The following is a 115,343-nucleotide window of genomic DNA, read 5'->3' as shown; positions in this document are numbered from 1 at the left end:
ATAACGCAACATTTGCAGAAGCAACAAACGTGAAGGATGGAACTATGAGGAGGTCCCCTTTGCCAAAGTTCAGAGCCTTTAGAATAAGATGGAGTGCGCTTGTTCCACTAGAAACAGCAGCCGCGTATTTTACTCCAACATACTCTGCTATAGCTTTTTCAAACAATTCAGTGTAAGGACCTATACTAAGCCTTCCGGATTTTAGAACTTTTGTTACAGTCTCAATATCTTCTTGAGCTATTTGCGGTTTTGAAAGCGGAATAAAGCGCTTCTCATGCTCCTTATTTGACATATTCATTTCGCCCCTTTCAACAGCTTTAAAGGCTTTTATAGATAAATAGATAAAAACTCACAAAAATTATACCACTGAATAATAACAAAGAGATATTGTCCAACTTATTCGAGCTTTATCCTTTTCAAAAAGTTGTATTCATTCATCGCTTCTTCGAACATCCCAGCTTCTTCGTAAAGTTGGGCAAGGGTTAGCCTTTTATCTTCGTTTAATGGGTCTTCGTCGACAATCTTTCTGTATGTTAGAGCAGCCAGCTTTTTAAAACCTAAGATATAGAAGATTTTGTATCTCACGAATTTTAGTGAAAAAAGAACTAATATACTCACCACGACGAGACCAAAGATTACAAAGACAAAATTATCAGCAAATTGAGAAAGGCGAGAGGAAAATTCCAAAAACCAGTGCCAGAATTTGTACCAAGTTTTGTTTGTTTTGTTTAGCATGCTTTCAAACCGTGTATCTGTGTATCCGGAGGCTTTAAAGTCCTTGTATAGTTCTAAAATACGACTTCTTATTTCCTTATCAGTGTTTGAGTAGCGTTGGTACATGTATTCGAATATGGAATTAATGAATACATCCTTTTTGTCCAGACGTTTCAGAACAATGTCTAAAAATTGTTTCTTTGCCTTATCGTCCCGTGTTATTACATCGAGAACACTTTCAGCATAGTCTTTTACATCGACGGTAAGAATGTTTGTTAGTAATAAAACGTCAAGGTTGTGGGAAAGATTATTATTTAAGTATTCCTCAAGGTTTTCTTCTCCGAAAATTTCAAGAATAAGGTACTTCAGAGTTGAGTCTATTGAGTTTGTCTTCAGAAATCTTATAAGCCCCTCAATATCTTCTTTAATTGCAAAGTCGAGCTCTTTTAGTTTCCTTTTAGCGTTTATAATTCTTCCGACTTGCTCTATTTTTTTACTTTCAACGGTTGATACGTTGGGGCTTAATTGCGAAATGAAAGAAAGATACATATCCCAGGCAAAATCTGGGTCGGTTTTTGATTTTTCCAATATTTCATCAAGAGTAAGCCCAAAAGCCGTTTCAGGCTGAAAGATAATTGTTAAGAATACAAGTGTGAGTGCTATGAGCGTGGTGGATATAAAGAGCTTGCAGAAATTTGTTAGGGCTAGTTTCTGGTTAGTTTTTCTCTTTCTCGTCTTTTTTAAAAGTTTCTTTCGTAAGTCCAAAGGGTTCGTGTTCATCGTTTGCCTCCGGCTCAACATGGATAACCACATCGTAAATTTCCTTTGTTTCAAAGAGGTGCTTTTTAATGCATTTCGTGATTTCATGTGCATCCCTGACGTTCATCTCACCATTAACTTCAATATCCATATCTATATCGAACTTTCCACCAACTTTTCTTACACGCACTTTATGGGGATTCAAAGCTCCACACTTTTGGCAAGCTTCGAAAACCTTTTCGTATATCCACATCTCTTCATCCTTTAGACCGTCCATTAAGTCATGTGTGTTCTCTTCAAAAACTTCCCACGCCACCTTTATTATTATACCAGACATAACAATTCCTACCAAAGGGTCCATCCAAGCTAAGCCTATTTTGTTAAGTACAACTCCAACAAAGACCAAACTTGACATCATAATATCGTTCTTCATGTTCTTGGCTTCCGCAACCATTGAATTACTTTTGTACTTATTCCCAGTGGTGTATTCAATTACGAACAGGAATGTCTTTCCGCTAACGGAAAGTATCGCTGCAAACAATGGCCAAAAGCTAACAAGAATTTCATATTGTCCGGTTATCAACCTCTTTGCACTCTCAACAAGCAAACTCACGCCTGCGTAAAAAATGACGAAAGATATTATCTTTGCACCTATATTTTCTGCCTTGTGATGACCATACGGGTGTTCCTTATCCGGAGGCCTTCTGGAGATTAACGTTGCGATTAGCATAGTTGAAGATGTTAAAATATCCGTTGAAGTGTCTATACCATCCGCTAAGACTGCCATACTTTTAAAGAGAAGCCCAACGGTGACTTTTAACACAGCCAGTAGCACATTTGTTAAAACCGCGATTAGTGCAACTTTTCTAATAGCTTTGTCTGCATTGATATCGTTCACAAAAGTCACTCCTTTCCTAAGAGCTAGGGCGTTTACTGTTACAAAAAATCAAGGGGCTTTGCGCCCCTTGATTTTGAGAATCACTATCAATTATTTTCCAAGAGCTGTCTTTGCAATCTTTACATATTCCCTGAAGCTTTCTGGATCGTTGACTGCAAGTTCTGCAAGCATCTTTCTGTTGATTGCCACGTTTGCGAGTTTGAGTCCATGTATCAATTCGTTATATTTCAATCCTTCGTTTCTCGCAGCGATGTTTATTCTTGTAATCCAGAGCTTTCTGAAGTTTCCTTTCTTGTTCTTTCTTCCGTCAAATGCAAACTTAAGTGCTCTGTAGTAAGATTGTTTAGCAAGCGTATATCTTCTGCTGAGCGCACCCCTGAAACCTTTAACAAACTTCAAAAATTTTTTCTTTTTCTTCTTTGCATTTACAGCATTTTTGACGCGCATATCTATTCCTCCTTGTTCGGTTTAATTTATCATTTTACTTTTTCCCAAGAAGTCTGAGGATTCTTGGCTTATCAGCTTGAGAAACAACGTCTTCGAGTCTAAGGGCGCGTAATGTTGATCTTCTCTTCTTTCCAGTTTTGTGCCATGCGTTGGCATGCCTGCGCATAATTTTTCCATTCTTTGTGACCTTGAATCTCTTGGCCGCAGTTTTGCTGACCTTCATCTTTTTCTTGGCCATTGCTTTTCCCTCCTGCTTAATTTATTTTTTATTCATAATGAACCATTACAGATTCTTCGGCTTAAGCATCATCCACATGTCTCTTCCTTCAATCTTCGCTTCCTTTTCGACTGTTCCGATGTCGGAAATGTCTTTTGCAATCCTATCGAGTATCTCCTTACCCTTGTCCATAAACGCCATTTCTCTTCCACGGAACATTACAGTAACCTTGACTTTATTTCCGTCTTCCAAGAACCTTCTAATGTGTTTGAGCTTGGTTTGGTAATCGTGTTCGTTGATAGCGGTTCTGAATTTCATTTCCTTGATTTCAATAATCTTCTGGTTTTTCTTTGCTTTCTGTTCTCTTTTCGCAAGTTCGTATTTGTATTTACCGTAGTCCAGTATCCTCGCAACTGGTGGTTGTGCATTCGGAGCAACGAGAATTAACTCCAGTCCCCTTGACCTTGCAAGGTCAATAGCTGCGCTTTTCGACATGATACCAACGACTTTTCCTTCCTCATCAACTACACGCAGTTCAGTGAATGGAATCTCCTCGTTTTTAATGATTTTTTCTTTTTCGTTCTTAATAGTTTCCCCCTCCTACTATAAAAAATTAATGCGGGTCTGCGCCCGCAATTGATTTTAACACCAGATAACATTTTCAGTAAACCTTACGCTATTTCTGTTTCAGCATTTTCCACTTTCCTTACCCAATAGGCTTTTCGCCATTGGGTGGGAAGCCGGGCGCTTCCTCTTTACTTGTAAATATTTGTTTTTCAGAAAATCTGGAAATCTGGTGGGCCGCGTGGGACTCGAACCCACGGCCACCTGATTAAGAGTCAGGTGCTCTACCTACTGAGCTAGCGGCCCAATCATGGTGCCCCCAGGAGGAATCGAACCTCCATTTGCGGATTAGGAATCCGCCGTTCTATCCTTTGAACTATGGGGGCTTCCGTTCTGGCAGCCCCACGGGGAATCGAACCCCGACCCTCGGACTGAGAATCCGATGGACTAGCCGTTATCCTATGGGGCCATCTTTTTAAAGAATCAGCCTTTCAATCTTGGTGACCGTGTTATATATTAACATATAAGATTGAATTGTCAAGAGCCAAAGTTTGGAAATCTTTGATTAAATTGTTTATGACGCAATGTTGTGTTATTGTTTTTCAACATGGTTCGTAGTATAATATAAACGTAGCTTGTGTTTCTGCAACTTTCAGGTAGGAAGTGGGTGAGTTGTAAAAAATGCAATCGATTTCAATGAAAGACCTATGGGTTATTGTTCCAGCTTTTATAATAAGTGCATTGACAATACCTATTTTTGGACGGTTAGCCAAGAGCTATGGTATTGTTGATAGACCTGATGGAGAGCTCAAGCCTCATGAGAGGATAACACCATACTTAGGTGGCTTAAGTATTTATCTAGGAGTCCTCTTCGTTACACCTTTTGAGCTTGTGACAAAAATTACTCTAACTATTCTTGTTCTTTTAGGACTTTGCGATGATGCTAAGAACGCAGATCCAAAGGTTAGACTAGTAACTGAATTTGTAATTGCCAGTGTTCTCGTGTACAAGTATGTAGGTCTCTCTTTTCTTTTTCCACTTTACGTCGTTTTAGTTGCTGCATTAATAAATGCCGTTAATATGATGGACGGATTGGATGGCGTTTGCGCAAGTGTTTCGGCAATTTCTGCAATAGGTTTATTTAGCGTTGCAACGTCACGATATGACAAAGCTCTGTTACTTGCTCTCGTTGGTGCTTTGGCTGGTTATTTGCTTTACAATTTTCCCCCCGCAAGGATATTCATGGGAGACGCTGGGAGTTATTTAATTGGTGGTGTTCTTTCAATAGGTTTACTCTCATCTATTCGAAATGGGACTTCTAATCTCCCATATGTGGTTTCAGCTTTTATTTTTCTTTCACTCTTCTTTTTTGATCTTGGAGCAGGTGTTTTAAGAAGGATATTGAACGGACGCTCTCCATTCAGTGGCGACAGAGGGCATTTCTATGATAAAATCCAGTCAAAGACCAAGAACAAAAGATACACACTTCTCGTAGTTGTATTTATACAATTTGTGTTTTTCACGATAGGCATAATAGCAAAGCAAAATACGATGTTATCGTTACCCGCTGTAGTAGTGCTGCTCGTTATGTATTATTTCATGTCAAAATGGTTGAAAATATTAAAATACTAGGCATCAATTTTGAATAAATGGGGAGGAGGATGAAAGTGCTTTCATTTTTCGAGGAACTAGTTTTGTATATCACCATACCTCTTGTTGCACTCTTTGCTCACAGAGAGTACACTTACGAGTTCAGTACTCCAAAATACGCGATTTTAACAGTCGCCACGTTGTTGATAGGAGTGTACCTGCTTTTTAGACTGCTCCGAACAAAGAAGATTAAATTCTTCGCATCCAAGGTCCACTTTATCTGGTTGGCATTTTCGATAGTTGCACTGCTTTCAACGATAAATACCTGGAGAGATAATCCGGACTTCTTTAGACAAGCATTTGACATAGGACTATACCTATTCTTAAATGTGCTCTTATCCTTCTACTTTTCAACCATTCTTGATGATAAACAGAAGATTGCAAGGTTTCTTTTTGTTTTCGTGCTGACAGGGTTGTTTATAGCCGTCAACGCTATCCTAAACTTCTATTTGGGATATGACATAATGCTTGGGCAAGTTGGAAATCCTTTTGAGAGAGCAAGCATAAAAGCAAATATAGGAAATGTCATATTCGTTTCAAACTATCTAAACATGCTTCTGCCTATTGCACTTTACTTTGTCATTAGTCTTGACCTTGGTGTTATGAATGTTCGAAAGTTTTCTGGGATTCTTTTTATGAAATTACTCTCCTTGTTCTCCGCAATCATTTATTTAGATGTTATTATCTTTTCTCAGACCAGGTCAGAATACTTGGCGCTCGTTTTAGAAATAGTATTACTAATCCTTGCTTATTTCTTCTTTATACGTAAACGCGAAGACAAAGCTGAAGCAGAACTTCGGAAAAGTGCACCCAGTTTACTTAGGAAACTAAAATCTTTACGCAGGATTTCGATAGCAATATTCATACTTATGTCTATTATCTTGATTGTTCTTTACAACGTTCCTTCTCCATTCAACAACTTCGGAGCTTTCACAATGACTGATAGGTTTAGTGCGATGGCTTCAGTCTCAAGTAGAGACGAGAGATACTTGTCTTGGTTTTCGACAATTTACATCTGGAAGAATCACAAACTTCTTGGTCAAGGGATAGGAACTTATCAGTTGTACGGTCTTTACGGAATCGGAGATTTGACCGCCGACAAGCCCATATACAGCTACGGTTGGAACAACTTCAAAAGGGCACACAACGACTACTTCCAAGTGCTTAGCGAGACAGGAATAATTGGGCTGGCTTTGATTGTTGTGATGCTTATCTTACTTGTTATCTATGTAGTAAAGAATATTCAAAAGCTACAGGAACGTGATGATACGACACTGTTCTCCATGCTTGTGCTGAGCGGAATAGTGTTTGCGTTCCAAAGCTTTTTTAGTTTCCCGGGACATTTGCTACCGAACGCATTGATGGCAACATTTGTTCTGAGCGCAGGCTTGGGTAAGTATTTTAATAAAGTAGACGGAAAGGAATACGAAATAAAAGGTGCCAAAGCGGTTGTTCTCGGACTTGTTCTTATTTCTTCTGTTGCAGGCTCTACCTATCTGAGATGGAATCATTTCATTTCAGAAGTGTACTTCAGAAAAGGTAATGTGGCATTCCAAACGTTGGCAGAATTGAGAAATCAACTGAGTCAGATAGACAACTATCTAAATCAACTTGACCAAATGGAATCTGACCTTAACAACTTCTCCGGGCAATTCCAGATTTACTCTCCTGAGAATTGGCACAAATACAAACAATCTCAGGCAGGTAAATTGGGAGGTTTGTATAACAGAGCACAGGCGGAAAGTGAGCGTTTGCAGAATATTCAAAACATAAGAAATCAGATAACACAAAATCGAAGGGCATTAACTGCTCAGAAAGAAGCAATACCACGTGAGCTCACAAAATACTATGAACAAGCAAAATCATACTTTTTAAAGAGCGTAAGGCTTAACCACACGTATGGTAAGTCTTATTTCTACCTCGCAGCACTTGCTTCTGACCCAATAAGGATTGCTATCCTAAAAGATGCTCTGAGAAATAACCCAGAAGCTGTTCTAAATCAGAACTACGACGAATTCCAGAATATACTTCCAAATAAGTTTAAGTATGCTTACTTCAAAGATTTGGCGGTCTACATAAAAAATAATCCATCGTTTATTGACAAAATCGATATGGCGACAGCACAAGCAATTGTTGATTCAGCTTGTTTATATGAATTCTCGTTACTTACGTTTACAGAAAGAAATACTTTCAAAACATTAGCTGTTAGGTACAATTCCCTCTACCTGATTGCAAAGACACTTACTGACAACATTGATGATAAAGAAATTAATAAAAAGACATTAGCTCTTGAATCCCTCTTCTTCAACAAGTTTGATACTTGGGTTAGAAAGACGCTTTACATTATGCCTGGAGGATGGAACAGATTCCCAGACTGGAAGAATCTTGATATTGAGCTTGCAACAACAGGTGGGCAAGATATCTACAGGTACTTTGCTGGTTTGACAGTCCAAGCGTTAGATCCAATTAACGTAGAATCGCGCAACCTACTCGTTGATATAGCAAAACTGGAGGCAAAAACATGTAAATACATGGAAGCAAAAGGTGTATGGGGTGTGCCTGATGGCGTGCTCGATTATCTCCACGCTCTTGCAAGAGAATATCAAGTTATTTCGGAGTACCAAGAGAGTGTAGTTACTTACTCACAATTGATAGAATGGTATAAGGAAAATTATGACCTCGTCTCAAAGAAGGTTAACGACAGAGACTACTGGGAGAAGAGCTTTGATGTATTCGTTGAAGATATGAAGAATCGTTTAGATACCGTCTTAGAAGAGGATGAAAAAGGCTATCTATCGAACAGTCTAACTCCGATGTTTGAAGAGAGGTTAAGAAGGTTGTATAATTCAATAACGAGCACCGATTTCAAGAACATTGAAAAGGAGTACATTGAAGAGCTCGTTAAATACCCACCAACATTCTGGATGAGAATAGGAAAATCGAGTGTTTGGAAAACAAATGCCTATAATTCTATGAAAGATTTTGAAAACCAAATTCAAGCATTGAATTTCTCTGATGATGCGAAGAAAGAGCTCACATCGATACTAACAGCTGTTATCGATTCGAATTTGATGAAGCTCTATGAAAGATATGCCAGGTTCAAGGCTCATTACGAACTAATAAAGGAGGAATTTTTGAGAACGGCTGAGAATTTGTTAAGCCTATACCAGCAAACTGCCGAGGAAGAAATACTAAAAGATTGGAAAGAACCGTTGTTCGCTATGCCGGAATTTAATAGTAAGGCAAAAGTTCTCAAATTCCTAGAAGAACTATTAGCAAAATATAAGTAAGCTGAGAGATAATTTAGAAAGCAGGGGATATCCCCTGCTTTCGTTTTATCTTCGCGCTTTGCTTTGACTAAAGAGCCATTCAATCATTTCTTTATCTCTGTAAGCAGGAATCCAAGAGGCATGTGGGAAACTTCCAATGCTTTCCATGTAGCCTTTTGGGTATTCTGTGTATCGTACAGGCGCGTTTAGCTTCTTCAGTGCTTCGACTAACTCACGAGAAAACTTTACGGGTACAACGTCATCGTCTTCGGCATGGAAGAACCAAATAGGGATGCGCGAGATTTTTTGGACTTTTTTAACGTTACCTCCACCACAGACAACAACTGCTGCCGCAAATCTTTCTGGACAAAGTGTTAAAAGACCGACGGTACCAAAACCTCCCATCGATAGTCCTGTTATGTATATCCTTTCTTCGTCAATGGGATACTCATCTACAACCTGGTTGATTAACAGAAAAACCGTTGAAAGTAGAGAGTTTGGTTCTAGCTCGTCACCAGTTCTAAACGAAGTTCCCCAATACCCGTTTTCCGGACACTGTGGAGCAAGTACAAAACAGGGGTGTTTTTCCTGCACTTCCGGACTAGCCCATACAGTGGCACCTTCGTTTGCAATAATTTGTTTTTCGTTATCTCTTCCACGCTCGCCTGCCCCATGAAGAAAAACAACCAGCGGATATTTCTCACCTGGCTTTTGACTTTCAGGTATGAAAAGTCTGTAAGGCATTTCGATAAACTCGTCCTTGTAAACAAATGGTTTGAATTTTTCAAGGTAGTTGATTTTTTCTGACATTTTTCACACACCTCCTATTTTTGCTTCGTGAATATTATACACAAAATTTTGTGAAAACGAAATAGAAGCGATATAATAGTTATGGCACAAATCAATAGGGGGTGAATTTGAGTGATAACTACCCTTGATAGTTACCTCTTCATAGGTGCGCATCCGGATGATATTGAAATTTGGGCAGGTGGGTTGATTTTAAGAATACTTAGCGAGAATCCGACAGCTCAAGTTCAGTGTGTTGTTCTGACAGATGGTTCAGCGGGGTATGCAACTGCCCAAGAACGATACGAGGAGGCTATGAATGTTACAAAAATGATGAAAGTTAACTCGTACGAGTTTTTGAACCTGAAAGATGGTAGTTTGCACTTTAACAACGAGCTTCCGAACATAATTGCTAACCTTATAAGAAAATACAAACCGGATTTGTTAATCACACATCCACGAAATGACAGACACCCTGACCATGCTGCGGTGGGCACAGCAACTGATAAGGCATTGTTTCTCGCAATGGTCACTCCTGAATTTTTAGATTATGAACCACACTTTTGCAAGAATGTACTTCGATTTGTGTCAGACCCTTTCAACAGCCCGAAGTCGAAAGTGTATGTTGATATCTCAAAAGTTTATGAGCAGAAAAAATCAGTTATTTCAAATTTTAAAACACAGCTTGGAGTCCTGGAACCTTATTTGCAACTTAACGAGTTCTACGGAGGCCTTATGAATTGCGTGGCAGCTGAAGTTTTCGAACCTGAAGTGTTAATGTTTTGAACAACATTGGAAAGGAGGTTTCAGTGTGAAATCAGGATTCTGGGTTAGGTTAACAGCGGTTGGGACTGGAGGTTTTTTGGGCTCGGTTTTTAGATATCTGATTTCTCTTTGGCTTAATGAAAGGTATCCAACCTCCTTGATACCTTACGGTACTTTTACTGTAAATATATCAGGGAGTTTCCTTCTTGGGTTAATTATGCAGGTTTCATTTTACATTCCAATGAATGAGACCGTCAGGTTGTTCTTTACCACTGGCATAATGGGAGGACTAACTACGTTTTCAACATTAACATACGAGACTATGGCACTTGTATATAACGGAAGCTACTTTGCTGCTGCTATGAACATCCTCCTTAATTTATCTGTAGGTCTTTTAAGTGCCTTAGGTGGGAAAGAATTGGTTGATGTTATTTATGCGAGATTGTAATCTGCAAATGATTTAGGGGGCATTTGTATGGAGAAAATTGTTGGCACATTCGTACGTATTTATGTCAAAGAAAATCAAAGATGCGAAGCATTTGGAAAGAAACCACTTAACAAGGTAATTGCCGAGATGGCTTTAAAGATGGATATCACAGATTTTGTGGAATACAAAGCTTTTGAGGGGTATATATTCGACAAAAAGTTACACACATTGACTAGAGAAGTTATCGACCATGAACTTCCAATAATCATAGAATTCTTCACAACAGATGAAAAAGCACAGAAGTTTTTAGATGAGATGGCGCCCTATTTGAAAAACACGGCTGTGCTTATATTTAGGGATACCGTAGGATATTTTTTCCGATAACTTTCCAAAAATACGAGTTCCATACTATTGAATGATGTGTTCATTAGGGCGAGGCGGGTGTATGGATATGTCTTCCAAGTTCGTTACAACGAGTATTTTGATAATATTGTTGATGAGCTGTTTCAATATGTTGTTTGCAGCAAAGCCCGTCATAGATGTTTCAGTGAGTGTGATTGGAAACGAGAGTATTGAAAAAATAACGAAGAGCGTTTTCTTATCTGAGCTTTTAGACACAAACAAGTTTACGGTGACCCTAAGAGACAATATAGTGCAACTTTTTTCAGAAATGAACCTACAAGATTTGTTATCTACGCAGAATATTATTCTATCAAAAAGAGAATACCCAAAAGGTTCTCTGAACGTGTTGATTTATCTAAATAATTTAAGTGTGAGAAAAGAATCTGTTGAATATGTTAGAAACAGCATTTCAGGTGAGTATATATACGCAAATGGTAAGTACATTCGTGTCATTCAAGGCGCACGATTTAGATTCGATGGTAAAAATTATATCCAAGATGAGAATGGCATGTATGTAAAAGGAACCGATGGGAATTATTACATTCCGCTAGACTTTTATTCGAAAGTTCCACACGAGAATACTTACTATGTGCTTGAATGTTATATTTCTTACGTGCTAAGTTTGGAAGGAAGTGACGTTAAGAAAGACGCATTTACCGTAAGTGTGGCTGTACCTTTAGTTTTGCACGAATATGACCCGTATAACAACAGACTTCTAAGAATTGAATATCCATCTTCGAAAATTCTAAATCAGTTTGCTAAGAACGTAAGTTTAGAGTTGGCAAGTAGACTGATAGGATTAAGGAAACTGTATGGTTTTGTCGATAGTGTGAAATTCCCACGAGCGTTGATTGATATCGGTTCAATTGATGGTGTAAAACCTGGGCTTTACTTTGGAGTTTACGACGGGGATAACTACATTGCGGAATTGAAAGTTGTTCGAACAGCTGGAGATTACAGTGAGTGCGAAGTAACATACATCAAAAGCGGGGCAAAAATAGAAGAAGGGTTTATTGTTGCGGAAAAGAACCCAGACTTTGTTTTCCCATTAGGTGTAAGCATTCTATACCTATATTCTCCAGAAAGTTTTGGAAGCATTGGATTTGAACTCTCAGTGAAAACATTGAACATACATAGAGAAGAAATCTCCGCGCTGGTTTTTGGTTTTGGTTACGATTTGTCTACCTCTGAGATTGGAAGTTTTAGCGTAAGCTATTCCCAACGTATACTTTCTTTGCCTATTTATGCGCTCACAACCTTGAAAATATTCGACAACACTTCAGGTCAGTCAAGCTCAGCAGTTCCTATGGTGGGATTAAATACCAAATTTGGTATTTTCACATTAAGAGCACTTACTGCCATCGATTTCTCAACTTTTGAATTAGGTGGTGGTGTCTCATGGTGAGAATATCTAAGACATTCGTGATTTTTTGGGCGTTGGTGATATTTGTCTTTTCTTCTCTTTCCTTTGCGCAAGGTAAAAGCGTAAAAATCGAGGTTGTTTTTGATAAGAGTGTGAAACCTGTCTACGAGAATATCGACCTCAGTGTTTCGCTAACGACTACTTTTGCAGATATGAAAGATAACACTGCAAGAATTGTTCACGTGTTGGGTATATCAAAAGAGTCAACATCAAGAAAAGTGAACGAGTTTGTACGTGATGAAAGGGGAGATTACGTCTATTTTAAAGGAAATTATTACAAGATAGGAGACAAAAGAAGATATACTTACGATGAAAAGCAAAAGACCTATGTAGTTGATAAGTACGGTAGATACGTTTACCTTCAAGAATACGCCTGGGCAAGGAAACAAGAAGAGAAATATATAACCAGTGATTTTTACTTACTGAAAAGTTACGAAATCCCCGTAACGAATTACTACATCTATTTAGTGGTAACCGACATCGATTTACAAACGTTCTTTATCAAATCTATAACTCCTATCGTTGGGAAAGGTTCAACAGTTGAGAGAGCAATCGAAAACGCAAGGAAAATATTTTCAACCGTGGTCAATGAATACAGTCCTGATAAGGTAGACATCGCTGTTATCTTCGAGAAAGGTTTTGACCCCATTTTGCGAACAGCTTTGCTGGCAACATTACAAGAAGATACAAGGTATAATATTTACGACAGGTTGTACATAGATGAAATTATGGAAATTGTGAGAACTTCGGACTTACTTGGGACCGAGCAGATTGTTGTAAAATTCCAACCACCAAGGTATTTGATAACATTTGAAAACTTAGTTAAAAGCGATTACCAATTTACCGAAGATAGGTACTATTTCTTTGAAAATCCTGTTAACGGAGCGTATATTAAAAAAAGTGTCGGTAATTTGGACGTTCCTGTAAAGGTCGAGGTTGGGAGTTACTACCGTTATGACTCTAACACAAAAAGGTATGTTTTCGATAAAGAAAAAGGTTCGTATGTAAAGTACTACAAAGGTCCTTGGGAGAAGGATAACTACGTATATGAAACAAGGTTTTACGATTATATCCTCTACAAAGTAACTAAACTCAACACGTTCTATTCGTTGCTCATGAAGGTGTTCGATACGGAAAAAGGCACACTGGTTGGCAGCAGGTTCTTTAGTAAGCAGATAGAAACTGTGTTAAAAGAACCTGTTGACCGATTTGGAACGGAAGAAGTGGATTTTCATACAGATGCGAAGATTCGTAGTTATTACTGGATGACAGATGAAATTCAGGAATTTCTTCAGTTACTCTTCCCTCTATCCACAGCTATTTCACAAATCAGTGGTGAGAAAGCATTACTTGAAAGTGGTAAGAACATAGGTGCAAAACCAGGGTATGTTTTCCAAAGCATTGCAGATGGTTATACAACCAGTTTCATGAGACTTGAAAGGGTATATGAAAAAAGCTCAGAAGCTAGAATATTCTACATTGTGCCCGGCGCAGATGTTGAGCCACATTCTCTTGTTATCGAGACAAAGCAATTTCCAGACAGCTTGGGAATGAGATTCGGATTTTTCATAGAAAAAGAAGCTTATGGTATGAAAATAGGGTACATCCAAAGCAATATTTACGGAAATTACCAGTGGTCATTAACATTTTCGTTTAGCACACCATACGACACAAGCTCTGTTGATAAGATGATATCCCCTGTTGCTTTTGAGTTCTCGAAGTTCTTATTTGGAGATAACATAGAACTTTTGCTGGGTACATCGTTTAACATTGTTTCGGAAAGCTCAGGAGCAAGTTATATCAGTGATTACGGCGTTCTCATTGGTCTGGCACTTTCATCGTATGTAAGAAATTCCGTACTGGCATACGGTGGCATTTGTTTTTACACAGAAATAAATTACACAATTCTATTGAGTAACTTTGAATTATCACCGAACAATCTAAATCTTTCAATAGGGTTGGATATGAGATTTTAACTTTCCAAAACCTTTTCCATCTTGATGTGAGGGATTCCGGCTTCGTGGAAGACATGACCGACTGGTTTGTACCCGAGTTTTTCGTAAAATTCTTTGACCTCAAGCTGAGCGTTTAAGGTTATCGGCTTGGGGTTTGTCTTTTTTATATAGTCTTCTATAGCCTCCATAATCTTCTTACCGTAACCTAATCCCCTGAATTCCTTAAGAACAGCAACCCTTTCAACTTTCCAATAGTCTCCGATGTCCCTGATTCGTGCAGTTGCAATGTATTTGCCAAAGTGTCGAACTAAGAAATGAATGGCTTGTTCATCCCTACCATCGAGTTCTATTTTTTCATCAATTCCTTGACCTATAATAAAAACCTCACGTCTAATTTTTTTGCATTCTTCGAATCGTTTATCTGGCAGAGTGAAATGCTCAACTGTCAAGAGCTTATTGTAAGCGTTCTTCATTCTGGTCAAACCTTCCTCCAAAAGCACCTTTGGACACGCAAAATTCAGTCTAACGGACTGACTATCGCCAAATTCAGCTCCGTTGTTTAGGTAAACTCTTGCGTTCTCCAAAAAGAACTTTTGAGGATTTTCAAGTTCCAGTTTCGAACAATCGAGCCACATTAGATATGTGCCTTCCGGTAGGGTGGGATTAATAAGTGGCATGTGTTCTTTGATAAATTTATACGCAAAGTCTCGGTTACCCTTCAAGTAATTTTTCAGGCTTGTAACCCATTCATCACACTTATACGCTGCCTTCAGCGCTTCAATACTGAGCACATTACCGGTTAGAAGTTCGAGGGATTCGATGTAGTTCTTGTAAGCCTGCCTTAGTGCTTTATCGGGAATTATCCCGTATGAGTTTGTCAGACCTGCAATATTAAAGGTTTTCCCTGGAGAATTCAGTACGATGATATTTTCTGTTCCAACTTTCAAAAAGCTTGTAAACTCATTTGGTTCGTAAACAATATCCGCATGTATCTCGTCGGATACGATTATCAAGTCATACTTTTTAGCAATGTCGTAAAGCTTTTCCAATTCCTCAAATGTCCAGACTCTACCAACCGGATTATGTGGATTTGAAATCACTATCAGCTTTGTCCTACTGTCAATTGATTTCTCCAAACTTTCGTAGTCCATAACCCATTTACCATCTTTTAGAATCAGTCTATTCTCAACAAGTTGTCTTCCGTTGTTCATCACTACCCGGAAGAACGGTGGATAAACGGGAGGCTGAATTATAACTTTATCACCAGGGAGTGTGAAGATGTTTATTAAGAATGCAATCATTGGAACAACGCCAGGACCGTTGACAATCCATTCTCTTTGGATTTCAAGTCCATAAGTTTTTCTGTACCATTCTACAATTGCGTTGTAATATTCGTCCGAGCGAAATGTGTAACCAAATACTCCATGCTCGACTCTATTCTTTAGCGCATCAATAACACGTTGAGGGCTTTTGAAATCCATATCGGCAACCCACATGGGGAGCACATCTTCACCGTATAGTTTGATTATCATATCCCATTTGAAAGAGTCTGTGTTTCTACGTTCGATAATATCATCAAATTCTTTCATATCCGTGCCTCCTTTCACACAAAGATTATACAACAAAGTGAAAGACATTTGAACGAAAATACGAAGTACAAGGTCTAAACTGTATACACATTTCCGTTTTTAAACGTCTGAAGAGCAATCTTTTCAAAATCTTTCATATATGGAGGGGACAATCATGGAGAAACGTCTCAGGATAGTTAAAGCTGTTTTTTTGTCTTCTTTATTTGGACTAGTTCTACTGCTATCTACATGCGTTAGTAGTCCTACTGTTAAAGGTAAGCTAAGTGCAACGGTTGTTTTAAATAAGGGAGTTTTGGAAAACTACGATATAGAATCTGCTGTTTTTGAGTGGAAGGAACAAAGCGAAAGTGTGTGGCATGCTTTGAATTTAAAGTTTGATAGGGAAAGTACAAGTATTGAACTGGAATTACAACCAGGAACTGTTACTGTAAAGCTTACAGCATCCTTGATTGCTAAAAACGATTCTGTAGAACCCCAAACCTGGACTAATAAAAATGAGCCAGTTGAATATACGGTCTTAATTGAGCAAGGAAAAGTACTAACGTTGGAGTTTAATGTAAAATTTAACTTTGCACTCATGTGGCAAAATCTCTACGGCGAATCTGAACAAAATAAATACCACGGATACTCTATCCAGCAAACAAGTGATAATGGTTACATCATTGTTGGAGAAGTTTACAGCGCAGACGAAGATTTATTTTTTTACGCAGCAAAAATTGACCAAAACGGTACCAAACAATGGGATAAAGTCTTTCGAAAAGGTTTCAGTGACAAACTACGTTCCGTTGTTTTGACAGATGATGGAGGATATGTGGTTGCAGGAACAACTTACAACGAAGAGAGCAAAGCCTATGTAGCTAAGTTAGATACAGATGGAGCGATAGTTTGGGAAATGCTGTCCGCAGAAGTTCAGCGTAACGAAGCGCTTTCAGTACAAAAAACCGTGGATGGGGGTTACATTGTTGCTGGATATTCTTATGTACCTGGGAAAGGAAAAGATGCCTATGTATTCAAACTAAACCAAACTGGGAATATACAATGGCAAAGAAAGTTTGGTGGAAACGGAGATGAAGAAGCTTACTCTGTTCAGCAAACGAACGATAAAGGATACATCGTTGTAGGGTTTACGGAAATTGTTGATGCAGGAACGGACATTTATGTTCTCAAAATTGATGAAAACGGAGAATTGATGTGGGAGAAAAATTTTGGTGGCTCTGAAAACGACGAGGCTTATTCAGTGCAACAAACAACTGATGGGGGTTATATCGTTTGTGGACGTTTTTACAAATCGCCAGAACGAAGTTACGATGTGTATGTTTTGAAACTTGATGAAAATGGTAATAAAGTATGGGAAGAAACATTTGGTGGAAATGGGGAGGACATGGCTTATTCTATACAGCAAACAGACGATGGAGGCTACATCCTTTCGGGCTACACAGAATCCTCAGAGGATAGATCCGTAGATGTTTATATTCTCAGACTGAATAACAAAGGACAGTTACTGTGGGAGAAGACGTTTGGTGGAGAAAACAGAGAAGAAGCCTGGGAAATCAGACAAACGGCTGATGATGGATATGTGACAGTTGGATGGACAGGTTCCTTTGGGTGCGATGGGGATAAAGTTTACGTGATAAAAATGAATACAGATGGTAATTCATCAACCGCTCCAGCAAGATAACTACCTAATAAATAGGTAAAAAACAAGGCAAGGAATCAATCCTTGCCTTGTTTGTTGAGGTATGCCCGGCACGAGCCAGCTGTTATTTGGTTCTACTTTATTCCAATTATTCCCACTCAATTGTTGCGGGTGGTTTTGATGTTATGTCGTAAACAACCCTATTTACACCTCTTACTTCATTCACTATCCTTTTCGCAACGTGGTTCAAAAATTCATGTGGCAACTTTGCCCAATCTGCTGTCATACCATCTTCGCTTGTTACCGCTCTCAGCGCAATAACATTCTCGTAAGTTCTATAATCTCCCATGACACCAACAGTTTTGACAGGTAGCAAAACAGCAAACGCTTGCCAGACTTTGTTGTACAAATCCCACTTTTTGAGTTCCTCGATAAATATCGCATCCGCTTCCTGCAAGATGCTTACAGCTTCTCTTGTCACAGCGCCAATTATTCTAACTGCAAGTCCTGGACCTGGGAACGGATGACGATAAATTATGCTTTCGGGCAAGCCTAACTCTTTACCAAGAGCTCTAACCTCATCTTTAAAAAGGTATCTGAGTGGTTCAATGATTTTGAAAGGCAGCTTTTCCGGTAATCCACCAACGTTGTGATGAGTTTTAATCTTTGCACCAGCTTTTCGTTCTGCCACCTTACTCTCTATTACATCTGGATAGAGTGTTCCTTGTGCCAAATATTGAATGTCTCCGTGCTGTTGTTTAAGCTTCATCGCTTCTTCGTAAAAAACGTCTATAAATGTGTGTCCGATTATTTTTCTTTTCTCTTCAGGGTCTTCGATACCTTCCAAAGCTTTGAAGAACCTATCCGATGCATCTACGCAGTATATCTTTATGCCTAAGTTTTCAAATTGTTTCACCACTTCTTGACCTTCGTTTTTTCTTAACAGTCCCGTGTCAACAAATATAGGTATCAACTTATCTGGCACGGCTTTGTGTAATAACATGGCTACAACAGAAGAGTCAACCCCTCCCGACAAGCCAAGGATAACCTTTCCATCTATCTTTTTTCTGAGCTCGTTTATTAATTCTTCAGCAAGGTTTTTCATCAACCAGTTTGGAGAAAGTTTCGCAACGACTGTTAAGAAATTGCGTAGTATATCTTTTCCATGTTGAGTGTGAACAACTTCCGGGTGGAATTGGACTCCGTAATATTTATTGTCCAAGCTTCGAATTGCTGCATAAGGAGAGTTCTCGCTTCTTGCTATAACTTCAAACCCGTCTGGTAGAATTTCCACTCTGTCAGAATGACTCATCCAAACGGTGAATTTATTAGGTACCCCTTCGAAGATTCCGATGTGTTTTACAACTTCCAACTGAGCTGGTCCAAATTCTCTGTGCGGAGATTTCTCTACCCTTCCTCCGAGTTGATGAACAAGGGCTTGGAGCCCGTAGCAGATTCCAAGAACTGGCAGGTTGCTTTCAAAAACGTAGGAAGGTATCTTAGGTGAGTTCTCATCATAAACGCTTGCGGGACCTCCTGAGAGAATAAACGCACTTGGAGAAAGCTTTTGGACGTTCTCCCAGGGTTCGTCGTAAGGGAGTAGTTCTGCATAAAAACCAAGTTCCCTAACACGCCTGAGTATCAACTGTGTGTACTGTGAGCCAAAATCAAGTACCACAACTGTTTTTCTCTCCATCGTCTTCCCCCCACGGTTTTTTGGTAATTTGCTATTTTCATTGTTTCGCTTATACCAAAAAGTTATCATATGAATATGCATTCTTCAAGCAAAAATATTTGAATTTTGTTTTGCAATTGTTATGAGCTATTTGCAAGTAAGCTTATGTAATCCGCTTGCAGTGATATAATTCTTTTTGGAAAACAAAAAGAGATAGTGATGCTTTTATGCATTAAAAAGGGGAGTGTTGATATGGGTAAAGAATTGTTGTTAATTCCAAAACCGAAGATGGTAAGGTGGACGTTTGAGAGAGAATCTGGTGTAACTATTCCAAAAAATGGGTTTATCTATACGACAAACGAAAAGATAGCTAAGTATTTGAAAGAAAAAGAAGCAGTATTTAAAGAATACACGATAATAAAATCTACGAAGGGGGATGAATTCGTACAGTTGGTAGTTAACCCCTACATTTTCCCAAAGAAAGAGGGTTACAGACTAACTATAGACCGAAACATCATCATAATAGCTCACGATGAGGCAGGTTTGTTTTACGGTGTTCAAACGTTAAGACAGATTTTGAGGCAGATCTCACAGTTCGAAAATAAACTACCAAAACTGTTCATCGAAGACTTTCCGGACTATGGAAATCGAGGAATAATGATTGATATAAGCCGAGACAGGATTCCAAATCTTGAGGTTCTCAAATCCATTATCGGAAAGCTTTCGGAACTGAAGATAAATCAGGTCCAGCTTTACATGGAACACACGTTTGCCTACAGAGGTCACGAGAAGGTGTGGAAAGAATACAGTGCTTTGACGCATGAAGAAATAATTGAACTGGATGCTTTTTGCAAAGAACACTTCATCGAGCTTGTTCCCAATCAGAATACATTCGGTCATTTAAGCAAATGGCTTATACATGATGAGTACAAACATCTTGCTGAGGCACCAGATGGGTATGATACACCGTGGGGAGGTCGGTACGAGTATCCGTTCTCTATCTCTCCGCTTGTTCCAGGCTCGCTAGACTTTGTAAAAGAACTATTAGGAGAACTCTTACCAAACTTTTCAAGTGAGCAGGTAAACATTGGTTGTGATGAGACATTCGATTTGGGACAGGGAAAATCTAAAGAATTGTGCGAGCAGTATGGTAAAGGCAAGGTCTATTTTGACTTTTTGATGAAGATTTACAGTATCGCAAAAAGCTACAAAAAAGCTGTAATGTTCTGGGGGGATATTATCGAAAATCATCCTGAGTTTATTCCTCAGTTGCCAAAGGATATGATTGCGATGGTATGGGGTTACGAGGCGAATCACCCGTTTGATGAAAAATGCAAACTTTATTCAGAAAGTGGGTTGTCTTTCTATGTCTGTCCAGGCACATCTACGTGGAATGCTTTTATTGGAAGAGCCGATAACGCTATTGAAAACATAAGGAATGCAATTTACAATGGATACAAGCACGGGGCAATAGGAGTGTTAACAACCGATTGGGGAGATAATGGACATCCACAACATCTACCTTTTTCGTGGATTGGGTTCTCTATGAGCGCTGCTCTTAGTTGGAATTTGGCGGGGATTACAATTGAAGAGCTACTAAACTCCATTAATTTCCACATATTTGAGACAGAAAAACCCTTAGCAGAGGTTATATACAGATTAGGTCAGTTACACAACGCTCTTCCATACACACCAAATGGAACGCCGTATTTCTATGCTTTTATCTTCCCAGATAGGTTTAGCCAAAACGAGAAGCTGAAAGAAATAAACGAAGAAACTTTGGACAAGCTAAGGAACGAACTAAAAGAAATAAAAGAAGACCTATGTTCAATGTCGTTGGAGGATAAGCATCTTGAAAACATTATTGAACAACTAGTTAACAACATAGAATTCGCTAATTTGGGCGTGCAGGTGCTAAGTTTCCTCAAAACTTATGGTTCTATCGAATCTGTTCCAGACAACGAATGGAACGAATTTGATACGGAACTTGAACGTGTTTTGAAAGACTACAAAAGAATTTGGTTAAAATGGAATAGGCCAGGAGGGTTAGAGCAAAGCGTTTTCAAATTAACAAGAATAAGAAGAGTAAGAAATGGTGACAGGCGGGGGTTGATTTTCTAAGTCATGCGAAAGAGACAAAAGAAACTGAAGTCGCTTGTTAGCCTTATAACAGCATCTATTCCGATTCTATATTTAGCACTTGCACTGCTTATACCGTTTATTTTAAACCTTCGTTTTGCCGGTGGGTTTTCTTTTAACGCACTTGTTGATAACAGTTCAAAAATAAAGTTCACGATATATCAGGCATTCTTGTCTTCAGCTCTAACTGCACTTTTAGGAATCCCTGGGGCATACCTTGTTGGCAGAACGAAGATACATCCCGTGATTAAAAAAGTGTTCCGTGTTATGTCGAGCATACCTTTCGTATTACCTGGAATTACAATGGCTATAGGATTTTTTCTTGTTTTTGGCAACAAAGGGTTGTACTCGCAGTTGCTGAGACTTTTTGGGTTTAATGTTCGTATATTATACACATTTACCGCAGTGCTCCTTGGTCATGTCTTTTACAACTTTCCTCTCTTTATCAGGATAGTTGGTGAAGCATGGGAAAACATGGATGGTTATTTAATAGAGGCTGCAAAAATCGATGGTGCATCAAAATGGCAAGTATTTTCAAAAGTAGAAATTCCTGTGCTTTTGCCAGCAATATTAAGAGCATTTTTCTTAACATACATTTATACATTCACCAGCTTTTCAGTAGTTTTGATACTTGGTGGAATCAAGTATTCAACACTTGAAGTGGCGATTTACATGTATTCAAGAATCACTTTCGATTTCAAAGCTGCTTCCACATTGATGCTTTTCCAACTTTTGTTTATTTCTGTTATAGGCTTTTTCACATCCGTTAAAAGGGAGAGCTTCGATAAACACCACTACCAACACCTCGAGAAATTTCCACTTTGGGGTTATTTTTTCTTTGTGATATCCACACTATTAATATTTGTTCCCTTAATCTACTCAGCACTTTCTGGCTTTTTGGATTATTACGGTAATTTTTCTCTGACAAATTTCAAAATGCTCTTTTTGGAAGATTTAGAGTACCTTGTGGGAACGGATTTGAAGAGCATGATTTTTTACACATTCATTATAGCGTTGTCTTCCTCGTTAATGAGTGTTGTTGTTAATATGTTTGCAGGGTATTATTCTTCCAAAGGCAAAAAGTTGTATTACCTTGTACTCATTCCTGCAGCGCTGTCATCGGTAACGATAGCGTTTTCGTATGTTTTTATAAACATCCCAGTTTTGTTGAGGCTCATCGTTGTCCACTCTTTGATAAACTTACCCATAGTTTTTGGTATCATCGAAACCGGTTGGAGGAATATCCCTCAAAGCATAATAGACGCAGCGAAGGTAGACGGAGCAGGCACTATGAAGTGGGTATCGAAGATAGCGATTCCGATAATGAAAAATTACATCTTCACAGCTTTTGTTTATTCATTTACAATCTCTGTTGGTGAAACTTCTGGAACTTTGACACTTGCAGAACCACCGATAACAACGTTTTCGGTTGTTGTGTTCAGATTGATGAGTTCAAGAAACACAGAAATAGCGATGGCGTTAAATACGTTCTACTTTGTGTTTGTCGTTTCATTGTTCATAATAATAGAAATACTAAGAAAGGAGGAACGTGCATGATTCTTTTTGGCACTGGTGGTATCAGAGGCATAATGAGAGAAGGCGAGTTTGATGAAAAGACCGTTGCTGTAGCTTCAAAAGGCGTAGCCGAGTATATGAAAATGAAAGGTTTAAAAAAAGTTTTGATTGCATACGATACAAGGAATAACTCTGAAACGTTTGCAAAACTTTCAGCCTCAGTTTTTTCAGGTGAAGGAATGGAGGTCTATTTATTTGGTGAACCTGTGCCAACACCAGTTTTATCATATGGCGTGAGAAAACTTGGCATGGATATGGGGATTGTAATAACAGCGAGCCACAACCCACCCGAATACAATGGTTACAAGGTTTATACCTCAAACGGTGTCCAGGCTATTCCGGAAGTTACCGATATCCTAACTGAGCTGGTAAAACAAGCATGGAACCAGCCGATAAATGCAGTAGAAAAGTATACGATAGTGCCACAAGAGTTTCTCGATGAATATATTTCAGATGTTTCAAAAGTTGTGAATGCCGACTTGAAAGGGTTGAAGGTAGTTTATTCACCTCTCCACGGAACAGGTGCAAAGTTTGTGACAAGGCTTTTGAGAATGCTTGGAGCGGAAGTGATAGAAGTTAAAGAGCAAATGGAGCACAACGGCAATTTCCCAACCGTAAAAACCCCAAATCCCGAAGATGATAGAGCTCTTGTATTGCTGAGAAAATACATGGCAGAGTACAACGTAGACCTTGGATTAGCAACAGACCCAGACGCAGACAGAGTAGGTGTGGTTTTTAAGGATGTTAGGTTAACAGGTAACCAGGTGGGTGTTTTGCTTTCTAAAATGTTGATAGACGGATACCTTGAGTCTGGAAGGAATAAGGGAATGCTCGTAAAGACCATAGTGACAACAGACATGGTGAGACCATTGTGTGAAGAAAGTGGAATAAAACTCTTTGAAGTTCCAACAGGATTTAAATTCATAGGAGATTTGGTTGAAAAGCATAAAGAACTCGATTTCGTTTTCGGCTTTGAAGAAAGTTGTGGATATCTAACAGGAGATTTAGCACGAGATAAAGATGCTGTTCTTGCTTGTGGTTTAGTAGCAAAAGCCGCTGTTAACTTCGATTTACTTGACAGAATGGAAGAACTGTACAAAAAATACGGATATTACCTTGAAAAACTCATCAACTTCGATTTCAAATCTGTTGACCAAGCACTTGATGTATATTCAAAATTAAAACAAACAAAGGCCGAAGGGGTTAAAGAAGTCATTGATTACTCAAAAGGGTATAACGGAGTAATTCCAAATGATACCTTAAGGTTGGAATTCGAAGGTGGTCGTATTTTTGTCAGACCATCGGGAACGGAACCTAAAATGAAAGCGTACGTTATGGTAAGAGCCGATACAAAAGAGCACGCCATTTCTAATCTGGAGCAACTTGAAAACAAAATCAAAAGTATTGTTAATGAGATATTAGCGCGATAGATTCGTTAATCACGTTAAAACGGGGGAGCATCCCCCGTTTTCTAAAATTAAAAAATCAAAAGGTTGCCTTCAATAACTATCTTTGCATTTCCGCCAACGTAGGCTTTGTACACTCCATCTTTAAAGTGCACTTTCGCAAATATGTTTGACTTTCTGCCCATCGTTTCACCTTGAATTATCTCATATATCTTTTCTGGCTCAACAATTCCGTATTTGTATAGATAATAAATCAGCGCACCATTGGCTGTTCCCGTAGCCGCTTCTTCAGGTATTCCGTAAAGTGGTGCGAAATCTCTACAATTTGCAAGTGCTCTATCTTCATCAAGGGTGAAAACATGGAAACTTACAATTTCGTTCATTCTGCAATACTCTGAAATTTCTTCAAAATCTGGTGAAAGTGAGAAAAGTATATCCCTCGACTTTACAGGTATGAGAAGGTCCCATAGACCTGTGCTGACAACCTTCGGTTTCAAGTTGTACTTGCTATCGCCTATATCTTTCTGACTTATTCCAAGTATGTTCGCTATCCTGGAAATTTCATTGGTGTCTAATTCATCACCTAAGGATGGAGTTGCTTGCTCCATCATTACTATTCCTTTCTCTATGGAAATATCGATAGTGCCAGCTCGAGTATGTGCTTTGTATATACATCCTTGATTAACTAATCCTAAGTATTCCAATACTTTAAAAGATGCAATGGTTGCATGACCACATAAATCAACTTCGGCAACAGGTGTAAAATATCTAAGGACAAATTCTTTGTCATTCTTGGCTTTCACAAAAGCCGTTTCCGAAAATCTAACTTCCTTAGCGATATTTTGCATAACATTTTCATCGAGAGTGTCCTTCGGACCTAAAATAACAACCCCCGCAGGATTACCCAAGAAAGGAGCTTGCGTAAATGCATCTACCACAAAGAAATTCATACCCTTCCTCCTCCTTTCTCCTTTTGAGCACTCTGTTCAATGATATATTCTACCATTCATAGGCAGGAACTAAATTAATATTTCTTAAAACTTTACATGATATAATTCAAAAGAGAATGCACCTTTATACATCATCAAAGGAGGAGAGTTTCATATGAAAAAAATAGCATTCATATCGGACGTCCATTCAAACCTGGAGGCTTTAAATGCCGTTTTAGAGGACATCGAAAAAAGGAATATAGATGAGGTATATTGTGTCGGGGACCTTGTTGGTTATGGTCCAAACCCGAACGAGGTTGTTGAAGTTATAAGAGAGCGAAAAATTCCTACCGTAATGGGTAACTACGACGATGCTATTGGCTACGAAAAGGACAGCTGTGGTTGTGCTTACAATCCTGGTAGGGAGACGGAGGTTGGGGATGAATCAATTAGCTGGACAATTAGAAATACAACAAAAGAAAATAAAGAATTTCTCAAATCACTTCCGCACCGACTGTCTATTGAAATCGAAGGTCTAAAGATTTTATTGGTCCACGGTAGTCCTGTGAATTATTTGCTTGAGTATGTTAAACCGTCCACATCAGCGGAAAGACTAAAGTTATTGCTCAAGAATGTTGAAGAAGACATAATAATTAATGGTCATACACATCTCATGATGGCACGCCATCTTTTCGGTAAAACCATCCTGAACCCTGGTAGTGTCGGCAGAACGAAAGACGGGGTTCCAGGAGCTACATATCTTATACTATACGTTGACAACGGCGTTTACTGGTACGAGTTTGCGAGGGTCACATACGATGTGAAGACAACCGTGGAAAAGATAGTAAAAGCAGGACTTCCAGTGGAGCTTGCAGTAGTCTTAGCACTTGGTCAAACGTTTGACATGGGTGAAGGGAAAAATACAAAGACAGACGAAAAGAAACATGAGAAAAAAGATGAACCTTTGTTCAACATTTGAAAGGAACTGCTTGAATATAAATTAAACAAGAATACTAACCCCGTTGATTTTTCAAGGGGTTTGAATATTTTCAAAACGCCTGAGAGATAGGAGAGTGTTTGTATTGTGTAACATAGATTAGAGCAAATCCGTTACTGGAATAGACTTTACAGTTAACACAAGGCATAGTAAAATGGCAATCGCCGTCCGCAAGAAGGACGAAAAGGACGAAGCAGATAAGACAAAAAGGCCAGTTGACAATTCAAAGCAAGTATGGTAAATTAAAAAACGCTTAAGGACGCTTAAGAAAAATTAAGCGAAAGAATTTCGGGTCTTGACAAAAGTGAAAGTGTGTGATAAATTAACAAAGCGCGACGGAAAGTTGACGCGATGAAGGTAAGAAGGTAAGAATGAGTCCGGTCATTGAAATACGAATAGCAGCCACCGAAAAAATAAGAGCAGGGTTAAACCTGAAGAGATTAGCTTGGAGGGTTTGATCCTGGCTCAGGGTGAACGCTGGCGGCGTGCCTAACACATGCAAGTCGAGCGGTGCAGCTGGAGGCTTCGGCCGAAGGCTGCATAGCGGCGGACGGGTGCGTAACGCGTAGGAACGTGCCCCCTGGAGGCGGATAGCCGCGGGAAACTGCGGGTAAACCGCCATAGACTCGGGAGAGTAAAGGCCGGAAGGCGCCAGGGGAGCGGCCTGCGTCCCATCAGGTAGTTGGTAGGGTAACGGCCTACCAAGCCTACGACGGGTAGCCGGTCTGAGAGGATGGCCGGCCACAAGGGCACTGAGACACGGGCCCTACTCCTACGGGAGGCAGCAGTGGGGGATATTGGACAATGGGCGAAAGCCTGATCCAGCGACGCCGCGTGGAGGACGAAGCCCTTCGGGGTGTAAACTCCTTTTGTCGGGGAAAAAGGGCTGATGGTACCCGACGAATAAGCCCCGGCTAACTACGTGCCAGCAGCCGCGGTAATACGTAGGGGGCGAGCGTTACCCGGAATCACTGGGCGTAAAGGGTGCGTAGGCGGCCGCGTGTGTCTGGCGTAAAATTCCACGGCTCAACCGTGGGTATGCGCTGGAAACTACGTGGCTTGGGTGCGGCAGAGGCAGACGGAACTGCTGGTGTAGGGGTGAAATCCGTAGATATCAGCAGGAACGCCGGTGGAGAAGTCGGTCTGCTGGGCCGTAACCGACGCTGAGGCACGAAAGCTAGGGGAGCGAACCGGATTAGATACCCGGGTAGTCCTAGCCGTAAACGATGCTCACTAGGTGTGGGGGCGGAAGCCTCCGTGCTGAAGCAAACGCGATAAGTGAGCCGCCTGGGGAGTACGCCCGCAAGGGTGAAACTCAAAGGAATTGACGGGGGCCCGCACAAGCGGTGGAGCGTGTGGTTTAATTGGAAGCTAAGCCAAGAACCTTACCAGGGCTTGACATGCTGGTGGTACCGAGCCGAAAGGTGAGGGACCCTGCCGAAAGGTAGGGAGCCAGCACAGGTGGTGCACGGTCGTCGTCAGCTCGTGCCGTGAGGTGTTGGGTTAAGTCCCGCAACGAGCGCAACCCCTGCCCTTAGTTGCCAGCGGTTCGGCCGGGCACTCTAAGGGGACTGCCGGCGACGAGCCGGAGGAAGGAGGGGATGACGTCAGATACTCGTGCCCCTTATGTCCTGGGCGACACACGCGCTACAATGGGGTGGACAGCGGGAAGCGAGGCAGCGATGCTGAGCAAAACCCTGAAACCACCCCCCAGTTCAGATTGTGGGCTGAAACCCGCCCACATGAAGCCGGAATCGCTAGTAATCGCGGATCAGCCACGCCGCGGTGAATACGTTCCCGGGCCTTGTACACACCGCCCGTCAAGCCACCCGAGTCGCGGGCACCCGAAGACGGTGACTCTTAGGGGCGCCGTTGAGGGTGAACGTGGTGAGGGGGCTAAGTCGTAACAAGGTAGGTGTACCGGAAGGTGCGCCTGGATCACCTCCTTTCTAAGGAGAGGGTGGTGGCTGCTATTCGGATTTGAGTGACTGGGCTCGTAGCTCAGATGGTCAGAGCGCACGCCTGATAAGCGTGAGGTCGGAGGTTCGATTCCTCCCGAGCCCACCATGGGTGGGGACATAGCTCAGCTGGGAGAGCACCTGCTTTGCAAGCAGGGGGTCAGGGGTTCGAATCCCCTTGTCTCCACCAATGGGGAAGGGTCATTGAAAAGTGCATAGGGTAAGGTGAAGGTAGTAAGGGCACGCAGTGGATGCCTAGGCGGCAGGAGGCGAAGAAGGGCGTGGCAAGCTGCGAAAAGCCTGGGGGAGCCGCAAGCGGGCGTTGATCCCAGGATTCCCGAATGGGGCAACCTGCACGGGGGAAACCCGTGCGCCCGAGAGGGCGCGAGACCCGGGGAAGTGAAACATCTCAGTACCCGGAGGAAAAGAAATCAAACGAGATTCCCTGAGTAGAGGCGATCGAAAGGGGAGGAGCCTAAACCAGCCGTGAGGCTGGGGTCGTGGGACACAGCTAGGCTGAGCCCGCTCTGAGGCGTTGTGTAGCCGAACAGTCTGGGAAGGCTGGCCGGAGAGGGTGAGAGCCCCGTAGGCGAAACGCAACGCGTAGGAGTGGCTGTGATCCCGAGTAGCGCGGGACTCGAGGAATCCCGCGTGAATCAGGGGGGACCACCCTCCAAGGCTAAATACTACCTGCCGACCGATAGCGCAACCAGTACCGTGAGGGAAAGGTGAAAAGCACCCCGGAAGGGGAGTGAAAGAGACCTGAAACTGCGTGCCTACAAGAAGTCGGAGCCCGAGAGGGTGACGATGTGCCTTTTGATTAATGAGCCTGGGAGTTACCGTACCTGGCGAGGTTAAGCCGGTAGAGGCGGAGCCGAAGCGAAAGCGAGTCCGAATAGGGCGTGAGTCAGGTGCGGTAGACCCGAAGCCGGGTGAGCTACCCATGGGCAGGATGAAGGTGGGGTAAAACCCACTGGAGGTCCGAACCGGTGGATCGTGAAAAATCCTCGGATGACCTGTGGGTAGGAGTGAAAAGCTAACCGAACCCGGTGATAGCTGGTTCTCCCCGAAATGCATTGAGGTGCAGCCTCGGCAGTTCTGTGGTGGAGGTAGAGCACTGATAGGGCTAGTGGGGTTACCTGCGAACCCTGTCAAACTGCGAATGCCACCACACTAATGCCGGGAGTGAGCCCGTGGGGGATAAGCTCCACGGACGAGAGGGGAACAACCCAGACCGTCGGCTAAGGGCCCGGAGAGGTGGCTAAGTGTGAAGAGGAAGGAAGTGGTGCGTCCTAGACAACCGGGATGTTGGCTTAGAAGCAGCCATCATTTAAAGAGTGCGTAACAGCTCACCGGTCGAGACGCACTGCGCCGAAAATGTGCGGGGCTGAAGCCACCCCCCGAAGCCACGGAACCAGCGGAAGCTGGTTGGTAGGGGAGCGTTCCGCGGTAGGGAGAAGGTAGACCCGAGAGGGCTACTGGACGAGGCGGAAGTGAGAATCCAGGCATGAGTATACGAGAGGATGGTGAGAATCCATCCCCCCGAAAGCCTAAGGGTACCTGGGGAAGGGTCGTCCGCCCAGGGTGAGTCGGGACCTAAGGGAAACCCGAAAGGGGTACCCGATGGGAAACCGGTTAATATTCCGGTACCACCTGCGTATCGATACTGTAGGCGGGGACGCAGGAGGCTAAGCTCCGGGGATAAGTGGCAAATCCCTCCAAGCGGTTAGGCGAAGAGGGCTGTAGGTAAGTCCGCAGCCTGAGCTGAGCCGTGAAGGGGAGAGCCCGAGAGGGCTCAACGGAGCTGACGCCACACTGCCGAGAAAAGCCGCGTGCAGTGATACGTGGGTGCCCGTTCCGCAAACCGACACAGGTAGGCGGGCTGAGAAAGCTAAGGGGAGCGGGATAACCCTTGCCAAGGAACTCGGCAAATTGGCCCCGTAACTTCGGGAGAAGGGGTGCTACGGTAGGTTGAACCCAGGGGAAGCCGAGAGGCGGAAACTGGGGGAGGCCGAGGTAGCCGCAGTGACAAGGCCCTGGCGACTGTTTACCAAAAACACAGGTCTCTGCGAACTCGATGAGAGGAAGTATAGGGACTGACGCCTGCCCGGTGCCGGAAGGTTAAGGGGAGGGGTGCAAGCTCCGAACCGAAGCCCCGGTAAACGGCGGCCGTAACTATAACGGTCCTAAGGTAGCGAAATTCCTTGTCGGGTAAGTTCCGACCTGCATGAATGGCGTAACGACTGGGGCACTGTCTCGGCAGGGGACCCGGTGAAATTTCAGTCTGGGTGAAGATGCCCAGTACCCGCAGCTAGACGGAAAGACCCCGTGGAGCTTTACTGTAGCCTGGTATTGTGCTCTGTTGCGGCGTGTACAGGATAGGTGGGAGGCTGAGAACCGGGCTCGCCAGGGTCCGGGGAGCCGACGGTGGGATACCACCCTCGTCGCAGCGGAGTTCTAACCTACGCGTGTGGAGAGCACGCGAGGGACAGTGCCAGGTGGGCAGTTTGACTGGGGCGGTCGCCTCCTAAAGGGTAACGGAGGCGCGCGAAGCTCGGCTCAGGTGGGTTGGAAATCCACCGTGAGAGTGCAAGGGCAAAAGCCGGGCTGACTGCGAGACCGACGGGTCGAGCAGAGGGGAAACCCGGTCCTAGTGACCCGGCGACTCCGAGTGGAAGGGTCGTCGATCAACGGACAAAAGTTACCCCGGGGATAACAGGCTAGTCTAGCCCGAGAGTTCACATCGACGGCTAGGCTCGGCACCTCGATGTCGGCTCATCCCATCCTGGGGCTGAAGCAGGTCCCAAGGGTTAGGCTGTTCGCCTATTAAAGGGGTACGTGAGCTGGGTTCAGACCGTCGTGAGACAGGTCGGTCCCTATCTGCTGCGGGCGTAGGAGGCTTGAGGAGGGTCGCCCTTTGTACGAGAGGACCAGGGTGAGGGAGCCTCTGGTGTACCAGCTGTCCTGCCAAGGGCATACGCTGGGTAGCCACGCTCCTGAGCGATAACCGCTGAAAGCATCTAAGCGGGAAGCGCGCTCCAAGATGAGGCCTCCAAGGCCGGTCCGAGAAGAGGACCTAGATAGGCCGGTGGTGGGAGCACCGAGAGGTGTGGAGCCAACCGGTACTAATAGGCCGAATCCTTCACCTTAACCCTATGCACTTTTGAATGGCCCTGGGTGCCGATACTGCGGTGGGAAACACCCAGCTCCATTCCGAACCTGGCCGTTAAGCCACCGCGGGCCGATGGTAGTAAGGGGGCGACCCCTTGCGAGAGTAGGTAGTGCCCAGGATTCCTAATACCCTTCAAAAAGCCTCTGCAAAAAGCAGAGGCTTTTTTGTTTTTTGTTGTTTTTTCTTTTTTAAACTAGGCTTGATAAAAATATCTTAACAGTGATATAATACATTGTGAAAGTGGTTTGAACATTTTCGTGTGTGGACATTTATTAAGGCGCTGTTATCATTTTTGTGATACCAGGTGGGAATAGTAAATGGGGGTGTTAGAAACAAGATGTTTAAAACAAAATCTTTACTATTGATTTTACTTGCTGGATTGTTATCTGGTGATCTTTATTTTGTTCTCGGTTTGATAAATAAACCAGCTGGACCTATCATACAATGGGATGCTCAGCTAGGGAAGTATATAGAACTAACTAAACCTTCGAAAGTAGCTTTAAATGGAACCTTTGAGTACGATGGTATAAATAACTGCATTGTTTTCCAAAAAGTTTTGGCTACAAAGTTCGAGGTTTATGTAAATGGTGTACTTACAGCCTCGTTCGGGGACGGTAGTGGAAATCTTTGGCCCAGGGCTTTAATGGTTAGGGTTCCAAAGGTCTTATTGTATCCAGAGAGACCAAACAGAATAACTGTTGTTTTACATGGCCTAGTTGGTGTAGGTTTGTATGGTAAACCTTATTTAGCAACCTATGAATATGCTATTCAAAGAGTAGGCTTAATAGATTTATTCAGGGACAAAATAACCATTGCTGGTATTGGTGCCACTGCTTTGATTATTTACTTGCTCTTGATTGCTTACCAAAGTGCTAATGAACGAGAAAAAAGGGTTTACCTTTACTTGGCAGTTGCTTCTGCCTTCATGATAGCTTCACTTGTTCAATTCACCTACCGCGAATCCTCTGGCAGCCCAGAGCTTTACCTCCTATTCGAGGAATTTGCTGTAACAGGTCCGGTATTTGTTTTAACATATCTCTTTTTTGCTATATTAATCATTTCAACAGGGAATGCTTGGCTCAACAAAAAATTTGAATACATTCTCAAAACCATACCTGTTATTTTAATATCCGTGGCTATGTTTTCCACAAGTGTTAAATATATCCACATTGCAGGTACAATCTCACAGATTTACTCCCTTGTTTTAATGTTTATCATACTTTATTTCATCTTCAAGCACAAACTAATAGAATTCTATTTCCCTGTCGTGTTCCTATACTTCACAGGAATCCAAACATTTTATGTTTTAGCCACAAACCAAACAAACGAACTGACAATCCATTATGGTCGATTCGTTTTTCTGGTGTTCGTTGGAACTGCAACAATTAGGAAGTTTAAGGACATATCTATTTCACACGAAAAACTAAAGAAGGAGAACCTTATCGACCATTTAACCGGCGTTTACAATCGAAAGGTGATAGATCTAATTCCCAGAGGAGGAACGTTCGTCCTACTTGACTTAGATGGTTTCAAAGTTCTCAACGATAAATACGGTCATATTTTTGGTGACAGCGTTCTGAAAAAGTTTGCTGAAATTGTAAAATCGCATATCAGAAGCCAGGATTATTTCATACGATTGGGTGGAGATGAATTTTGTTTGATATTTAAATCTGTAAAAGAAAATGACGTGTTAAAGATTATAAACCGCTTATACAACGATTGCAGAAATGTACTTGGCATTGGCTTTTCGTATGGTTACGCACAATTTGAAGATTTTGACAAAGCATACGAAGAAGCTGATAAAAAGATGTATGAACAGAAAATCTATAAATACTCACAGAACAGCAAAAAATCCGGTTTATGATTTGCTTTTCACGAACTTTAGAAAGGAGGATGTGGTATGAGAACAAAAAGAACGCAGGGAATCATCTGTTTGTTAATCGTTTTAGCTATTACCGTAGTCTTTTCTGTACTTTCTTTTGCTCAGGGAATAGAATTGTTTGTCAAGAAGCTTACCACAACATTGCCTGAGTATTTGTTTAAATCGGTTGGGACAAAGACTTTTTCTGTTCAGTACATAAAGCTCTTTGAAGATGATGAAAGTAAAGGATACATCCTCAAAGCCTGGGTGTTCCAACCTCTATCAACCCAGCAAGCTAATACTTTTTTCAAAATCCGTGCGGTAAGTTTTGATGGTAAGAAAGAATACACAGAAGAAATTGCTGGGATACGTGACAAAAACTATATTCGTCTACCTTTGATACTAGTTATCCTTCCAGCAAAGTATACATTGTATGTCAATTCTCAAGTCGTTGAGCAACCCAAACCAACTACAGGTGGTGAAATAAGCGTGCCAATTTATGGTGATAAAGAGAGTGCGAATATAAAAATATTGGTTCGAACCCAGGCAGGTTACAGAGTAATTTCTGAAGGTGAAGAAGTATCAAAGGATGACATTGTTTTACTTCAAGTGATTGCAGGGACATTCCCAACAGGTGGGTATCGAATAGAACTAAACGAACCAGACATCGTTTATCCGGTTGGTAAGAATCCTGGAAAAATTACGGTAACAGGCACGTTTTACAAACCAGGTCCCGGTGATATGGTAACACAGGCTTTCACAACACCGACAAAAACAATAGAACTTGGTAAATTCCCATCTGGCATGTATGAAGTGATAGTGGATATAAAAAACTTAGGTGAGTTTAGGGCCGTTTTCAATGTGAAGTGAAGAACTGCGGAACTAGTCGTCTAAGTCGTTCGAAAAGAAGTTAATTCTTTTAATCTGGGGAGTCAAAGAGTCAAACATTTGGCTCCCTCTTTTTCAATTTTTGCCGAAGTGTTTTATGTATGTTATAATTAACATCAGAACACAACAAGACAACACAGCTAAGCCAACAGGAGTGAGGAAGATGCATGAATTAAAGATATCACCCAAAGTCAAAGATGCACTCGAAAAACGTAAACCGATTGTTGCCCTTGAGAGCACTGTAATTGCTCACGGATTACCATATCCGCACAATATAGAAACAGCAAAGACTCTGGAACAGATCTGCACAGAAAATGGTGTTGTTCCAGCAACGATAGGGGTTCTTAAAGGGGAAATCATAGTGGGAATGACAGAAGAAGAAATCAGCCATATGCTTGAGGATGACCCTTTGAAAATAGGCACACGTGAGATACCTTACGTGGTTGCATTGAAGAAAAGTGCTGCAACAACGGTCAGTGCTACGATGCGTATAGCCAAAATGGCAGGTATAGATGTATTCGCAACGGGTGGGATTGGTGGCGTACACGTAGGTGACTGGGATGTTTCACAGGATATAACGGAGATGTCGAAGACAGATATGATAGTTGTAAGCGCAGGTTGTAAGTCCATTCTTGATGTGAAAAAAACTATCGAATTCATGGAGACGTTCCAGATACTCGTGCTTGGATACAGAACAGATAAATTCCCTATATTCTACGAAGGTCTATCTTCCTACAAATTAGACCACGTGGTTGAAAAGCCAGAGGAAATTGCAAAAATTTACTTGGCTAAGACAGAACTCGGCATAGAAGGGGCTATCTTAGTAGCAAATCCCATTCCTGAAGAGCACGCTATATCAGAAAGCGAAGTAGAACTTTACATCAAACAGGCGTTAAAAGAATGCGAAGAGAAAGGTATCACAGGTAAGCAAGTCACACCGTATCTTCTTTCGCGTGTAGCTGAGCTGAGTAATTACAAAACCTTAAGAGCGAATATTGAACTTTTAAAAAACAATGTGGGGTTGGCATGCCAAATAGCAAAAGAAATAACAACTCTCAAACTCCAAGGTTAGAACAAAAGCTATTACTCACAAAAACGGAGAGGTTCTATCTTAACATACTTGAGCTACCGTATCACATCTTGCGTGAGAAATACTTACCTGTGGTTGAAATAGACGACACATATCATCCATATTCTGAAGACCTCCATGAGGTCTTAGTCAAGTTGTTACCATACCTTGGACTAACCGACCAAGAAGAGAAAGTAGCTGAATACATAATCTACAACATCGACAGTTCAGGAAAACTAAGGATTACACCTCTGGAACTGGCAGAAAAATTTAATATCCAAGTTCAGCAAGCCAAAGAACTTATTGACCTAATTTTCACAGAATTTGCGGAAGAGATTCAGCAAAACACAGTTAATGAAAATCTCATGTACATCGAACCGGATATAATAATGACCCCAGAAAAGGTAGAGGTTCGAAAGATAGAAGTAAAGGACCCAATAATAGCTAAAGCGTTACAAATGAGAGAAGAAACACTCTTTAGAATTTGCGAAGAAATACGTAAGGTAAATGAATACTTTCTCAGAGGCTACAGAAAATACCCTCAGATATTTACCATGAGATACATGGCAAGACTCTTAGGGGTGCATGTTTCGACCATTAGTAGAGCTGTTAGAAATAAACACGTTAGCACACCACTAGGGATTCTTCCTCTAAGGTTCTTTTTTGGAAGAATACTCAACAAAAAAATCGTGCTGCAAGAAATCGAAAAACTGCTCAAATTGGACAGTGAATTGACAGATGCCCACATTACACTTGTACTCAAATCAGCAGGTATCCAAATATCGCGCAGAACGGTTAATAAATACAGAAGAATGTTGGAAACTTTAGAAAATAATCAAGAAGATAAAACAACATCTAGTACAGGAGGATGAAGGTATGGGACGCGTTAAAGTATTGATATTAAGCGATACACATGGTTCTGTAAAAGCGTGGGAAGATTTAGAAAAGCTATTCGATTTGTCTTCTTTCACAAGTATTTTTCACCTTGGCGACATTCTTTACCACGGTCCAAGGAACCCTCTTCCGGAAGGGTACAACCCAAAAGAATTGGTCGAAAAACTCAAAAAGTATCGAATTAACTATATACGTGGGAACTGTGACGCAGATGTTGATTTGAAAGTATTAGAAATACCTGAAATGCCGAAAATTTCCATGGAATACTTCGGCGATTTCTCCTTCATTCTTGTCCATGGTGAAATCTTTGAAGAGAACAACATCGAAGAATTTGCAAGGGATACAAAAGCTCAGTTCATTGTTCACGGTCACACGCATGTTTCAAAAATAGAGGAAATAAGCGGAAAATATGTGTTGAACCCGGGAAGCACATCGCTCCCAAAAAACAACACTCCGAGAAGTGTTTTGGTAATTGAAGTAGATGAAGAAACGCTCTTAGCAAAGTTCTACAACCTTGACAATGGGCAGGTGTACATTGAAACAAAATGGAGATTGAAAGATTCCGAACTATTGAAGGAACAATAGAAACAAAGTTAAACATAGAGCGTTCTATATTCATCACCACACTTAAAGGAGTTCAAACAGAAGAAGAAGCCAAAGCTTTTATTAGCGAAATAAACAAAAAATACCAAGATGCTACCCACAACTGCCCAGCTTACCGGGTCATTTACAGTGGCAACATTCTTGAATTTTCCTCCGATGCTGGTGAGCCTTCAGGAACGGCCGGACTCCCTATGCTGAACACTCTCAGGAAACATCAACTGCTCAATGTAGTGGTTGTTGTTACTAGATACTTCGGAGGAGTAAAGCTTGGGGTCAGAGGGCTGATAGATGCATACTCTAAAGCAGTTGAGATTGCAATAGAGAAAGCGCAGAGTGAAGGACGCATAATTGAGAAAAAAAGAGTATACAAGCAAAAATTAAAGATTGATTTCCTTTCGTACGGTAAAAAAATGCAACAACTGAGCTATATAGGGGTTAACATACTTGATATTTCGTATACCGAAGAATATGCTTTAATTGAACTGATACATTCCGAGCCATTGGACATGCCAGAGGTTGTAGACACTCAATTGGTATACGTATAATAAGATAAGGAGGAATTGTACATGGTTTCAAAAATATCCAAAAGAGCACTTGAAACCCCGGCAAGTCCCATAAGAAGATTAGTTCCCTATGCTGACGAGGCAAAAAAGAGGGGAATACAGATTTATTACCTTAACATAGGTCAGCCAGATATCAAGACACCAAAGGTCTGGTACGAGTATATAGAAAAATACAAACCAGAAGTTGTTGCTTATACACACTCCCAAGGTCTTTTGGAACTAAGGGAAGCATTTTCTAAATACTACGAACGACACAACATACACGTAACAGCTGACGAGATTATGGTAACCAATGGCGGTAGTGAAGCCATAATGTTTGCACTTGGCGTTGTTTGTGACCCTGGCGATGAGGTTGTAACCATCGAACCATTCTATGCAAACTACCTTGGATTTGCTTCATACCTGAACGTAAAACTCGTTCCAGTTACAGCTCATCCTGAAGATGGCTACAGACTGCCACCAATGAGCGAATTTGAAAAAGTCGTCAGTCCAAAAACGAAAGCGATACTCTTTTCTAACCCATCAAACCCAACAGGAACTGTCTACACCTACGAAGAAATGAAAACAATCGTAGAATTTGCCAAAAAGCACGATCTTGTGATAATCTCTGATGAAGTCTACAGAGAATTCACATTCGATGGTAGAAAACACATCTCTATATTCCACTTCGAAGGTATCGAACAACAAGTCATCATGGTCGATAGCATCTCAAAACGCTACAGCGCATGCGGTGCAAGAATAGGCACATTCGTTACAAAGAACAAAGAATTCTACAAAAACGCACTCAAATTTGCACAAGCAAGACTTTGTCCTGCTGAAACAACACAATTTGGAGCAATTGGGCTACTCACACTTGGAGAAGACTACACAAACTCCGTGCGTGATGAATACCAAAAAAGAAGAGATGCAACCTACGAAGCTCTCAAAGAAATACCTGGTGTTGTAGTCCACAAACCGGAAGGCGCATTCTACCTATCAGCCAAACTTCCTGTTGAAAATGCGGAAGATTTCATCATCTGGATGCTCAAAGAATTCAACGTTGATGGCAAAACAACGATGGTCTCCCCACTGAGTGGATTCTATGCAACACCTGGCGCCGGAATGAGTGAAATTCGAATAGCATACGTTCTTGAAGCTGACAAACTCGCCGATGCGGTTAAAATACTTGGTGAAGGAATAAAAGTGTATAACTCAAGAAAATAAATAAGATTGATAGTAAAAAACAAAAAAAGCGGCAGCCATCTTGGACTGCCGCTTTCGTATTTTTTTTTAGAAGAAGAATCCAAACGTTAGCATCTTTGTTCCATCTGTTGGAATTTAACACTTTTGTTTGAGGCAACATAAAACGGAAGACCTATCAAACCATCTTTGGTATATACTAAGTGAGCATTTGTGAGATGCCCGTGTCTAGATATTTGGACAGCAACTTCTTTTGCTGTGCTAGGTGACGTTTCTGTGACGCATGATAGCACGATGAAAACCAAAGCTAAGACGACCGCAATCTTTGTTGCTTCGTTCAAATTGGAAAATATAGGTTGAAAATCATTTGATAGGACCATATGATATAATTCACTTTGTAAGTTTTGAAAAAAACGGAGGCGGAAAGTTGCTCAACCTAAAAAAGCTTGAGAATATCCTTTTTTATTTCATAATTATTGGAAGTTCCTTAATAATCTTTTCAATTTTAGGTATGTTTTTAAACAGCAAAACGCCGCAGGCTCAAGTGCAAAATGTCCAGGTAGACATACGTGAGCCTTACTTTGCATCGCTTGAACATAATACAGAGTCAACAGGTTTTGTCGAAGAAGCTTACACTGAGCTTGAGACGGACACACAACTAGACACAGTAACACTAACTGAGAGGTACAATCAAATGAAAGAAGAATTAAAAAGCCTAAGGCAGGCATTAGCAAGAGACAGAACTGTTGAATACGTTATTTACAGCGTCGTTGACTACGAAGGAGAAGCATTAACTTTTGATGAAACAGGAGGATTCACAAGATATGGGATATCTTCTAAGTACAACCCTGATATCGATGTTTTCCGTATTACGAGGCAAGACGCATTCAATATCTTATACATTCGCTATTACCTTCCCAACGGTCTTTACAAATATCAAAGTGTAAGACTGCAAGTGGCTTTGATGCACATGTGTGTGCTATTCGGTAACAAAGCCTTCTCAATAGCCTACTCTGTGGCTCCAAAGGAAAAGCTCATCACATTACGTGATTCTGACCCAGATTTTCCCAAAATTATCGAAAAACTAAGACTCACCTTTAGAGACCATGCCAAACGCATTGGTATCAAAAATCCCAAGTACTTAAACGGTTGGCTAAATAGGATAGACAAAGTATTCTACATAGGATAAATCCTAACACCATGTCGCATTTGCATTTCGGTTAGTACTGTCATCGCAAAATTTTTTAAAAATTTTAATTATCACTCTTGACAAATGAGTGCTAATTTGATAGAATATATTCGGCAAACAAAAAAAACAAAAATCTTACGGAGGTGGATATATATGGCGAAAAAAGAGTTTGTTGTTGGAATTGACCTTGGTACGACCAACTCAGTTATCGCTTGGATGAAACCGGATGGAACAATCGAGGTCATTCCAAACGCAGAGGGAAGTCGTACAACACCGTCTATAGTCTCGTTTACGAAAACCGGAGAAATCATTGTTGGTGAACCAGCAAAACGTCAGCTTATTTTGAACTCAGAAAGGACCATAAAATCCATTAAAAGAAAAATGGGAACGGACTACAAGGTGAGGATCGATGACAAGGAGTACACCCCTCAAGAAATCAGTGCGCTCATACTCAAGAAACTCAAAAAAGATGCAGAAGAATATCTCGGTGGTGAAATTAAAAAGGCAGTTATTACTTGTCCAGCTTACTTCAACGACGCTCAACGACAAGCTACAAAAGAGGCTGGTATCATAGCTGGACTTGAGGTGCTCAGGATAATTAACGAGCCAACAGCTGCTGCATTGGCTTACGGCCTTGACAAAATGGAAGGCGAAAGAAAAGTCCTTGTCTACGACCTTGGTGGTGGAACATTTGACGTCTCCATACTTGAGATAGGTGGAGGAGTCATTCAAGTTATCGCGACAAGTGGTAACAACCATCTTGGTGGTGACGACTTCGACCAAAGAATAATGGACTACATTATCGACGAATTCAAAAAACAACATGGCGTAGACCTAAGAAACGACAAACAAGCACTCCAAAGAATCAGAGATGCTGCAGAAAAAGCAAAGATAGAATTGTCTACAAAACTTGAGACGGACATAAGCTTGCCATATATAACAGCTACAGCTGAAGGTCCACTGCACTTAGAAATGAAACTTACAAGAGCGATGTTCGAATCACTCACAAGAGACCTTGTTGAAAAAACAAGAGAACCAATTGAAAGAGCACTAAACGATGCAAAACTCTCACCGCAGGACATCGATGAAATCATTCTTGTTGGTGGTATGACAAGAGTTCCGATGGTGCAGAGGTTCATCAAGGAAATTTTCGGAAAAGAACCGAACAAGAGTGTGAACCCAGACGAGGCTGTTGCAATCGGTGCGGCAATCCAAGCGGCAATTTTGGCAGGAACTGAAGGTGCAAAAGACAAAGACGTAGTACTTGTAGACGTTACACCACTCACACTCGGTGTTGAAGTCAAGGGTGGATTGATGGAACCAATAATTCCAAGGAACACAACGATTCCCGTTAGAAAGAGCAAAATATTCACAACAGCTGAAGATGGTCAAACAAGTGTTGAAGTAAGAGTCTATCAAGGTGAACGTGCAATGGCAAAAGATAACATATTCCTTGGTAGCTTCCAGCTTGTAGGTATTCCACCGGCACCAAGAGGAGTGCCTCAAATCGAAGTTACGTTCGACATCGACGCTGACGGTATAGTTCACGTCTCAGCAAAAGACCTTGGCACAGGAAAAGAACAATCCATGGTTGTCACAGGTAGACATCAACTGAGCAGCGAAGATATCGAAAGAATGATTAGAGAAGCGCAAATGTATGAAGAACAAGACAGAAGAAAACGCGAAGAGGTCGAACTAAAGAACAAAGCAGATGACTTGGCATATCACATCGAAAAAATACTCAAAGAAAACGGCGACAAGATACCGGCAGATACAAAGAACAGGTTAGAGGAAATCATTAGGGACTTGAGAGATGCAATCAACAGAGACGACATCGCAAAAGTCAAGATACTATTCGACGACTTGCAAAGAGAAAGCATGAAAATAGGCGAATACCTCTACAAACAACAAGCTCAAGGTGGAACAAACACAAGCGAGCAGATGTAATAAACAATAAAAACAAACCCCAGTGGGCAAAAGCTCACTGGGGTTTTTTATTTAATACTGTACATTCAAGTTCAAGAACAAAAAAAATTGCACCTCTGCATTTGCAGAGGTCTTTTTTGTTTCTATTTATTCCTTCTGCTGAAATAACGTTTAAGCATACGAGCGCTTCAGTTGATTGTCTCTACTCCTCATAGTCACTTCTAAAACTTCGATCAAACAGGGCAAGTTCCAGACGGAATAATGTTTCCATCCCTCATAGTCAATTCTAAAACCAAAAAATAAATCCAACAGTCAGAGCAAACGCTGAAGCGAAGTTTCCATCCCTCATAGTCACTTCTAAAACGTTAAATTCAAACCGAAAAATGTAGCGGAACTGTTTGAAGTGTTTCCATCCCTCATAGTCACTTCTAAAACTATTAGTATCGAAAGGGAACATTTGAGAATCATAACAAGTTTCCATCCCTCATAGTCACTTCTAAAACAAGTTAAAAAGATTTTTGATATTAGCACAAGGATCGGGCATAAGTTTCCATCCCTCATAGTCACTTCTAAAACTCATTGATGATGAGTAAAAAAAAGAAAGAAGGGGTTTTTGTTTCCATCCCTCATAGTCACTTCTAAAACTGTTAGTTATGTAACAAGTGTTGCTGGTATAAGCTTCGGGGTTTCCATCCCTCATAGTCACTTCTAAAACGGCACTTATGTTTAAAGTAGTTGATGCTTTCCATCCGAGATTTCAGTTTCCATCCCTCATAGTCACTTCTAAAACTATTCTTTTCCTTGATGAAATTAATCGCGCCCCGATTTAGTTTCCATCCCTCATAGTCACTTCTAAAACTTATCTGAACGAAGAAATAATTCAACAGGCGGTTGCATTGTGTTTCCATCCCTCATAGTCACTTCTAAAACTCGTTAAGGACGAATGATAATAAAAACGCCCTCCGCTTTTCGTTTCCATCCCTCATAGTCACTTCTAAAACTATTTTGCTTGCCATATTACAAAACGCATGGGAGGGATTAGGTTTCCATCCCTCATAGTCACTTCTAAAACAGGGTAATTGCATTTGGTGATTTCAAGGCAGGGTAGTTTCCATCCCTCATAGTCACTTCTAAAACGAAATGATGGGTAAGGGTGTTGATAAATGGCGAGTGTGTTTCCATCCCTCATAGTCACTTCTAAAACACTAAAACCGATTGCAAAAGAAAATTTATATACGAAGGTTTCCATCCCTCATAGTCACTTCTAAAACGTATAAGTATTGGTTGAAAACAGTCAAGGCTCAAGATGGTTTCCATCCCTCATAGTCACTTCTAAAACAGATTGGCGAAGTCTTCTATTATCACGGTGATTTTCGTTTCCATCCCTCATAGTCACTTCTAAAACTTATACAGTGGAATAACGGATTGAACAAGAATTACCGTTTCCATCCCTCATAGTCACTTCTAAAACAGTATGGATATAACACAATTTATTAAAAGCGGTGAGGGCGTTTCCATCCCTCATAGTCACTTCTAAAACGAAAATCGCCTCAGTTAGAGTAGGGGCTGAGGCGAGAGTTTCCATCCCTCATAGTCACTTCTAAAACTATGGTAAAGGTATTAAAACAAAAAACAAGCTTTAGTTTCCATCCCTCATAGTCACTTCTAAAACCGGAGAGCACAAACTAATAGTCGTCCTCCCAGTTGGTTTCCATCCCTCATAGTCACTTCTAAAACACATGATTTCGGAGATACAAGATCTGACTACTCAAGAGCGAGTTTCCATCCCTCATAGTCACTTCTAAAACAACTTGAAGTAGTAGCCGCAAAACAAAAAGAAATTGCAAACGGTTTCCATCCCTCATAGTCACTTCTAAAACGAACTAATCAAAGCCGGTGAAGTCGCACCGAACGTAAAGAGGTTTCCATCCCTCATAGTCACTTCTAAAACGAAGGATGTGCCTACCAAGGCACAACCAACCAACGAAATTTTGTTTCCATCCCTCATAGTCACTTCTAAAACAACCTTTTGGAATTGCTCAAGCACGGTGAGGGTGAACTTGGGTTTCCATCCCTCATAGTCACTTCTAAAACGGATTAAAGGCTTAACACAAAGTAACTCGCAGTACACATGTTTCCATCCCTCATAGTCACTTCTAAAACCCAACCAGAAACGGTTTAAAAATGTTTATTTCAGTTTGAACAAGTTTCCATCCCTCATAGTCACTTCTAAAACTTCGCTTCCAGTATAACATATATCACTCGTTTTTTCATTGTTTCCATCCCTCATAGTCACTTCTAAAACTGGTACCTACCAAGGTACCACCAACATTAAGAAATTTAGGTTTCCATCCCTCATAGTCACTTCTAAAACTTGTAGAGAAAGTTATTAATTTGAATGGTTGTTCCTACCAGGGTTTCCATCCCTCATAGTCACTTCTAAAACATACGACGAAAAGGAGGTGGAAAAAATAATTCAATTTCTTGAGGTTTCCATCCCTCATAGTCACTTCTAAAACGGCGACCGGGTGGCAGGGTGGTATGAGTACCACCTGCTGTTTCCATCCCTCATAGTCACTTCTAAAACGTCAAAATTTTCGCAGAAACCAATGACGAATTATTACAATTATTCGGTTTCCATCCCTCATAGTCACTTCTAAAACTGTATTTTTCCCTGAAAAGGGCAAAATTCATCAAGCCCAGCAAGTTTCCATCCCTCATAGTCACTTCTAAAACTCTAAAACGAGGAGGTATTAGGTATGAGGATTGATAAGGTATGGTTTCCATCCCTCATAGTCACTTCTAAAACCTCTCATTACTGAAAGAGAAAAAATAGAGGAGGTGATAAGTTTCCATCCCTCATAGTCACTTCTAAAACTGAAGTGAGCCTGCCCGAAAATGAGTTAGTAACGATAGAGTTTCCATCCCTCATAGTCACTTCTAAAACCGAAAGGGAGGAGGTGGAAAAAATAATCAAAATCCTCGAGTTTCCATCCCTCATAGTCACTTCTAAAACGAATATGGTAGATAAAAAAGTTGTTGTACTTAATGGGTTTCCATCCCTCATAGTCACTTCTAAAACCTATTTGACTTATTGGAAGCACTACGGAATGGCGATGGGTTTCCATCCCTCATAGTCACTTCTAAAACAGGAGGTTGATAAAATAATAAAAGCCTCCAGGACGGCCGAAGGTTTCCATCCCTCATAGTCACTTCTAAAACACACTTATTTTAGTTTGAAGGGAAGAAAATTCATAAAGCCCAGTTTCCATCCCTCATAGTCACTTCTAAAACTGTACTCTATCTTGACTGGGAAAGTGATGCACACACACTTAGCGCGTTTCCATCCCTCATAGTCACTTCTAAAACAAGGAACAACCAATCAACGGAAGTTGAAAAAAGTTATTTTCGTTTCCATCCCTCATAGTCACTTCTAAAACGAATATGGGAAACATGGGTATGGGTAATGTTATTAAAGTTTCCATCCCTCATAGTCACTTCTAAAACGGTGAACCTCCCACGCGGCGGCAGGCGTGGGGGGAGAATATGTTTCCATCCCTCATAGTCACTTCTAAAACAAAACTAACGGTGGACCTTGTAAAGTTAGACCCGCAGGGAATGGTTTCCATCCCTCATAGTCACTTCTAAAACAGGATTGACAAAGTTTGGGTCATTGAGAGAGTTGAGTTAGTGTTTCCATCCCTCATAGTCACTTCTAAAACTGGAAAAAAGTATGGGTAACGCTGTTATACTCAACGGGTTTCCATCCCTCATAGTCACTTCTAAAACGGATTACGCCAACGACTTGGTGGAGCTAATTAAAAACGGTGGTTTCCATCCCTCATAGTCACTTCTAAAACGGCGGCAGGCGTGGGGGGAGAATATGGAAAATATGGAAAAGTTTCCATCCCTCATAGTCACTTCTAAAACCAAAAAGGTTCCACCAGCCGAGTTAGTAATAGAACTAGTGCGTTTCCATCCCTCATAGTCACTTCTAAAACGAAGACATGGCAAAAGCTTTGCCAGCGTTTGAGGGAGGTTTCCATCCCTCATAGTCACTTCTAAAACCGGTGGTGTCTACCAAGGCACCACCAATCAAAAGAAATTTCGGTTTCCATCCCTCATAGTCACTTCTAAAACGACAACATTTTCGAAGCGGAGGAGTGGTTAAACACGGAGTACAGTTTCCATCCCTCATAGTCACTTCTAAAACAACTAAGGTTCTCCTTTGCCTATTGGAGCAAAGGGGAACCGACGGTTTCCATCCCTCATAGTCACTTCTAAAACGAGGGGTTTGGTATGAGATTGATTATTGCGAGTGCTTTTTCAGGTTTCCATCCCTCATAGTCACTTCTAAAACTAGAGGTATGGTGAATACGGACGTTAAAACGGTTGTACTTAAGTTTCCATCCCTCATAGTCACTTCTAAAACTTTTATGAAGAGGCTGTATTTGGAAGTGACGGTTCTTGGTTTCCATCCCTCATAGTCACTTCTAAAACGTATTAATTCGGGTAAAGGAAATGGAAATTAAAGGTCTAAGTTTCCATCCCTCATAGTCACTTCTAAAACTGTAACAATCTCTCAATCTCCTCGGCCATTTCGGCCAGTTTCCATCCCTCATAGTCACTTCTAAAACTTGTACGCTTCTGATGGAGAAAACATCGTGGAAGTTCCACGATGTTTCCATCCCTCATAGTCACTTCTAAAACGGATAATAGAGCTTGCAAAAAAAACATATACGGAAAATGGTTTCCATCCCTCATAGTCACTTCTAAAACTTACCATCGAATTGGTAAGGGTAGTCGACGACCAGGCGTTTCCATCCCTCATAGTCACTTCTAAAACTATTCTTACGCCTGAATTCTCAATTATTTTCTTTGGTTTCCATCCCTCATAGTCACTTCTAAAACGCAGGCTTGAGATAAGCTTGCCTGAGAATGAATTAGTAACATGTTTCCATCCCTCATAGTCACTTCTAAAACTATTATCGAAACAATTAAACTAACGGAATCAGGAATAATGTTTCCATCCCTCATAGTCACTTCTAAAACCCTTGTAACAAAAACTTATAGTGAAGATGTAGTAAAAGTTTCCATCCCTCATAGTCACTTCTAAAACGGATATGGAAGAAAAGAAGATTCTCACGGTAACCGGTTGTTCGTTTCCATCCCTCATAGTCACTTCTAAAACTTAATAAAACTCCTCGAGACAAACAACGGGAAAATTATCGGGTTTCCATCCCTCATAGTCACTTCTAAAACGACGACCAGGCGGTAGAAAATGTAAGAAAAGTAATAAGTTTCCATCCCTCATAGTCACTTCTAAAACCGATGGTTGTTCCTATCAGGGAACAACCAATGTGCGGAAGTGTTTCCATCCCTCATAGTCACTTCTAAAACACACGTATTTTAGTCTAAACAAACGAAAATTCATAAGGCCCAGTTTCCATCCCTCATAGTCACTTCTAAAACTTATAAGCGCTACTATTAAACTTGGTCTGGAGAACTTTTCAGTTTCCATCCCTCATAGTCACTTCTAAAACACGAACATAAGAAGCTTCAGGGAGGTTTTTTTCTCCCTGAAAAGGGTTTCCATCCCTCATAGTCACTTCTAAAACTTTAAAATATATATACCACCATACCACCCACCCCTTCGGTTTCCATCCCTCATAGTCACTTCTAAAACCGGGTATCAGGGTGGTTTGAATACACCCTGATGCCCGGGAAAGTTTCCATCCCTCATAGTCACTTCTAAAACACCCAAGTATGCGATTCCGAAACAGAATAGTTTGTTGGTTTCCATCCCTCATAGTCACTTCTAAAACTTGACAAAGTTTGGGTCATTGAGAAAATTGAATTAGTGGATTAGTTTCCATCCCTCATAGTCACTTCTAAAACCTGGATGCCATACCGGGCTATCATACATTGCCCGGTATGGGCGGTTTCCATCCCTCATAGTCACTTCTAAAACTGTTTGTGTTATGGCGAATACAAGATAATAGTCGTCCTCCCGTTTCCATCCCTCATAGTCACTTCTAAAACTGGATTATGCAAACGACTTGGTGGAACAAATCAGTTTCCATCCCTCATAGTCACTTCTAAAACAAATTGAAGTGCTGAAAAAAGTAAAAATAGGAGGAGATAGACGTTTCCATCCCTCATAGTCACTTCTAAAACTATTTTTCGGTAAGGAAACAAAAGTTTATAAAGCCGTTTCCATCCCTCATAGTCACTTCTAAAACGTTAAACACGGAATTCAGACATTTTAGAAAAGATGTTTTGGTTTCCATCCCTCATAGTCACTTCTAAAACAAAGACTTTATCTAGAAACACGTGTACTAGTGAATGGTAAAGAAAGTTTCCATCCCTCATAGTCACTTCTAAAACATAGCCGTACACGTGAACGCTCCGTGTACGGCTATTTTTTGTTTCCATCCCTCATAGTCACTTCTAAAACTAAGGACATTATTAGAGTTTGTTGAAAAAAACAAGGGGGAGGTGTTTCCATCCCTCATAGTCACTTCTAAAACAAAAATAAAAAAATAAAAAAAGGAGGTGGACTCCCCCACGGTTTCCATCCCTCATAGTCACTTCTAAAACAAGAATTATAGCAGTCATCACAAATAGCCGTACACGTGAGTTTCCATCCCTCATAGTCACTTCTAAAACAGGGATGGAAACTTCGTCGACCCCTGATACTTACCTCCGTTAGTTTCCATCCCTCATAGTCACTTCTAAAACTCGTAAGACCCTCATAGATATTATACCATTATTTTTGTTAAATTTGACAGTTACATTTGTAAAAATTAAAAAGCTCGTATTTATGCCTATTTAGGTTGAACATAGATGGAAACTATCCCCCGAAAAATCTGTGATTTTTTGTGAGTTTACATAATCGTTACAAAGGGCAGAAAATGCGGCATGTATTTATGAGGATTTTGAAAAAATATTAATAAAATATGAAGTAAAAACGGGAAAAGAGGGTTTAAAAAGATTGCAGAAAGATTGTTTTGGAGTTAATAAAATTTTATTATTTGATGTATAATGGCTAAAAAAGCTGGTATGAAATAAAAAATCTGAATTAAGTGTTGGATAAGAAAAATTACAGATGAGAAGAAAAAATCAGGTAACAAATAGGTGATGTATAGATAAATAATGTATTAACAAAACGGAAGAAATGATAGCGACTTAAAGCTGGTATTCTATTTGAGAGGTGTGTGGACTATTTGTGGTGCGGAATGATTTAATTTCAAATTCAACATAAATTGTTATGATTTTCTTGATTAACAGCGATGTTATCTAGGAAGCTCTAAAATTCGTCTTTAAATTTCGCTTTTTTTGTTGGCGGGATATTTGGCAAATATGATATAATAAATATAAGGATTATCAAAATTACTTCAAACTATAGGTACACATTAAGAACTTTAATAAGTGCAAGTTGGGAGGATTCTGTCGTGGCGTATTCTAATCTCTTGAAAAACGATGTTTTAAAATATCTTGATTTTGTAAAAAGAGGTGAGATTAGTTTAGGAGAGATACCCGTAGACCTATCACGACTTGATAAGGATATACCCCAACGAAAGCTTATTGTTTACGAAATCTTCAAGTTCTTGCTTTCGCAAAATTATAAAGAGCATGCTATTAACCTTTTAATAACAGAATACGGCTCGTTAGGTCTTAAAAAAGAAGAGGCGTACTTGCTGGTTTGGTCCAAATTTGTAGAGGTAAAATTTCCTGTCGTCGAAGCTGATAAAGTGACTTTAGCAAGATGTCTTGTGTTCAAAGTTGATTTTTCGTTTAGCAATAATCCAGAAGTCAGTGATATTTTGGCAGTTCTCGAAAAGAAAATCAATGCCAAAATATCTGTGCTTTTCGACAGAGGTTTTGTAGGTGAATCTTTTGAATTGGCAGTTGCTGTAGGTCGTCTTGTAGACCACATACCAGAAAATTTGGCTTTTACTGGCCGAGTGGCAGAAGATGGAAAGATTTTAAAAGTCGAAAACTTTGACGAGAAATTAGCATACTGCAATAAAAACAACATTGGACTGATTTCCTACATTAATGTATCTTACATAAGAGAAATTATTGATTTTTTGAATGAGAAAGAGTTTCATATACCTATATTGCTAAGATTTTCATCAAAACCGCAAGACATTGAAAGCTTGTGGAAAAGGTTGAAAGAAAGAGTTTTAGCATTCTCAGGCAAAGACTGTGAGTCAAATTGTAACTTGTTTGAGAGAATATACCGAGCTCCACTTACTTATTCAGTTAACAGAGAACTTTCAGAAGATGAGTTTTATGAGCATATTGAAAAGTCTTATGGGATTATTAGAAATGTGATAGATAACTCAGGCATACCGCATATAGCAATTAATGGTCCTGCAGCGTTTGCTCTCGGACTTGGGATAGCTTTGGGTGCGAAGGACAAGCTCGTAGTTTATCATTATCAAGGTGATTACTTTCCTGTTCTTAATTTAACCACAGAACAAAATCTAAGGTTAATAAAAACTGTTACGAGGTCCAAGGAGATGTTGCAAGAACTTACATATGAAGTTTTGGAATATAGTACAAACAAACGAAAAGCTATATTAGCTATCGAATTGGCTTCACATAAATTGTTATCTTCTGTTAAAGAATATGCGAAAGAAAATATCTCAGATGGGTTTATCATCCATGTAATGCCAAAGAATATGGAAGCTTCAGGTAATATACCTCTTGGAGATTGGAAAAAAATTATTTCCGAGTTGTTTTCAATTACACAAATAGTACGCACCGACTTTTACTACGACGAACTCCATATATTTTTAAGTTGTCCTGTCCCGATTGCTTTTGGTTTTGGAATGGCTTTAGGAGATTTTGTACCAGGGAAGATTTACAATTACTTCAAGGGTGGAAAAACAAAAAAGGCAGGGTATGTTCCTGTGTTAGATATAAACGAGATTTTGAGATAGAAAGCTTATTTCCCTCCTGTCAGATTTTACTGGGTATCCCCGTTTTTTAATTGGACCGCTTCAGAAATCCTCTCCAGGGGGGATAAAGATGCAAACAGTTTACATTTTTAAAGATGCATATCTTAGAAAAAAGAGTTCTGCTTTGTACATAGAACCAAAATCTGAAACGGAAAAGCCAGTATACGTTCCTTTAAAAAATGTTTCATGTCTTATGGTTTTTTCGGAAGTTGAGCTTAATAAGAAAACGCTTGAACTATTTTCGAATTCTCAAGTGCCAGTGTTTTTCTACAATTACAACGGCGAATATGTTGGATGTTTTTATCCCGTCGAAACTAACAAAACTGGAGAAATGTTGATACTGCAATTCCAACACTATCAAGACTTGGAAAAGCGTATTGTTATAGCTCGTGAAATACTGCTTGGAGTAGCAGATAACATGATGTCTTTGATTAAACGTTATGTGGATAAATATTCACAGATTCAAGAGAATATATCAAAAATTGAGTCTTTGAAAAAAACGTATTATCGCCAAGAAACTATTGCTGCATTAATGGCAATAGAAGGAAACATAAGAAAGATTTACTACGAGGCGTTAGGAAAGATATTTGAGAGTAAGGGCTTCAAGTTTGAGGAACGAACTATGAGACCTCCAGCAGATGAAATCAATGCACTTATTAGCTTTGGCAATACGCTTTTGTATAACGTAGTTCTGTCAGAAATCTTTAAGACTTCCTTGGAACCATCTATCAGTTTTCTACACGAACCAAACAAAAGAAAGTTTTCTTTACAACTTGATATCTCTGAAATATTTAAACCCATTCTTGTTGACAGAGTTATTCTGAATATGGTTAACAAGTCAATGATAAAAAAGGAAGACTTCCGGCAAGTTGAAGGGGGTGTATATTTAAACGAAAACGGTAAAAAGAAGTTCATAAAGGAATTTGAGAACGGACTTGAGGAAACATTTGATTACGGCAATGGACAAAAAATGTCTTACAAAACGGCGATAAGATATGAATGCTACAAACTAATTAGACACTTACGAGAGGAAGAGGCTTACACTGCTTTCCGATGGTAAATGGGGGTGTATATATGCCTGTGAATGGACAAGGGAATAAGAAATGGAAAGATGTACTTTATTTAGCAAGTCTGTTTCACGATATAGGTAAATTCAGACAAAGAGGGAAGATGAGCGAAGAGTTGAGATCGGCAATTAAGAAAGAATATAACTACGAAATCAAGACTGCAAGCTCAGGGCTGGCCCACCAATTTGTTGGCGCCTACATATACAAGAATTCTAAGTTGCCATACCGCGAAGATGTTTCAACGATAATAAGCAAACACCATGATAATCTCCAGAATCTTGTAAGTGAATACGAAATTCTGGCAAAGATAGTCTCAATAGCCGACAGAATTTCTTCAAATGAACGTACCGACTACAGCGCTCCTGAAGATGAAAAAATAAAATACATGAAGTCGATTATTTCCAGAGTATCTTTAGCTAACCGACAAAAAGAAGATTACTACAGACCTCTCTCACGATTCTCATTAGCAGAGTCCGTAAAGCAGCCAGGAGAATTCACAGGAACTCCTGAAGAACACTACGAAAAACTTTGGAAAGAATTTGAACCTCTTCTAAAAGATAGTGATTTAGAGAATCTTTGGAAAGAAAATCCAGAAGGAGTTTACGAAAGGCTTTATTACTTACTCAAAGAATACACCTCAACAGTTCCGTCTGCATTTTACTACAGCGAACCAGATATATCACTCTTCTCACATGCCTCTTCAACTGCCGCAATCGCCGTTGCTTTGTACGCACAACTTGGGGATAAACTTTTCGAAAAGCAAAACGACCGATTTGTTTATGCTTCCAGTGAGCTTTCTCGAATTGAAGATTTAGTGAGGAGACTTCAGAACAATCAGAATGTTCCAGCAAGCGACGACCCAGAACTTTTCGGAGTCATCAAAGGCGATATCTCCGGTATACAAGACTTCATCTACAAAACATCAATCAAAAACGGGCTTAAAAAACTGCGTGCACGTTCGTTCTTCATAGCTTATCTTGCCGAAATTATAGCAAAGTACATTGTGAGAAAAGAAGGGCTTTACAATTCCAACATCCTTTATTGTGGTGGTGGACATTTCTATCTGCTCGTCCCGGCAAGCACTATTGATAGGCTTGGTGAATACCAGAACGAAATTGATAAAAAGATTTACAATGCGTTCGGTCTGGACCTCTCTGTCTTACTTGGTGGTATCAAAATCAACTTCTCTAGGCTTCTAAACTTCGATGTTCATGATGAATTAGCAAGATTATTAGAACAGAAGAAAAACAAAAAATTCGCAACGGTTGTCGATTTGGAGATGTTCTTGCCCGAAGATTTCTCAGGTCCAAGATGTCCATATTGTGGTAGAAGGATGGATCAGGTTGGCTCTGATGAATATGAATGTGAATTTTGCGAATCGTTTGTAGAAGTTGGATATAATTTGGCAAACAGTAAGTATCTCACTATCGAACCAATTCCAGAAATTACCCGAAAGCCAAGAGATGTTTTTGACGTTTTCAGAAGCTTTGGCTTTGAATTAAAATTTGACAATGAACCTAACAAGCTTGCTTACGCAATAGAAAAAAGCCATGAAGGAACATATGACCCAATGTCTGCGATGTATCCTATAAAAATGGCAAGCTATGTCTCAAGAAAATACATTGGAAAAGATGATAAACCAATTGTAGCCGACCTTGAAACGATAGCAGATGAATCAAAGGGAGTAAAACGATGGGCAATATTACGAGGTGACGTTGACAATCTTGGAAGCATATTCAAATCTTTATCGGGAACCTTTGGGCAAAATGTTAAGAGTGCTCCAATTTCATACGTTGCCACATTATCTTCTGAATTAGAAATGTTCTTCAGCGTGGTGTTAGAGAGGTTTGTTAGGGAAGAATACGAAAACTGTAATGTTATTTACTCTGGTGGCGACGACTTTATGATTTTAGGCCCTTGGAATGAACTCCCTCTGCTTGCTGACACTATACGCAAGAAATTTTTCGAGTTCTCAAAGAATGACGAACTTTCCATTTCAATGGCAATAGCTATAGCTCCAAGCAAGAAATATCCAGTATACAAACTTGGGACAATTGCAGGGGAATTACTTGATGAGAAGGCGAAATCTTACAAGCGCAATGGCAAAGAAAAAGCTGCATTGTATTTCTTAAGGGGGTGTATGGGCTGGGAAGAGTTTGATAAAGCCAAGGAGCTCAAAGACAAACTACAAGAACTCATTGAAAAATATGATGTTACCAAGAACTTATTACACGTATTAGACGTATTCGCAAACAGACCAAAAGAACGACTCAAAATCTGGAGATTGTATTACTACGTTGGAAGACTCATGGAACGAAAAGACGCAGAAACAAAAAAGGCTATTAAGGACTTTTTCGATTCAATACTTGTCAACTACAACCAGCTTTATCCAAAACTGGACATAGTTGTAAGATGGGTGCACGACGAAACAAGAAAAGTTGAACGCGAAGAGGAAGAACAAGAAGAGATTTCTTTGGCTAATCATTAATAAAAGCATTGAAAATTGGGGGTGTTAAGATGGTTAGTAGTTTTGTGCAGGGAAATGCTGGAGCAGGTACAAATGTCGCAGCTGAGTTTGAAAAAGTTAAAGAACTGATTGCTAATCTTCAAGAAGATTACAACACATTGCACGAAAAGGCAAGGAATATAGCTTCTAATATCCAGATTAATTCTACGAAACTTAGAAAATTCTACAACCATGTCAAAAAAATTGAAGTCTCGGGTTTAGAAGAAGCCGATGTTGAAAAGATTTTAAAAAGAGAACTGAACAAATTCTTGGCAGTTTTGCTATACGATGTTGGTAGGGAAGAACGAAATCAGGAACAGCTCAAAAAACTTGCTGAAGGAATGAAAAAAGTGGTTGATGTCGTCAAACAGAAAAATGGCGTGGAGATAAAAAAAGCGTATAATCTTTTCACGGACTTCTTTGAAGCACTTGTTGCTTATCACAGGTATTATGAAGCCATAAACAATTCTAAAAGCCGATAAAGGGGGAATAAAGCATGGAAGTAAAGGATTTCGTTGGTAAATACATTGTTACTGCTGATATTGAAGTTAAAACGGGTTTACACATTGGGACTAGCAAAGAAGATTTGGAAATAGGCGGTCTTGATAACCCAGTTATTAAGGATCCAAAGGGTAGACCATATATTCCTGGTAGCAGCTTGAAAGGAAAAATGAGGGTGCTTAGTGAATTCTACCACGGTAAAGTCAGTAAAGATGGAAATGTTCACAAATGTACGGATCCTAATTGCCCAGTCTGTGGATTATTTGGAACATCTGTTGACAACAAGTCCGATAACACATTCGCCAGAACAAGACTAATCGTTAGGGATGCATACTTAGATGAAAAAAGCCTTGAACCACTTTCTGATTTCCTTGAAACAAAATGGACGGAACTCAAATACGAAAACACAATAAACAGGGTAACTTCAAGAGCAAATCCAAGGCAACAAGAACGTGTACCAGCTGGAGCGATATTCAAAGCAGAATTCGTAGTTGATATTTACGATGGAGATGGGGATAAATTTCTGAAAAACTTATTGTTAGCTATGAAATTGCTCGAAGACGACTATCTTGGCGGTAGCGGTTCGAGAGGATATGGAAAGATTGAATTTAAAAACATAAAAGTTTTAAAGAGAGAAAGGGATTATTACCTTGGTAATAAAGAGGAGGAAAAAGTCGGAGAATATTCAACACTGAAAAAAGCGCTTGAAGAACTTAAATAAACTCTGGGTTTGAATTCAACCGTTGGCACATGTAAACGAACTTTTATCTAAGGAAGTGATACCTATGGACTATCGGGTTAAGATAAGATTTAAAGGTCCATTACACATAGGTTTTATCGACGGTGTAGGTGAAGTCTCTGAGGGGATGGTCCACGCAGATACCTTATTTAGCGCTTTAGTTTGCGCTTATTCAAAACTTTTTGGCTCTGAGAAAACTGCAGAGCTAATTGAGAATATCTCAGACAATACAGAAGAAACGGAACTACTCATCTCTTCAGCATTCTATTATGTAGGTGATAAATACTTTTTACCAAGACCGAAGGGTGAAAATTTTAACTTAGAAAAAATATCTCAGCCTAAAAAACTCAAGAAGATAAAATTTGTCGACGAAGAAATCGTTACCAAGAACATAGCTGTTGAAGAGAAAGATATTCATGGACAATTTCTTAGCAAAAGCGAAGTGCAATTCTCAAATGGTTTCGAAGGACCGGTTGAAATCTTCGAGCGTCCGAGGGCGGGTATAAACCGCATCAATTCGAAATCAAACCTTTATTACTTTTCAGAGGTACACTTTGCTCCGAACTGCGGTCTGTGGTTCTATCTAAGAGTTGGAAAGGAATTAAAGGAAGAAATACTTGCTTCTCTGAAATTGTTAGCTGACGAAGGTCTTGGCGGAGATAGAACCTATGGATTTGGAAATTTTGAATACAAAATAGAAGAAGTACAACTACCAGTGGTCGGAGACAAGTATTTGCTATTATCTCCTTACATTCCCTCAAAGAACGATTATACAAACGAATCCAAAGAAATTGCTAAGGAAATCTCTGATGCATACGAACTGAAATACAGAACAGGCTACATCTTTGGAACTGACCAAAAGGCGAAAAGGGTAGTTATGTTCACAGAAGGTTCTGTTTTTAAAAAGCCGGTAAGAGGCAAGATTTTAGACATAACTCCCGATGGATTTGAAAAAACGTATGGGTATAGGGTTTACAGATATGGTAAAGCTTTCTTACTCCCGTTCAAAGGGGGCAATAATGTATGAACAAAAATTCAACATTTTCAAAGCGAATGATAATTGAACCTATTTCTCCTGTCTTTATTGGTTCAGGAGAAAAAGTGGGAAAATTTGAAACTTTGGTGGATGGCGGTAAGACCTATATTCTCAACTTTGATAAGCTCATGGAAAATGATGAGTTTGTAGAGTCCTTTGTTGAAAAAATGGATGAAATATTAAACCCATCAACAAAAGATGGTGCTTTGAAAGAAATATTTGATAAATTAAAAATTAATATCGGGGATTACAGTCACACATCATTCCCGACAATAAAAGACAAAAATGGAAAACCAAAGACTCTTCAAATTAGCAGATTCGTCCACACCGCTGGTAGATTTTACATCCCTGGCAGTTCCATCAAAGGTGCAATAAGAACGGCGCTAATAAAGGCTAATGAAGCATTTGCAGAACCTTTTGAAAATGCACTAAATACACCTAACGTATCAAAATCAGAAGTTAATAAAATTGAAGACAATGTCTTTGGAAGTGCGCAACTATCACCATTCAAAGCACTGATAATCTCAGATAGCTCGTTTATTGACAAAAATTACATAAAATTCAAAAAAGTTGAAGTAATCCATTTGGAAAGACCCAAGCAAGGTATTCCACAGTTTTTTGAAGTATGGTTGCATGACCTGAGAAACACTGGTTCAAACAAAGTCGAAAGCAGGATAACTTTCAAAGCAGACGTATTGAGCAAACTACTACAGAACGGTGCAAGGAAGGAAGCTGTTGATTATTTAATGCAAGTGTTTGGAAGCGAAAAAAATTTCGTCGATACTATGAAAGAAGCAGCGCGAATATTAATAGAGATGGAAAAGCAAAAGATTAGTGCTTCTAACTATCAGCAGAAAAATGAGCTATTGAATTTCTATAACACACTCTCTAAAATCAACAAAGAAACAGAGAACGGATTCGTTCTAAGAATTGGTGGGCACAGTGGATTTTATTCAAAAACAGCTTACAGAGGATTTTTGAAACGTGATCAAGTAAAGGTTTTGAAAATTCTATTTGGCTACAAAAAAGTGAAGGAAAATAACTTTCCAGTAACCACGCGAATTGTGAGATTATCGGAGTCTCCAAAAGATATATTACCAGTTGGATGGATAAAAGTAAAACTTCTTGATTAGAAAACTAAAAAGTCTTCATACTCTGTCAAAGCAAAGTAGGTGAAGAATTTTGCTGGAAATTATTTTGAAATGGGACTTAAAATCTCCAACGTTAGTAACAGAAGAACTTATCCAACAAATATCCCAGTTGTTGGAAAGTGTTCCACATTCTGTTTCACATGTACTTGGAAAAAGAATATACGCAAGCGAATATGGTTATTACATTGTAAAGGACGCAACTCTAAAAGTGCGATTAGCGACAAATTCTGTAGGCTCCGCCTTGAAGAGGTTACTCAAAACCTCTTTAGGCGGTGCTTTTCCTTATTACTCCTCAGCTAAACTTTTTAAACCATTCGGCGAATGTTATATTCTTGCTAACGAAAATTTTGGAGAGCAACCCATTGAAAGCATTCAAAGAGCTATTGAAGAATACTACTTTGCTTTGGCACAGCACATTTACCAAGGCAAGAATATCAACTATGCTTTAATTCCCGTTGTGAAACCTTACAAAAGGAGCATCTACAAAGTTGAGCTGTTCGGTTCAGAAGAAATGATAGCCTTAGCCAATGTTGTTGGATTAAGAGTGGGCCACTTTGGTCTGTTTTTGTATGATAGCACGGATCTAAATTTAATTACTAAATTATCCCAAAAAATTGGAGGTAGTAAACTTGAGAGTGTACATTAACTTTACATTTGACAAGTTGGAACTTCCAACAGAATACAATCACATTTTGCAAGCATTTGTTCTGAACTTAATTGATGATGAAGAATACAGAAAATTCTTACATGACAAAGGATACACCTTTGGTAAGCGTTTGTATAAACTATTCTCGTTTTCCAGACTTCTTGGAAGATTTCAAATAGATAGTCAAACCAAAACAATAAAGTTCTTTGACCATGTTGTCCTTATCATATCGACGGCAGACGAAAGACTAATAGAATTCGTTGTCGACAGAGTTGGCAGATTCGAAAACCTTAGATTGGGTAGGAATTTTGTCGTGCCAGCAAAGATTGAGATATTTGAACTTCCAGAAACTGACCACATCGTAGTTTCAACAAAATCTCCAATTACGGTTTATTCGACAGTAGACAAAGATGGAAAGAAATACACACTTTATCACTCACCACACGATGAAATCTTTTCAAAACTGTTAGAGGAGAACCTCAAAAGAAAATTTCACGCGGCATTTGGTAAAGAATTTCAGGGACAACTGAGAATAAAAAACATTGCCCCAAATCCGAAGAGGGTGGTTGTGGGGTACAAAGAAAGGAAATTAGATGCTTGGATAACAGTGCTTGAGCTGGAAGGGGACTATGAAATCCTTAAATTAGCATACGATGCAGGGCTTGGTTCTAAAAATTCCGCAGGTTTTGGTTGTATAGAGCTTGTGGGTAGAGATATTATCTGACTTTTTCAGAAAAGAAGATACTCTCCCAGCTTCTCGGCATCATTTTTACTTGCATGCCTAAGTTTTGAAAACAGAGCCGGTCTTAATGCGCAACAGGAAACCAACGACTTCCGGAGACATGTGTGCTGGTAACTGTAGAAACAAAACATACGGAAGCCTTCCACGATAGATTTCTTGTCCATGGAACCTTACTACAGCTGGTTTATACACCAACTCGTCTGAGATGTAAATCGCTGCCCTCTTGTTCTCAACCTCTATAATATAGTCCACAAATCTGCAAATTTCTTTTTGCATAGTATTTCGCCTCCCAAAGCTACTTTGGAAATTTAACCTTTCCAAAATAGAAAACGCATTCGACAAAGATTTTTGACAGATAGTATAAAACAAAACAAATCCTCTCTTTGTCAGGATGCCTAAGTTTGTGCGTTTAGATATATGAAGGATTCATTTGGACAACTTTTTAGGAGGGAGTAAGATGAGCAAAAGATACTTATTAGTGTACGATGTAAACGAGAAACGTGTTGCAAAGGTTCACAAATTACTACTTAGATTCCTTGTTTGGAAACAGAACTCAACGTTTGAGGGATATCTACCAAGAGGAGCTCTAAAAGAACTAATTAGAAGAGTATCGAAGTATATCCGCAAAGAAGACGACGACGGATTGGTAATATACTCCCTACCCAAGGGAACAAAGTTGAAAGTGGAAATAATAGGAAAAGACAAGGCTAACAGTTTAACAAATTTCATTGAATAAACACACTATTCAATGAAATTAAACTCACCTGGTGTCGCCCCAATAATAGTTTTGTGAGGCGCATTGTAAGTATCAATCAAATAGAAATAAACAGCGTCCTCCTCTGTATTTATTACCCTCATTATTTCTTCTTTCAGGTTTTCGTACAACTCCTCCGTAAGAAGCCCCTCAAGCACGGACCTTAAAGTCCAATTTAAATATTTTCGCCCTATTTTCAAAACCTTGTTAACCCTTTTCACGTTTACATCGTATACCATTATCACATACATTAGTTTCATCCCCCTTAACTACGCAATTGAGTATCCTTCCAGATATATAAACAAAAATTACTACTTCATTTGACATCTAAAAAAATGCTATAATAAGTTTAGAATTAACAAACAATGATGTTGGGGGAGGGCATATGAAAAAACTCCATGAATACAACTTCAAATCGCAGCTTGTTATATTTTCAGATATAAAAAACACTGTAGCAAAAAATTTGGGAATCAAAGACTTGTATTATTCACGCAAAGGTGAACGTCCTTCAAGACCAGGATTGATTCAAAAAAAAGGATTCCATTACTTGGTGTCTTTCTTGTCAACGAAAAAGTATTCAGATGCTGTGTTCAAAGTCTTTGAATGTTGCCCCTTCGCAAGTGAGAGAATATTTATGAATGAGAGCCGAATTATGAATATCGGGGGACGTTACGTTTTCATACTTCCAGCACCCGTAATTGAAAACTACAAAAGACAAAAGAAAATACAATTTCTAAGTGGTTGCGCGTTAGACTTGGAGAATTGGAGTGATGAATGTGTGGAAAGAGTATGACCTTTCAAGGTTGGGAAAGTGTGTCAAGAGCCTGTTCAACAATACTTTTTCCGCCCAGTGTGATAAGCAAGTTCGTGAGTTTATTGCCGCGAAAGTGTACAAAAAAACATGCGGAAAACCTGAAAATCTCGGACTTGGTCAAATGGAAGAAGTTGTTGATGAAGTATACCAACAGTCTATGGAAAGAATCCTCAAATTCAAGCAAAAACTGAAGGATTTTGAACCGTTACAAATAGCAACTTATTTCAACAGAATAGTTGACAACCTAATAGAAGATTTTCGAAAAGCAAGCGAAAAAAAGCCTCTGTCTATTGATGTGACCGTTAAAGAGGAAGATGATGAGCTCGAGCTGTCAGAGGTGATTTCTGACAATACGGCTCTAACATCAGAAGAAATCTTCGATAAATTGGTAGCTCAAGACATCTTTGAGGAATTTAAAAGTTACGTGAAAGGGAAGGAACTGGATTTATGCGATTTTATCTATTACTCAGGTTACTCTAAGGATGCCCAGTTTAGAGAATATCCGTCCGCTGATGCAAGATACAAAGCCCACCAGCGGGTAAGAGAAAGAATAAGGAAGTTCTTTGAGGAAGTTGTGAATGTCAGTCCAAGTGTTGTAAAAATCGTAATACAAAAATACAAGTCAGAAATATGTGACCATATTCGTTTTAATAAGTGAACGGTGTAAAAGAATTTGTTGAGACACTCTGCAAGAAATTGGAGGCGATAGAAATGAGCGATAGAAATGAAATGAAATACCTTGAACAAATTTTTGAAGAGTATAAAAAAGGGGCAAAGAAAATTAGGAAACTATTGGAACAAGGTACAGAAAAATTAGAGATTGGGGACATAGTGGCTATCTATGGTGAGGACATAGTATATGGACTTGTTTTTGAGAAAATCGGAGAGATGTACAATGTAATCTTTCTGACGACAGAGTTGGTATTAGGGGGAGCAGGATACAAAATTGAAATAGACCACATGGTCAGAAGTCTAAAAGTAACTCCAATAAACTTTTATATTAGTCCAAAGTATTGTGAAGTTGTCGGCAGGGTAAAAAAAGATGAATTTGAAAAAATCCTCGATAATTTTAAGAAGATGGCAAATAGGTACAAAGGTATTTGGAAGAAGTTCTATAACTTCGAAATAAATAGAATCAAAATATTTTACGATGCATTTTTGAGTAGTATGATTAACTATGAAGAACATTCAGAAAATGAAGATGATGAAAAAATAATAGACCTGTCAAAATTTTTCAAAAAGGAAGAATTAGAAAAGCTCCTACCTTCAATAGCTGCTGCATCGACTTCTGATAAGTATGAGAATATAATAATCGAAGTATCTGATGGCTTTGCAAACCTATATCTGCCTGATGAACTTATTGGCAAAGAGGCAGAACTATACTTGTCTGGTAAACTCATTTACACGGGAAAACTACCAGGCACTGTGAAATTTGCCGTGGGGCATAACTTCCCTTCGGCATTGTTAAAAGAAAAACTTCAAATCAAACTAAAAGAAGGCTAATGAAATTAGTAACCTTTAGTAACTGTGTAAAAAGCAACTCTGGTTAGAAAAATTTAAACAAATAAAAGCCAATCCTCATGGATTGGCTTTTTTTGTGATCGCTTAAGTCATTTCACAGAATCCCATCCTTTAAACCATACCCCTTTTGGTTATCACAATATTAATATTATCAACACCTATTTGTTACTAACTATGTGAACACACAACAGTAACACATATATCCAAAATTCAGAATAACTGTTTTGACAAATCAATGTACAAATAAATATCACAATTATCCAATAAGAAAACAAAAAAACGCACCACATTCAAAAGATACATTCATACGCCGTTAGCCACAATCCTAAAATTGCACTATACAAAACGTCTAAAATATCATTTGTAGCGATTATGTAAATTCACAAAAATTAATCATTTTTTCGGGGGATAGTTTCCATTCGTGTTCAACCTAAATAGTTATAAATACGAGCTTTTCAATTTTTACAAATGTAACTGTCAAATTTAACAAAAATAATGGTATAATACTTATGAGGGTCTTACGGTTTTTTAGAAGTGACTATGAGAGATGGAAACTTCCAAATCCCTTTGTATTTCCTGTTTGCCATCTTCTTGAGTTTTAGAAGTGACTATGAGGGATGGAAACATTATTAAGACGAAGAAAAGAGGAAAACGGAAGTATTTGAAGTTTTAGAAGTGACTATGAGGGTTGGAATCTCGATATAGTATAATGATTAGTAGCACCTTATATTGACGTCCAGTTTTAGAAGAGGCTAGAGGGGAAGCAAGCAAAATTGCTTCCTTTATTTGTTTTGCAATGAGTGTCGTTTTGGAAGTCAGGATAAGGTATATAGACGCAGGCTGGCGTTTGATAAAAGTTTCTTTCCACGCGTTTTTCAAAAACAGTTGTGTTTGGTAAGAAGGTTTTGAGTGTGGTTGTGTTGAAAGATTTAGGCATGGAAAGTTAGGAGTTTTGTAAATCCAACTGTGGAGGTATCGAATATGGTAAAGGTACTTACGTTCTTGGGAACAAGTTCGTATCAAAAGGCTATAGTTAAGTTTGATGATTTTGAAACATCTCAGGAGTTATTCCCACTTGCTTTGTTGGAATTTTTGAAGATGAAGGAAGGCAAGGATATCTCAGCTGCGTTTTTCTTGACTGAGGAAGCTATGAAAACATACGATAAGTACAATGTTGAACGGTTTTGCAGTGAAAACGGCATCAAAGTCCAGAAGATTAAAATTTCGGAAGATGAAAGCGTAACTGATTTTGTACGAAAGGCTGCGGAGTTGATAGATGATGGAGACCTGGTTATTTTGGATGTCACCAATTCTTTTAGATCAATTACCATGACAGCAGTTGTTATTTATATGTTCTTGCGCGAATTGAAGAATGTTGAAATGAAGGTTCTGTACGGTAAGTATGATAGGGCTACAAACATGACGAAATGTAAGGATATGACCGAATTAATTGATTTAGCCGACTGGATCTATGCTACAAGGCTTTTTAAAGAGTTTGGTTACGCTTCTATCCTGGCTAACAAAATTAAGAGTTGGAATGAAAGATATTACAAGCAAGGTGGCTCTTCACACAGAAAACCCAGAAAGCTAAAGTCCCTTGCTGATGCGATAACGTCTGTATCTGAAGCAATCAGATTAGGTTCAATAAGGATGATTCACAAGTCTTTGAATAAATTCTTGGGTTTACTGAAGGAAGAAGGCTCAGCTGTTCGTGAAGACGTCAGGGAATTCATCCCGCAGTTTGACTTGCTTTTTGATGCAATTGTGGATAGGTATGAAAAGTTTTTTGCACCTGGCGATTCCGCTAAAAATGAGCCTGTGCTTAGCGAAAATGAATTAAATGCCGAAAGAGAGCTGCTTAAATTCTATTATGAAACAAACGATTTAGGTATGGCAACCAGACTGGCAAGGGAATATTTGAAGAACGTTGTGCTTTTCAAAGAGGGAAAATTCGACAAATTGTTCGACGTAGAAGAGCGTGAAGCTATTTCGGTTAGTAATGATACTTTAGCCCAGGCTCGAAACCACATAGCTCATTTTGGATTTAACAAAGATTCGTTGCCAAGCCCTCAGAATATTCAAAGAGAGATTCAAAATTTGATTGAAAAGGATTTCGAATCAATAGTTTCGAATTACACGCCAAGTAAACAGTTGAAAGCTATACTTTCACCACTTGGAACGACACCAGGCGCGCTTTATACAGTTCTGAAATCAATTCCTGGAGATTTACTTGTAATTGTCACATCCGAGCAGGGCGAAAAGCTTGTGCCAGAGATTATTGAAAAAGCAGAATTCAAAGGTGAGTATCACGTGATACTTGTGAATGATCCGTTCAAAGGTTTGGATGAGACCAGCAAAGTTGTTCAGCAAGCAACTGAGAGGTTGAAAGACGCTACAGAGTTAGTGATAAATCTAACTGGTGGCACAACACTTTTGAATTATATGATTGAAAGAATTAGAGACAACGTGAGGTATGGTAAGAAAATTAAAACAGTGATAGCATATGACGAAAGACCTTACGATGAGCAGAGAAAGGAACCTTACATAGTTGGTAACATCTTGGAATTACCGAAATGATTTTAAAAGTCTATCAAAGGCAAGGTATTTTGGATATTCTAAGTCCTATTTTAAAATTAGCTTTAGAAGATGGAACAATAAATTTTTACGCAGGCAAAAAATTCATGGATAGTTCTTTAAAGTATTAAAGGAAGCTGATGCTGAGTTATCAAGTTTCTAATATTTCAGACAAGTTTTTTACCGTTTCTTCGTTTATTGGGCATAACGTTAAGATCTCTTGAGGTCAAAGAAGGAAAAACGCATCTGGTTTAAGTTACTCTGCTTGAAGACAGACTTTTCGAATTATTTACAAACGGAGTTTTTGAGCAAAATCTATCTTGTGAACCTATGAGAACTGATGATGTTCCTTTTGCTTTTGATGGGTTTGTAAAAGTAACTAAGAGGTTTGGGAAAGCAAAAAGAATATAGTCAACGGAACGATTTGAAAGTGAAATGACCGATTGAAAAATTGCATAAATACTCACAAAACTTGCCTGGCTTTTGCCAGGCTTTTTTTGTTTTTTATATGTCAGGTTCTCCCTTCCGGAACGTTATATTATTCGGAAAACGTCGAAACCGTCTAAGGTGATAGGAGGGGGTGGGAAGTTTACAGAAACTTTTTTAGAACTTGCAGGCTGATTACGGTGCGGTTGACTTATTTCTCAACTATTTGCATGTTTGAAGATGTTTGAAGGAGGTTGATTGCGGTGATAAAGTCAAAAAGTTTAGCTGTTGTGGTTTTATTATTTTTCACAGTTATGTTATTGGTGTCGTGTGTTCAAACTCCAAGTAACAGTTCTTCAAGTTCGTGGAAGATTGTAAGTGAAAAAGATCCAATGACCGGAAAGGAAGTCTGGCACGCCATATCTCCGAAAGTCAAACCGCTGAAACCTATGTCATTTCCTTACAACGATACGGAAGCTTGGCTGGTTTTTTCAACTGACGGAACAAACGAATGGATTTACATAGGATTTAACAATATACCAAATATTGAAGACTTCGAAATCGTTGGTGATTATCTACGTATCACCACAAGAGTAAAGTGGGATAACGAAGAACCTATATACACAGTGTTCTACCAAAAGTTTAGTTCCAACTTTTTGCATTTTGCAGAGTATGCTCAGAACATTGAAAGAGTCATTAATCACAAAACTTTATTACTAGAACTTGATTGGTACTTAAATGGATTAGTTTACTTCGAATTTCCTCTTGAAGGGGCAAAAGAGGCAATAGAAACCATAAGAAGCAAGTTCAGAAATTGAGTTAGTAGCTTTTGTTATCGAACAACATTTTCATGAAAGACTTCAAAATCAAGCGGAGGTGGAACTTTCATGGTGGAAAAGAAGATTATCTTAGCGGTATTCATATTCGGTTTGTTTTCAGCACTTGTTTGGGCACAAAGCGCAACAAATGCTTCAAATCGTGTAGCTCCAGAAGATAGTTATATAGCAACCTTTGAGAACGAAGATTTGCAAATATTGGTGGAGCTTCAGCCCTATGGTAGCACAAACCTTATTCAAATGGTGCAAAAAGTTTTAAAGATTACGTTCGTTAACAAACAAGAAATTCCTATAAAAATCATTTGGGACGAATCTATCTTCACAGACAACAACGGAAAACCAGCAAGACTCATCAAAGAAGGACAAAGGTTTATAGTATCGGACCAGCCACAAGTTCCTTCGATACTTCCACCAGGTGAAAGAGCATCGTTCTTAGCCGTTCCACAAAGTCATATCACATATTCTTCATCGAGTGGTTGGTTTGTGACTGGAATTTCCGGAAACATTAGAAAAAGAACGTTAATGATAGCCTATGAAATCAATAACATCAAAAAGTATGCAAAGATGGAAATTGAATTTGAAACTGCAAAAAGTGCTCCAGACAGACTAACCTTTCCAACGTTATCGTATCTATCACCAGTTTCCAACCCACAAGGCGAAACAATTGGTTACCAAGGATTCAGCATTGTCTTTTTAGGATACGTTAGTAGAAACTACTATAACCCTATCAAACCAGGTTCTTGGAACAATTTTTGGCAATGGGGAACAATCGCTCTCTTTGTACCTTACATTGGAATCGGAACAGAATACGTAAACAACGACAACAGCTTTACATTTTCGCTCTACACAATCTACATACTTCCAATGATTGATTTTGCGTTCTCGTTTTAAGTAATTAGCTACTAACTTCCGGTTTTGCGGCGGTTCCCCGCCGCAGTTTTTTCCAAAAAAGTGTACATTCTTTTACAAAAAAATGATACAATAAAGGTAAGTTGCATAACAGCTATCAGTATTGAGAAGGAATTATACCACGAATGAGAAGAAGAAAAACAGAAAGAGCAAAAACTTCTCAAAACGTTAAAAGTGTAGTTAATATATGTTTTGTGGAAAGTGCAATTAACGGTATTACAGCTAAACACACAAAGAACTGACGGGAAATAGTCATTAATTGGATAACTGAGCTAAAGTTAGTATTTTCAAAACCAAAATAGGGGGTGAACATATGATTTACGCACAGGTAAAGTGTAAAGTTGTAACTCCGATAATTTCGCGAAAAGACCCACAAACTGGAGAATTCGACCTAACAGGGCAAAGTATTAAAGGTGTTCTACATTTTTGGTTTCGAGCAGTAGCACCAAGGATTATAAATATCTACCGTCTCAACGAGGATAATAAACCGAAATCTCCAAAAGAAAACAAAGAACTATATGAACTTTACAAAACGTATGAAAAAGAAAAATATGCTGGACTGAAACTACTTGAAAACGAAATATTTGGTTCCCAGAAGAAGAAAGCACCATTCGGAGTTTGGGTGGAATATAACAAAGATGATTTAAGAATATATAATTCTAATAAGAATAAGAATAGGAATAACACAGACGAAAATAAGAATAGGAAAAACACGGACGAAAACAATGGCAGCATAAAAAGTAATGGTGCTTTTACATATGCATTGTATGGAATTGAAAGAGCAGAATATCTTGATGTAGATAGTTTGTTTACGTTGCACTTTACATTTGAAAATAAAAATATTGAAAATGTCATATCATCTCTACTAAAACTTACGAGCTTAGTAGGCGGAATTGGAGCAAAAACAACAAAAGGATTTGGAAGGTTTGAAATTATCCAAAATGAGGAGGAAAAATCGAACAAAAGTGTTAAAGAGAGGATTGAGGACGTTCTAAATGAAGCCGAACTTTCTATTAAAGAATTCATAGAAAGCAAAGAAATTTTAAATACCCAAAAGAAATTGAAAGACATATTAATTTACGCTACCCAAACTGAACTTTTAGATTTTCCAAATCTTTGTAAAGGTTCATACCTCTTAAAAGACACTAAAATTAAAGCGGCTGACCTATCGAGTGTAATTTCAAAGATTTACGAAAAGCAAAAGTACACAGAAAGTTATTCAATAGGATGGTACAGACAGTTAAAGTACGTGATTCGACACAATGGAGAATTAAAGAAAAGCAAGGACAGTCTTATTAAACTCGCTGAGGTATTAAAAGGTAGGAGTAAAGAGCCAGTTGAAATTCCTGTAGCATTTTTAGGTTTACCACTTCAATACTCTTTTGGTAATGTTTCTGTAAAAATAAATCAAGATGCAGGCGAGAAAAAAGAAGATATACGGATTACGAGAAAACCAAGTTGCCTGAGAATATTACTATTCAGAGATAGGGATGGAAAATACTTTGTGAATGCTCTTCTGCTAAAGAGTCATGTTTCTCCGAGAATTGAAAAGGGAAAAGGATATAAATTAAGCATTGCCCCCACTAAGTCAAAAAAAGAAAATAACGAGAAACCTGAAAAGAAAGAAGCTTACTTATCAGCTGACTGGGAAAAGTTGTCTGAATTTATCACAAAATTCGAGAAGTAAGTTCCTCATCAGGAGGTGACAATGATGCCAGAAATTAATTGGAAAGAAAAAGCAGCAGCCTTGCTTCATGATCCAGTCTTCAAAGCGTTTAACATAAAATCGCATGAAGACCTTGCAAGTGAGCTATGTCGCATTGCAGGTGTTCCATACATTCGAGGTCAAGAAGACATAGTTGGAAGCTCACTCGACAGAATTCCGTTACCTAATGAACTATATGGAAGACAAATTAGAGTAGGTATGGATGAGCTTAAATACTTTATTCATCCTATAAGCGGAGAAAAAATTACAGTTTTAGAACAAGACCTTTATTCAAAGATAGCAGATGCGAACTTGCAGGAAAAGTACATAGAAGAACTAAGAAACAAAATAAAACTTATAAGAGCGCAAAATACAGATGATGAAAAATTTTACCATGCACTTTGGTGGGAACTTGGTTATCTGACAGACTTTGTCGGCTTCATGCCTGCAGACACACGTGTTCCAAACCATTCAATCATTGACCACCTTGAAATAACAGCGGCATTGCAATCATGCAAAAAAGACGGAAAAATCGATGCAGCTCTTGTTATGTTCGCAATAGGACCAGTCCAGGAACTTATAGCTCAGGCTAGAAAAACAGTAGATTTGTGGGCAGGCAGTTACTTGCTTTCTTATTTGACGTATAAGGCAATTGAATATATAGGTATCAATTACGGATTTGATAATATCGTCTACCCATACTTAAGAGGAAATGCTTTTGTTTATAGAACTCTGCAAAGGCAAGGAGTTACGCTATTTACTGAACCACTCATGGATGAGAAAATAGCCTCCGTACCTAACGTATTCCTTGCAATAGTTCCGGCTTGGGAAGCAAAAAAAGTAATAAATATGTTCGAGGAAGTTGTGAGAAAATCCTGGGAAGAATTAGCAAGTGATATCTTAGAAAAAAAATTAAAAAACCCGACCGAAAAAGCAATAGAACTCAAAAATATCGAAGAATACAAAAAACAAATCAAACTATTTCCAATTATCAACTCAACAATGATTCCATTACCTGATAATGTCAGTGGAGTAAAGAATATCATAGAATACGTAACTATCGACGAAAAATTCATAAGCGAATTTAAAAGCTACATTTCATTCATTGAATTTATCGAATCAAAAGGCGGTTACAAAATAAATGCCGGTAGTTTTTATCGTTACGTGTTCAAAGTGCTAACATCAAGATTAAATGCCATAAAAACTATTAGGTATTTCCACCCGTACCAAAGTGATGAACAAATCGGAGCACAAAGAATTCCAGACGATTTTGGAGCGGGAGTAAGGGCATGTGTAGAAGTCTTAGATACAGTGGGAAATGAGGTAAAAATAGATTACCTTGGAACTGTGAATACAGTCAAAAGATTCCTCAGAGATGTATTAGTAAGCAAAAAACTTTTCGACGAGAGAATTACGTTTAAATCAGTGCTTGAAATTGCGTTAGAAAATGATGTAAACAAAGAAGTATCCGGAAAAGTTAAATCAGGAGAATTGGAATTGAACGCTGTGGAAACTCAGCAAAAGCTCAAAAACGGATACATTGCTGTTCTCATGATGGATGGAGACAGGATGGGAAAGTTGGTTTCTGGTGAAAGTGCACCAACAATGAGCAAAATGCTACACGATAAAGCAGTTCAAACTCTGAAAGAAATTCAAAATAACAACCCAGGCGAAAACTTTTTCTTTGATAAACCGATATTAACTCCTTCATATCAGAAAGCCATCTCACGAACGCTTGGAATCTTTTCTTCACTTGTTCAATACGTAGTAGAAGACGAATACCAAGGAATGCTTATTTACGCAGGTGGAGATGATGTACTTGCAATATTACCAGCCGACAAAGTGCTCCCGTGCGCAAACAAAATAAGAAAAATGTATTCTGGAATAGGAGACATTGAACTTAAGATAGGCAGCACGACATACAAATTCGCCAACGGAGTTCTTTACAAAAATGGTATGCCCTACACAACAATGATGGGACCAACTGCAACAATGAGCGCCGGGATATCGATAATAAATCACAAATCACCACTTAGAGTAGCAATAGAACTAGCACGAAAACAAGAACACAGAGCAAAAGAAAAACTTGGCAGAAGCGCATTTAGTATAGCAATAGTTAGGAGGTCAGGACAAATCGAAGAAGTTGGTTCGAAATGGGAAATAAACGGCATGGATGTTATACAAAAGGCTTATGAGCTATATCAAAAATCAGAACACTTCAAACTATCACATCGCTCGTTTTACAAAATCTTGGAAAGTGATCTTGAACTCGCTAGAGAAGATGAAACATTCCTTGAACTGGTTATTGAGTATATACTCAGAAAATCTGACGCCAAGTCAAAAGACTCAGAAGAGTTCAAAAGATTTACAAAAGAACTAAAGGAGTACGCAAAAAGAGTGTTCGCTACTTCAAGTATATCTGAAAGACCATCCAACCCATTTGACCTGATACTAACCGTTGGATTTACAAAACGAGGAGATAAGCGAGGTGGGAATTAATGAGCAAAGAATACTATTTTGTTTACTTCGAACCTGAAGAATGGATAGCATTTCGTGAGGTCAAACAGTTTGGTTCGGGTAGTTATGCACAAACAGTGTATCCATCACCATATCCCTTCTATGGAGCTGTTCGTAGTGCAATACTAAAAGCCCATGGTATTGAGCTACAGTACCATAAAAAACCAAATATACCAAAACAACTTCAAGAACTCGTTGGAGATGAGAACAACCCTGGAAGAATAAAACTAATAGGTCCGTTTATTTACTCCGAAGAGAATGGTCAGAAAAAACATTACTTCCCCGCACCAAAGAATGTATATCTCAAGCAAGACAACGGAGAGAAACAGTACAAAAGAATGCAGTACTTTGAAATCGAAACAAAAGTTGGGAATTTTACATTGAAGGGTTTAGCTTGGATTCCGGAAATGACGAATATCGAACCAGTTGAAGAAGCATATATTGAACTAAGAGAACTCGAAAAATACAAACAAGGGCAGAGTTTCAAACTCAGCTCACCAAAAAACTTTATTATTGAATCAAAAGTTGGCATTGCGTTAGAAAAAGACTACAAAAAAGTCAAAGAATCAATGCTTTATACGATGAACGTATACAGATTCAAAAATGGTGGATTCTTTATGATAACTGATAGCGAAGAGACGGTTCAAGAGCTTACAAAACTTGAAGGAGTGTTCTTAGGAGCAAAACAGAGATGGGCGAGAATAAGTGTAGAAAAAGTAACCACCACACTTTTTGACAAACTTGAAAACACAAACCATGAGCAAACAGCAATAATGCTCATCACCCCAGCCATATACGATGAAGGTATCGCACCTTATGACCTCAAATTTGGAAACTCTCAAATACTTGCGATAGCTTCTGGAAAAAGGATGGTCATCTCTGGTTGGGATTACGCTTTTGGTCGTCCAAAACCTATATATCATGCAGTTGCGTCAGGTACAGTTTATTATCTCGATAGTATACCTTCAGAAACGGAGGTAATCACAAAAAGTAAGCATAACCTCTTTGGTTTTGGAAGTTTCATTTATACAACATACGAAAAATTCAAAGCTAATATTTAATAAATAGGAGGTTGAGAAGTATGGAAAACAAAAACTCGGAAAACAAAAAACTTGAGAAACTTGTTGTTACCATGTATGCTGAATCACAAATCCACGCAGGAAAAGGTATGGATGTTGGAATCGTAGACTTACCAATCCAAAGAGAAAGAACCACAGGCTTCCCAATAATTCAAGGCATCAAAGGTTCGCTCAGGGCAAATTTAAAATTCGGAGAAAAAACAGAGAAACTCATTTTTGGCAGCGACCCTTCAGTTTCAGACGAATCAACCCCAGGACAAATCGCATTTTCCGAAGCGAAAATCTTACTCTTCCCAGTAAGACACCGTGAAAAACTATTTGTATGGGTAACCTCGCCACTTGTATTAATAAGGTTCTTGAGAGAAATTGGAAAAGAAAAATTAATCAATGAAATTAAAGGTTTGAATATTAATGATTCAACAGCTCTCGTCATTGAAGAGGATCAGACTGAAATAATGCTTGAAGACTTCAAATTCAAAGCGGTAAAGAATGGAAGATTGAAAGAAATTGCGGAAATCATCTCAAAAAACGTAGCTACAGTTGATTACATAAAAGACAAACTCAAAACAGATGTGGTTCTCGTAAATGACAAAATATTCTCTGCAATCGTTGAAACAATGACAGAAATCATTCCAAGAATCAGAATCGACAAAAACACAGGGACAGTTGCTACTGGAGCACTTTGGTACGAAGAATATTTACCACAAGATACAGTAATGTATTTTGTTGCAAGAAAAACACTATATGGAAATGGAAAAGCACAAGAGACAGGCAATGAAGATATAGTTCGAAAGCTAAAGGACGCAGTTGATAACGCAGTTATAAACATTGGTGGAAAAGAAACAGTTGGAAAAGGATTAGTTGCACTAAAGGTGGTGAATGGACAATGACAGAACTAATCAAAAAAGCAGTGGAATGTGTAAGTGAAATATACAGAACAAGCTCAAAAGAAGATAAAGACAAATACCTTAGCACAGTCAAGGGTTTATGCAGTATGATTATTCAGAACGGTCTATATGGTACGATACTCTTCCTAAAGGTTAAAGAGCATGACAAACTAATAGAACACCTTGATGCTCTTATAGAAATACAAACCGGTGAGAAGAACTTTTCTCAAAAAGTTATCAACGGTACCGCCGAGCAGAACTCGAAATACTTCAAAATACAATATGCAGCACTCGAGGGGGTGAAATGGCTTAGAAGATACGCTGACATCTATCTTGGAGGTGAAGAAAATGACTGAACCAACACAAGAGAAGAACAATACCGAAGTAGTGAAAAACAAAAGTTTGTACTGGGATAAAATAATCTACGAAAAGTCTCGCCAATATATAATTGGAAATTTCAAGAAAAATGACATAATTAAAGAGATTGTCAAAAACATGGAATTTGATGACACAATCATCCAGGCGATAAAATCACTTAGTGAACGCAGAAACAACATAGTAAAAAATTACAGTAAAAAACACATACTTATCGACGGAACATTTAAACTAAGAACTAAACTACTTCTTGGAAGTGGTTTACCATCGTTGATAGAAGTAGGCATACATCTATCAAGAAACTATGGAATACCAGTCATACCAGCAACATCAATAAAAGGTGCTTTTGCTCATTACCTCTTAGAAAAAATGGAAGAAGACAAAACAATAACAGAAGAACTTTACAAAAAAATCTTCGGAACAGATTTAAACAACCCTAGAGAGAACCAGCGAGGATTAGTGATATTTCTCGATGCGCTCCCACAAGGAGATATGAGAATTGAGATTGACTTAATAAACAATCATTTCCAGCCTTATTACATGAAACAAGACAATCCGCCAAACGATTGGTATAGCCCTGTTCCAGTTCAATACATTGTCGTAGGAGCATCAACTTACAGATTTACAATACTATTAGACAAAGAAAGTAACTTCACAGAGGAAGAAAAGAACAAAATAAAAACTGAATTCAAAAACATGCTAAAACTCTATGGAATAGGTGCTAAAACAAACTACGGATACGGGAGATTCGAGCCTCAAGCAGAAAATTAATATCCCACCTATTTTAAAAATCCTCTTCATCTATGCCCAAGCCAGTGCGTGGTCTACGTCCGCTGCTGGCTTGGGTTTTTTTCTAACCATACCATCCTACCTTAAGAACACACCACCTTCTGAAAAAACTGGAAAACAGAAGTAAAAATAAAAATGCTTTTAAACATCCATTTATTTGGTATACCTCACTTTGAACAACAGTTTGGTGATCTAAGTCCGCTTCATAATGTGAACCGTTGCCAAAAAATAATATTGTACTTAACGAGAGCAAATCTAAAGAAACCTGGATGCAAAGTCATGCCTCGAAGATTGGAAAGCTACCTTAGGAAAAATACAAAACCTAAGAATAAACAATCAACATCGACATTATCTGAGACAGTTCCAAAATCACGTGGTTTTACGCAAAAAAGCGCATATTAATTAACGAACCGCCGTATATCGGTTAGCGTGAGATAGGCGGGATAAAAGAGTGCTATGTAAATTGCCTAAGTGCCCGTCTTTTATTCACTTTCGCTTTAATTGCCCACACTTAAAGAATTCATACCATACGTTCATTCGTTATTACAATATTCATTTTCACCACATCTTTTCGTTACGTAACATAAGAGAACACAACAGTAACATTAATATCTTCACAATATCAATAACTCATAGCGGTATACCTTTGAAAATTAGAGCAATTATAAAAAACATCCGTTGTTATCAATATAAATGAAATACAAATACATATAAAAATTATCATAAACGCAAAACAAAACTACACAAATTCCCAAAGATACCTTCATATAGCATTAACAACAATCCTAAAATTGCACTAATACAACATGTCTAAAATACACTTTGTAACGATTATGTAAACTCACAAAAAATCACAGATTTTTCGGGGGATAGTTTCCATCTATGTTCAACCTAAATAGGCATAAATACGAGCTTTTCAATTTTTACAAATGTAACTGTCAAATTTAACAAAAATAATGGTATAATATCTATGGGGGTCTTATGAGTTTTAGAAGTGACTATGAGGGATGGAAACTTCCACGATGTTTTCTCCATCAGAAGCGTACAATCTATTTGCTTGTTTTAGAAGTGACTATGAGGGATGGAAACTGTTACCTTTGATTATTACCTTCTTCAACACTTCGATTCCCGTTTTAGAAGTGACTATGAGGGATGGAAACTGGTGGTGCCTTGGTAGGCACCACCGTTTACACTAATAGGTTTTAGAAGTGACTATGAGGGATGGAAACATGCCGGGCGATGTGTGATAGCCCGGCAGGGCATCAAGAAAAGTTTTAGAAGTGACTATGAGGGATGGAAACTTTCCACTAGGGGGGTATCTTTCTCCCCGGCTGATAACCGCAGTTTTAGAAGTGACTATGAGGGATGGAAACCCTCCGGCTTGGTTTTATAAATTTGCCCTTCTTTAAACTAAGTTTTAGAAGTGACTATGAGGGATGGAAACACCCTTCTTTTCTTTACCGTTTACTAACACGTACACCTCTACGGTTTTAGAAGTGACTATGAGGGATGGAAACTGGCTGGGCTTTATAAACTTGCCCTTCTTTAAAGAAAAGTTTTAGAAGTGACTATGAGGGATGGAAACTGTGTTAAACCTTTGATGCTAAAGGTTCCTAATTCAATCGTGTTTTAGAAGTGACTATGAGGGATGGAAACTCTCCAATTTCCACCCCCAAAACTCTTCCGTTATTTTCCGTTTTAGAAGTGACTATGAGGGATGGAAACACTGGACTGACAGCTCAAACCTTCCTCCAACTACCATACTTTGTTTTAGAAGTGACTATGAGGGATGGAAACCCTCCGCGGTGTTGTGCGATATTCTATCCCGTATCTTTCGTTTTAGAAGTGACTATGAGGGATGGAAACTTCTTACCATTTCACTAGCTCTAACAATCTTAATTATTTTAGTTTTAGAAGTGACTATGAGGGATGGAAACTTTTTACCAAAACAAAATAAAGATTTTTCAATAATAGTTTTAGAAGTGACTATGAGGGATGGAAACGTTTGCCCTCGCAATTCTTAATTAGTTCCTCAACGTTCGTTTTAGAAGTGACTATGAGGGATGGAAACCAACCGCAGATACCTGCCGGGCAGCAGGTGGTACTCATACCAGTTTTAGAAGTGACTATGAGGGATGGAAACTGAAAAAAGGAATGGGGAGGTGTTGGGAGCGGAAATTGGAGAGTTTTAGAAGTGACTATGAGGGATGGAAACGCAGTGCATCTGTTACCTCGTGTTGTTCACGAGCAATTTTCTGAGTTTTAGAAGTGACTATGAGGGATGGAAACGCACCACCGTTAAGTGTAATGACCGTCTTTTTTTCCATATTCGTTTTAGAAGTGACTATGAGGGATGGAAACGGCACCACCGTTGACCCTGATAATATTACCCATATTTCCCGTTTTAGAAGTGACTATGAGGGATGGAAACCCACCATTAACCACCGTATTTACCATACCTCTATTTTCCATGTTTTAGAAGTGACTATGAGGGATGGAAACCCCAGCCGCTGGCTGGGCTTGATAAACTTCTTCTTTTTTGGGTTTTAGAAGTGACTATGAGGGATGGAAACTCATTCACAATTATAAATAGTTTGCCACCCACTACTGGATTCGTTTTAGAAGTGACTATGAGGGATGGAAACATGATAGCCCGGTAGGGCATTAAGGAAATCGATTACGATTTGTTTTAGAAGTGACTATGAGGGATGGAAACTTTTAGTTTTTTTATTTTTTGGCCGGGTGCGGCAGTTTTAGAAGTGACTATGAGGGATGGAAACCCACCATCGACTGTAACAACAACCATATCTCCCATATCCTCCGTTTTAGAAGTGACTATGAGGGATGGAAACCTTTGACCCTTCAACCAGATTTAAGATTTCTTGTCTGTTTTCTGTTTTAGAAGTGACTATGAGGGATGGAAACTAGCCCGGCAGGGCATTAAGGAAATCATTGAGGATTTCCGTTTTAGAAGTGACTATGAGGGATGGAAACTGGAAACACAACAACCAGCCATACGTGATCCGGAATGTGTAGTTTTAGAAGTGACTATGAGGGATGGAAACGTGTTCGTTGTTCCTTGATATATCGCTCCCCTTAGCACGAGTTTTAGAAGTGACTATGAGGGATGGAAACCAACTCGACCGCTTCAATAACCCATATCTTATCAATCCTCGTTTTAGAAGTGACTATGAGGGATGGAAACCCAAAAGGTCGCCGGCATAATCCACCAACTCGACCGCTTCAGTTTTAGAAGTGACTATGAGGGATGGAAACATCCTGGGATTGCTTTCATAAAATCTTCAACTATAATCAAGTTTTAGAAGTGACTATGAGGGATGGAAACGGAACCTCATGGTATCCTGGGATTGCTTTCATAAAATCTTCAGTTTTAGAAGTGACTATGAGGGATGGAAACCACTGTTAACTCGGTGGATGGATCCCCCTTGCTCCAATAACTAAGTTTTAGAAGTGACTATGAGGGATGGAAACTAATACCCGGGTCCTAAAAAATACTCATACCAGCCCGAGACGTTTTAGAAGTGACTATGAGGGATGGAAACCTTTTACCAGTTCGATGGCCAGCTCTGACGCTGGTTCCCTGTTTTAGAAGTGACTATGAGGGATGGAAACTACACTGCCGGGAGCAAGTGGTATTCAAACCACCCGCTGAGTTTTAGAAGTGACTATGAGGGATGGAAACTTATCGGGTTCATGTCCGTTTTGCATCAATAAAACTGTGTTTTAGAAGTGACTATGAGGGATGGAAACTGCTCTTTTCGACCAATAATCATAGCTAACCCTTAGATAGTTTTAGAAGTGACTATGAGGGATGGAAACCTGATGCCCCCCTACTTTTTTTTAAAAAAAAACAAAAGAGTTTTAGAAGTGACTATGAGGGATGGAAACCACATTCCGAAGCTTTCTTTGATTGGTTGTGCCTTGATAGACAGTTTTAGAAGTGACTATGAGGGATGGAAACTGTTGTTCGATATTCGATCCCGAACTTTTCTAAAAAGTTTTAGAAGTGACTATGAGGGATGGAAACTGGTGATTGTGGTAACTAATTTGCTGCAATGTAAGATTGACACCGTTTTAGAAGTGACTATGAGGGATGGAAACGTTTGAGTTCACCGCCTTTGATCATTTCCAAAAAGTCGTGTTTTAGAAGTGACTATGAGGGATGGAAACGAACGAATACTGCAATTATGTCATCGTCTTCTGCCACATAATTGAGTTTTAGAAGTGACTATGAGGGATGGAAACCCGTCCCCGCGCTTGACGGCTTTAAGCACGTCTGATAGCGTCATGTTTTAGAAGTGACTATGAGGGATGGAAACGCCTAAAGCCGAGTCCCCCGCAATCGAATCGTTCGAGTTCGTTTTAGAAGTGACTATGAGGGATGGAAACTTTTTTACTATCACATTTTAATTTGACGCTCTTAATAACTGTTTTAGAAGTGACTATGAGGGATGGAAACAAGACGTTCAGTGGTGCAATCTCTTCTCCTACTATCTCGTTTTAGAAGTGACTATGAGGGATGGAAACGTCTGTAATAACCGTCAGCTGCCCAAGTAGCGAGTCTGTTAGTTTTAGAAGTGACTATGAGGGATGGAAACTTTTGAAGAGTTTCAAAAACATCTTCTTTACCCATAGTTTTAGAAGTGACTATGAGGGATGGAAACTCGCTATCTGTATCTGTTGTTTGTTCAAAGGTGTAATTGTTCGTTTTAGAAGTGACTATGAGGGATGGAAACGGACCCCTCCCCCAGCGGGAGCAACTAAGCATATCACCACCGTTTTAGAAGTGACTATGAGGGATGGAAACTACCTCCTACTCAACACCACCATTACGAGGTTACTATACCGTTTTAGAAGTGACTATGAGGGATGGAAACCAATTCGAACTTCCTTTAATCCTTCCACACTACCATCCTCAGTTTTAGAAGTGACTATGAGGGATGGAAACCATTCTTCCGCTTCAAAAATATTGTCAAATATGATGGCTAGTTTTAGAAGTGACTATGAGGGATGGAAACCTCTCGAAACTTCTTTTACATCAATCGTGCCAACAAAAGGTTTTAGAAGTGACTATGAGGGATGGAAACCAATGATCTCGTCTTTGTTATCACATTTTATTTTCAGTTTTAGAAGTGACTATGAGGGATGGAAACCCTCACCGTTCTCGAATGCCCTCATTACTTCCATCAGTTTTAGAAGTGACTATGAGGGATGGAAACCAAAATTTTGACTTTTCAATTCTTACTACTTCATTTTCAGTTTTAGAAGTGACTATGAGGGATGGAAACTTGCGATGTCTGCGATTTTCTTTAATACTTCCATAATTTCTCACGTTTTAGAAGTGACTATGAGGGATGGAAACCCGCCGCGTGGGGGAGTCCACCTCCTTTTTTATTTTTGTTTTAGGTTTTAGAAGTGACTATGAGGGATGGAAACGGGGGTGCACCTCCTTTTCTTTTTTTATTTTTTTGCCAGGTGGTTTTAGAAGTGACTATGAGGGATGGAAACCCTGCCGCCGCGTGGGGGAGTCCACCTCCTTTTTTTAGTTTTAGAAGTGACTATGAGGGATGGAAACCTCACAAAAGCAAATAAATCAAAAACCTGGCAATCACTATAGTTTTAGAAGTGACTATGAGGGATGGAAACCAAGAATTTTAATAATTTCATGTTTATTATTACATCTTATGTTTTAGAAGTGACTATGAGGGATGGAAACACTTTGATAAAGAAATAACGCCCTGGGAATTGCTTAAGTTCGTTTTAGAAGTGACTATGAGGGATGGAAACCGGCCGAAAGTTTTCGAATGTTCGTTGACCCCTGATATTTGGTTTTAGAAGTGACTATGAGGGATGGAAACTCGAACTCCTCAAGCCATTGCCGCGTTCATCGATGTAGTCGTAGGTTTTAGAAGTGACTATGAGGGATGGAAACACGCAGTACCTGAGGTAGTCCTTCGGCGCTTGCTCGCCATATCGGTTTTAGAAGTGACTATGAGGGATGGAAACTGATAGTAACTTCCGTTAACAACTACCATATCCTGTTTTAGAAGTGACTATGAGGGATGGAAACCCTTTTTTTTATTTTTTTTGGCCAGGTGCGGCAGAGACCTGGGTTTTAGAAGTGACTATGAGGGATGGAAACTAGTTGCGCATTGTTTCATAGGTTGCATCTGAAAGTATGATTATCGTTTTAGAAGTGACTATGAGGGATGGAAACTGGTCGATCTCCTCGGGCGTTAACCCGAGGAGTATTAGTTTGTTTTAGAAGTGACTATGAGGGATGGAAACTCATAGGTTGCATCTGAAAGTATGATTATCAGCTCCGTATGTTTTAGAAGTGACTATGAGGGATGGAAACAAAACATTGGAACAAAAAAATTCCGTCCCACAATAAACGCTCCGTTTTAGAAGTGACTATGAGGGATGGAAACTGTCAAAAGTTCTTCTTTGTTCACCATACTATCTACCTCGTTTTAGAAGTGACTATGAGGGATGGAAACAGTCCCACTATCCCAGGAACCTCGTGGTATCCTGGGATCACATGTTTTAGAAGTGACTATGAGGGATGGAAACGTTGTGCCTTGGTAGGCACAACCATTAATTGTAATGACGTTAGTTTTAGAAGTGACTATGAGGGATGGAAACCGTATGTTCCTGAAATGTACACTTCTGTTCCGATGATTTTGTTTTAGAAGTGACTATGAGGGATGGAAACTGTTCACTAATGCGTTTTCTTGTGGCAGTTTTATCTCTTTTAGTTTTAGAAGTGACTATGAGGGATGGAAACACTGAGAGTGAACGCAAGAACTCAGCAGGTTTATCCACAGTTTTAGAAGTGACTATGAGGGATGGAAACCCTCCTTCTTCTTCTCTTTTTTTTTGCCAGGTGCGTTTTAGAAGTGACTATGAGGGATGGAAACCCGGGGGCCCCACTCAGGGGTTCACAAAAATACGAAACTTCCGTTTTAGAAGTGACTATGAGGGATGGAAACTCCGGCTGGGCTTAATAAATTTCCTTCTGCTTAAACTAAACGTTTTAGAAGTGACTATGAGGGATGGAAACATTTTCTCCCCCCCCACGCCTGCCGCCGCGTGGGGGTGCGTTTTAGAAGTGACTATGAGGGATGGAAACCCCAAAAAATCCACAATGATTTCTTTACATTTTCCACACTTTTGTTTTAGAAGTGACTATGAGGGATGGAAACTCAACTTTTACTAATTCAATCATCAGTTCACTAGATGGCTCCCGTTTTAGAAGTGACTATGAGGGATGGAAACTGTGAAAACCATACCTCAAGTTTCAACCATTTTCTGTCAATCGGTTTTAGAAGTGACTATGAGGGATGGAAACCATACGCTGGGACCGCTCCCCCAGCGGAAGCAACTAAACAGTTTTAGAAGTGACTATGAGGGATGGAAACTTAAACACATGACAATCCTCATAAATTTTCCTTGACAGCGTTTTAGAAGTGACTATGAGGGATGGAAACTTATCTTCAGCTGTTTCAAAATTTCAATTGCTTGGGGTTTTAGAAGTGACTATGAGGGATGGAAACTATTCGATCCCGAACCTTTCTAAAAACCGTAATTCCCTCGGTTTTAGAAGTGACTATGAGGGATGGAAACCAAAAATACGAAACTTCCACCGGAAGATCGTATTTGTTCGTTTTAGAAGTGACTATGAGGGATGGAAACTTTTGCTCAGCAGCCACGTTTTCAAGAACTTCGAAAAGTTTTAGAAGTGACTATGAGGGATGGAAACCTATTATTTCTTTAATTCTTCCACCACCGTACCTTTCGATAAGTTTTAGAAGTGACTATGAGGGATGGAAACCTTCACTTAATGTTTTATTGTTAAATTTACTTATAAACTGTTTTAGAAGTGACTATGAGGGATGGAAACCGGGAACCATCAACAACTCTTACCAATTCGATCACCAATTCGTTTTAGAAGTGACTATGAGGGATGGAAACCCCGGCAACAGGGTGTATTCATACCACCCTGCCACCCTGTGTTTTAGAAGTGACTATGAGGGATGGAAACTGATTGGTTGTGCCTTGGTAGGCACAACCGTTGACTGTAACAGTTTTAGAAGTGACTATGAGGGATGGAAACTAAAGCCGAGTCCCCCGCAATCGAATCGTTCGAGATCGTCAGGTTTTAGAAGTGACTATGAGGGATGGAAACGTACCCGGGGACTAGGTCCAAGAAATCCTTCAATATTGTTTTAGAAGTGACTATGAGGGATGGAAACTTTAGAAAATCTACTATTATCATCGCGATTCCATACCTTTGTTTTAGAAGTGACTATGAGGGATGGAAACTTTAGAAAATCTACTATTATCATCGCGATTCCATACCTTTGTTTTAGAAGTGACTATGAGGGATGGAAACCGTAGGCATACAATCTATTCGCTTCTGGGTCAAATCTAAGTTTTAGAAGTGACTATGAGGGATGGAAACTTTTCATCCTTTACGAAAAATCGTACTGCTAGCCACATACCAGTTTTAGAAGTGACTATGAGGGATGGAAACTTAAAAACTATGAAAACGTTTCTATTGCATAGAAAATAAAAAGTTTTAGAAGTGACTATGAGGGATGGAAACTCTGCACCGTATTTTTCAATGAGCTTTGCTAATTCTATGTTTTAGAAGTGACTATGAGGGATGGAAACTTGAATTTTCTAAGCTCATAACCAGCGCCATCTCACGTTTTAGAAGTGACTATGAGGGATGGAAACTATCCAATACCTGTGTTTAAGACGTCCAGAGACTTCGTTGAAAAACGTTGAGGCGGAACTTCTTGCTGTCATGGCTGCATTAACGAAGCTGAAGGAATTATATTGTTCGTTGAAAGGGGAACGAGTAGTAATTGCCTCAGATTTAACCGAGGTTCGAAACTTTTATGGAAATGCATTTAAAAATCAAATTTATATCTCAATTGACCAAAAAAATAGTAGTGAAAAAAACTCTGATGCTACTAAGGAGAAAAAATTCCAAGAAGCACTAATCGCACAATTTCGTGAAATTGTCAGGCATTTGGGTTGTAAGCTTTCATTTGAATATGTTAGAGGACACTGGATGAATGTACTCCACAACAGCGTAGATTCCACGCTTCTGAGAATAATAAACAAAAGAATAGCGACAGAAAAAGAGAGTATTGCAAATGACAAACAAAGTGACAAATCAGGATTGGCAGTTGCTTACCTTCCTTCACATATCTTTTCGGAGTTTGAATTTCAATACATTAAAGAACTACATAAAATCCTATCCGAAACAAAATCTGAAGAAACACCATTATCAATTAAACTAATGATGAGGAATAATGGATTTATATACGAACCACATAAATCAAAACTAAAAAGAAAATTTGAAGAACTGCTTGAAGACGCTGTTCGATACAAAGTACTTACCAAAGTTGGAAATGAAGGGAACAGCTGCAGATACAAGGCAAACAATATTAAGAAAATAGTATACGCAACAATCAATTTGAGAAAGGAAACTTCAGAGCAGATAGGAACAAAAACCAAAAGCACAATGCAAAACAATAAATACGAGTCCGATTATAAAAATTTCTTAGTGAACATATTGAAAAAGAATAAGAAGCCAATGACCGTGCAACAAATAAAAGCAGTAACTATTGAGCGCAAGTACCCGTGGAGACAAGAAAAATCTCCAGGAATGAAAACATTTGAGGCACTGTTGGAAGAGTTAGTTAAGGAAGGACGGATAACAAAAACCAATGGTAAGTATACCACTCTCAGTTGAATGACTACAGATTACTTACACTTGACTTTACCGAGAAAACAACATATTTTCACACCGCAAATTTTTCGATAATCAAAAAAATTAAGCCTATTTTCGTATTTTACACTACGTCTAACACCAATTTCCCTACCTATTGTTACCACCACATTTCAAATTGAAAAGATAACAGAAAGCTCGTATCTAAGCTATGCAATAAGGAACTTGTCGATTTACCAGTTGGAAATCTGCATGAATAAATGATTCAGCACAAATATTAGTCAATTCAAAACATTTTTCAGAGTGCCTAACTTAGGAGTTAGGAAAAATTGCCTTCCGGAACATATCTATTTATGCGCACCCTGGAAAGGCTACTCTTAGGAAGGAACTACTCTCTGAAAGAGATGGAAACTCTCGTAGTACCTTAGTAACTTTCGCTGACAAGGCTTCTGGAATAACTATAAGGGTTAATAAGTCCACAGTATACGTAAGTGCTCAATGGAAAAGGAAAGACGAAAGGCAGAAGTGAGTAAGGCAGATAAGACAAATAAGGGCAAAGAGGTTTTACCTGTTTGGGAAGACAAGGAAAAGTGCGATTGTTTCATCTTTTGCGGGTGATTTTGAACTTTTTGTATGTGTTGAGAGTCAAATTAATTAGTAGGAAGTAACTTAGATTGCTGGTTGTTGTATTTGTAGCGACCTTTATTGCTAAAGTTAGGAAAATCGCACTTTGGGCAAGAAGGTGTTTGGTTATTTATCTTGGGAAACTTGGTTTTGTTAAGATTTGGATGTGGCATCACTTTTTAAAGAATAATGAGGTTTTTTGAAAGTTTCAATGATCTATGCTTAACATTATCCAGGTGTAGAAGGAGGGAGAGGTATGAAGACCTGGAAGTTGTTTGAGAAAGAGATATTAATCGTCGTTCTTTTTTTGTTTCTTGCAACCGTGACTTTGGTAGAAGCAGCTGAGCCGCTGGGTCTTTATATCCAAGAATACTATAAAACAAACGGGAGATTGCCATTACCACCAAGTTGGGTCAAAGTCGGTACGACGTTTGTGTACAGGATGCAAGTTGGTGCTGGGACAAAAGGAGAGAGTGGTTTCACCACACAAGGGTATGTTATCAGAATGGTTATCGGAATTGATAAGACTTCGAATTATGTTGCTGTCTGCGAATGGAAGATAATGTCAGATTTGCGTGGGAACATAGACTACACAAGCCAAATCATCTCTGAACAATTTGTGGAACTAAGTTCTTTGGAAAAATTTCTCGCGGACCTTTCTCAAACAGCTCCCTATGGTGTACAAGTCCAAGGAGGGTACTTGCCCGACGGAGGTTTTTACTTTGCATATGCAAGTGGAGATTACCAAGGCTTTACGAGATATAACTATAAATTTAATAGAGAAGGAATCTTAGTGTCTTCAGGTTTCCTTGAACAATCAGGTTCGAGTTCTTCTGTTGGTCAGATGGAGCTTGTGTTTGTGAAAGATGTAGATTTGAAGTTCCGTGGTTTGTCGGAGAATCTCATAAAGGCGAATCCTAGTTATCAGTATGTTGTAATAGAACAGATGACGGGTGCGACAATGCTGTATGGACAAATGAGTGTGGTTTACTCAAAAACGATTTCTGAAGGATTTTATTCGTTCATGGTTAATAATCTTACAAACTTAGGAAGTTCCCAAAAACAGATTCTTGGGACAAATGTCTTAGGTCCTTCATACATCAACCCAGATTTGCTTAAAGGAGAAATCGTTAACATACCAGAGGTAGGTTTCAGATGGGTTGTTGAAGGGCAAGGTCAATTTGGAGGAATCCAAACAGGGATTTATATCGGCGGAGTAAAAGTCGCCATTTATGAATACTCAGCAAATGGACTTTTGCTTCAGCACGTTAGTAAAACACATACAGGCTACCTCCAAGCAGTTATCTCAAGATAACAGAGCGAAGAGTTTTTTATGTGAGCTTTTTAGTTATATACTAAGTAGGTAAATTTAGGTTTGCGTATATTCGGAACATCAGCTTTTTTCATCGGGCTTGTTTACAAAATGGTACGTATTTAGGCTGAGGTGAGGTGTTGGAAAGAAGAACTAATGCTTTTTGCTTAAGAAATCTGCAACGTCTCGGGGTGTACCAGCTGTGCGACACCTTTAGGAAAGAATTTCCCTTTGACAAAGATGGAAATCAAGGGTGGCAGTATGTGTTTGTGTCTGTTATCTTAAATAGTGTGTTTTGCACTTGTGGGTTTGTTTACTGTTGGTCTCTTTGTACCAGGGAATTTAAAAATAGTTGTTCTTACACAACTAAAAAGCATATAGTTGGAGAAGGCAATTAGAAAACACGGTTTTTTTATTAACTGTGGGTTTGAAATCTCAATACCGTGGCAACTGTGCCGCGGTTTTTTTATTTATGCTCATAATTAATTCAATCAAAGACCAGGAGAAAATGGTTTGGAGTCTTTGTATTTATCAATGTTTTTGGAACCGTATGTTTATGCTGATTTTGAATTTTTGGATAAAAGTAGTAAAATACGTAGTGGAAGATTATCTCAGAGGGGGTGGATGGGATGGAAAAGAAGAGGATGGTTATCAAGGAACTGACTGTAAAAAACTTCAGGAACTTTTCGGAGCACACAGTCCAGTTTAGTGATGGTATAAACGTTATCTATGGTCCGAACGGATCTGGTAAAACATCTATTCTGGAAGCCGTTGCGTATTTGTCAAACCCCCGTTCTTTCAGAGGCGCAAGAGATTATCAAATATTAAAAGTTGGAGAAAAGCATTTTGAAATTAAGGGTAGGATAGTAAGCGGTGAAGAGAAACACACGATAGAAATAGTGTATGTACAAGATGACGACAAGAAAGAAAAGGTAGCGTATCTTGATGGTTCGAAGGTCAAGAGGTTTAGAGACATTCAGGAGATATTTATTGCTATACCTTTCAGTTTTAGGGATTACTCCATGGTTGATGGTGGACCAGCTCAAAGAAGAGAGTTTTTTGATGAAATATTCTCACTGCTTGACCTAGATTATTATGAAACTTTGCGTGCATATGAAAAATTGTTAGATGAAAGGAACGAATATCTTAAGCAAGAACCAGAATTAATAGATAGGGAATACTTGATAGAAACAGCGAAAGATTTGCAGATAATGGCGGATAAGATTGTGGAAAAAAGAGAGCATATGATTAATGAGCTTTCAAAGTATCTGGACAAAACGTTTAAGATAGAGTACAAAAGTGATTTCAAAGGAAAGAATTTCTTGGATTACGTTGACCAAGATATTGCTGAAAAGGTAACAACAGTAGGTCCACATTCGCAAGATGACTATTTGCTTTACTACAAAGACCTTCTTGCTAGGCATTATGCTTCAGAAGGTCAAAAACGTTTGTTGTATCTGTCAATAGTGCTTGCGTTTAAGAAGCTCATAGAGGAGACGAAACACTACGAACCGGTATTCTTGTTTGATGAACCATTCAACGTGCTTGATACTCATCTTCTTGAAAGGTTCATATCCAACCTTTCTGGTCAGGTGATTATCGCTTCAATTACACCGCTTCTTGGTGCACACAACATAGGGTTAACGCTTGAGGAGTGAGTGAGACGATGGATATTGTGACACAACAACCAACCACACTTGAGGCGATATTTAAGCAATTGTGCCCTAATTGTGGCGGAGATATATCTTCAACAAGATTGGTTAAGGGGCTTCCTTGCGAAAATTGTTTGAAAGAAGACATCGAGGGCAAGGAAGCCCTTTGTCGTCTTAGTAATTTAAAAGGGCTTAAAGGATTTTGCAATTTGAACGAGGAGTACGAAGAATGGGAAAAAACATTTAGAAAATACGTGGGGTTTGAGCCTTGGGAATTGCAAAAATTCTGGGCAAAAAAGTTGCTTTTGAAACGCTCTTTTGCGCTTCTGGCACCAACAGGAATTGGAAAGACTTCCTGGGGGTTTGCTTCGGCGATATATTTTGCAAAGCACAACAAAAAAACTTACATCATTCTTCCAACCAAGCTTCTGGTTCTTCAAAGCTATGAAAAACTAAAAGATAAACTCCCAGCTGAGGATTTGTTGGTAATAGGAATAGAAGAATCGAAAAAGGAAAAGGACCAGAACAAAGAAAGACTTGCGAATGGTCAGTTCAAAATACTTGTGACTACTTCAATGTTCCTTTACAAGAATGTTGACCTAATTCCTCGTGATTTCAGTTTTATTTTTGTTGATGACGTTGATTCATTCTTGAAAACCGCGAAGAATATAGACAAGGCGTTGTATTTGTTGGGATTTGAGCCAAGGGATATCGAGTTGACGATGAAGTATATAAGGATGAGGAGAAATGTGACAGAAGAGAATGCAGAAGAAATTAATTCATTGCGTGAGCAAGTTAAAAGAATTTCGAAAAAAGCAAAAGGTGTTATGGTTGTTTCATCTGCCACGAGTAATCCAAAGTCTGAAAGAATAAGGCTGTTCAAAGAACTTCTTTCATTTGATGTTGGTCGTCCTGTTTTCTATCTGAGAAATGTTGAGGATGTGTACGAAGATGTTGGAGCAAAGCAAACAATTTTGGATAGCATGCTTGTGGAGAAGGTAAAACAATTCGGTGATGGTGGACTTGTATTTGTATCTTCCGATTATGGAAAGGAAAAAGTTGATGAATTAAAAGAACTTCTGAACAAACACGGAATTTCAAGTGAAAGTTATGAGAATTTTTCAGAAGAAGTTTTGGAAAGGTACAAAAACAGAGAAATCCAAGTTCTTATAGGTATCTCCTCATATAGAAACCCACTGGCACGTGGGTTGGATATTCCAGAAGTAATTCGCTACGCCATATTTTATGGCGTTCCCAAGATTGTTGTGAGTTTGGATTTAGAAGGGAATGTCAAACACATTCTCCTGGCCATTTCTACGCTGAGACCACTGATAGCAAGAGATAAAGAGTTAGAAAAATGGACACCAACGATAGATAAATGGATGAAGGAACTAACTAAACTTGGAAATATCGCAAATCCTCCGAAAGACCGTGTGGAGCAGTTAAGAGAGGAAATAAAGAGATTTATACTGTCTGAAGAGATTATCAAGAAAATAAACTCAGCAGATGATGTCACACTAAGGCAAGAAGATGGAAAGTGGTATTTGGTTGTTGCTGATGTGACAGGTTATCTCCAAGCTTCTGGACGCACATCGAGGCTCTTTGTTGGCGGTATTACAAAAGGGCTGAGCTACGTGCTTGTAGATGATAAGAAAGTTTTCAACAACTTGATTAGAAAGTTACGCTGGTGGTTCAGCTCAGATGTAGTATTTAAGCAAGCGCAGAGTGTAGATTTCGGAGCATTAATGGAAGAGATAGATAACGACAGAGAACGTGTACGAAGGAAAGAAGGTAGAAGAGACGACTTCTTAAAACCTGTGCTTGTTATTGTAGAGTCTCCCCACAAGGCAAGAACGATTGCAAACTTCTTTGGAAAGCCAATATCTCGCAGTCTCGAAGGTCACGAGTTGTATGAGGTTATCACGGAAGACAAATACGTCGTTATCACTGCATCATTTGGTCATGTGTTTGATTTAAATAAAGAAGTAGGTTACTATGGCGTTTTGGAAAGTTCCAACAATGGTCGTGGAAAGTATGTTCCTGTGTATGAGACTATCGAGGGAAAAGAGAGCATTGTAAATGCTATTAGAGAGGCAAGCAAAGAATTCGAGCAGATACTCATTGCAACTGACCCGGATACGGAAGGTGAAAAGATTTCTTGGGACTTGAAAAATCTGTGCAGTGTATATGCTAAGAACATCAAGCGAATGGAATTTCACGAGGTCACAAAGCGAGCGATTTTAAATGCGTTACGTGAGCACAGAGAAGTGGATGAAAATCTTGTCAAAGCGCAGGTTGTGAGAAGGATTTCGGATAGATGGGTAGGATTTGAACTTTCACAGCTTATTCAAAGACTTTTCGGACGGAGTAACCTGTCCGCTGGAAGGGTTCAGACACCTGTCCTCGGATGGGTAATAGAACGCGCAAAGGAAAGCCAGCAAAAGAAATACGTCGTGACTATCTCTAAAGATGGCTTGGATTTAAAGTTTGAATTTGAAGAAAAGTATGAAGCAGAAAAGTTTTTCAACGAGATAAAAGTGGTCAAAGTAACAAAAGGCGAAGAAAAAAGAATAGAGAAATCACCATTGCCACCTTACACAACAGATGTTGTACTAAAGGATGCGTCCGAAAAGTACAAACTCTCTGTTTCCAGAACGATGGAAGTGCTCCAAGATTTGTTTGAGCGAGGCTTTATCACGTACCACAGAACGGATTCAACAAGGGTTTCGGATTTTGGTATGAACGTGGCAAAGGAATATATTTCCGAAACTTTTGGAGAGGAATTTTTCAAACCAAGGACGTGGGGTGAAGGCGGAGCACACGAATGTATCCGACCGACCAGGGCTTTGGATATAGAGGATATAAAAGCGATGATTTACTCGGGTGAACTTGAGGGATTTACAAAAGACCATATTGCGATATATGATTTGATATTCAAGCGCTTCATAGCTTCTCAGATGAAAAATGTGGTGCTCAAAGGATACGATGTGAAGTTTGAGGTTGTTGATAAGACCCAGGAAGTGGAAGTGTATGAAGAAATAATTGAAGAAGGTTTTAATAAGGTGTTTCCAATTAAGCTCGTAAGAATTCCACAGGGAACGATAGAAGTATCAGCCAACAAATTCATGCGTGCCATTCCAAAAGTTTATCCGTTCACGCAAGGTTCTCTTGTTGAAGAGATGAAAAAACGCGGACTTGGAAGACCATCCACATATGCAACAATTGTGAGCAGATTACTTGAAAGAGGATATGTAATAGAGAGAAATGGATACTTGCTACCCACGACACTTGGTGAGAAAGTATACAACTTTTTCAATTCGGATAGAGAGAAATTCAAATTTGTCAGCGAAGACTTCACGCGCGAGTTGGAAGTGCTGATGGACAAGGTTGAAAGCGGGGAAGAAGATTACCAGCAGATTTTGAGAAGTTTGAAAGCAGAGTTGGAGAAAATATAGCAGCTTAGCAAAAGATTAAGATAGAAAGTGTTGAAGACAAAAATACGTTAGCCAGATAGTGTTAACTTGTAGTGATGAAAGAGTGTAAGTGCGAAAGTATGCGATTGATATTACCATTGTGCGTTTTCCAAAGATTCTTCACTACACAAAATCCTTGAATATATTTCGCTAAGTTCTTCGTATTCTTCAGCCCTCGCTTGAGTCGGAAAAAGTCTTTCAACAATGAAAACTTGGATTCGCATTGATTGTTTTTACCGAGCGGTACCACTACGTGATTGATATTTCTGAACAACAGCTTTACTGCACTTTCATATGCACCAAGTCCATCAGTAATAGGTTCAATGTTTCTAGGTTTTGAATTACCAAAGAACTTCTCGAGCAATACTTTGACTTGTCACATATCACGATACTTTGAGACATGCCAACAAAGGGTAAAGTTTGGCGAAAAAGTGTTGAGTTATGAATAGCGGGACTCCTCCTTTTGTGAAAAGTTGATTGGGGGTGTCCTCAACGAAATTAAAACAAGAGAAAAAGGTTTTGTTGAAGGAGTGTTGAGTTTGAAATAAGGGGTGACGCGATATATTGCTTTAAATGTTTTGTACAAGCAAACCAATCCCCAGCTTTGGGGATTTTTATTTTATATATTTGTGGTATAATAACTTCCGATAAATTCGTGTTGCAAGGAGGAAAAATCAATGCGCATACTCAGTGGAATTCGACCAACAGGGAAGGTCCATATTGGTCATTATGTTGGCGTTTTTGAGAATTGGGTTAGGCTTCAAAACGAAGGGAATGATACGTTTTATTTTGTTGCCGATTGGCATGCGTTAACAACGCATTATGAGGATACAAGTGAACTTAAGATAAATACTTTCGAATTGGTTAAAACGATGATGGCAGTTGGGCTTGAGAAGTCAACACTCTTTGTCCAGTCTGCAATCAAAGAGCATGCAGAGCTTTTCTTGCTTTTTGCTATGGTCACGCCATTGTCTTGGCTTGAGCGCGTGCCTACTTATAAAGAAATGCGCCAGCAGATTACGAATAGAGACCTTTCGAATGCTGGTTTTTTGATGTATCCTGTTTTGCAGGCTGCCGATATTTTGATTTATAAAGCTGAAGGTGTGCCGGTTGGAGAGGACCAGGTATATCATATAGAGCTTACGCGTGAGATTGCCAGAAGGTTCAATTATATTTTCAAAAAGGAGGTTTTCCCAGAACCAAAAGAGTTACTTTCAAAAGTTCCGAAGTTGTTAGGAACTGATGGAAGGAAGATGAGTAAGAGCTATGGAAATACGATTCCATTGATAACAACAGAGCAAGAGCTTTCTAAGATGGTCATGCCAATGGTCACGGATACAAATAGAAAGAGAAGAACGGACCCAGGTAATCCAGAAGTATGTCCTGTTTGGGATTATCACAAAGCTTTCGGTACAGCGGATAATCCCGAAGAAAAGCAGTGGGTATATGATGGGTGTACTCAGGCAAAGATTGGTTGTATAGATTGTAAGAAGTTGCTTTTGAAGAATATGGTCAATAAGCTTCAGCCAATATGGGATAGGTATAATGCTATTTCTGACGATGAAGTAAAAGCCAAAATGGAAGAAGGTAACGAAAGAGCAAGGAAGGTAGCTCAGAAAACAATGGAAGAAGTGCGAGAAGCTGTGCAGATAATGTATTAAAAAAAGAAAAGGAGACATGAGAAGATGCAAGTAGTTTTGGTTAGGAATATCATTTTAACTTTTCTAACGTTCGGGATTGCGTATGCAATTCACAAAATTATCATGCGTTCGATTGATAAGTTCATGTCAACGATAGGTAAGGAGGTAAAGGCTCCAAAAACACTTTCACTTATCATTGGTTTTCTTATCTATGGATTTGCAATTGCGGTAATTTTGGCTATTTGGGATGTAAACCTTGCTCCTTACCTTGCAGGGCTTGGAATTTCCGGTGTTGTGCTCGGTCTTGCGTTCCAAGAACCTTTAACGAATTTTCTGTCTGGTATTTTGGTTCTTGTGACCAGAAAGGTTTTTGAAGGTGAGGTTGTTGATGTTGACGGGTTAACAGGTATTGTTGATGTGATAAAGATGAATCATACGCATTTGAAAACGTTCGATGGCAAGCTTATTCTTATCCCTAATAGAAAAGTTTGGGCTGGGACTGTTACAAAGTTCTGGCCAGGTAAGTACAGAAGGATAGACATAGATGTAACAATAGATTATTCAGTGAATATGGAGAAAGGGGTTTCTGTTTTGAAGCGTGTGCTTGAGGAAGAGCCTTTGGTTGTTAAGGATGAAAGTGTTGGGAATGCTGTTGTTTTCAAATCGTTTGATTCGAAAGGGGTAACTTTAACTGTTCAATTCTGGACGGCACGAGAGACTTATTTCGATACGTTGAATGCGGTGGCATTGCGGATTAAGAGCTCGTTCGAAGAAGAGGGTATCAAAATACCATATACGGTTGTAGAAGTCATTGGCTTGAAAAGTTAAAAAATTAAGAAGAGACACATGGAGGGCATGGATAGATGAGGAAAGTTGAGAATGTAAGAAATATTTGTATTATTGCCCACATAGACCATGGAAAAACAACATTAACGGATAGAATTTTGGAAATGACGAACGCTGTTGAAAAACGAAAGATGAGAGAACAATATTTGGATAGTATGGATATAGAGCGGGAAAGAGGAATAACAATTAAATCCCACCCGCTTAGGGTTTTTTACAAAGCAGATGATGGGAATGAATATGAGATAAATATTGTTGATACGCCAGGTCACGTTGACTTTTCTTACGAAGTAGACAGAAGCATGGCAGCAGTTGAAGGTGCTATTTTACTTGTTGATGCAACTCAAGGTGTTCAGGCGCAAACAGTTGCAAATACGTACAAGGCACTTGAGCACAATCTTGAGATAATTCCGGCAGTTAATAAGATAGATATGCCAAATGCGAATATTGAGGAAACGGTTGCGGAAATCGAGGATTTGATAGGTATACCCGGCGAAGATGTGTTTAGAATCAGTGCGAAGGAAGGTATTGGTGTAAAGGAGTTACTCGAAGCGGTTATTAAATTAGTGCCCGCCCCAAAGACTGCAGATGATGGGCATTTGAGGGCTTTGATTTTTGATGCGAAGTATGATAAATACCGTGGTGCCATTGCGTATGTTAGGGTTTTTGATGGTGAGATAAAAGCGGGAGATAAGATAATGATGATGTCTTCTGGAGAGGTTTACGAGGTGGTTGAAGTAGGAACGTTTACACCTGAGATGGTTCCCGTTGATATTTTAAAAGCAGGAGACATAGGGTATGTTGTTGCTGGTTTGAAGGACGTTTCTAAAGCAAGGATAGGTGACACTATTACAAAGCCTGATAACCCGGCACCTGAACCATTACCAGGTTACAAAGAGGTCAAGCCAATGGTATATGCAGGTATGTATCCTGGCTTGCCAGAGTATTACGAAGAACTGAGAAAAGCTTTGGAGAAATACAAGCTGAATGATGCGGCGCTTGTGTTCAAACCTGACCATTCACCCGCACTTGGATTTGGTTTCAGGTGCGGATTTTTGGGACTGTTGCACATGGATGTTGTGAGAGAAAGGCTTGAAAGGGAATTCGATATGGCAGTCATTCTTACCGCCCCGAACGTTGAATACAAAGTTGTAACGCACAGTGGGGAGGAAATATTTATTAACGACCCGGCAAAGTTTCCAGAAGAAGGCGAAGTTAGGGAGATTTATGAGCCTTACGTGAAGTTGTCGATAATCACACCTCCAGAGTATCTTGGTAAGTTAATGTCGTTGGTTCAAAATGAGAAGAGAGGGACACTTGTTTCGACCGAAAATGCGGGTCATGAGCGCGTTGTGATGCATTTTGAGGTGCCACTTGCCGAGATTATTTTTGACTTTTTTGACAAGATGAAAGCTGTTAGTCGTGGTTACGCTTCAATGGACTATGAGTTCTTAGAATATCGAAAGAGCGACCTTGTTAAGATAACGATATATGTTAATAAAGAGCCAGTGGATGCGCTCTCGTTTGTTGCACACAGAGAAAAGGCTTATACAATTGCAAGGAAGCTTGTTGATAAACTTGCTGAACTTATACCACAGCACCAATTTGAGATACCTATTCAAGCGAAAGCTGGTGGAAGATTTATCGCACGTTCTACAGTCAAAGCACTTAGAAAAGACGTGCTTGCAAAGTGTTACGGTGGAGATGTGACAAGAAAGATGAAACTACTCGAAAAGCAAAAGGAAGGTAAGAAGAAACTGAGAGAAATCGGCAACGTAACAATTCCTCAGGAAGCATTCCTTGCCATGCTACGAATTGGCGAGGAAGAGGAATAATTTTTAATAACAATACCTGCAGATGGTTAGATAATCAAGCAAGGGGGGATATGCTTTGGAGTGGAAACTAGAAAGGATATTTGCAAACGATGAGGCTGCGATAGAAAATGCAAGGATACATTTAGAAGAAGTAAAAAGAATTGCTAATGAAATAGAGTGTGAAACCGCTCCTCAGAAGTTGGCAAGATTGATTAGGGATTTTGAAGAGCACATAGATGAATTCGCCAAGTCTATTCAGTATGCTTGGATGAGATATTCTGTTGATACTGAGAGTGTTGAAAGCCAGAAGGTTTTGGGAATTATCCAACAATTGTCGGCACAATTGCAGGAGCAGGATGCGATTGTGGAAGTTAAACTCGCAGCCTTAAGTGATGATGTGCTTGAAGAGATTATAAAAATGGATGGTAATTATGAGCATATGATTAGGCATATTATTGAAAAACGGAAGCATCTTCTTTCAAAGGATGCCGAGCAAGTGCTCGCTTTAACTTCTGTTTCAAGAAGGGATGGAATTGCGAAGATACATAGCCGGTTACAAAGTTCTTACACATTTGAAATGGAACTTGATGGGGAGAACAAGACTCTTACAGTGGAAGAGATAAAGGCTTTAAGAAGGTCAACAAATGGTGAGCTGCGTAAAAGGGCAATGAAGTTGTTTCTCGAAAGATTCCAAGATGATGCGATAGTCCTCACTGAAGTTTACAACCTGGTAGTCAGAGATTACGATACCGAGAGTAGGCTCAGAAGGTTTCCAAGACCTATCTCAATGATGAATTTTGCGAACGAAGTGAGCGATGATATTGTTGATAGACTTATAGATGTAACAAACGAAAAGACAGAAATTTTGAGAAAGTATTATGATTGGAAATCCAAAGTTATCGGCGAAAAGCTCACTCTGGCAGATATATATGCACCGATTTCAAATAAAAAGAAAGAGTTTAGTTTCGAGGAAGCGAAGGATATAATTTTGGAATCTTATTATGCCTTCGATGAGAAAGCAGGAAGTGTAGTGGAATCTTTCTTCAAAGAAGAGCGGATAGATTTGTACCCAAGGAAAGGAAAAGTAAGCGGGGCGTATTGTATATACGCAACGACAAAACTACCTCCATATGTACTGACTAATTTTACAAATGATATGTACGATGTTATGACCCTTGCTCATGAGCTTGGTCACGGATTACATGGTTCGTTGTCCAGAAAACAGACGTTCTTTAATCACGACACACCGTTAACACTGGCAGAACTTGCGTCTGTATTTGGAGAGTTTTTGGTGTTTGATAATTTAAAGAACAAGCTTTCGAAAGAGGAAAAAATGGCGCTTATTGCCTCTAAAATCGAGGATATTTTTGCAACAACGTTCAGGCAGAATATGTTCACAAACTTCGAGATAAGGGCGCACGATTTAGCAAGTAAGAATGGATACGTTGGATGGGATGAGTTAAACAATATATACCATGAGGAACTCGAAAGAGTTTTCGGAAATGTTGTTGAAATTCCAGAGTGGTACAACAACGAGTGGGCTTCGATACCGCACATTTACGAAACTCCATTTTATGTTTACGCTTACAACTTTGCGCAATGCCTAGTTATTGCGCTTTATCAAGAATATTTAGAAGAAGGAAAGGCTTTTGTGGGCAAGTATTTAGAACTTTTGGAAAGTGGAGGAAGGTATTCTCCGGAAAAATTGCTTGAAAAGGTGGGTATAGACCTAAGAAAAGAAGGATTTTGGGAGAATGCATTCAAATTCGTCGATAGGCTTGTTGAAGAATTAGTGGCTATGGAAAAGCAGTAATTAAATATTGACAAATAGGATGGCTTTGATTAAAATATAGCAAGAAAATTTGTGCTTCTCTCTTTGCAATTATTCTGGAAATTGTTCGTTTTACTCTGGAATGGTAGGAAATATTTCAAAAATAAGAGAGAGTTAGGAGGGTGCAAAATATGGAAAGAGAAGAACTATTCAAAAAGGTTGCAGAGATTATTTCTGAGAAGTTGAACGTTCCTATCGAAGATATTGAGGAAGATAGTCATTTGATTGAAGACCTTGGAGCAGATTCTCTTGATGCGTTTGATTTGGTTATGGTTTTCGAGGATGAGTTTGGTATCAAACTAGAGGACGATGAAATTGAGAAGTTGATGACTGTAAAAGATATAGTTAACTTGCTCCAAGAGAAAGTGAAAGATAGGGAATAAGTTCAGTTAAATAAAAACGAAAAAAGCGGGCGAAAAGCCCGCTTTGTTTTATGTTTTCATATGTTTGTACGAATGGATTAGATTGTTAGAAAATTGGTGACAAAAATACCAGCGCTAAGTTCTTCAAGCAGGTTATCAACAGTGCTATAACTATTGTACCCTTTGCAAGTATTTTCGTTGATAATTAGTCTGGCACAGTATTTTTCTGAAATTTGCGTAGGTATGTGAACGATGAGAGTGTTTTTATTAAGCTCATCCTGTGACAATACTTGTTGCATGCAAAAATATTTTGTTTTGAGACTACCGATGTTTTCGAAAACGATATTGCTTAGGGAAACATTTTTGCTTACTTGCAATGCTTTTTCTAAGTGCGTCTCCCTTGGTCTGCCCCAATCGTATATGCGGTAGGTCAAGTCTGACGATTGCTGAACTTCGATAACGGTGCTCCTAGGTCCAAGTGCATGAACAGTTCCGGCTGGGATGTTCACGAAGGTTCCCTTTTTGACTTTCACAAATGTTAGGATTTCATCGAGTTTATTAATGCGTCCAGAAGCTATATACTCCCTCATCTTTTCCACATCTTCACAGATTGCAAATTCCCCATCGGTTAGAAAATACCACGCCTCGCTTTTTCCCCATGGTTCGTTTTCTACGTTGCGTGCGTATTCATCGTCGGGATGGACTTGAACGCTGAGCCATTGATTGGTGGAAACAAGTTTGATTAAGATGGGAAATCGCGGGTATTTACCATTGTATATGTTGTAGCCAAACTGATTAATTGTTAAGCCATTCTCTAAGGTAGTTTCATACAGTGGGTGACCAGATAGAAGCCAAACTTCTCCAATTGGGAGATTAGTTTCTGTTTTGGGTATGTTGAACTTATTGTTTAATTCGGGATTTCCCCAGACCATAGGACGGAATTGTGGAAGGATTTTTAAAAAATGGTAAGCCATATCGGACCTCCTAACTCATGGGCTCGTTAAGTTCCAGAATACCCCCCTGCGACGATTTTTCCGTCTTCATACCTTAGCACAACTTTTGGTAGAGGAACTTCGGCCATGTATTTTGCATCGTGCATATGGACTTCAACACCAGGATACAGCATTTTGCGTGCTATTATCTCGCATTGGTATTTCATTTCATTAATCTTTCTTTCAAGTTCTTGTTTTCTTTGAAGGTTTTTCTCGAGTTGTTCTCTTAAGTTAATAAGAGTTCTTGTTGCCTTTGAAAATTGCTCCTCTTTATCAGGGGTGAGCTTAACCCCTTTTTCTTTTAATTCTTTGTACTGTTTGACGATGTTGATAAGTTTTTGCAGGCTGGTTCTGTCGATTTCTATTTGGGTGTTAATTAGTTTGAGCTCTTCTCTGAGGTACGGATTGACACCGACCTCAAGGTAAGTGTTAACACCAAAATCTGAACCAAGTTCATCAGCCTCTATGCGGAATGTTGCAATATATTCTCCAGCAATTATCGCACTGTTCCTACCTTGACCAATTATAGAATTTGTGACCCGAACTGTACAATTCAGTAAGTTCGATTCGAAATAAAGGTTTTCACATTCTATGGTCACTGATTCCGCATACTTTATGCGAACATCTTTTTTTGCTTTTATTAGCCCTTTATCTTTTCCTTTTGCACCGGTTATTTTGATACTGCCTTCTAAGGAAATCACGGTAGAGGCTTCTGCTATACCTTGTATTTCTATGTCGCCCTTTGCTCGAACTATGAACCCGGGTTTTACATCTCCTTTTACCAAAACTGCTCCAGGAAATTCTATATTTCCAGTTCCATAATCAACGTTTCCAGCTATTTCCAAATACTCGCTTACTTCAATTAAACCTTTTTCTGGGTCAACTTTAAGTATTCCATCGGATGTTGCAACTATGTGCATTCCATCGTCGCTCAGTGCAACGTTCTTTCCCAAAGACACTTTTGCCTCATTGCCGGGTTTGGCTGGAACAGGCTCTGCGTAAACGTTTCTGCCAGGAACACCTTCAGTAGGGGGATAGATGGTAGCTATTTTTTGCCCCTTTTTCACTATGATTCTTTTTTGAACAGGAAATTCCCTGAAATCGACACGATTACCAGAAGTGGTAAATGATGATTTTTGTTGCAGGACTTCAAATACTACCCGTCCATCTTCACCATTTTTTGGTTCATCACCTTTTGCAAACAAAACAGGGACACCTTCAACAGGATTCTCACACAGTTGTTTTAGTGCGGAGACCTCTATGTTGTGAACAATTTTTGCCTCCCTTATTGCTTCCATTAATTTTTCAAGCGTAATTTCTTCTCCGGGCAATATATTCGATATCTTGATGTATGCCTCCATCTTATCGGGTGATACAGTTATCGATATATCCATTCGAATCCCCCTTGGAATTGCTGGAATTAATTGGCATCACAGATGTTTTATCCTCTTACTTCTTTAACACTGTTGTCAGGGTTGAGAATTATTATCTTTGGTCCTTTGTATTCGTCGGGATTGTACAAACCAAACGCCATAATGATGATTCTGTCACCTTTCTCAACAAGCCTCGCAGCAGCACCGTTTAACGAGATTTTTCTTGAACCGCGTGGTTCTGGGATGACGTATGTAACAAGCCTATTGCCGTTATTTACGTCGGATACTAAGACCATCTCGTTGATTTTTATTCCTGCCAGTTCTAATAATTCTTCATCGATGCCGATACTTCCTTCGTATTCGATTTCTTTTTCAGTTACTGTTGCCATGTGGATTTTTGCTTTTAACATAAATTCCATCATTTTATTTCCTCCTCCTACCTTTATATGCCAACATATCTATTCAACATTAGTTGACTGCACTTCTGTTTTTGGTAGTTCAACAACGAACCTGTTGCCATCTTCTGTTGCTTCGTGGTAAATCTTTCCTTTGTGTTCATCTTCTATTATTTTCTTGCATATAGCCAAGCCCAAACCGGTGCCGTGAACTTTAGTTGTAAAGAACGGGGTGAAAAGCTTTTCTGCAGTTTCTTTGTCAATAGGTGTTCCTTCGTTCCATATCGACACAACGATTTTATCAAATTTGATGCGTGTTTCAATTAATATTTTACCATCTTTTGGAGTTGCTTCAATCGCGTTTTGGAGAAGATTTATAATAACTTGTTTCATTCTTGAATATTCGGCGTATACGGTAATTTCTTCAGCATCAGTTTCGAATGTGAAAAGTATATTCTTTTCACGGATTTTTTCTTCAAGCAAGATGTAGACATCGTTAACGAGCTTGTTTATGTTGAAATACGTAAACTCCAAAGACCGCGGTTCGCGACTGAAATCGAGGATTTCGTTAACTATCTGTTCTAAGCGTAGTATCTCATCAGCGATAATCTTTATGTATCTATTCCTTGCGTCTGGATTATCAGCGTTTTTCTCCAGTCTCTTGATGAAGCCACCAAGCACAGAAATTGGGTTTCTTAGTTCGTGGGCAACTCTTGCAGCCATTTCACCAAGTGCTGCGAGTTTTTCCTGTTTTTTCCTTTCTTTTTCCAGATTCACACGTTCGGTAACATCATCGAGTGTAATGATGACACCTCTGAGCATGAGTTTATCGGCATCCCAGAAAGGAGTGATTTTCACATCGTAGTATCGTTCTCGCCCTCCAGTCTGAATTAAATAATTGCTGAGAGTTATTTCTTCTTTAATCCTCATTGCTTGGAATGCCATTTCTTCGATATCTTCAAATTCTGGACCAAGAGCTCTGAGTTCAACACCTGTCATCTGTTCTTTCGGACGGTTGAAGTAAACTTCGGCTTTTTTGTTCCATTCGGTTACTTTTCCTTCTTTGTCAATGACTATAATAGCAGAAGACATATTCTGCAAAATCGATTCAGAGAACTCGCGCAGATACTCGATAAGACTCTTTTGACGTTCCAGAGAAAGTGTTTTATTTCTTAGCTCTTCGTAACTTTGTGCAGTTTCAATTGCTAAACCTGCGCTATCTGATAGTATCTTTAGAATATCAACGTCGCTTTCCTTTATCGGTTTTTTTGTGTAGTAGTTATCGACAATAACTACACCAAAAACACCTTCGCGCCCAACAAGTGGTAGAACTGCAAATTCTTTAACTCCTAGCAGGTTGACTAGATCAGCCACTTCTAAGCCCAAGGTGTTTATAATTCTCTCATTTGCAACAAATATCTTTTTTCTAAGCACGCATTTTTCAAGTATCGGGTGCGCTTTGTATGGGAATATTTTATTTTCAATCTGTTGAGTAAGCCTATTGTTGATTTCCAATGTCATAGCCTCTTCGCGTAGGTACTGGACCACATCAGCATAGCGCATTGCTCTTAGATTGGCTTTTTTCCAATCTTCTTCGACATTTTCCGTATCGGGACCAAGCCAAATTTTGCCAATGAGTACATCACGCTGTTCGTCGTATGTTAGTAAAAGAGCTCGGTTGTAGCCAAGTAATCTTCCGGAGGTTAGTCCAAGCAAAAGAGTCTTGTAGACGTTCTTGACACTGTACATTGAACGCATCGCTTGGCTTATGTAATGAACAGCATTCATTTTTCTAATTTGCTCTTTTTGGTCTTCGATGAGTGTTTCGTGCAATTTTTGGAGTTCTCTTAGTTTTGCAACTTCCTCTTCCAGCCTTTTCTCAAATTCAATACGGCCCTTGGCGAGTAAAAATCGCTTAACAGAATCACGAGCAAGGTCTAAATCCATTGAATCGAAAGATTTTGTTTGTAAGTAAATATTCGTGTTTCTTTTGTTGGCAAAAACAAACCAATAATTTTCTACGGGCACAATGAGAGCAGATAGAATCTTTGTAGCAAAGAGTTCACTCAGTCCATCTGGTTTGTAAACTATCTTTTCCATTCCTTTGAAGTATCGTAACGTTTCAGTAGAAAGTTCTGAACGGTTAAGCTTTTTACGGAGTATTTGTGAATTTGGACAATCGCAAATCATCATATCAAATTCTTCATTTGCTTCTTTTGTAAGGCTTAAAACAGCAGTGATTTCCGATTCGATGATTTCGGAAATAACTTTTAGAAACCCTTCTAAAAGTTCTTCTTGCGATTTAGCGGATTCAAATAGACTGGTAAGCATCCATAGGGAACGATACTTGGAAAGGTAACTTTTCGACTTTTCGTATGAAGGAATAAACCACAAAGCAAATGCAAGAAAATCAACAACTTCAGCAAAGTTTGTCATCTTTTTTGGAACATCGTTCGTCAGAATAATGCCAACTTTCTCATCCCCGGTCTCAGCAGTGCTGTGAATCAGTTGTTCAACATGTGCTTCTACAGTGGTGCTATCTTTGAGTTTTATAGGTAACTTTGAAAGTGAATTTCTATCGCCTATATCCGAAACAGGGATTTTAGATTGGAGAGGGAGGAAGTTACTTACAAGAATTCTGTAAACATCTCTGGATTTTTCGTAAAAAGCCACAGAAAGTTTTTCAACCCCGACAAATTCGGCTAATAAATTTGCTACATTCTCAGCTTTCGGAGAGTATTTATCTTTTTCAAATATTTCAATTAACGCGTAGCAGATTTTTTTGCCTATCATTTATTATCACCTCACATATCAGTTTCTTTCCCTCGAGAAGCAAAAAATTCCTTACACTTTACCAAATGAGTTCCCCGCCAGTAAACTTTTCCACATTTTGGACAACGTTTGAAATGTTCGAGCGTTTCAAAAATATACACGGGAACTCTCCCGATTACTTCTTCTTTTGGACAGTCTACTAAGACCTCATTGCAATAAACACACCTTGCGGGATTATTCGATAGTTGTGTATTTGTATTCTTAAGTATTATGAAAAGTTCTTCGAGTTGTTCAGATGTTTTGTTTTTCGTGATAAGTATCCCGCCACATGCGTTAGCCAACTTCTTTGACTTTGTGACCAAAGTTCGTTTTGTATCTCTCAGGAGTTCTTTAACTGTTTGCTGGTTTACTGTTTTGATTATCTCCGTATCAAAACCCAGAATTCTTAATTTTTTCCCGAGTTTGACTACGGTTAAGTCACAAAGCAATTTCAACTCATCTTGCTGTTTGCTCATCTTCGATTCCCAACGATTTAAGCTCCCGATATTTTGCTAACTTCATCAATTCCTTAACCCTTCTTGCTTTTTCCGTGTTTATTTCTTCTCCGGCAGCCAATTTCATTAAAATCTCATCAATTTCAAAATATTTCAAACCAAATGCTTCTTCATCTGTTACTCCGGGAACAAGGTCCGGTGTTGGTGGTTTTTGTATAATCTTTTCTGGTACTCCCAAATACTTTGCAAGTTCGTAGACTTGTGTTTTGTAAAGGTGCTTGATAGGTTCTATATCTACTGAATCATCACCCCATTTGACGTATAATCCGAGGGTAAGTTCTGTTTTATTTGTAGTTCCTACAACACAGTATCCTAATTTTTCAGCTTCAAAATATAACTTGCACATTCTTGTCCTGTGTTTGGCTCTATAATATGCGATGCCTTTCAAGAATAGTTCGTCACCTTCGTTTTTAAGGTCCATAACGTACGGGTCAGGGTATCTTTGCCATCTTCTTTTTGCATAATCAACTTTTATTTTTTCCGGAATAAATAGCGCAGGTGGAAACAGTTTATATACGCCCATTGCACGAAGCACAGGGGTGATTGAAATGATTTCATAGTTTACTTTGAAATGTTCACATACCGTCTTTGCATCTTCGATACTGGTTTTTGAACTGTCGCGTTCCGGAAGAATTAATGCCTTTATTCTATCACGTTCTAAAGCCATTACAAGTAAGGCTAACACAACTGCGGAATCAACTCCACCACTAACGCCAATAACGGCACCTTTGAAGTTGTATTCTTGGATTGTATTTCTGATAAAGTTTACTATCCGTTCAGCCTCAGCAGAAGGATTGAATTTAGTCAATTGTATCCCCTCCGGTTTTTAGGTTTTTCCATTAATATTTTAACACATTTTCATAAAAAAACATGTTAAAATATACAGTGGCGACCGAGAATATCAAACCTAAACCTAAGGAAGGGAGAATATTGGGATTATGGAGAAGATACTTTTCATAATGGGTGTTTCATTGATAGAGTCATACGCTACCTTCTATTTGTTGTTTCCGAACTTTTCTGTAGGATGGTATCCGGTTGTTTTTGTAATACTGATGTTTGTTATTCTGGGGTTGAATACTAAGCTGAAGGATTTACTTGTTATATCTGTTATTTCACCGATAGTTTCTTTTTTCCTTCTTCAAGTAGTTTCGTATTTCAATTTTAGAAGCTATGCTACTTACAATATCTTATTGACAGTTCTAGCGCGCGGGGCTGTTGGATTTGGAATTGCGTGGATGCTGATAGGAGTTGTTGTTGGGAGTTTTATTAATTTGTTGTTTACAAAGGGGAATGGAAGCAGTGAGTATTAAAAATAAGAAAAGTGAAGGGGTTACCCCTTCACTTTCTTTGTTAACTGCTCGTATATTTTCTCAAGTTGGACATGTAGGTCTTCTATTGAAGAGTTGTTAATTATTATAATTCCTTCTGGTTCGATATCTTTCTGTCTTTCCAATATTTTTTCGATTAATTCTTCTTCGTACCTTCCCTTTAGTCTTTCTTTTATTACATTTTCATCGCTGAGAACGGTGATTGTGATATCACAACAGTCTATCCCTAACCTGCGCTTAATTGCCGCTTCTATTACGATATTTTTACCTCTCCTTGAATTCAATTCGTTTTTCAAAAGTTCAATCATCGTGGGATGCACAATGCTTTCAAGTAGTGCGAGTTTTTTGGCATCTGAGAAGACGATTTTTGCAACTTCTTTCCTATCACAAGTTCCAAAAACTTTATTTATATGCTCTTTGTTCATTTCAAAGGCAAGATGTCCGAGTTTATCCACGTTTATATAGTCAAAACCCTTTTTGACAAAGAACTGAGATACAGTACTTTTTCCGGTTGCAATTTTACCGGTAACGCAGATTATCACGTTTATTCACCAACGTCTGTATAACTTATATAATTCTTTCTCCCAGGTCTTGTTGACTCATCTTTTCGTATTCATCTTTGCTGAGTACTACTAAGCTTATATCGTCATCAATCTTGTTTGAAAGTTCTGCAATGGCTTGTTGTAAGTTCCTTTCGTCTTTCACAACGACAATGAATTCTTCGTCCTTTAGAAAGACAGCAATTGGATCGAAAACGCTCTTAAGAATCTCTACGTATTCTTTCATCATTCTATCTCAACTCTTTTCTGTGCACTGTCTGAGTAATTATATTCTTCAAAACCTTGGCGTCCCATGAGCGCATACGTGATTTTCTTCCCGAGTTCGACACCAGGCTGGTCGTACGGGTTAATGTTGAATAAGTGGCCAGCGATGACAGTTGCAAGTTCGTAGTACATGATGAATTGCGCAATATGGTATTCGTCAATTTTTGGGAACGTTATTGTTATTGAAGGTCTTCCATGTTTAGCAAGTGCAAGTTGTGTACCGAGCTGTTCGCTGTTAAGCAACGTTGAAAGTTTCTTACCACCAAGGTAGGCAAGTTCAGGTTCGTTTTCATGTATCTTTGGTATGGTGATTTCTCTATCAAATTGCTCTGTTCTTAGGAACGTGATGACCTTATCATCTGGTCCTTCGTTATACAGCTGGACTTGTGAGTGCTGATCAACTGCACCAAGTGCTTTTACAGGTGTCTGACCTACGTGAACTTTATTGCCATCGTTGTCATACATTTTTCCAAGGCTTTCTGCCCATAGTTGTCTGTACCAATCGGCAAGGTAATACAATCTATTTGAGTAAGCCATCATAACGGATATGTTGCGCTTTTTCAAATAATGTAGATAGTGCGTAACGGCAATTAACGCTGCTGGGTTTTCCCAAAGTGAAGAGTTTATGGTCTTTTCGTAAGCATCTTTTGCTCCAATTATCAGTTCTTCGATATCGACTCCAGCAGCTTTAGCTGAAAGTAATCCGACAGGTGTCAAAACGCTAAATCTTCCTCCAACATCTGGTGGTATTTCAAGCATTCTGATACCTTCTGCTCTTCCGAGTCTTCTCAAGACTCCTTTCTCTGGGTCTGTTGTGAAGATAAGGTGTTCTTTTGGGTCAAGTCCGTATGATTCAAGGAGACCTCTCACAATGAGGTAATTTGCCATAGGTTCTGCTGTGGTTCCGGATTTTGAGATGATGTTGAACAAGGTGGTCTTCGGGTCAACACAATCGAGAACAGAGGATAAATAATCTGGGTCAACGTTGTCCACAACAAAAATTCTTAGATAGCCATTTCTTTCATCGACACTCAATGAGTTCCAATTTGCAGGTCTGAGTGCATTTTGAATTGCGATATTACCAAGTGCGGAACCTCCGATTCCCAAAACGACTAAGTTATCGAAAGTGAATATGAAGTCACTCAACTCGTTAACCGAGTCAATCCATTTTCGTGTTAGCACAGCATTGACAAAACCAGGCTTATTTTCATCAAGCTTTTTCAAAAATTCCTCTACTTTCGTAGAATATGAATCAATTTCTGCGGTTCCAAGTCCGCCCTGCACATTCTCCGCAAGTGTGTACGTAAAATCGAATTTTAACACGAGTCACACCTCCACACAGGCCTATACAGCAATAGTGTTTTCAGTATTTTTTTGATTGACGTTACAGTTTCTAATTCAATTATCGGTATCTATGGAGTATATTAAAACCTCCCCTAGCATCTTAGTATTTAATTGGAGCAATTATTGGTAAGTCTTTGAGCAGGTTTCTTGGGTTCAAGTACGTGAGTTCAATTAAGAAAGCACTAGCAACAACGGTTCCTCCAACTTTTTCAACGAGTCTCTTCAGTGCAAGTGCAGTTCCACCGGTAGCAAGAACATCATCTACTATCAAAACTTTCTGACCAGGTTCAATGGCATCTTCGTGAATATGCAATTCTGCCTTGCCGTATTCTAGTTCATATGTGTCACTGACGGTTTTGTATGGTAATTTTCCAGGTTTTCTAACAGGGACAAAACCTTTGCCAAGAAGGTAAGCAATAGGTGCACCGATAATAAACCCGCGTGCTTCTGGGCAAACAACCAAGTCGAATTCGTATTTCTTGACCTCTTCTACGATGGTATCAATGGCATACTTAAATGCATCTGGATTCTTAATGAGAGGGGTTATATCACGGAATATAACACCCTTTTGTGGGAAGTCTGGGATATCTCTGATAAAAGCTTTCAAGTCCATATCTTTTTACACCTCCATCGTGCTCTGTATTTTTTTACGTATATATTCTACCACAAAAGTTTGTAGATTGAATACATGAATGCAGATAATATTCCACCGTATAAAGGGGCTTGTAACCATGAAAAGAGTATCTTGTTAAATGTCTTTGGGTTCTGTAACTTTGTACCCTTTGAGAAACCTACACCAATTAAACTACCAACTATTGCATGGGCTGGTGAAACTGGAAGCCCGATGAAAGAATATAACCCCACGGTCAAAGCTTGCGTTGCTATTGTAACCATTGCTGTAAAATCGTCGAGAGCTATAAGTTCTCGCCCAAGTGTGTAAATCGTTTTTTTGCCAAGAAAGATGACGCCCATACTAAGTGACAAACCACCTATCAGCAAAAGCAAATATACATTGTAGCCTTTTTGATAAAGTATTCCTGTAATCTTTCCAACGTCGTTTGCACCCATAGAATATACTCCATATATTGTGAAAACCCACAGGAATATTCTCAAAATGTAAGTTCTAACTTGCAAGTTACGTATACCTCTGAACATAGTTGCCAAAACTTTTTGAAGAATGAAGCCAAGTAAAAATGCAACCACGGGTGTTGAGAACCATCCTAAGACTATATACAGGAGTAACTGTGTGTTAATGTTCTTGAGTAAAATACCAACTCCAACATTTGCACCTATTATCGCTTGTGTCATGGAAATAGGTAAGCCATTTCTTAAGAAAAATAGTGTTACTATTGCCGCTGAGATGTTGATTATAACCATTCCAGGCAAATCAACTTTTACTATGCCAGAAGATACTTTAAGTCCAGGTCTGCCCCCCAGTAAAGCGCCAATGATAACTACCAAAGCGGCGATAGTTATCATTTTTTTCATTTTGAAAATTCCATTTCCAACAGTAACACCTAACGTGTTTCCTGCGTCGTTTCCACCCATTATTATGCCGAGAAATATCGAAGGTAAGAAGATTAAAATATCAAATAAGAACACAGTCTGCAAACGCCTCCCCTATCAGGATGTATCATGTTGTTTGTGTAGATGTCATCGCAGTACTGGAGAATATAACGCACGGTAGCGAAATATTATACTACGTATATCTGCCTATTTGAACGGTACATGAAATTAAAGGAAATTGATTAAGTGTGTTTTTCGAAGTTTACAAAAACAAAAGAGGGTACAGTTCATTTTTGTACCCTCTTTCGCAACTTTTCATTATTTTGGAGCAGGCGGTGGGACTCGAACCCACACCCTCCTCCTTACCAAGGAGGCGCTCCACCGCTTGAAGCTACGCCTGCACCAGGTAAACTTTGGGCGCTAGACCGATGTTTATTTTACCAAATACTCCTGAAATGGTCAAGACTGCGCAATGCGATTTTGAAAATATTACTCTTCTTCATCTTCGTCTTCTTCGTCTAAGTCTACGAAGAAGTCTTCTCCGCCCATCATCTCTTCCCATATTTTTGCTACTTCGTTGAATTCTTCTTCACTCTCAATTGAGTCAAGGAAGACGTTACCATCTTCATCTTCTGTCTTGACGAAAAGGTATGTATCTCCAAATTCGGAAACTTCATCATTTTCTACGAAGATTTCTTCACATACCCAGTATGTCTTTCCCTTGTTTTCAACTTCTCCGAGAAGAACGAAATGGTGTTCATTTCCTTCCTCGTCCATAAGAGTAAATGCATCGATGTGGTCATGGTGTTCATGTTCGTGATCATGGTGGTGATGGTTGTGTTCGTGGTCAAACATGTTAATCTCTCCTTCCTTAAAAAGATAAAAATACAAGTAATATCATACCACAGAATGGGATTTTTGGTTTAAATTTTAGTTAAAATTACGTTTTGTTTATCCTAATGCACATTTTTGCTCTTTGACAAATGAAAGATTCATTTATTTTCTTCAGTCACTTCACTTATCAATTTTCTGAGCAACTTGTCTGAAAATTCCCCTTTTAGACCTGGTAAGTTTGAGAGGTTGACCAACATTCGTATGAACGCTTCAAAAGAATCCTTGGGCACGACATTCGAAAGTTTTAAAAGATTTTGGGCAATAGTTTGTACTTGGTTTGAAAGCTTCTCGAGTTCTTTATCGTCAACATTTGTTAAATAATCGATTAACCTAATCAGAAGTCCGTTTGCCTGGTGGATATCTAAGGATGTCGGGATATTCCCTTCCAGTAGTATCTCAGAAGGACTATGTATTTTCCCTGCGAGTGATTTGTCTATAAACACTTTTGCAGCTTCTGGTCCTACAATACCGCTTGCAAGAATATACAAGTATTCTTTTTTGTCATCTTCAGACATGAGTGATAAGACTCTGCTTAATTTATGCCAACTTCTTGGGCTGGGTTTGATAGAAGCCTTAAGAGAAACACTTTCGTGAACGGAGAGAAATTCTGGATATTTGGATATGAATTCTATCACTTCTTCTTCTATTTGATTTTTCCGTGCCCATTCAACCCATTCTTTTGGGTCTGGGTGAATCTCAAGGATGAAAAATCTGCTCAGAAAGGCAGGGTCAGTGATAAGTTCGACTTGGTCGTAGTTTTCGTCTGGTGGGTTCATGGAAGCCATTATCCATGTGCCTTCTGGAAGAATGTGGTTATGTATTCTTTTATCCACAAGAAGTTGCATTATAGCGTTTCTAATACTTCTGTGAGCTCGGTTTATTTCATCCAAGAGAATAATCGTATTCCCATCTTCTGGCCACCAATCGGGAGCCAGAAAGCTTGTCTTATTTTCATCCCTCGCAGGTAGACCTATTAAGTCACCTGGTTCCATTTGGGAAAGAACGAGTATGACTAATTTTCTTCCGGTCTCCTGGGCAATTTCACGTGCTATGTCTGTTTTTCCCACGCCAAAATGACCAATTAACAGGGGAATTTCGCCTGCTTCCATTATTTTCCTTGACAGATACTTCGCTTCACGAACAGTCAACATTTTCACCTTCTTTTTGGTTTGCTCTTTACTCTTCAGGAGGTATTTCGATTTCTTCTTTTCGAACGACTTCGAAAGCTTCACTGCTCAAGCTTCCAGATTCATCTGATTGTGAAAAACTTTGATGTTGACTTTCTTGGTTTTCCTGACTTTCGCGGATTTCTACTTGTTCAGGAGTTTCAAAGAGCATTTTGCCTATGCTTTCAAACGAAGCACCACCAGCTTGTCTTACCAATTCTTCTATCATACTTTCGTCTTTGAATGTATCTGTTAAGCTGTAAACAAAAGTTCTTCCGAGCTTCCTTCTTTTGATAACCCCAGCAACAAGGAGTTGTTTTATAAGGTTAGAAGAGTCCTTTCCGCGCATGCTATCTATTTCGAGTTTGGTAGCCTGCTTTCGAACCGCTAAAAATACAGCAATCTCAAGTTGAGCGGGAGAAAGACTACCAAGATTTCTTCGCTTGGCTACTTTTGAAACCACATCAGCAAACTGCGGTTTTGTGTAAAAACGGTAATAATCTTCTATTTGCTTTAACTCAATCCCATGTTCCTCAGAATCGTATTTTTCTTTTAGGTATTTAAGTATCTCGTCAAGTTCTTCTTCGGGGATTTTAGTTAGCTCAGCAAGGGTATTTTTGGATACACCCCTTGAAGCGAAGATAATGGCTTCAATAAGTGATATTTTGGTGGGTTCTAAATTTTGGATTGTCTTGTCTACATCATTCTGGAACATTTGCGACATCTTGTCTCACCACTTTTCTTAGAACAAAATCATCGTCCATTGTGTATTTTTCAAACCTGATTAATTCCAAAACAGCTAAAAATTTTACAATAATTTCGTATTTGGAAGAGCTATCTCTGAGCAAATCGAAAAGATTGACCACATCGTATTTTTCCTCGATTTTTTCCATTATTCTCTCCAAAGAATAATTTTCTTTCTTTATTATGTAGACCTTCTGTTTAACTTCAACCTCTTGCAATGCAGCTTTGACGATTTTGACCAGTTTCTTCTCATCCACCTTTGGGAATGTGTATGGCACTTTGACAGGATATTGGTCAGCAGAGCTTTTGTTCATAATTTGCTCGGTTAGTTCCTTGAGACGGGCGTATTCTTCAATACGCCTTATGAGTAATTCTCGTTTGTACTCGTATTCCTTTTTTTCTTTTTCACTCATCGGTAGTAAGCTTTTTGATTTGAGTTCTAAAAGGTAAGCAGCAGTTGCGATAAATTCGGATGTGACGTTAAGATTAAGTTCCTCCATTTGGTTAACATAATACAAAAACTCATCCGCCAGTTGTGAAATCGACAACTGACGGATGTCTATCTTTTTCTTTTGCACTAAGTACAAGAGTAAATCAAGAGGACCCTCGAATTCGAGTTGCTCAAGTTTGAACAATAGCTCCATAATTTGTTATCAGAAGAAACCTTCTTCCTCAACTATAGATTCGTAAGGAATTTCGTATATCTCTAGAATACTTGCAACGCTTTCAGCATCCTTGCTATCAACCTTTATTGAAACAAGTCTTGAATCACCATCTTTGATTGTCAAAATCGAAAGGATGTTAATTTTGTTATTTGCAAGCACATCGATAATTTTCTTTAGTTCACCGGGTTTGTCTGGTAAGGTAAGGTTAATCCTAACACCGTGCTCATCCATAGCTGCCATTTCGGTCATAGCTTCTAGAACTTCTTGAATGCTTAATACACCTATCACTTCGCTGTTAGAGTTCACAACGGGCAGTATCGTTTCTTTGTTTTCAATGAGCATCATCGCAGCTTCTTCGATAGTTGAATCTTCAACAATGTAGAAATCTGGGAATACAACATACGGACCTACCTTTTCGTCCATTTCAACTTCTTTGATTACTGACTTATGCAGTAAACCATCAAATTTTCCATCTTCGTCGATTACTATACAATAATCGCAAGAATGCTTTCTCATTTCGTGGAGTGCTTCCGTTATGGTTTGTGTGTTTTTTACCTTTGGAAAGAATGTGTTAACCCATCTCACTGCCTTCATTTTTTTATACCTCCCTTGCAGTTTTATCTGCTGTGAATTTTTGGTTTTTCAGAAATTCAGAAATAGTAATAATAAACCTCGCCACTGTCAGAACAATAAACAGCAAACGATGTATTTGAATTACCGATTTTGAATATCTCAAGTGGGTAATCTCCTGTGTCGAGGACAGTGATGTCCTTGCCATTTGTTGTAACCATGACTTTATTGTAAGGTGCGCTTAGTGTCACAATGAAATTGCCAATCTTGGAAATCTGAGTTGGTGTGAAAGGCACTTGGAACGAATCCACTACACTATCATCTTTTACTATGTATACGGTTGAATTTGACATAGAAGAAATGTAATAATATCCTGAATCTTTGTCGTAATACGCACTTGAAATGTATGAAGCTAGCTTTGTTATTTTTCCAGTTGCTAAGTTGTAAACTTTACCACCTCGTGTGTCAACAAGTAAATCATTTACAAGAATAGAAGGGGTTGTTAACCCAACTTTGACAGGTTTTTCCCCTAGAAACTCCACGTCGTAATTATCGTTCCAAAGGTAAGTTCCCAAAAGCTTTCCATTCCACAAGAACATATAAGCTGGGGAACCGGTAAAATTACTTGCGGAGAGTTGTTTCAAATTTTTATCGAAAACGTATGCTGCTCCACCTTCAAGTAGTATATAAATCTTCTCACTATCAAAGATACTAGCTTGTATCCGTCTATCGAATTTTACAGTAGAAATTAACTCACCACTAAGTGCCATTTTTGATAAAGATGGACCGGTCCGATCTACAATAATGTAACTATCCTTCAAGTCGTATGCAGCAATAACAAAGTTTCCAATGTAGCTATAAAAGTCGAGGATCTGTTTACTTGAAAGTTCGTAAAGTGCCATTTTTTTGCTGAAGGGGTCGATAAAGATAACATCGCCATTGGTGCGGTAGTTTCTAAATGAGTACTTGATACCCACGTAAACTTTTTCGATAACTACACTGAATAGTGTGTTGGAGAAAATTAGTAGAACTAAAAGGGTGAAGATGAAAAGATGATTTTTAGAAGCTTTATAAGCACTTTGTTTAGCTTTTACTGCCAAGTTTTTTACAGTAACTCGCATACCCTTTTCAACAGCTCCTTTGCAACTTCTTCTTTTTTACCTTCAATCATTATTGTAGGTTTGTTCACGAAAACCAGGTATACTTGATTCTCATCGCTTCCCATAGCCTTCCTTGCGTCGTTAGCTACAATAACATCTGCATTCTTTTTCATAAGTTTTTCATAGGCGTTTTCGACGATGTTTTGAGTTTCTGCTGCGAATCCTACAACCACCTGACCGGGTAATTTGTTTCTACCCACGAACTCAAGTATATCAGGAGTTTTTGAAAGTTCCAATATCAGTTTGTCCTGAGTCTTCTTGATTTTCTCTGGTGCGCTTTGGAGAGGTGAATAGTCCGATACAGCGGCACACATAATAAGTATATCATACTCTTTATATTTTTCCAAAACAGCTTCGAACATCTCTTTTGCACTTTCTACGTGAACGTACGAATCTACGTAGTAAGGAATTTGCAGGCAAGTGGGACCAGATATGAGGCACACTTGTGCTCCTAACCTTTTTGCTATCTTTGCTATAGCATACCCCATTTTACCGCTTGAATGATTAGAAATGTATCTTACGGGGTCGATAGCCTCTCTCGTAGGACCGGCTGTCACCAATACTTTCTTTCCGAGCAAAGGTTTTTCTTCCGTAAGAATCTTTATGAATTCTATTATCTTTTCATTTTCTGGATATCTGCCTTTTCCAACCTCTCCGCAGGCAAGGTGCCCTGTTTCCGGCTCCACAATCTTCCATCCGTGCTGTTTTAATTTTTCGATATTTTCTATTGTCATATCGTTTTCGTACATCCTAGAATTCATAGTTGGAACGATAACTTTGTTCGGTTTGTTAAAAGCGAGTGCTGTTGTTGTCAACAAATTATCAGCAAAACCGTGTGCAAGTTTTGCAATAGTGTTTGCTGTTGCAGGTGCGATGAGTAATACATCAGCCCATTTCGAAACTTCTGTGTGGATAATCCACCCTCGTTCTATTTCATAAGTATCTGTGAACACTTCGCAATTTCCAACGGAAGAAAAGACAATAGGACTGATAAGCTTTGTTGCATTCTCCGTCATGATTACCTTCAAATTCCACCCTTCTTTGCGTATCTTGCTAGCCAAGTCGACTGCTTTGTAAATAGCAATGCCGGAGGATACACCCAGCAGAATGTTCATTATTCTCACCTCGCATTGTAACTTCCCAAGCCTTTTTCTGGTCTTTCGCACCTTAATTATACCACTACATTGGTGATTTCATATATCTCTATTCTCCAAGAATCCGACAAAAACTTTTGTTCTGTCAAGAGTCTTTTTTCATAATGATTGATTAAATCTGGAAGAGAAGCGTGATTTTTTTGGAAAAAGCTGATTTTCAACCAAAAAAGTTGTCAAAAGTATTATTCTAAAGTAAAGTATTATTCTATCTATTTTAGCTTGACTTAAAACCGAGAATTGCGTTAAAATACAAACAAAAAAATTAAGGATGTTACATTTCCATATGTTCCATGATGGGAAAGGTTTTTTCAAGATTCTTTAAATCCTTTCAAGGGAGGGAGCAGGTATGAGGAGCTTTGGGAAACTTTTAGTGATTGCACTTTTACTCAGTTCGCTGAGTATATTCGGCGTCATTAAGATAGGTGCACTTTTGCCTCTTACTGGTGGTGTTTCTGCGTTTGGCGATTTGGTGAAAAAAGGCATAGAACTTGCGCACGAAGAGAAAGGAACAGTTCTTG

At 39.2% G+C, this 115,343-nt stretch carries 86 protein-coding genes, 6 tRNA genes, 3 rRNA genes and 2 CRISPR repeat arrays (2 of these 97 only partly in view); of the genes, 59 read left to right on the top strand and 36 right to left on the bottom strand.

What is annotated here, in order from left to right; all coding sequences use genetic code 11:
* The 9 genes from JM64_RS01075 to JM64_RS01035 form a co-directional block, all read right to left on the bottom strand.
* A protein-coding gene (locus JM64_RS01075) for a DegT/DnrJ/EryC1/StrS family aminotransferase (protein ID WP_064011130.1) crosses the window boundary here: on the bottom strand, positions 1–292 show its 5' portion. 869 nt of this gene lie to the left of the window's left edge; the window shows 292 of its 1,161 coding nt (coding positions 1–292); the start codon lies at positions 290–292; its stop codon lies off the left edge, out of view.
* A 104-nt stretch (positions 293–396) separates the two neighbouring features.
* Entirely contained in the window at positions 397–1,494 is a 1,098-nt protein-coding gene (locus JM64_RS01070; protein ID WP_064011129.1) for a tetratricopeptide repeat protein, read from the bottom strand.
* Entirely contained in the window at positions 1,430–2,371 is a 942-nt protein-coding gene (locus tag JM64_RS01065; RefSeq protein WP_082868224.1) for a cation diffusion facilitator family transporter, read from the bottom strand. The genes JM64_RS01070 and JM64_RS01065 overlap by 65 nt, the downstream gene beginning before the upstream one ends.
* 90 nt (positions 2,372–2,461) lie before the next feature.
* Entirely contained in the window at positions 2,462–2,818 is a 357-nt protein-coding gene (gene rplT / locus JM64_RS01060; RefSeq protein ID WP_064011128.1) for a 50S ribosomal protein L20, read from the bottom strand.
* Positions 2,819–2,852: 34 nt separating this feature from the next.
* Positions 2,853–3,056, bottom strand: a complete 204-nt coding sequence (gene rpmI / locus JM64_RS01055) for a 50S ribosomal protein L35 (protein ID WP_014450861.1) — start codon at positions 3,054–3,056, stop codon at positions 2,853–2,855.
* A gap of 45 nt (positions 3,057–3,101) precedes the next feature.
* Entirely contained in the window at positions 3,102–3,599 is a 498-nt protein-coding gene (gene infC, locus JM64_RS01050; RefSeq protein WP_269446862.1) for a translation initiation factor IF-3, read from the bottom strand.
* Positions 3,600–3,829: 230 nt separating this feature from the next.
* Positions 3,830–3,905, bottom strand: a tRNA-Lys gene (locus tag JM64_RS01045).
* Between the two features lie 5 nt (positions 3,906–3,910).
* Positions 3,911–3,985: transfer RNA gene (locus JM64_RS01040), tRNA-Arg, on the bottom strand.
* Between the two features lie 8 nt (positions 3,986–3,993).
* Positions 3,994–4,068, bottom strand: a tRNA-Glu gene (locus tag JM64_RS01035).
* A gap of 212 nt (positions 4,069–4,280) precedes the next feature.
* Between JM64_RS01035 and JM64_RS01030 the strand changes: the two genes are divergently transcribed.
* Positions 4,281–5,231 carry a glycosyltransferase family 4 protein gene (locus JM64_RS01030; protein WP_082868223.1) on the top strand — a complete coding sequence of 317 codons (951 nt, stop codon included), beginning with the start codon at positions 4,281–4,283 and terminating at the stop codon, positions 5,229–5,231.
* Between the two features lie 35 nt (positions 5,232–5,266).
* Positions 5,267–8,539, top strand: coding sequence for an O-antigen ligase family protein (locus tag JM64_RS01025; RefSeq protein ID WP_064011126.1), 3,273 nt, complete (start codon positions 5,267–5,269; stop codon positions 8,537–8,539).
* A gap of 45 nt (positions 8,540–8,584) precedes the next feature.
* Here the strand turns inward: JM64_RS01025 and JM64_RS01020 are convergent, their stop codons facing one another.
* Positions 8,585–9,328 carry a carboxylesterase family protein gene (locus JM64_RS01020; protein WP_197473442.1) on the bottom strand — a complete coding sequence of 248 codons (744 nt, stop codon included), beginning with the start codon at positions 9,326–9,328 and terminating at the stop codon, positions 8,585–8,587.
* A 111-nt stretch (positions 9,329–9,439) separates the two neighbouring features.
* On the opposite strand from JM64_RS01020, the gene JM64_RS01015 reads away from it, so the two are divergent.
* From JM64_RS01015 to JM64_RS00995, 5 genes are all read left to right on the top strand, one after another.
* Entirely contained in the window at positions 9,440–10,090 is a 651-nt protein-coding gene (locus JM64_RS01015; protein WP_064011125.1) for a PIG-L deacetylase family protein, read from the top strand.
* Positions 10,091–10,115: 25 nt separating this feature from the next.
* Positions 10,116–10,517, top strand: a complete 402-nt coding sequence (crcB, locus tag JM64_RS01010) for a fluoride efflux transporter CrcB (protein WP_064011124.1) — start codon at positions 10,116–10,118, stop codon at positions 10,515–10,517.
* A gap of 27 nt (positions 10,518–10,544) precedes the next feature.
* Complete coding sequence (locus JM64_RS01005; RefSeq protein ID WP_064011123.1) at positions 10,545–10,880, top strand: DUF190 domain-containing protein; 336 nt, start codon at positions 10,545–10,547, stop codon at positions 10,878–10,880.
* A 67-nt stretch (positions 10,881–10,947) separates the two neighbouring features.
* The gene (locus JM64_RS01000) at positions 10,948–12,303 is read left to right on the top strand and encodes a hypothetical protein (protein WP_156487870.1); all 1,356 of its coding nucleotides are present in this window, start codon (positions 10,948–10,950) and stop codon (positions 12,301–12,303) included.
* A complete protein-coding gene (locus tag JM64_RS00995) occupies positions 12,300–14,297 on the top strand; it encodes a hypothetical protein (RefSeq protein ID WP_156487869.1) in 1,998 nt (665 codons plus the stop codon). The genes JM64_RS01000 and JM64_RS00995 overlap by 4 nt, the downstream gene beginning before the upstream one ends.
* Here JM64_RS00995 and JM64_RS00990 read toward each other — a convergent pair.
* Complete coding sequence (locus JM64_RS00990; RefSeq protein ID WP_064011120.1) at positions 14,294–15,865, bottom strand: PatB family C-S lyase; 1,572 nt, start codon at positions 15,863–15,865, stop codon at positions 14,294–14,296. The two genes, JM64_RS00995 and JM64_RS00990, sit on opposite strands and share 4 nt — an antisense overlap.
* A 154-nt stretch (positions 15,866–16,019) precedes the next feature.
* On the opposite strand from JM64_RS00990, the gene JM64_RS00985 reads away from it, so the two are divergent.
* Positions 16,020–17,543, top strand: a complete 1,524-nt coding sequence (locus tag JM64_RS00985) for an outer membrane protein assembly factor BamB family protein (RefSeq protein WP_064011119.1) — start codon at positions 16,020–16,022, stop codon at positions 17,541–17,543.
* A gap of 106 nt (positions 17,544–17,649) precedes the next feature.
* Here the strand turns inward: JM64_RS00985 and guaA are convergent, their stop codons facing one another.
* Positions 17,650–19,197: a glutamine-hydrolyzing GMP synthase gene (gene guaA / locus JM64_RS00980; protein ID WP_064011118.1), complete on the bottom strand. Its 1,548-nt coding sequence runs from the start codon at positions 19,195–19,197 to the stop codon at positions 17,650–17,652.
* A 231-nt stretch (positions 19,198–19,428) separates the two neighbouring features.
* Here guaA and JM64_RS00975 point away from each other — a divergent pair, with 231 nt between their 5' ends.
* Genes JM64_RS00975 through JM64_RS00965 form a run of 3 tightly spaced genes read left to right on the top strand, consistent with a single transcriptional unit; the run spans position 19,429 to position 24,320 of the window.
* A complete protein-coding gene (locus JM64_RS00975) occupies positions 19,429–21,297 on the top strand; it encodes a beta-N-acetylhexosaminidase (protein WP_064011117.1) in 1,869 nt (622 codons plus the stop codon).
* A gap of 3 nt (positions 21,298–21,300) precedes the next feature.
* The gene (locus JM64_RS00970) at positions 21,301–22,872 is read left to right on the top strand and encodes an ABC transporter permease (protein ID WP_064011116.1); all 1,572 of its coding nucleotides are present in this window, start codon (positions 21,301–21,303) and stop codon (positions 22,870–22,872) included.
* The gene (locus JM64_RS00965; protein ID WP_064011115.1) at positions 22,869–24,320 is read left to right on the top strand and encodes a phospho-sugar mutase; all 1,452 of its coding nucleotides are present in this window, start codon (positions 22,869–22,871) and stop codon (positions 24,318–24,320) included. The genes JM64_RS00970 and JM64_RS00965 overlap by 4 nt, the downstream gene beginning before the upstream one ends.
* A 47-nt stretch (positions 24,321–24,367) precedes the next feature.
* Here JM64_RS00965 and JM64_RS00960 read toward each other — a convergent pair whose 3' ends face one another.
* Positions 24,368–25,246: a PhzF family phenazine biosynthesis protein gene (locus tag JM64_RS00960; protein ID WP_064011114.1), complete on the bottom strand. Its 879-nt coding sequence runs from the start codon at positions 25,244–25,246 to the stop codon at positions 24,368–24,370.
* Positions 25,247–25,400: 154 nt separating this feature from the next.
* On the opposite strand from JM64_RS00960, the gene JM64_RS00955 reads away from it, so the two are divergent.
* From JM64_RS00955 to JM64_RS00895, 13 genes are all read left to right on the top strand, one after another.
* Positions 25,401–26,204 carry a metallophosphoesterase family protein gene (locus JM64_RS00955; RefSeq protein ID WP_064011113.1) on the top strand — a complete coding sequence of 268 codons (804 nt, stop codon included), beginning with the start codon at positions 25,401–25,403 and terminating at the stop codon, positions 26,202–26,204.
* A 460-nt stretch (positions 26,205–26,664) separates the two neighbouring features.
* Positions 26,665–28,171, top strand: a 16S ribosomal RNA gene (locus JM64_RS00950).
* Positions 28,172–28,212: 41 nt separating this feature from the next.
* A tRNA-Ile gene (locus JM64_RS00945) sits at positions 28,213–28,289 on the top strand.
* A gap of 5 nt (positions 28,290–28,294) precedes the next feature.
* Positions 28,295–28,370: transfer RNA gene (locus tag JM64_RS00940), tRNA-Ala, on the top strand.
* 34 nt (positions 28,371–28,404) lie between these two features.
* A 23S ribosomal RNA gene (locus tag JM64_RS00935) occupies positions 28,405–31,329 on the top strand.
* A 24-nt stretch (positions 31,330–31,353) separates the two neighbouring features.
* Positions 31,354–31,470: ribosomal RNA gene (gene rrf / locus JM64_RS00930) — 5S ribosomal RNA — on the top strand.
* The 16S, 23S and 5S rRNA genes sit together here with 2 tRNA genes alongside, the layout of an rRNA operon.
* Before the next feature lie 219 nt (positions 31,471–31,689).
* Positions 31,690–33,216, top strand: coding sequence for a GGDEF domain-containing protein (locus JM64_RS00925; RefSeq protein ID WP_064011112.1), 1,527 nt, complete (start codon positions 31,690–31,692; stop codon positions 33,214–33,216).
* Positions 33,217–33,252: 36 nt separating this feature from the next.
* Positions 33,253–34,083, top strand: coding sequence for a protease complex subunit PrcB family protein (locus JM64_RS00920; protein WP_064011111.1), 831 nt, complete (start codon positions 33,253–33,255; stop codon positions 34,081–34,083).
* A gap of 181 nt (positions 34,084–34,264) precedes the next feature.
* Positions 34,265–35,173, top strand: a complete 909-nt coding sequence (locus JM64_RS00915; RefSeq protein WP_064012436.1) for a pseudouridine-5'-phosphate glycosidase — start codon at positions 34,265–34,267, stop codon at positions 35,171–35,173.
* On the top strand, positions 35,128–36,042 hold the full coding sequence (locus JM64_RS00910) for an RNA polymerase factor sigma-54 (RefSeq protein WP_064011110.1): 915 nt from the start codon (positions 35,128–35,130) through the stop codon (positions 36,040–36,042). Before JM64_RS00915 ends, JM64_RS00910 begins: the two co-directional genes overlap by 46 nt.
* Before the next feature lie 4 nt (positions 36,043–36,046).
* Positions 36,047–36,649, top strand: coding sequence for a phosphodiesterase (gene yfcE, locus JM64_RS00905; protein ID WP_064011109.1), 603 nt, complete (start codon positions 36,047–36,049; stop codon positions 36,647–36,649).
* Positions 36,610–37,212: an IMPACT family protein gene (locus tag JM64_RS00900; RefSeq protein WP_014452064.1), complete on the top strand. Its 603-nt coding sequence runs from the start codon at positions 36,610–36,612 to the stop codon at positions 37,210–37,212. Before yfcE ends, JM64_RS00900 begins: the two co-directional genes overlap by 40 nt.
* A 21-nt stretch (positions 37,213–37,233) precedes the next feature.
* Entirely contained in the window at positions 37,234–38,433 is a 1,200-nt protein-coding gene (locus tag JM64_RS00895) for a pyridoxal phosphate-dependent aminotransferase (RefSeq protein WP_064011108.1), read from the top strand.
* An 86-nt stretch (positions 38,434–38,519) separates the two neighbouring features.
* On the opposite strand, the gene JM64_RS00890 is transcribed toward JM64_RS00895, so the two are convergent.
* A complete protein-coding gene (locus JM64_RS00890; RefSeq protein ID WP_064011107.1) occupies positions 38,520–38,789 on the bottom strand; it encodes a hypothetical protein in 270 nt (89 codons plus the stop codon).
* A 47-nt stretch (positions 38,790–38,836) separates the two neighbouring features.
* On the opposite strand from JM64_RS00890, the gene JM64_RS00885 reads away from it, so the two are divergent.
* The 11 genes from JM64_RS00885 to cas6 all read left to right on the top strand — a co-directional run bounded on the left by JM64_RS00885 (position 38,837) and on the right by cas6 (position 58,863).
* The gene (locus tag JM64_RS00885) at positions 38,837–39,598 is read left to right on the top strand and encodes a glycosyl hydrolase 108 family protein (RefSeq protein ID WP_156487868.1); all 762 of its coding nucleotides are present in this window, start codon (positions 38,837–38,839) and stop codon (positions 39,596–39,598) included.
* Positions 39,599–39,751: 153 nt separating this feature from the next.
* A complete protein-coding gene (gene dnaK / locus JM64_RS00880) occupies positions 39,752–41,545 on the top strand; it encodes a molecular chaperone DnaK (protein ID WP_064011105.1) in 1,794 nt (597 codons plus the stop codon).
* Between the two features lie 177 nt (positions 41,546–41,722).
* Positions 41,723–48,265: a CRISPR direct-repeat array (repeat unit 30 nt; unit sequence GTTTCCATCCCTCATAGTCACTTCTAAAAC).
* A 713-nt stretch (positions 48,266–48,978) separates the two neighbouring features.
* Positions 48,979–50,475: an SAVED domain-containing protein gene (locus JM64_RS00875; RefSeq protein ID WP_064011104.1), complete on the top strand. Its 1,497-nt coding sequence runs from the start codon at positions 48,979–48,981 to the stop codon at positions 50,473–50,475.
* 88 nt (positions 50,476–50,563) lie between these two features.
* Positions 50,564–51,553, top strand: coding sequence for a type I-B CRISPR-associated endonuclease Cas1b (gene cas1b, locus JM64_RS00870; RefSeq protein WP_014452058.1), 990 nt, complete (start codon positions 50,564–50,566; stop codon positions 51,551–51,553).
* A 14-nt stretch (positions 51,554–51,567) separates the two neighbouring features.
* The gene (cas10, locus tag JM64_RS00865) at positions 51,568–54,048 is read left to right on the top strand and encodes a type III-A CRISPR-associated protein Cas10/Csm1 (protein ID WP_064011103.1); all 2,481 of its coding nucleotides are present in this window, start codon (positions 51,568–51,570) and stop codon (positions 54,046–54,048) included.
* 29 nt (positions 54,049–54,077) lie between these two features.
* Positions 54,078–54,548, top strand: a complete 471-nt coding sequence (gene csm2 / locus JM64_RS00860; RefSeq protein WP_014452056.1) for a type III-A CRISPR-associated protein Csm2 — start codon at positions 54,078–54,080, stop codon at positions 54,546–54,548.
* A 14-nt stretch (positions 54,549–54,562) separates the two neighbouring features.
* Positions 54,563–55,288, top strand: coding sequence for a type III-A CRISPR-associated RAMP protein Csm3 (csm3, locus tag JM64_RS00855; RefSeq protein WP_014452055.1), 726 nt, complete (start codon positions 54,563–54,565; stop codon positions 55,286–55,288).
* A 64-nt stretch (positions 55,289–55,352) separates the two neighbouring features.
* On the top strand, positions 55,353–56,333 hold the full coding sequence (gene csm4 / locus JM64_RS00850) for a type III-A CRISPR-associated RAMP protein Csm4 (RefSeq protein ID WP_014452054.1): 981 nt from the start codon (positions 55,353–55,355) through the stop codon (positions 56,331–56,333).
* On the top strand, positions 56,330–57,475 hold the full coding sequence (csm5, locus tag JM64_RS00845) for a type III-A CRISPR-associated RAMP protein Csm5 (protein WP_014452053.1): 1,146 nt from the start codon (positions 56,330–56,332) through the stop codon (positions 57,473–57,475). The genes csm4 and csm5 overlap by 4 nt, the downstream gene beginning before the upstream one ends.
* Positions 57,476–57,524: 49 nt before the next feature.
* Positions 57,525–58,139: a hypothetical protein gene (locus tag JM64_RS00840; protein WP_064011102.1), complete on the top strand. Its 615-nt coding sequence runs from the start codon at positions 57,525–57,527 to the stop codon at positions 58,137–58,139.
* Complete coding sequence (cas6, locus tag JM64_RS00835) at positions 58,129–58,863, top strand: CRISPR-associated endoribonuclease Cas6 (protein ID WP_231882481.1); 735 nt, start codon at positions 58,129–58,131, stop codon at positions 58,861–58,863. The genes JM64_RS00840 and cas6 overlap by 11 nt, the downstream gene beginning before the upstream one ends.
* A 57-nt stretch (positions 58,864–58,920) precedes the next feature.
* Here the strand turns inward: cas6 and JM64_RS00830 are convergent, their stop codons facing one another.
* Positions 58,921–59,157 (bottom strand): hypothetical protein, encoded by a 237-nt coding sequence (locus JM64_RS00830; RefSeq protein ID WP_014452050.1) that lies wholly within the window; start codon positions 59,155–59,157, stop codon positions 58,921–58,923.
* A 181-nt stretch (positions 59,158–59,338) separates the two neighbouring features.
* Between JM64_RS00830 and cas2 (JM64_RS00825) the strand changes: the two genes are divergently transcribed.
* A complete protein-coding gene (gene cas2, locus JM64_RS00825; protein WP_014452049.1) occupies positions 59,339–59,617 on the top strand; it encodes a CRISPR-associated endonuclease Cas2 in 279 nt (92 codons plus the stop codon).
* A 5-nt stretch (positions 59,618–59,622) separates the two neighbouring features.
* On the opposite strand, the gene cas2 (JM64_RS00820) is transcribed toward cas2 (JM64_RS00825), so the two are convergent.
* Positions 59,623–59,886, bottom strand: coding sequence for a CRISPR-associated endonuclease Cas2 (gene cas2, locus JM64_RS00820; protein WP_014452048.1), 264 nt, complete (start codon positions 59,884–59,886; stop codon positions 59,623–59,625).
* A 134-nt stretch (positions 59,887–60,020) separates the two neighbouring features.
* Here cas2 (JM64_RS00820) and JM64_RS00815 point away from each other — a divergent pair, with 134 nt between their 5' ends.
* From JM64_RS00815 to rgy, 16 genes are all read left to right on the top strand, one after another.
* Entirely contained in the window at positions 60,021–60,428 is a 408-nt protein-coding gene (locus JM64_RS00815) for a hypothetical protein (RefSeq protein ID WP_014452047.1), read from the top strand.
* Positions 60,412–61,107: a hypothetical protein gene (locus JM64_RS00810; protein ID WP_041262871.1), complete on the top strand. Its 696-nt coding sequence runs from the start codon at positions 60,412–60,414 to the stop codon at positions 61,105–61,107. Before JM64_RS00815 ends, JM64_RS00810 begins: the two co-directional genes overlap by 17 nt.
* A 53-nt stretch (positions 61,108–61,160) precedes the next feature.
* Positions 61,161–61,952 (top strand): hypothetical protein, encoded by a 792-nt coding sequence (locus JM64_RS00805; RefSeq protein WP_041262870.1) that lies wholly within the window; start codon positions 61,161–61,163, stop codon positions 61,950–61,952.
* 999 nt (positions 61,953–62,951) lie between these two features.
* A complete protein-coding gene (locus tag JM64_RS00800; protein ID WP_014452044.1) occupies positions 62,952–64,547 on the top strand; it encodes a TM1812 family CRISPR-associated protein in 1,596 nt (531 codons plus the stop codon).
* Positions 64,548–65,233: 686 nt separating this feature from the next.
* Entirely contained in the window at positions 65,234–65,788 is a 555-nt protein-coding gene (locus JM64_RS00795) for a hypothetical protein (protein WP_064011100.1), read from the top strand.
* 69 nt (positions 65,789–65,857) lie between these two features.
* Positions 65,858–66,697, top strand: a complete 840-nt coding sequence (locus tag JM64_RS00790; protein ID WP_064011099.1) for a hypothetical protein — start codon at positions 65,858–65,860, stop codon at positions 66,695–66,697.
* 331 nt (positions 66,698–67,028) lie between these two features.
* A complete protein-coding gene (cmr1, locus tag JM64_RS00785) occupies positions 67,029–68,402 on the top strand; it encodes a type III-B CRISPR module RAMP protein Cmr1 (protein ID WP_064011098.1) in 1,374 nt (457 codons plus the stop codon).
* Between the two features lie 24 nt (positions 68,403–68,426).
* On the top strand, positions 68,427–70,919 hold the full coding sequence (cas10, locus tag JM64_RS00780) for a type III-B CRISPR-associated protein Cas10/Cmr2 (protein WP_064011097.1): 2,493 nt from the start codon (positions 68,427–68,429) through the stop codon (positions 70,917–70,919).
* The gene (gene cmr3 / locus JM64_RS00775; RefSeq protein WP_064011096.1) at positions 70,919–71,998 is read left to right on the top strand and encodes a type III-B CRISPR module-associated protein Cmr3; all 1,080 of its coding nucleotides are present in this window, start codon (positions 70,919–70,921) and stop codon (positions 71,996–71,998) included. The genes cas10 (JM64_RS00780) and cmr3 overlap by 1 nt, the downstream gene beginning before the upstream one ends.
* 20 nt (positions 71,999–72,018) lie before the next feature.
* Positions 72,019–72,906: a type III-B CRISPR module RAMP protein Cmr4 gene (gene cmr4, locus JM64_RS00770; RefSeq protein ID WP_064011095.1), complete on the top strand. Its 888-nt coding sequence runs from the start codon at positions 72,019–72,021 to the stop codon at positions 72,904–72,906.
* Positions 72,903–73,259: a type III-B CRISPR module-associated protein Cmr5 gene (gene cmr5 / locus JM64_RS00765; protein ID WP_064011094.1), complete on the top strand. Its 357-nt coding sequence runs from the start codon at positions 72,903–72,905 to the stop codon at positions 73,257–73,259. The genes cmr4 and cmr5 overlap by 4 nt, the downstream gene beginning before the upstream one ends.
* Complete coding sequence (gene cmr6, locus JM64_RS00760; protein WP_064011093.1) at positions 73,252–74,049, top strand: type III-B CRISPR module RAMP protein Cmr6; 798 nt, start codon at positions 73,252–73,254, stop codon at positions 74,047–74,049. Before cmr5 ends, cmr6 begins: the two co-directional genes overlap by 8 nt.
* Positions 74,050–75,052: 1,003 nt before the next feature.
* Positions 75,053–82,830: direct repeats of the CRISPR family, unit length 30 nt; unit sequence GTTTTAGAAGTGACTATGAGGGATGGAAAC.
* 37 nt (positions 82,831–82,867) lie between these two features.
* Positions 82,868–83,857: a hypothetical protein gene (locus JM64_RS09835; RefSeq protein WP_156487866.1), complete on the top strand. Its 990-nt coding sequence runs from the start codon at positions 82,868–82,870 to the stop codon at positions 83,855–83,857.
* Between the two features lie 856 nt (positions 83,858–84,713).
* The gene (locus JM64_RS00750) at positions 84,714–85,772 is read left to right on the top strand and encodes a hypothetical protein (RefSeq protein ID WP_014452035.1); all 1,059 of its coding nucleotides are present in this window, start codon (positions 84,714–84,716) and stop codon (positions 85,770–85,772) included.
* Positions 85,773–86,398: 626 nt separating this feature from the next.
* Positions 86,399–87,427 (top strand): DNA replication/repair protein RecF, encoded by a 1,029-nt coding sequence (gene recF, locus JM64_RS00745; protein WP_064011091.1) that lies wholly within the window; start codon positions 86,399–86,401, stop codon positions 87,425–87,427.
* An 8-nt stretch (positions 87,428–87,435) separates the two neighbouring features.
* A complete protein-coding gene (gene rgy / locus JM64_RS00740; RefSeq protein WP_064011090.1) occupies positions 87,436–90,876 on the top strand; it encodes a reverse gyrase in 3,441 nt (1,146 codons plus the stop codon).
* A gap of 61 nt (positions 90,877–90,937) precedes the next feature.
* Here the strand turns inward: rgy and JM64_RS09900 are convergent, their stop codons facing one another.
* Positions 90,938–91,258: a transposase gene (locus JM64_RS09900; protein ID WP_231882400.1), complete on the bottom strand. Its 321-nt coding sequence runs from the start codon at positions 91,256–91,258 to the stop codon at positions 90,938–90,940.
* Positions 91,259–91,571: 313 nt separating this feature from the next.
* On the opposite strand from JM64_RS09900, the gene trpS reads away from it, so the two are divergent.
* From trpS to acpP, 5 genes are all read left to right on the top strand, one after another.
* The gene (trpS, locus tag JM64_RS00735; protein ID WP_064011089.1) at positions 91,572–92,555 is read left to right on the top strand and encodes a tryptophan--tRNA ligase; all 984 of its coding nucleotides are present in this window, start codon (positions 91,572–91,574) and stop codon (positions 92,553–92,555) included.
* A 24-nt stretch (positions 92,556–92,579) separates the two neighbouring features.
* A complete protein-coding gene (locus tag JM64_RS00730) occupies positions 92,580–93,362 on the top strand; it encodes a mechanosensitive ion channel family protein (RefSeq protein ID WP_064011088.1) in 783 nt (260 codons plus the stop codon).
* A 35-nt stretch (positions 93,363–93,397) separates the two neighbouring features.
* The gene (gene lepA / locus JM64_RS00725; RefSeq protein ID WP_064011087.1) at positions 93,398–95,212 is read left to right on the top strand and encodes a translation elongation factor 4; all 1,815 of its coding nucleotides are present in this window, start codon (positions 93,398–93,400) and stop codon (positions 95,210–95,212) included.
* Positions 95,213–95,267: 55 nt separating this feature from the next.
* Positions 95,268–97,004 (top strand): M3 family oligoendopeptidase, encoded by a 1,737-nt coding sequence (locus JM64_RS00720; RefSeq protein ID WP_064011086.1) that lies wholly within the window; start codon positions 95,268–95,270, stop codon positions 97,002–97,004.
* Between the two features lie 149 nt (positions 97,005–97,153).
* Entirely contained in the window at positions 97,154–97,405 is a 252-nt protein-coding gene (acpP, locus tag JM64_RS00715) for an acyl carrier protein (protein ID WP_064011085.1), read from the top strand.
* A gap of 77 nt (positions 97,406–97,482) precedes the next feature.
* On the opposite strand, the gene JM64_RS00710 is transcribed toward acpP, so the two are convergent.
* From JM64_RS00710 to nadE, 6 genes are read right to left on the bottom strand one after another with little or no spacing between them, the layout of a single operon-like run.
* Entirely contained in the window at positions 97,483–98,358 is an 876-nt protein-coding gene (locus JM64_RS00710; RefSeq protein WP_064011084.1) for a type I phosphomannose isomerase catalytic subunit, read from the bottom strand.
* 26 nt (positions 98,359–98,384) lie between these two features.
* Positions 98,385–99,770, bottom strand: a complete 1,386-nt coding sequence (locus JM64_RS00705; RefSeq protein WP_064011083.1) for a DUF342 domain-containing protein — start codon at positions 99,768–99,770, stop codon at positions 98,385–98,387.
* Between the two features lie 47 nt (positions 99,771–99,817).
* Positions 99,818–100,171 (bottom strand): aspartate 1-decarboxylase, encoded by a 354-nt coding sequence (gene panD, locus JM64_RS00700; RefSeq protein WP_064011082.1) that lies wholly within the window; start codon positions 100,169–100,171, stop codon positions 99,818–99,820.
* Positions 100,172–100,207: 36 nt separating this feature from the next.
* Positions 100,208–102,937 carry a sensor histidine kinase gene (locus JM64_RS00695; RefSeq protein WP_064011081.1) on the bottom strand — a complete coding sequence of 910 codons (2,730 nt, stop codon included), beginning with the start codon at positions 102,935–102,937 and terminating at the stop codon, positions 100,208–100,210.
* 11 nt (positions 102,938–102,948) lie between these two features.
* Complete coding sequence (locus tag JM64_RS00690) at positions 102,949–103,431, bottom strand: Mut7-C RNAse domain-containing protein (protein WP_064011080.1); 483 nt, start codon at positions 103,429–103,431, stop codon at positions 102,949–102,951.
* Positions 103,412–104,278, bottom strand: coding sequence for an NAD(+) synthase (gene nadE, locus JM64_RS00685; RefSeq protein WP_064011079.1), 867 nt, complete (start codon positions 104,276–104,278; stop codon positions 103,412–103,414). Before nadE ends, JM64_RS00690 begins: the two co-directional genes overlap by 20 nt.
* 130 nt (positions 104,279–104,408) lie before the next feature.
* Here nadE and JM64_RS00680 point away from each other — a divergent pair, with 130 nt between their 5' ends.
* On the top strand, positions 104,409–104,780 hold the full coding sequence (locus JM64_RS00680) for a hypothetical protein (RefSeq protein WP_064011078.1): 372 nt from the start codon (positions 104,409–104,411) through the stop codon (positions 104,778–104,780).
* Positions 104,781–104,800: 20 nt separating this feature from the next.
* Here the strand turns inward: JM64_RS00680 and coaE are convergent, their stop codons facing one another.
* The 13 genes from coaE to coaBC form a co-directional block, all read right to left on the bottom strand.
* Entirely contained in the window at positions 104,801–105,340 is a 540-nt protein-coding gene (gene coaE, locus JM64_RS00675) for a dephospho-CoA kinase (RefSeq protein WP_197473441.1), read from the bottom strand.
* A gap of 25 nt (positions 105,341–105,365) precedes the next feature.
* A complete protein-coding gene (locus JM64_RS00670; protein WP_064012435.1) occupies positions 105,366–105,584 on the bottom strand; it encodes a hypothetical protein in 219 nt (72 codons plus the stop codon).
* A complete protein-coding gene (locus JM64_RS00665) occupies positions 105,584–106,945 on the bottom strand; it encodes a glucose-6-phosphate isomerase (protein WP_064011076.1) in 1,362 nt (453 codons plus the stop codon). Before JM64_RS00665 ends, JM64_RS00670 begins: the two co-directional genes overlap by 1 nt.
* Positions 106,946–107,066: 121 nt before the next feature.
* The gene (locus tag JM64_RS00660) at positions 107,067–107,579 is read right to left on the bottom strand and encodes an adenine phosphoribosyltransferase (protein WP_064011075.1); all 513 of its coding nucleotides are present in this window, start codon (positions 107,577–107,579) and stop codon (positions 107,067–107,069) included.
* Between the two features lie 47 nt (positions 107,580–107,626).
* Positions 107,627–108,568: an inorganic phosphate transporter gene (locus JM64_RS00655; RefSeq protein ID WP_064011074.1), complete on the bottom strand. Its 942-nt coding sequence runs from the start codon at positions 108,566–108,568 to the stop codon at positions 107,627–107,629.
* A 228-nt stretch (positions 108,569–108,796) separates the two neighbouring features.
* Positions 108,797–108,873: transfer RNA gene (locus JM64_RS00650), tRNA-Thr, on the bottom strand.
* Positions 108,874–108,961: 88 nt separating this feature from the next.
* The gene (locus JM64_RS00645) at positions 108,962–109,327 is read right to left on the bottom strand and encodes a DUF1292 domain-containing protein (RefSeq protein WP_064011073.1); all 366 of its coding nucleotides are present in this window, start codon (positions 109,325–109,327) and stop codon (positions 108,962–108,964) included.
* Between the two features lie 137 nt (positions 109,328–109,464).
* Positions 109,465–110,514 (bottom strand): AAA family ATPase, encoded by a 1,050-nt coding sequence (locus tag JM64_RS00640; RefSeq protein ID WP_064012434.1) that lies wholly within the window; start codon positions 110,512–110,514, stop codon positions 109,465–109,467.
* Positions 110,515–110,542: 28 nt separating this feature from the next.
* Entirely contained in the window at positions 110,543–111,256 is a 714-nt protein-coding gene (gene scpB, locus JM64_RS00635; protein WP_064011072.1) for an SMC-Scp complex subunit ScpB, read from the bottom strand.
* Entirely contained in the window at positions 111,234–111,920 is a 687-nt protein-coding gene (locus tag JM64_RS00630; RefSeq protein WP_064011071.1) for a segregation and condensation protein A, read from the bottom strand. Before JM64_RS00630 ends, scpB begins: the two co-directional genes overlap by 23 nt.
* A gap of 9 nt (positions 111,921–111,929) precedes the next feature.
* On the bottom strand, positions 111,930–112,535 hold the full coding sequence (locus JM64_RS00625) for a CBS domain-containing protein (protein WP_064011070.1): 606 nt from the start codon (positions 112,533–112,535) through the stop codon (positions 111,930–111,932).
* A gap of 56 nt (positions 112,536–112,591) precedes the next feature.
* Positions 112,592–113,632, bottom strand: coding sequence for a hypothetical protein (locus tag JM64_RS00620; RefSeq protein ID WP_064011069.1), 1,041 nt, complete (start codon positions 113,630–113,632; stop codon positions 112,592–112,594).
* Positions 113,617–114,786: a bifunctional phosphopantothenoylcysteine decarboxylase/phosphopantothenate--cysteine ligase CoaBC gene (coaBC, locus tag JM64_RS00615; protein ID WP_064011068.1), complete on the bottom strand. Its 1,170-nt coding sequence runs from the start codon at positions 114,784–114,786 to the stop codon at positions 113,617–113,619. Before coaBC ends, JM64_RS00620 begins: the two co-directional genes overlap by 16 nt.
* 385 nt (positions 114,787–115,171) lie before the next feature.
* Here coaBC and JM64_RS00610 point away from each other — a divergent pair, with 385 nt between their 5' ends.
* Positions 115,172–115,343: the start of an ABC transporter substrate-binding protein gene (locus JM64_RS00610; RefSeq protein ID WP_064011067.1), read on the top strand. It continues 950 nt past the right edge of the window; the window shows 172 of its 1,122 coding nt (coding positions 1–172); its start codon is at positions 115,172–115,174; its stop codon lies off the right edge, out of view.

The sequence above is a fragment of the Fervidobacterium pennivorans genome, from assembly GCF_001644665.1.
In the GTDB taxonomy this organism is placed as follows: domain Bacteria; phylum Thermotogota; class Thermotogae; order Thermotogales; family Fervidobacteriaceae; genus Fervidobacterium; species Fervidobacterium ngatamarikiense.
Note: the sequence above shows the minus strand (reverse complement) of the source record. Positions and strands in the feature narration are given on the sequence as shown.

Excerpts from the sequence above, each read along its gene's own strand:
- JM64_RS01070 (WP_064011129.1), bottom strand. The coding sequence starts at position 1,494 with ATGAACACGAACCCTTTGGACTTACGAAAGAAACTTTTAAAAAAGACG.
- rplT (WP_064011128.1), bottom strand. The coding sequence starts at position 2,818 with ATGCGCGTCAAAAATGCTGTAAATGCAAAGAAGAAAAAGAAAAAATTT.
- rpmI (WP_014450861.1), bottom strand. The coding sequence starts at position 3,056 with ATGGCCAAGAAAAAGATGAAGGTCAGCAAAACTGCGGCCAAGAGATTC.
- JM64_RS01030 (WP_082868223.1), top strand. The coding sequence starts at position 4,281 with ATGCAATCGATTTCAATGAAAGACCTATGGGTTATTGTTCCAGCTTTT.
- JM64_RS01020 (WP_197473442.1), bottom strand. The coding sequence starts at position 9,328 with ATGTCAGAAAAAATCAACTACCTTGAAAAATTCAAACCATTTGTTTAC.
- JM64_RS01005 (WP_064011123.1), top strand. The coding sequence starts at position 10,545 with ATGGAGAAAATTGTTGGCACATTCGTACGTATTTATGTCAAAGAAAAT.
- JM64_RS01000 (WP_156487870.1), top strand. The coding sequence starts at position 10,948 with ATGTCTTCCAAGTTCGTTACAACGAGTATTTTGATAATATTGTTGATG.
- JM64_RS00990 (WP_064011120.1), bottom strand. The coding sequence starts at position 15,865 with ATGAAAGAATTTGATGATATTATCGAACGTAGAAACACAGACTCTTTC.
- JM64_RS00985 (WP_064011119.1), top strand. The coding sequence starts at position 16,020 with ATGGAGAAACGTCTCAGGATAGTTAAAGCTGTTTTTTTGTCTTCTTTA.
- guaA (WP_064011118.1), bottom strand. The coding sequence starts at position 19,197 with ATGGAGAGAAAAACAGTTGTGGTACTTGATTTTGGCTCACAGTACACA.
- JM64_RS00975 (WP_064011117.1), top strand. The coding sequence starts at position 19,429 with ATGGGTAAAGAATTGTTGTTAATTCCAAAACCGAAGATGGTAAGGTGG.
- JM64_RS00970 (WP_064011116.1), top strand. The coding sequence starts at position 21,301 with ATGCGAAAGAGACAAAAGAAACTGAAGTCGCTTGTTAGCCTTATAACA.
- JM64_RS00965 (WP_064011115.1), top strand. The coding sequence starts at position 22,869 with ATGATTCTTTTTGGCACTGGTGGTATCAGAGGCATAATGAGAGAAGGC.
- JM64_RS00960 (WP_064011114.1), bottom strand. The coding sequence starts at position 25,246 with ATGAATTTCTTTGTGGTAGATGCATTTACGCAAGCTCCTTTCTTGGGT.
- JM64_RS00955 (WP_064011113.1), top strand. The coding sequence starts at position 25,401 with ATGAAAAAAATAGCATTCATATCGGACGTCCATTCAAACCTGGAGGCT.
- JM64_RS00925 (WP_064011112.1), top strand. The coding sequence starts at position 31,690 with ATGTTTAAAACAAAATCTTTACTATTGATTTTACTTGCTGGATTGTTA.
- JM64_RS00920 (WP_064011111.1), top strand. The coding sequence starts at position 33,253 with ATGAGAACAAAAAGAACGCAGGGAATCATCTGTTTGTTAATCGTTTTA.
- JM64_RS00915 (WP_064012436.1), top strand. The coding sequence starts at position 34,265 with ATGCATGAATTAAAGATATCACCCAAAGTCAAAGATGCACTCGAAAAA.
- JM64_RS00910 (WP_064011110.1), top strand. The coding sequence starts at position 35,128 with ATGCCAAATAGCAAAAGAAATAACAACTCTCAAACTCCAAGGTTAGAA.
- yfcE (WP_064011109.1), top strand. The coding sequence starts at position 36,047 with ATGGGACGCGTTAAAGTATTGATATTAAGCGATACACATGGTTCTGTA.
- JM64_RS00900 (WP_014452064.1), top strand. The coding sequence starts at position 36,610 with ATGGAGATTGAAAGATTCCGAACTATTGAAGGAACAATAGAAACAAAG.
- JM64_RS00895 (WP_064011108.1), top strand. The coding sequence starts at position 37,234 with ATGGTTTCAAAAATATCCAAAAGAGCACTTGAAACCCCGGCAAGTCCC.
- JM64_RS00890 (WP_064011107.1), bottom strand. The coding sequence starts at position 38,789 with ATGGTCCTATCAAATGATTTTCAACCTATATTTTCCAATTTGAACGAA.
- dnaK (WP_064011105.1), top strand. The coding sequence starts at position 39,752 with ATGGCGAAAAAAGAGTTTGTTGTTGGAATTGACCTTGGTACGACCAAC.
- cas1b (WP_014452058.1), top strand. The coding sequence starts at position 50,564 with ATGCAAACAGTTTACATTTTTAAAGATGCATATCTTAGAAAAAAGAGT.
- cas10 (WP_064011103.1), top strand. The coding sequence starts at position 51,568 with ATGCCTGTGAATGGACAAGGGAATAAGAAATGGAAAGATGTACTTTAT.
- csm2 (WP_014452056.1), top strand. The coding sequence starts at position 54,078 with ATGGTTAGTAGTTTTGTGCAGGGAAATGCTGGAGCAGGTACAAATGTC.
- csm3 (WP_014452055.1), top strand. The coding sequence starts at position 54,563 with ATGGAAGTAAAGGATTTCGTTGGTAAATACATTGTTACTGCTGATATT.
- csm4 (WP_014452054.1), top strand. The coding sequence starts at position 55,353 with ATGGACTATCGGGTTAAGATAAGATTTAAAGGTCCATTACACATAGGT.
- csm5 (WP_014452053.1), top strand. The coding sequence starts at position 56,330 with ATGAACAAAAATTCAACATTTTCAAAGCGAATGATAATTGAACCTATT.
- JM64_RS00830 (WP_014452050.1), bottom strand. The coding sequence starts at position 59,157 with ATGCAAAAAGAAATTTGCAGATTTGTGGACTATATTATAGAGGTTGAG.
- cas2 (WP_014452049.1), top strand. The coding sequence starts at position 59,339 with ATGAGCAAAAGATACTTATTAGTGTACGATGTAAACGAGAAACGTGTT.
- cas2 (WP_014452048.1), bottom strand. The coding sequence starts at position 59,886 with ATGTATGTGATAATGGTATACGATGTAAACGTGAAAAGGGTTAACAAG.
- JM64_RS00815 (WP_014452047.1), top strand. The coding sequence starts at position 60,021 with ATGAAAAAACTCCATGAATACAACTTCAAATCGCAGCTTGTTATATTT.
- JM64_RS00805 (WP_041262870.1), top strand. The coding sequence starts at position 61,161 with ATGAGCGATAGAAATGAAATGAAATACCTTGAACAAATTTTTGAAGAG.
- JM64_RS00800 (WP_014452044.1), top strand. The coding sequence starts at position 62,952 with ATGGTAAAGGTACTTACGTTCTTGGGAACAAGTTCGTATCAAAAGGCT.
- JM64_RS00790 (WP_064011099.1), top strand. The coding sequence starts at position 65,858 with ATGGTGGAAAAGAAGATTATCTTAGCGGTATTCATATTCGGTTTGTTT.
- cmr1 (WP_064011098.1), top strand. The coding sequence starts at position 67,029 with ATGATTTACGCACAGGTAAAGTGTAAAGTTGTAACTCCGATAATTTCG.
- cas10 (WP_064011097.1), top strand. The coding sequence starts at position 68,427 with ATGCCAGAAATTAATTGGAAAGAAAAAGCAGCAGCCTTGCTTCATGAT.
- cmr3 (WP_064011096.1), top strand. The coding sequence starts at position 70,919 with ATGAGCAAAGAATACTATTTTGTTTACTTCGAACCTGAAGAATGGATA.
- cmr4 (WP_064011095.1), top strand. The coding sequence starts at position 72,019 with ATGGAAAACAAAAACTCGGAAAACAAAAAACTTGAGAAACTTGTTGTT.
- cmr5 (WP_064011094.1), top strand. The coding sequence starts at position 72,903 with ATGACAGAACTAATCAAAAAAGCAGTGGAATGTGTAAGTGAAATATAC.
- cmr6 (WP_064011093.1), top strand. The coding sequence starts at position 73,252 with ATGACTGAACCAACACAAGAGAAGAACAATACCGAAGTAGTGAAAAAC.
- JM64_RS00750 (WP_014452035.1), top strand. The coding sequence starts at position 84,714 with ATGAAGACCTGGAAGTTGTTTGAGAAAGAGATATTAATCGTCGTTCTT.
- recF (WP_064011091.1), top strand. The coding sequence starts at position 86,399 with ATGGAAAAGAAGAGGATGGTTATCAAGGAACTGACTGTAAAAAACTTC.
- rgy (WP_064011090.1), top strand. The coding sequence starts at position 87,436 with ATGGATATTGTGACACAACAACCAACCACACTTGAGGCGATATTTAAG.
- trpS (WP_064011089.1), top strand. The coding sequence starts at position 91,572 with ATGCGCATACTCAGTGGAATTCGACCAACAGGGAAGGTCCATATTGGT.
- JM64_RS00730 (WP_064011088.1), top strand. The coding sequence starts at position 92,580 with ATGCAAGTAGTTTTGGTTAGGAATATCATTTTAACTTTTCTAACGTTC.
- lepA (WP_064011087.1), top strand. The coding sequence starts at position 93,398 with ATGAGGAAAGTTGAGAATGTAAGAAATATTTGTATTATTGCCCACATA.
- acpP (WP_064011085.1), top strand. The coding sequence starts at position 97,154 with ATGGAAAGAGAAGAACTATTCAAAAAGGTTGCAGAGATTATTTCTGAG.
- JM64_RS00710 (WP_064011084.1), bottom strand. The coding sequence starts at position 98,358 with ATGGCTTACCATTTTTTAAAAATCCTTCCACAATTCCGTCCTATGGTC.
- JM64_RS00705 (WP_064011083.1), bottom strand. The coding sequence starts at position 99,770 with ATGGATATATCGATAACTGTATCACCCGATAAGATGGAGGCATACATC.
- panD (WP_064011082.1), bottom strand. The coding sequence starts at position 100,171 with ATGATGGAATTTATGTTAAAAGCAAAAATCCACATGGCAACAGTAACT.
- JM64_RS00695 (WP_064011081.1), bottom strand. The coding sequence starts at position 102,937 with ATGATAGGCAAAAAAATCTGCTACGCGTTAATTGAAATATTTGAAAAA.
- JM64_RS00690 (WP_064011080.1), bottom strand. The coding sequence starts at position 103,431 with ATGAGCAAACAGCAAGATGAGTTGAAATTGCTTTGTGACTTAACCGTA.
- JM64_RS00680 (WP_064011078.1), top strand. The coding sequence starts at position 104,409 with ATGGAGAAGATACTTTTCATAATGGGTGTTTCATTGATAGAGTCATAC.
- JM64_RS00670 (WP_064012435.1), bottom strand. The coding sequence starts at position 105,584 with ATGAAAGAATACGTAGAGATTCTTAAGAGCGTTTTCGATCCAATTGCT.
- JM64_RS00660 (WP_064011075.1), bottom strand. The coding sequence starts at position 107,579 with ATGGACTTGAAAGCTTTTATCAGAGATATCCCAGACTTCCCACAAAAG.
- JM64_RS00645 (WP_064011073.1), bottom strand. The coding sequence starts at position 109,327 with ATGTTTGACCACGAACACAACCATCACCACCATGATCACGAACATGAA.
- scpB (WP_064011072.1), bottom strand. The coding sequence starts at position 111,256 with ATGTCGCAAATGTTCCAGAATGATGTAGACAAGACAATCCAAAATTTA.
- JM64_RS00630 (WP_064011071.1), bottom strand. The coding sequence starts at position 111,920 with ATGGAGCTATTGTTCAAACTTGAGCAACTCGAATTCGAGGGTCCTCTT.
- JM64_RS00625 (WP_064011070.1), bottom strand. The coding sequence starts at position 112,535 with ATGAAGGCAGTGAGATGGGTTAACACATTCTTTCCAAAGGTAAAAAAC.
- JM64_RS00620 (WP_064011069.1), bottom strand. The coding sequence starts at position 113,632 with ATGCGAGTTACTGTAAAAAACTTGGCAGTAAAAGCTAAACAAAGTGCT.
- coaBC (WP_064011068.1), bottom strand. The coding sequence starts at position 114,786 with ATGAACATTCTGCTGGGTGTATCCTCCGGCATTGCTATTTACAAAGCA.